110 protein-coding genes and 2 pseudogenes (2 of these 112 cut by a window edge) are annotated in these 111,658 nt (G+C 60.9%); 58 read left to right on the top strand and 54 right to left on the bottom strand.

Annotated features, from left to right (window positions below; genetic code table 11):
* The 7 genes from ACXR0M_RS09045 to ACXR0M_RS09015 form a co-directional block, all read right to left on the bottom strand.
* Positions 1 to 116: the beginning of a GNAT family N-acetyltransferase gene (locus ACXR0M_RS09045; RefSeq protein ID WP_458831578.1), read on the bottom strand. 310 nt of this gene lie to the left of the window's left edge; 116 of the gene's 426 nt are visible here — the first part of the coding sequence; its start codon is at positions 114 to 116; its stop codon lies off the left edge, out of view.
* Positions 109 to 1,278, bottom strand: coding sequence for a ribosomal protein uL16 3-hydroxylase (locus ACXR0M_RS09040; protein ID WP_458831577.1), 1,170 nt, complete (start codon positions 1,276 to 1,278; stop codon positions 109 to 111). Before ACXR0M_RS09040 ends, ACXR0M_RS09045 begins: the two co-directional genes overlap by 8 nt.
* An 86-nt stretch (positions 1,279 to 1,364) precedes the next feature.
* Complete coding sequence (purB, locus tag ACXR0M_RS09035; RefSeq protein WP_230731678.1) at positions 1,365 to 2,735, bottom strand: adenylosuccinate lyase; 1,371 nt, start codon at positions 2,733 to 2,735, stop codon at positions 1,365 to 1,367.
* A gap of 170 nt (positions 2,736 to 2,905) precedes the next feature.
* Entirely contained in the window at positions 2,906 to 3,529 is a 624-nt protein-coding gene (gene hflD, locus ACXR0M_RS09030) for a high frequency lysogenization protein HflD (RefSeq protein WP_458831576.1), read from the bottom strand.
* Entirely contained in the window at positions 3,526 to 4,650 is a 1,125-nt protein-coding gene (gene mnmA, locus ACXR0M_RS09025) for a tRNA 2-thiouridine(34) synthase MnmA (protein ID WP_458831575.1), read from the bottom strand. The genes hflD and mnmA overlap by 4 nt, the downstream gene beginning before the upstream one ends.
* A gap of 59 nt (positions 4,651 to 4,709) precedes the next feature.
* Positions 4,710 to 5,156 carry an NUDIX hydrolase gene (locus ACXR0M_RS09020; protein WP_458831574.1) on the bottom strand — a complete coding sequence of 149 codons (447 nt, stop codon included), beginning with the start codon at positions 5,154 to 5,156 and terminating at the stop codon, positions 4,710 to 4,712.
* A gap of 342 nt (positions 5,157 to 5,498) precedes the next feature.
* Positions 5,499 to 7,724 carry an NADP-dependent isocitrate dehydrogenase gene (locus ACXR0M_RS09015; RefSeq protein WP_458831573.1) on the bottom strand — a complete coding sequence of 742 codons (2,226 nt, stop codon included), beginning with the start codon at positions 7,722 to 7,724 and terminating at the stop codon, positions 5,499 to 5,501.
* Between the two features lie 481 nt (positions 7,725 to 8,205).
* On the opposite strand from ACXR0M_RS09015, the gene icd reads away from it, so the two are divergent.
* Positions 8,206 to 9,462 carry an NADP-dependent isocitrate dehydrogenase gene (gene icd / locus ACXR0M_RS09010; protein ID WP_401070222.1) on the top strand — a complete coding sequence of 419 codons (1,257 nt, stop codon included), beginning with the start codon at positions 8,206 to 8,208 and terminating at the stop codon, positions 9,460 to 9,462.
* Between the two features lie 81 nt (positions 9,463 to 9,543).
* Here the strand turns inward: icd and ACXR0M_RS09005 are convergent, their stop codons facing one another.
* The gene (locus ACXR0M_RS09005; RefSeq protein WP_458831572.1) at positions 9,544 to 9,855 is read right to left on the bottom strand and encodes a cold shock domain-containing protein; all 312 of its coding nucleotides are present in this window, start codon (positions 9,853 to 9,855) and stop codon (positions 9,544 to 9,546) included.
* A gap of 225 nt (positions 9,856 to 10,080) precedes the next feature.
* Here ACXR0M_RS09005 and clpS point away from each other — a divergent pair, with 225 nt between their 5' ends.
* Entirely contained in the window at positions 10,081 to 10,464 is a 384-nt protein-coding gene (gene clpS, locus ACXR0M_RS09000) for an ATP-dependent Clp protease adapter ClpS (protein ID WP_027614670.1), read from the top strand.
* Between the two features lie 30 nt (positions 10,465 to 10,494).
* Positions 10,495 to 12,765 (top strand): ATP-dependent Clp protease ATP-binding subunit ClpA, encoded by a 2,271-nt coding sequence (clpA, locus tag ACXR0M_RS08995; protein WP_169430937.1) that lies wholly within the window; start codon positions 10,495 to 10,497, stop codon positions 12,763 to 12,765.
* Positions 12,766 to 13,681: 916 nt separating this feature from the next.
* On the opposite strand, the gene infA is transcribed toward clpA, so the two are convergent.
* From infA to aat, 3 genes are all read right to left on the bottom strand, one after another.
* Positions 13,682 to 13,900 (bottom strand): translation initiation factor IF-1, encoded by a 219-nt coding sequence (gene infA, locus ACXR0M_RS08990; RefSeq protein ID WP_002553999.1) that lies wholly within the window; start codon positions 13,898 to 13,900, stop codon positions 13,682 to 13,684.
* 112 nt (positions 13,901 to 14,012) lie between these two features.
* A complete protein-coding gene (locus ACXR0M_RS08985) occupies positions 14,013 to 14,720 on the bottom strand; it encodes an arginyltransferase (RefSeq protein WP_458831571.1) in 708 nt (235 codons plus the stop codon).
* 57 nt (positions 14,721 to 14,777) lie between these two features.
* A complete protein-coding gene (aat, locus tag ACXR0M_RS08980) occupies positions 14,778 to 15,458 on the bottom strand; it encodes a leucyl/phenylalanyl-tRNA--protein transferase (RefSeq protein WP_458831570.1) in 681 nt (226 codons plus the stop codon).
* 546 nt (positions 15,459 to 16,004) lie between these two features.
* Between aat and ACXR0M_RS08975 the strand changes: the two genes are divergently transcribed.
* The 6 genes from ACXR0M_RS08975 to cysG all read left to right on the top strand — a co-directional run bounded on the left by ACXR0M_RS08975 (position 16,005) and on the right by cysG (position 23,636).
* A complete protein-coding gene (locus ACXR0M_RS08975) occupies positions 16,005 to 18,413 on the top strand; it encodes a DNA translocase FtsK (protein ID WP_458831569.1) in 2,409 nt (802 codons plus the stop codon).
* 66 nt (positions 18,414 to 18,479) lie between these two features.
* On the top strand, positions 18,480 to 19,100 hold the full coding sequence (lolA, locus tag ACXR0M_RS08970; protein WP_458831568.1) for an outer membrane lipoprotein chaperone LolA: 621 nt from the start codon (positions 18,480 to 18,482) through the stop codon (positions 19,098 to 19,100).
* A 148-nt stretch (positions 19,101 to 19,248) separates the two neighbouring features.
* Positions 19,249 to 20,571, top strand: coding sequence for a replication-associated recombination protein A (locus tag ACXR0M_RS08965; RefSeq protein WP_122854599.1), 1,323 nt, complete (start codon positions 19,249 to 19,251; stop codon positions 20,569 to 20,571).
* Positions 20,571 to 20,945 (top strand): fluoride efflux transporter CrcB, encoded by a 375-nt coding sequence (gene crcB / locus ACXR0M_RS08960; RefSeq protein ID WP_027614675.1) that lies wholly within the window; start codon positions 20,571 to 20,573, stop codon positions 20,943 to 20,945. Before ACXR0M_RS08965 ends, crcB begins: the two co-directional genes overlap by 1 nt.
* 15 nt (positions 20,946 to 20,960) lie before the next feature.
* A complete protein-coding gene (serS, locus tag ACXR0M_RS08955; RefSeq protein WP_458831567.1) occupies positions 20,961 to 22,241 on the top strand; it encodes a serine--tRNA ligase in 1,281 nt (426 codons plus the stop codon).
* Positions 22,242 to 23,636: a siroheme synthase CysG gene (cysG, locus tag ACXR0M_RS08950; protein WP_458831566.1), complete on the top strand. Its 1,395-nt coding sequence runs from the start codon at positions 22,242 to 22,244 to the stop codon at positions 23,634 to 23,636.
* A gap of 116 nt (positions 23,637 to 23,752) precedes the next feature.
* Here cysG and ACXR0M_RS08945 read toward each other — a convergent pair whose 3' ends face one another.
* The 8 genes from ACXR0M_RS08945 to ACXR0M_RS08910 form a co-directional block, all read right to left on the bottom strand.
* Positions 23,753 to 24,754, bottom strand: coding sequence for a glutathione S-transferase family protein (locus ACXR0M_RS08945; RefSeq protein ID WP_458831565.1), 1,002 nt, complete (start codon positions 24,752 to 24,754; stop codon positions 23,753 to 23,755).
* A 91-nt stretch (positions 24,755 to 24,845) separates the two neighbouring features.
* A complete protein-coding gene (locus tag ACXR0M_RS08940) occupies positions 24,846 to 25,847 on the bottom strand; it encodes a glycosyl transferase family protein (RefSeq protein ID WP_458831564.1) in 1,002 nt (333 codons plus the stop codon).
* Positions 25,844 to 26,179, bottom strand: coding sequence for a TusE/DsrC/DsvC family sulfur relay protein (locus ACXR0M_RS08935; protein WP_458831563.1), 336 nt, complete (start codon positions 26,177 to 26,179; stop codon positions 25,844 to 25,846). Before ACXR0M_RS08935 ends, ACXR0M_RS08940 begins: the two co-directional genes overlap by 4 nt.
* Positions 26,176 to 26,469, bottom strand: coding sequence for a sulfurtransferase complex subunit TusB (gene tusB / locus ACXR0M_RS08930; RefSeq protein WP_458831562.1), 294 nt, complete (start codon positions 26,467 to 26,469; stop codon positions 26,176 to 26,178). Before tusB ends, ACXR0M_RS08935 begins: the two co-directional genes overlap by 4 nt.
* Positions 26,469 to 26,825 carry a sulfurtransferase complex subunit TusC gene (gene tusC / locus ACXR0M_RS08925; RefSeq protein WP_458831561.1) on the bottom strand — a complete coding sequence of 119 codons (357 nt, stop codon included), beginning with the start codon at positions 26,823 to 26,825 and terminating at the stop codon, positions 26,469 to 26,471. The genes tusB and tusC overlap by 1 nt, the downstream gene beginning before the upstream one ends.
* A gap of 1 nt (position 26,826) precedes the next feature.
* On the bottom strand, positions 26,827 to 27,219 hold the full coding sequence (gene tusD, locus ACXR0M_RS08920) for a sulfurtransferase complex subunit TusD (RefSeq protein ID WP_458831560.1): 393 nt from the start codon (positions 27,217 to 27,219) through the stop codon (positions 26,827 to 26,829).
* Positions 27,220 to 27,427: 208 nt separating this feature from the next.
* Complete coding sequence (locus ACXR0M_RS08915) at positions 27,428 to 28,132, bottom strand: YoaK family protein (protein WP_458831559.1); 705 nt, start codon at positions 28,130 to 28,132, stop codon at positions 27,428 to 27,430.
* A 25-nt stretch (positions 28,133 to 28,157) separates the two neighbouring features.
* A complete protein-coding gene (locus ACXR0M_RS08910; protein WP_458831558.1) occupies positions 28,158 to 28,487 on the bottom strand; it encodes a DUF6388 family protein in 330 nt (109 codons plus the stop codon).
* Between the two features lie 134 nt (positions 28,488 to 28,621).
* Here ACXR0M_RS08910 and ACXR0M_RS08905 point away from each other — a divergent pair, with 134 nt between their 5' ends.
* Entirely contained in the window at positions 28,622 to 28,972 is a 351-nt protein-coding gene (locus ACXR0M_RS08905; RefSeq protein WP_458831557.1) for a hypothetical protein, read from the top strand.
* Positions 28,973 to 29,017: 45 nt separating this feature from the next.
* Here ACXR0M_RS08905 and ACXR0M_RS08900 read toward each other — a convergent pair whose 3' ends face one another.
* Positions 29,018 to 29,443 carry a GNAT family N-acetyltransferase gene (locus ACXR0M_RS08900; protein WP_458831556.1) on the bottom strand — a complete coding sequence of 142 codons (426 nt, stop codon included), beginning with the start codon at positions 29,441 to 29,443 and terminating at the stop codon, positions 29,018 to 29,020.
* Positions 29,444 to 29,589: 146 nt separating this feature from the next.
* On the opposite strand from ACXR0M_RS08900, the gene ACXR0M_RS08895 reads away from it, so the two are divergent.
* From ACXR0M_RS08895 to ACXR0M_RS08880, 4 genes and pseudogenes are all read left to right on the top strand, one after another.
* Complete coding sequence (locus ACXR0M_RS08895; RefSeq protein WP_458831555.1) at positions 29,590 to 30,027, top strand: hemerythrin domain-containing protein; 438 nt, start codon at positions 29,590 to 29,592, stop codon at positions 30,025 to 30,027.
* Between the two features lie 222 nt (positions 30,028 to 30,249).
* Positions 30,250 to 30,885, top strand: a complete 636-nt coding sequence (locus ACXR0M_RS08890) for a lytic polysaccharide monooxygenase auxiliary activity family 9 protein (protein ID WP_458831554.1) — start codon at positions 30,250 to 30,252, stop codon at positions 30,883 to 30,885.
* A 40-nt stretch (positions 30,886 to 30,925) separates the two neighbouring features.
* Positions 30,926 to 31,927: pseudogene (locus ACXR0M_RS08885) on the top strand (chitinase); the annotation flags it as partial.
* A 154-nt stretch (positions 31,928 to 32,081) separates the two neighbouring features.
* Positions 32,082 to 32,672 carry an NUDIX domain-containing protein gene (locus tag ACXR0M_RS08880; protein WP_458831553.1) on the top strand — a complete coding sequence of 197 codons (591 nt, stop codon included), beginning with the start codon at positions 32,082 to 32,084 and terminating at the stop codon, positions 32,670 to 32,672.
* Between the two features lie 86 nt (positions 32,673 to 32,758).
* Here the strand turns inward: ACXR0M_RS08880 and ACXR0M_RS08875 are convergent, their stop codons facing one another.
* The gene (locus ACXR0M_RS08875; protein WP_458831552.1) at positions 32,759 to 33,274 is read right to left on the bottom strand and encodes a methylated-DNA--[protein]-cysteine S-methyltransferase; all 516 of its coding nucleotides are present in this window, start codon (positions 33,272 to 33,274) and stop codon (positions 32,759 to 32,761) included.
* Positions 33,275 to 33,422: 148 nt separating this feature from the next.
* Here ACXR0M_RS08875 and ggt point away from each other — a divergent pair, with 148 nt between their 5' ends.
* From ggt to ACXR0M_RS08855, 4 genes are all read left to right on the top strand, one after another.
* Positions 33,423 to 35,150, top strand: a complete 1,728-nt coding sequence (ggt, locus tag ACXR0M_RS08870; RefSeq protein WP_458831551.1) for a gamma-glutamyltransferase — start codon at positions 33,423 to 33,425, stop codon at positions 35,148 to 35,150.
* 67 nt (positions 35,151 to 35,217) lie between these two features.
* Positions 35,218 to 35,757 (top strand): cysteine hydrolase family protein, encoded by a 540-nt coding sequence (locus tag ACXR0M_RS08865; RefSeq protein WP_458831550.1) that lies wholly within the window; start codon positions 35,218 to 35,220, stop codon positions 35,755 to 35,757.
* Between the two features lie 1,561 nt (positions 35,758 to 37,318).
* Entirely contained in the window at positions 37,319 to 38,332 is a 1,014-nt protein-coding gene (locus ACXR0M_RS08860; protein ID WP_458831549.1) for a lysozyme inhibitor LprI family protein, read from the top strand.
* A gap of 192 nt (positions 38,333 to 38,524) precedes the next feature.
* The gene (locus ACXR0M_RS08855) at positions 38,525 to 39,160 is read left to right on the top strand and encodes a hypothetical protein (RefSeq protein ID WP_458831548.1); all 636 of its coding nucleotides are present in this window, start codon (positions 38,525 to 38,527) and stop codon (positions 39,158 to 39,160) included.
* 41 nt (positions 39,161 to 39,201) lie between these two features.
* Here ACXR0M_RS08855 and ACXR0M_RS08850 read toward each other — a convergent pair whose 3' ends face one another.
* Positions 39,202 to 39,747 (bottom strand): hypothetical protein, encoded by a 546-nt coding sequence (locus ACXR0M_RS08850; protein WP_458831547.1) that lies wholly within the window; start codon positions 39,745 to 39,747, stop codon positions 39,202 to 39,204.
* Positions 39,748 to 39,831: 84 nt separating this feature from the next.
* A complete protein-coding gene (locus ACXR0M_RS08845; RefSeq protein WP_458831546.1) occupies positions 39,832 to 40,140 on the bottom strand; it encodes a DUF7693 family protein in 309 nt (102 codons plus the stop codon).
* Between the two features lie 160 nt (positions 40,141 to 40,300).
* Between ACXR0M_RS08845 and ACXR0M_RS08840 the strand changes: the two genes are divergently transcribed.
* Positions 40,301 to 41,746: a SulP family inorganic anion transporter gene (locus ACXR0M_RS08840; RefSeq protein ID WP_458831545.1), complete on the top strand. Its 1,446-nt coding sequence runs from the start codon at positions 40,301 to 40,303 to the stop codon at positions 41,744 to 41,746.
* Positions 41,747 to 41,816: 70 nt separating this feature from the next.
* Here the strand turns inward: ACXR0M_RS08840 and ACXR0M_RS08835 are convergent, their stop codons facing one another.
* A complete protein-coding gene (locus tag ACXR0M_RS08835) occupies positions 41,817 to 42,332 on the bottom strand; it encodes a carboxymuconolactone decarboxylase family protein (protein WP_458831544.1) in 516 nt (171 codons plus the stop codon).
* Positions 42,333 to 42,463: 131 nt separating this feature from the next.
* On the opposite strand from ACXR0M_RS08835, the gene ACXR0M_RS08830 reads away from it, so the two are divergent.
* Entirely contained in the window at positions 42,464 to 43,279 is an 816-nt protein-coding gene (locus tag ACXR0M_RS08830) for a cupin domain-containing protein (protein WP_458831543.1), read from the top strand.
* Between the two features lie 3 nt (positions 43,280 to 43,282).
* Here the strand turns inward: ACXR0M_RS08830 and ACXR0M_RS08825 are convergent, their stop codons facing one another.
* On the bottom strand, positions 43,283 to 44,176 hold the full coding sequence (locus ACXR0M_RS08825; protein WP_458831542.1) for a DMT family transporter: 894 nt from the start codon (positions 44,174 to 44,176) through the stop codon (positions 43,283 to 43,285).
* 88 nt (positions 44,177 to 44,264) lie between these two features.
* Between ACXR0M_RS08825 and ACXR0M_RS08820 the strand changes: the two genes are divergently transcribed.
* The 3 genes from ACXR0M_RS08820 (at position 44,265) to ACXR0M_RS08810 (ending at position 46,548) form a co-directional block, all read left to right on the top strand.
* On the top strand, positions 44,265 to 45,596 hold the full coding sequence (locus ACXR0M_RS08820) for an aminotransferase-like domain-containing protein (protein WP_458831541.1): 1,332 nt from the start codon (positions 44,265 to 44,267) through the stop codon (positions 45,594 to 45,596).
* 64 nt (positions 45,597 to 45,660) lie between these two features.
* Positions 45,661 to 46,053 (top strand): c-type cytochrome, encoded by a 393-nt coding sequence (locus ACXR0M_RS08815; RefSeq protein WP_458831540.1) that lies wholly within the window; start codon positions 45,661 to 45,663, stop codon positions 46,051 to 46,053.
* 159 nt (positions 46,054 to 46,212) lie between these two features.
* A complete protein-coding gene (locus ACXR0M_RS08810; protein ID WP_458831539.1) occupies positions 46,213 to 46,548 on the top strand; it encodes a hypothetical protein in 336 nt (111 codons plus the stop codon).
* A 70-nt stretch (positions 46,549 to 46,618) separates the two neighbouring features.
* Here ACXR0M_RS08810 and ACXR0M_RS08805 read toward each other — a convergent pair whose 3' ends face one another.
* Positions 46,619 to 47,059, bottom strand: a complete 441-nt coding sequence (locus ACXR0M_RS08805; protein WP_458831538.1) for a phage infection protein — start codon at positions 47,057 to 47,059, stop codon at positions 46,619 to 46,621.
* Positions 47,060 to 47,183: 124 nt separating this feature from the next.
* Complete coding sequence (locus tag ACXR0M_RS08800; RefSeq protein WP_458831537.1) at positions 47,184 to 47,753, bottom strand: chorismate mutase; 570 nt, start codon at positions 47,751 to 47,753, stop codon at positions 47,184 to 47,186.
* Between the two features lie 126 nt (positions 47,754 to 47,879).
* Between ACXR0M_RS08800 and ACXR0M_RS08795 the strand changes: the two genes are divergently transcribed.
* Both ACXR0M_RS08795 and ACXR0M_RS08790 read left to right on the top strand, forming a co-directional pair.
* Positions 47,880 to 49,238: an MATE family efflux transporter gene (locus ACXR0M_RS08795; protein WP_458831536.1), complete on the top strand. Its 1,359-nt coding sequence runs from the start codon at positions 47,880 to 47,882 to the stop codon at positions 49,236 to 49,238.
* A gap of 87 nt (positions 49,239 to 49,325) precedes the next feature.
* Positions 49,326 to 49,886 carry a YceI family protein gene (locus ACXR0M_RS08790; protein ID WP_458831535.1) on the top strand — a complete coding sequence of 187 codons (561 nt, stop codon included), beginning with the start codon at positions 49,326 to 49,328 and terminating at the stop codon, positions 49,884 to 49,886.
* A 15-nt stretch (positions 49,887 to 49,901) separates the two neighbouring features.
* Here ACXR0M_RS08790 and ACXR0M_RS08785 read toward each other — a convergent pair whose 3' ends face one another.
* Entirely contained in the window at positions 49,902 to 50,114 is a 213-nt protein-coding gene (locus ACXR0M_RS08785) for a YXWGXW repeat-containing protein (protein ID WP_047601629.1), read from the bottom strand.
* 41 nt (positions 50,115 to 50,155) lie between these two features.
* Positions 50,156 to 50,479 carry a YXWGXW repeat-containing protein gene (locus ACXR0M_RS08780; RefSeq protein WP_458831534.1) on the bottom strand — a complete coding sequence of 108 codons (324 nt, stop codon included), beginning with the start codon at positions 50,477 to 50,479 and terminating at the stop codon, positions 50,156 to 50,158.
* A 247-nt stretch (positions 50,480 to 50,726) separates the two neighbouring features.
* Between ACXR0M_RS08780 and ACXR0M_RS08775 the strand changes: the two genes are divergently transcribed.
* Positions 50,727 to 51,413 carry a GNAT family N-acetyltransferase gene (locus ACXR0M_RS08775; RefSeq protein WP_458831533.1) on the top strand — a complete coding sequence of 229 codons (687 nt, stop codon included), beginning with the start codon at positions 50,727 to 50,729 and terminating at the stop codon, positions 51,411 to 51,413.
* Between the two features lie 414 nt (positions 51,414 to 51,827).
* On the opposite strand, the gene ACXR0M_RS08770 is transcribed toward ACXR0M_RS08775, so the two are convergent.
* Complete coding sequence (locus ACXR0M_RS08770) at positions 51,828 to 52,769, bottom strand: class I SAM-dependent methyltransferase (RefSeq protein WP_458831532.1); 942 nt, start codon at positions 52,767 to 52,769, stop codon at positions 51,828 to 51,830.
* A 198-nt stretch (positions 52,770 to 52,967) separates the two neighbouring features.
* Here ACXR0M_RS08770 and ACXR0M_RS08765 point away from each other — a divergent pair, with 198 nt between their 5' ends.
* The 3 genes from ACXR0M_RS08765 (at position 52,968) to ACXR0M_RS08755 (ending at position 55,142) form a co-directional block, all read left to right on the top strand.
* Positions 52,968 to 53,381 carry a response regulator gene (locus ACXR0M_RS08765; protein ID WP_458831531.1) on the top strand — a complete coding sequence of 138 codons (414 nt, stop codon included), beginning with the start codon at positions 52,968 to 52,970 and terminating at the stop codon, positions 53,379 to 53,381.
* A 78-nt stretch (positions 53,382 to 53,459) separates the two neighbouring features.
* On the top strand, positions 53,460 to 54,128 hold the full coding sequence (locus ACXR0M_RS08760; RefSeq protein ID WP_458831530.1) for an HAD-IA family hydrolase: 669 nt from the start codon (positions 53,460 to 53,462) through the stop codon (positions 54,126 to 54,128).
* 216 nt (positions 54,129 to 54,344) lie between these two features.
* On the top strand, positions 54,345 to 55,142 hold the full coding sequence (locus ACXR0M_RS08755) for an SDR family NAD(P)-dependent oxidoreductase (RefSeq protein WP_458831529.1): 798 nt from the start codon (positions 54,345 to 54,347) through the stop codon (positions 55,140 to 55,142).
* Between the two features lie 133 nt (positions 55,143 to 55,275).
* Here the strand turns inward: ACXR0M_RS08755 and ACXR0M_RS08750 are convergent, their stop codons facing one another.
* Together ACXR0M_RS08750 and ACXR0M_RS08745 are read right to left on the bottom strand one after the other, a co-directional pair.
* Entirely contained in the window at positions 55,276 to 56,670 is a 1,395-nt protein-coding gene (locus tag ACXR0M_RS08750; protein ID WP_458831528.1) for a sensor histidine kinase, read from the bottom strand.
* Complete coding sequence (locus ACXR0M_RS08745) at positions 56,648 to 57,331, bottom strand: response regulator transcription factor (RefSeq protein ID WP_458831527.1); 684 nt, start codon at positions 57,329 to 57,331, stop codon at positions 56,648 to 56,650. Before ACXR0M_RS08745 ends, ACXR0M_RS08750 begins: the two co-directional genes overlap by 23 nt.
* A gap of 306 nt (positions 57,332 to 57,637) precedes the next feature.
* On the opposite strand from ACXR0M_RS08745, the gene ACXR0M_RS08740 reads away from it, so the two are divergent.
* From ACXR0M_RS08740 to hcnC, 4 genes are all read left to right on the top strand, one after another.
* Positions 57,638 to 58,570 (top strand): hypothetical protein, encoded by a 933-nt coding sequence (locus ACXR0M_RS08740; protein WP_458831526.1) that lies wholly within the window; start codon positions 57,638 to 57,640, stop codon positions 58,568 to 58,570.
* Positions 58,571 to 59,150: 580 nt separating this feature from the next.
* Positions 59,151 to 59,465, top strand: a complete 315-nt coding sequence (locus tag ACXR0M_RS08735; RefSeq protein WP_458831525.1) for a (2Fe-2S)-binding protein — start codon at positions 59,151 to 59,153, stop codon at positions 59,463 to 59,465.
* Positions 59,462 to 60,871, top strand: coding sequence for a cyanide-forming glycine dehydrogenase subunit HcnB (gene hcnB / locus ACXR0M_RS08730; protein ID WP_458831524.1), 1,410 nt, complete (start codon positions 59,462 to 59,464; stop codon positions 60,869 to 60,871). The genes ACXR0M_RS08735 and hcnB overlap by 4 nt, the downstream gene beginning before the upstream one ends.
* Positions 60,864 to 62,123 (top strand): cyanide-forming glycine dehydrogenase subunit HcnC, encoded by a 1,260-nt coding sequence (hcnC, locus tag ACXR0M_RS08725; protein ID WP_458831523.1) that lies wholly within the window; start codon positions 60,864 to 60,866, stop codon positions 62,121 to 62,123. The genes hcnB and hcnC overlap by 8 nt, the downstream gene beginning before the upstream one ends.
* A 687-nt stretch (positions 62,124 to 62,810) precedes the next feature.
* On the opposite strand, the gene ACXR0M_RS08720 is transcribed toward hcnC, so the two are convergent.
* Entirely contained in the window at positions 62,811 to 64,619 is a 1,809-nt protein-coding gene (locus ACXR0M_RS08720) for a monovalent cation:proton antiporter-2 (CPA2) family protein (RefSeq protein ID WP_458831522.1), read from the bottom strand.
* Between the two features lie 1,191 nt (positions 64,620 to 65,810).
* Between ACXR0M_RS08720 and ACXR0M_RS08715 the strand changes: the two genes are divergently transcribed.
* From ACXR0M_RS08715 to ACXR0M_RS08665, 11 genes are all read left to right on the top strand, one after another.
* Positions 65,811 to 69,455: an indolepyruvate ferredoxin oxidoreductase family protein gene (locus tag ACXR0M_RS08715; RefSeq protein WP_458831521.1), complete on the top strand. Its 3,645-nt coding sequence runs from the start codon at positions 65,811 to 65,813 to the stop codon at positions 69,453 to 69,455.
* A gap of 60 nt (positions 69,456 to 69,515) precedes the next feature.
* Complete coding sequence (locus tag ACXR0M_RS08710) at positions 69,516 to 70,592, top strand: AfsA-related hotdog domain-containing protein (protein ID WP_458831520.1); 1,077 nt, start codon at positions 69,516 to 69,518, stop codon at positions 70,590 to 70,592.
* Positions 70,589 to 71,770, top strand: a complete 1,182-nt coding sequence (locus ACXR0M_RS08705; RefSeq protein WP_458831519.1) for an oxidoreductase — start codon at positions 70,589 to 70,591, stop codon at positions 71,768 to 71,770. Before ACXR0M_RS08710 ends, ACXR0M_RS08705 begins: the two co-directional genes overlap by 4 nt.
* A complete protein-coding gene (locus ACXR0M_RS08700) occupies positions 71,767 to 72,540 on the top strand; it encodes an SDR family NAD(P)-dependent oxidoreductase (protein ID WP_458831518.1) in 774 nt (257 codons plus the stop codon). Before ACXR0M_RS08705 ends, ACXR0M_RS08700 begins: the two co-directional genes overlap by 4 nt.
* Positions 72,540 to 73,361 (top strand): SDR family oxidoreductase, encoded by an 822-nt coding sequence (locus ACXR0M_RS08695; protein WP_458831517.1) that lies wholly within the window; start codon positions 72,540 to 72,542, stop codon positions 73,359 to 73,361. Before ACXR0M_RS08700 ends, ACXR0M_RS08695 begins: the two co-directional genes overlap by 1 nt.
* A 38-nt stretch (positions 73,362 to 73,399) precedes the next feature.
* Complete coding sequence (locus ACXR0M_RS08690) at positions 73,400 to 73,714, top strand: hypothetical protein (protein ID WP_458831516.1); 315 nt, start codon at positions 73,400 to 73,402, stop codon at positions 73,712 to 73,714.
* Between the two features lie 20 nt (positions 73,715 to 73,734).
* A complete protein-coding gene (locus ACXR0M_RS08685; protein ID WP_458831515.1) occupies positions 73,735 to 75,090 on the top strand; it encodes an ANL family adenylate-forming protein in 1,356 nt (451 codons plus the stop codon).
* Between the two features lie 36 nt (positions 75,091 to 75,126).
* Positions 75,127 to 75,369, top strand: coding sequence for an acyl carrier protein (locus ACXR0M_RS08680; RefSeq protein ID WP_458831514.1), 243 nt, complete (start codon positions 75,127 to 75,129; stop codon positions 75,367 to 75,369).
* Complete coding sequence (locus ACXR0M_RS08675; protein ID WP_458831513.1) at positions 75,366 to 76,439, top strand: ketoacyl-ACP synthase III; 1,074 nt, start codon at positions 75,366 to 75,368, stop codon at positions 76,437 to 76,439. Before ACXR0M_RS08680 ends, ACXR0M_RS08675 begins: the two co-directional genes overlap by 4 nt.
* 102 nt (positions 76,440 to 76,541) lie before the next feature.
* Positions 76,542 to 77,165: a hypothetical protein gene (locus ACXR0M_RS08670; RefSeq protein ID WP_458831512.1), complete on the top strand. Its 624-nt coding sequence runs from the start codon at positions 76,542 to 76,544 to the stop codon at positions 77,163 to 77,165.
* A gap of 59 nt (positions 77,166 to 77,224) precedes the next feature.
* Positions 77,225 to 78,139, top strand: coding sequence for a LysR family transcriptional regulator (locus ACXR0M_RS08665; RefSeq protein ID WP_458831511.1), 915 nt, complete (start codon positions 77,225 to 77,227; stop codon positions 78,137 to 78,139).
* Here the strand turns inward: ACXR0M_RS08665 and ACXR0M_RS08660 are convergent.
* Positions 78,129 to 78,902: a substrate-binding domain-containing protein gene (locus ACXR0M_RS08660; protein WP_458831510.1), complete on the bottom strand. Its 774-nt coding sequence runs from the start codon at positions 78,900 to 78,902 to the stop codon at positions 78,129 to 78,131. The genes ACXR0M_RS08665 and ACXR0M_RS08660 overlap by 11 nt on opposite strands.
* Before the next feature lie 6 nt (positions 78,903 to 78,908).
* Positions 78,909 to 80,201, bottom strand: a complete 1,293-nt coding sequence (gene tcuC, locus ACXR0M_RS08655; RefSeq protein ID WP_458831509.1) for a tricarballylate/proton symporter TcuC — start codon at positions 80,199 to 80,201, stop codon at positions 78,909 to 78,911.
* A 427-nt stretch (positions 80,202 to 80,628) separates the two neighbouring features.
* Here tcuC and ACXR0M_RS08650 point away from each other — a divergent pair, with 427 nt between their 5' ends.
* Together ACXR0M_RS08650 and ACXR0M_RS08645 are read left to right on the top strand one after the other, a co-directional pair.
* The gene (locus ACXR0M_RS08650) at positions 80,629 to 80,937 is read left to right on the top strand and encodes an RcnB family protein (RefSeq protein WP_458831508.1); all 309 of its coding nucleotides are present in this window, start codon (positions 80,629 to 80,631) and stop codon (positions 80,935 to 80,937) included.
* A 98-nt stretch (positions 80,938 to 81,035) separates the two neighbouring features.
* Entirely contained in the window at positions 81,036 to 81,500 is a 465-nt protein-coding gene (locus ACXR0M_RS08645) for a hypothetical protein (protein WP_458831507.1), read from the top strand.
* Between the two features lie 10 nt (positions 81,501 to 81,510).
* On the opposite strand, the gene ACXR0M_RS08640 is transcribed toward ACXR0M_RS08645, so the two are convergent.
* Complete coding sequence (locus tag ACXR0M_RS08640) at positions 81,511 to 82,578, bottom strand: diguanylate cyclase domain-containing protein (RefSeq protein WP_458831506.1); 1,068 nt, start codon at positions 82,576 to 82,578, stop codon at positions 81,511 to 81,513.
* 163 nt (positions 82,579 to 82,741) lie between these two features.
* Here ACXR0M_RS08640 and ACXR0M_RS08635 point away from each other — a divergent pair, with 163 nt between their 5' ends.
* Positions 82,742 to 83,080, top strand: a complete 339-nt coding sequence (locus ACXR0M_RS08635) for an FKBP-type peptidyl-prolyl cis-trans isomerase (protein WP_458831505.1) — start codon at positions 82,742 to 82,744, stop codon at positions 83,078 to 83,080.
* A gap of 79 nt (positions 83,081 to 83,159) precedes the next feature.
* On the opposite strand, the gene ACXR0M_RS08630 is transcribed toward ACXR0M_RS08635, so the two are convergent.
* The 3 genes and pseudogenes from ACXR0M_RS08630 to ACXR0M_RS08620 form a co-directional block, all read right to left on the bottom strand.
* A complete protein-coding gene (locus ACXR0M_RS08630) occupies positions 83,160 to 83,495 on the bottom strand; it encodes a hypothetical protein (protein WP_458831504.1) in 336 nt (111 codons plus the stop codon).
* Between the two features lie 8 nt (positions 83,496 to 83,503).
* Positions 83,504 to 83,743: pseudogene (locus ACXR0M_RS08625) on the bottom strand (pyocin S6 family toxin immunity protein).
* Between the two features lie 259 nt (positions 83,744 to 84,002).
* Complete coding sequence (locus ACXR0M_RS08620) at positions 84,003 to 84,380, bottom strand: DUF6124 family protein (protein WP_458831503.1); 378 nt, start codon at positions 84,378 to 84,380, stop codon at positions 84,003 to 84,005.
* Between the two features lie 614 nt (positions 84,381 to 84,994).
* Between ACXR0M_RS08620 and ACXR0M_RS08615 the strand changes: the two genes are divergently transcribed.
* The gene (locus ACXR0M_RS08615) at positions 84,995 to 85,270 is read left to right on the top strand and encodes a metal/formaldehyde-sensitive transcriptional repressor (RefSeq protein ID WP_458831677.1); all 276 of its coding nucleotides are present in this window, start codon (positions 84,995 to 84,997) and stop codon (positions 85,268 to 85,270) included.
* Positions 85,271 to 85,280: 10 nt separating this feature from the next.
* Positions 85,281 to 86,234, top strand: a complete 954-nt coding sequence (dmeF, locus tag ACXR0M_RS08610; RefSeq protein WP_458831502.1) for a CDF family Co(II)/Ni(II) efflux transporter DmeF — start codon at positions 85,281 to 85,283, stop codon at positions 86,232 to 86,234.
* On the opposite strand, the gene ACXR0M_RS08605 is transcribed toward dmeF, so the two are convergent.
* Positions 86,231 to 87,337 carry a cytochrome P450 gene (locus ACXR0M_RS08605; RefSeq protein WP_458831501.1) on the bottom strand — a complete coding sequence of 369 codons (1,107 nt, stop codon included), beginning with the start codon at positions 87,335 to 87,337 and terminating at the stop codon, positions 86,231 to 86,233. The genes dmeF and ACXR0M_RS08605 overlap by 4 nt on opposite strands.
* A 78-nt stretch (positions 87,338 to 87,415) precedes the next feature.
* On the opposite strand from ACXR0M_RS08605, the gene ACXR0M_RS08600 reads away from it, so the two are divergent.
* The 3 genes from ACXR0M_RS08600 (at position 87,416) to ACXR0M_RS08590 (ending at position 90,294) form a co-directional block, all read left to right on the top strand.
* Complete coding sequence (locus ACXR0M_RS08600) at positions 87,416 to 88,165, top strand: ArsR/SmtB family transcription factor (RefSeq protein ID WP_458831500.1); 750 nt, start codon at positions 87,416 to 87,418, stop codon at positions 88,163 to 88,165.
* Positions 88,166 to 88,255: 90 nt separating this feature from the next.
* Entirely contained in the window at positions 88,256 to 89,476 is a 1,221-nt protein-coding gene (locus ACXR0M_RS08595) for a putative DNA modification/repair radical SAM protein (protein ID WP_458831499.1), read from the top strand.
* Positions 89,473 to 90,294: a TIGR03915 family putative DNA repair protein gene (locus tag ACXR0M_RS08590; protein ID WP_458831498.1), complete on the top strand. Its 822-nt coding sequence runs from the start codon at positions 89,473 to 89,475 to the stop codon at positions 90,292 to 90,294. The genes ACXR0M_RS08595 and ACXR0M_RS08590 overlap by 4 nt, the downstream gene beginning before the upstream one ends.
* Before the next feature lie 149 nt (positions 90,295 to 90,443).
* Here ACXR0M_RS08590 and ACXR0M_RS08585 read toward each other — a convergent pair whose 3' ends face one another.
* The 5 genes from ACXR0M_RS08585 to ACXR0M_RS08565 all read right to left on the bottom strand — a co-directional run bounded on the left by ACXR0M_RS08585 (position 90,444) and on the right by ACXR0M_RS08565 (position 96,639).
* Positions 90,444 to 91,463, bottom strand: coding sequence for a branched-chain amino acid aminotransferase (locus tag ACXR0M_RS08585; RefSeq protein ID WP_458831497.1), 1,020 nt, complete (start codon positions 91,461 to 91,463; stop codon positions 90,444 to 90,446).
* A 233-nt stretch (positions 91,464 to 91,696) separates the two neighbouring features.
* Positions 91,697 to 93,070, bottom strand: coding sequence for a dihydrolipoyl dehydrogenase (lpdA, locus tag ACXR0M_RS08580; RefSeq protein WP_458831496.1), 1,374 nt, complete (start codon positions 93,068 to 93,070; stop codon positions 91,697 to 91,699).
* A gap of 4 nt (positions 93,071 to 93,074) precedes the next feature.
* The gene (locus ACXR0M_RS08575; RefSeq protein WP_458831495.1) at positions 93,075 to 94,343 is read right to left on the bottom strand and encodes a dihydrolipoamide acetyltransferase family protein; all 1,269 of its coding nucleotides are present in this window, start codon (positions 94,341 to 94,343) and stop codon (positions 93,075 to 93,077) included.
* The gene (locus tag ACXR0M_RS08570) at positions 94,344 to 95,402 is read right to left on the bottom strand and encodes an alpha-ketoacid dehydrogenase subunit beta (protein ID WP_458831494.1); all 1,059 of its coding nucleotides are present in this window, start codon (positions 95,400 to 95,402) and stop codon (positions 94,344 to 94,346) included.
* A gap of 1 nt (position 95,403) precedes the next feature.
* Complete coding sequence (locus tag ACXR0M_RS08565) at positions 95,404 to 96,639, bottom strand: 3-methyl-2-oxobutanoate dehydrogenase (2-methylpropanoyl-transferring) subunit alpha (RefSeq protein WP_003224001.1); 1,236 nt, start codon at positions 96,637 to 96,639, stop codon at positions 95,404 to 95,406.
* Between the two features lie 184 nt (positions 96,640 to 96,823).
* Between ACXR0M_RS08565 and bkdR the strand changes: the two genes are divergently transcribed.
* Positions 96,824 to 97,312 (top strand): Bkd operon transcriptional regulator BkdR, encoded by a 489-nt coding sequence (bkdR, locus tag ACXR0M_RS08560; RefSeq protein WP_025111414.1) that lies wholly within the window; start codon positions 96,824 to 96,826, stop codon positions 97,310 to 97,312.
* 87 nt (positions 97,313 to 97,399) lie between these two features.
* Here bkdR and ACXR0M_RS08555 read toward each other — a convergent pair whose 3' ends face one another.
* Positions 97,400 to 98,263: an MBL fold metallo-hydrolase gene (locus ACXR0M_RS08555; protein ID WP_458831493.1), complete on the bottom strand. Its 864-nt coding sequence runs from the start codon at positions 98,261 to 98,263 to the stop codon at positions 97,400 to 97,402.
* A gap of 91 nt (positions 98,264 to 98,354) precedes the next feature.
* Here ACXR0M_RS08555 and ACXR0M_RS08550 point away from each other — a divergent pair, with 91 nt between their 5' ends.
* From ACXR0M_RS08550 to ACXR0M_RS08540, 3 genes are all read left to right on the top strand, one after another.
* A complete protein-coding gene (locus ACXR0M_RS08550) occupies positions 98,355 to 98,696 on the top strand; it encodes an ArsR/SmtB family transcription factor (protein WP_007965280.1) in 342 nt (113 codons plus the stop codon).
* A gap of 167 nt (positions 98,697 to 98,863) precedes the next feature.
* Positions 98,864 to 100,108 carry an NAD(P)/FAD-dependent oxidoreductase gene (locus ACXR0M_RS08545; RefSeq protein WP_458831492.1) on the top strand — a complete coding sequence of 415 codons (1,245 nt, stop codon included), beginning with the start codon at positions 98,864 to 98,866 and terminating at the stop codon, positions 100,106 to 100,108.
* 9 nt (positions 100,109 to 100,117) lie between these two features.
* Positions 100,118 to 100,918, top strand: a complete 801-nt coding sequence (locus ACXR0M_RS08540; RefSeq protein WP_458831491.1) for a sulfite exporter TauE/SafE family protein — start codon at positions 100,118 to 100,120, stop codon at positions 100,916 to 100,918.
* 97 nt (positions 100,919 to 101,015) lie between these two features.
* Here ACXR0M_RS08540 and ACXR0M_RS08535 read toward each other — a convergent pair whose 3' ends face one another.
* The 6 genes from ACXR0M_RS08535 to ACXR0M_RS08510 all read right to left on the bottom strand — a co-directional run bounded on the left by ACXR0M_RS08535 (position 101,016) and on the right by ACXR0M_RS08510 (position 107,266).
* Positions 101,016 to 102,296: a TRAP transporter large permease gene (locus ACXR0M_RS08535; protein ID WP_458831490.1), complete on the bottom strand. Its 1,281-nt coding sequence runs from the start codon at positions 102,294 to 102,296 to the stop codon at positions 101,016 to 101,018.
* Positions 102,296 to 102,823: a TRAP transporter small permease gene (locus tag ACXR0M_RS08530; RefSeq protein ID WP_458831489.1), complete on the bottom strand. Its 528-nt coding sequence runs from the start codon at positions 102,821 to 102,823 to the stop codon at positions 102,296 to 102,298. The genes ACXR0M_RS08535 and ACXR0M_RS08530 overlap by 1 nt, the downstream gene beginning before the upstream one ends.
* 78 nt (positions 102,824 to 102,901) lie before the next feature.
* Positions 102,902 to 103,873: a TRAP transporter substrate-binding protein gene (locus ACXR0M_RS08525; RefSeq protein WP_458831488.1), complete on the bottom strand. Its 972-nt coding sequence runs from the start codon at positions 103,871 to 103,873 to the stop codon at positions 102,902 to 102,904.
* Positions 103,874 to 103,937: 64 nt separating this feature from the next.
* On the bottom strand, positions 103,938 to 104,831 hold the full coding sequence (locus tag ACXR0M_RS08520) for an SMP-30/gluconolactonase/LRE family protein (RefSeq protein ID WP_458831676.1): 894 nt from the start codon (positions 104,829 to 104,831) through the stop codon (positions 103,938 to 103,940).
* A 30-nt stretch (positions 104,832 to 104,861) separates the two neighbouring features.
* Positions 104,862 to 105,686 carry an NAD-dependent epimerase/dehydratase family protein gene (locus tag ACXR0M_RS08515; protein WP_458831487.1) on the bottom strand — a complete coding sequence of 275 codons (825 nt, stop codon included), beginning with the start codon at positions 105,684 to 105,686 and terminating at the stop codon, positions 104,862 to 104,864.
* 284 nt (positions 105,687 to 105,970) lie between these two features.
* Positions 105,971 to 107,266: an OprD family porin gene (locus ACXR0M_RS08510; protein ID WP_458831486.1), complete on the bottom strand. Its 1,296-nt coding sequence runs from the start codon at positions 107,264 to 107,266 to the stop codon at positions 105,971 to 105,973.
* Positions 107,267 to 107,559: 293 nt separating this feature from the next.
* Between ACXR0M_RS08510 and ACXR0M_RS08505 the strand changes: the two genes are divergently transcribed.
* Together ACXR0M_RS08505 and ACXR0M_RS08500 are read left to right on the top strand one after the other, a co-directional pair.
* Complete coding sequence (locus ACXR0M_RS08505) at positions 107,560 to 109,215, top strand: MFS transporter (protein ID WP_458831485.1); 1,656 nt, start codon at positions 107,560 to 107,562, stop codon at positions 109,213 to 109,215.
* Positions 109,212 to 110,354, top strand: coding sequence for an HlyD family secretion protein (locus ACXR0M_RS08500; protein WP_458831484.1), 1,143 nt, complete (start codon positions 109,212 to 109,214; stop codon positions 110,352 to 110,354). The genes ACXR0M_RS08505 and ACXR0M_RS08500 overlap by 4 nt, the downstream gene beginning before the upstream one ends.
* A gap of 116 nt (positions 110,355 to 110,470) precedes the next feature.
* Here ACXR0M_RS08500 and copD read toward each other — a convergent pair whose 3' ends face one another.
* Complete coding sequence (gene copD, locus ACXR0M_RS08495; protein ID WP_458831483.1) at positions 110,471 to 111,325, bottom strand: copper homeostasis membrane protein CopD; 855 nt, start codon at positions 111,323 to 111,325, stop codon at positions 110,471 to 110,473.
* A gap of 3 nt (positions 111,326 to 111,328) precedes the next feature.
* On the bottom strand, positions 111,329 to 111,658 hold the 3' portion of the coding sequence (gene copC / locus ACXR0M_RS08490; RefSeq protein WP_458831482.1) for a copper homeostasis periplasmic binding protein CopC. The gene runs 33 nt beyond the window's last position; the window shows 330 of its 363 coding nt (coding positions 34-363); its start codon lies off the right edge, out of view; its stop codon occupies positions 111,329 to 111,331.

Raw genomic sequence — 111,658 nt, 5'->3', positions numbered from 1 at the left:
TCCCATTCCAGCTCGGGTGGCACCGATTGTTCGGCGATGAACACCGTTTCACGAATGCGCCGGATCTCGGCGTTGTCCTTTTGCCAGTCTGCGACACGTACGCGAATCTTATTCATCGGCAAATCCCAGGCTGCCCTGTTTCACCAGTTGGCACAGCAGGCCGCGGCCGTCTTCGTCGTCCAGCCAGGCGCCGAGGTTGTCGACGTGCAGCGCATCGGCGGCGCAGATCATCTTCAATAGCTCGCGCAGCTTGCCCGGCAGGTAACGGCTCTGGCCGCTGGCGAACAGCAGCAGATCGTCATCGACTTCCGACCAGGCCAGGCGCGCGCTCGGGTTGCGGATCAGTACCGCGCCGTCTTGCAGGGCGTTGAGGAAGTCGTCTTCTTCGACGTCCTCCGGGCCGACCACCAGTTCCGGGTAGCGCGGCTCGGTCATGTACTGACCGAACCAGGTCAGCAGCAGACGCTCGTCGCTCATGTGTTCGGCGAGCAGGCTTTTCAGACGGTCCAGCGCATCGTGCTGAATCTGATGCGGATCGGCGGCTGGCTGCGCGTCGGCATCGGTGTAGCGCTCTTCGTCCGACAGGAACTGGCTGAGGAAGTCGGTGAAGTGGGTCAGCACTTCCGCTGCGCTTGGAGCACGGAAACCGACCGAGTAGGTCATGCAGTTGTCGACGGCGATCCCGCAGTGGGCCAGGCGCGGCGGCAGGTAGAGCATGTCGCCCGGCTCCAGTACCCATTCTTCGGTCTGGTGGAATTCGGCGAGGATGCGCAGATCGGCGTGTTGCAGCAGCGGGCTGTCGGTGTCGCACATCTGGCCGATTTTCCAGTTGCGCTTGCCGTGGCCTTGCAGCAGGAACACGTCGTAGTTGTCGAAGTGCGGGCCGACGCTGCCACCTGGGGCGGCGAAGCTGATCATCACGTCATCGACGCGCCAGCTCGGCAGGAAGCGGAAGTTCTCCAGCAGCTCGCTGACTTCTGGCACGAATTGGTCAACGGCCTGAACCAGCAGGGTCCACTCTTTTTCCGGCAGTTTGCTGAACTCGTCTTCAGCAAACGGGCCGCGACGCAGCTCCCATGGGCGCTCGCCGTGCTCGATCACCAGGCGCGACTCGACCTCTTCTTCCAGGGCCAGGCCCGCCAGTTCGTCGGCGTCGATCGGGCTTTCGAAGTCAGGGATGGCCTGACGGATCAGCAGCGGCTTTTTCTGCCAGTAATCGCGCATGAATTCGCGCGCTGTAAGACCGCCCAGGAGTTGAAGAGGAGTATCAGGATTCATGTGTAACCTATTGAAAAAAAGCATTTTTCAGACGGGAATAAAAACGCCCGGCGCGGCCGGGCGTCTCAAACGGGTCAAGCGGTGAATCAGATTCGTCTGGCTTGCGCTACAGCGTTGCCGATGTAGTTGGCCGGGGTCAGCTGTTTCAGCTCGGCTTTCGCGGCGGCTGGCATGTCCAGGCCGTCGATGAAAGTCTGCAGCGCTTCCGGGCTGATGCCCTTGCCGCGGGTCAGTTCTTTCAGCTTTTCGTACGGGTTTTCGATGTTGTAACGGCGCATCACGGTCTGGATCGGCTCGGCCAGGACTTCCCAGCAGGCGTCCAGGTCGGCAGCGATCTTGTCAGCGTTGAGTTCGAGCTTGCTGATGCCTTTGAGGCTCGCTTCGTACGCGATCACGCTGTGGGCGAAGCCGACACCGAGGTTGCGCAGCACGGTGGAGTCGGTCAGGTCGCGCTGCCAGCGGGAGATCGGCAGTTTGCTCGCCAGGTGCTGGAACAGCGCGTTGGCGATACCCAGGTTGCCTTCGGAGTTTTCGAAGTCGATCGGGTTGACCTTGTGCGGCATGGTCGACGAACCGATTTCGCCGGCGATGGTGCGCTGCTTGAAGTAACCCAGGGAGATGTAGCCCCAGATGTCACGGTCGAAGTCGATCAGAATGGTGTTGAATCGCGCGATCGCGTCGAACAGCTCGGCGATGTAGTCGTGCGGCTCGATCTGCGTGGTGTACGGGTTGAAGCCCAGACCCAGCTCGTCTTCGATGAAGGCGCGGGCGTTGGCTTCCCAGTCGATCTGCGGGTAGGCCGACAGGTGTGCGTTGTAGTTGCCCACGGCGCCGTTGATCTTGCCCAGCAGCGGTACGGCAGCGACTTGCGCGATTTGCCGCTCAAGACGGTAAACCACGTTGGCCAGTTCTTTGCCCAAGGTGGTCGGCGAGGCTGGCTGACCGTGGGTGCGCGACAGCATCGGCACGTCGGCGAAACGGATCGCCAGTTCGCGGATGGCGTTGGCGGTCTGGCGCATCAGCGGCAGCATCACGTCGTCACGGCCTTCGCGCAGCATCAGGGCGTGGGACAGGTTGTTGATGTCTTCACTGGTGCAGGCAAAGTGGATGAATTCGCTGACCTTGGCCAGCTCCGGCAGCTTGGCCGCCTGCTCCTTGAGCAGGTATTCGATCGCCTTGACGTCGTGGTTGGTGGTGCGCTCGATCTCTTTGACGCGCTCGGCGTGCTCCAGCGAGAAGTTTTCTGCCAGTTCATTGAGAACGGCGTTGGCCTCGGCGGAGAAGGCTGGCACTTCCGGGATACCGGCGTGGGCAGCCAGGCGCTGGAGCCAGCGCACTTCAACCAGGACGCGGGCACGGATCAGGCCGTACTCGCTGAAAATCGGGCGCAGGGCCTGGGTTTTGCCGGCGTAGCGGCCGTCAACAGGGGAAACCGCAGTGAGCGAAGAGAGCTGCATGGGGTGTTCTCGGACAGTCGGGCAACGAAATGGGGCGCGTATCATACATGAAAAAATCCGCCGGTCCGTTGCCAACTGACCGGCGTATTACGCGTAACGAGATAAAGCTGTTTATTACCTGTGGCTAGGGAGCTTGCTCCCTCGCCACAAAAAAAACGGGTTGAGGCGACTTATTCGTTGCGCATCAACGGGTAAAGCTCTTTCAGCAATTTGCGTCGGCTGATCACCAGTTGCCAGCGATGGCCGCCCAGTTGCCGCCACAGGCGGGCGGAGCGGATCCCGGCCAGCAACAGGGCGCGGATTTTCGAAGCATTGCTCGGTTGCTGCAGGTTGCGCATGTCGCCATGCACCTGAATGCGTTGGCGCAGGGTGCTCAGCGTGTCCTGATACAGCGCACCGCAGGCGGCGATCACGTTTTCGTGGGCCGGGCCGAAGTGTTCGACCTGCGACTGGATCTGCGGCAGGCGCTTGCCGATGGTGTCGAGCATGTCGTCACGCTTGGCCAGTTGCCGCTCCAGGCCGAGCATCGACAGGGCGTAGCGCAATGGCTCGCGCTGCAGGGTGCTTGGGTCGCGCTCCAGTGCGCCGATCAACGCACGATAGCCTTCGCGCAGGTTGATGTCGTCGCCGCCATACACATCCAGGGTGTCTTTCGGGTCGCGTACCAGCAGGCTGCCGAGCATGCAGCTCAGGCCGGCTTCACTGGTCTGGCCGGTCTTGGCGATCCGGTCGACCAGCACGGCGGCGAGAAACACGCCGCCCAGCGCCGTCAGTTGCTCCTGCGTCGGGCTCATGCCTGGCCGCTCCACGGCTCGGCAACTTCGATCACGCCGCCACCGAGGCAGATTTCGCCGTCGTAGAACACCACGGACTGGCCCGGGGTCACTGCCCGTTGTGGTTCGTCGAATACCGCGCGGTAGCCACTGGCGGTTTTTTCCAGGGTGCAGGCCTGGTCGCTCTGGCGATAACGCACTTTCGCGGTCAGGCGCAGCGGCTGACTCAAATCGATCGGGTTGACCCAATAGATTTCCGAAGCGAGCAGGGCGCTGGAGAACAGCCATGGATGGTTGTTGCCCTGGCCGACGATCAGTTCGTTGGTGTCCAGGTCCTTGCGCAGCACGTACCACGGCTCGTCGCCGGCATCTTTCAGACCGCCGATGCCCAGGCCCTGACGCTGACCGATGGTGTGGTACATCAAGCCGTGGTGACGGCCGATGACTTCACCTTCAGTGGTCTTGATCTCGCCCGGTTGTGCCGGCAGGTATTGCTTGAGGAAGTCGCTGAAACGGCGTTCGCCAATGAAGCAGATTCCGGTGGAATCCTTCTTCTTCGCAGTCGCCAGCTCATATTTTTCGGCAATCGCCCGGACTTCAGGCTTTTCCAGCTCGCCGACCGGGAACAGGGTTTTGGCGATCTGTTCGCCGCCAACGGCGTGCAGGAAGTAGCTCTGGTCCTTGTTCGGATCAAGGCCCTTGAGCAGCTCGGTGCGGCCATCGATGTCACGGCGGCGCACGTAGTGGCCGGTGGCGATCAGGTCGGCGCCGAGCATCATTGCGTAGTCGAGGAACGCCTTGAACTTGATCTCGCGGTTACACAGGATGTCCGGGTTCGGCGTGCGTCCGGCCTTGTATTCGGCGAGGAAATGCTCGAACACGTTGTCCCAGTACTCGGCGGCGAAGTTGGCGGTGTGCAGCTTGATGCCGATCTTGTCGCACACGGCCTGGGCGTCCGCCAGGTCGTCCATGGCGGTGCAGTATTCCGTTCCGTCGTCTTCTTCCCAGTTCTTCATGAACAGGCCTTCCACTTCAAAGCCCTGCTCGATCAGCAGGAGAGCGGAAACGGAAGAGTCCACGCCGCCGGACATGCCGACAATGACGCGCTTCTTGGATGTGTCAGAAGGGGCTGGATCACGCATAGGGATTCAATGAGTGTCTTGAAAAAGGACGCGATTCTAGCAGGCTCGCGGCCGCAAGGCTAAAGGGAAGGGCGGATCAGTTCGAGACTGAAGTGATGGCCGGCCAGATAATCGTCGATGCAGCGGATGAGCAGCTCGCTGCGCCAGTTCTCGCGCTGAGCGATTAATTCGTCGCGGGTCAGCCACTTGGCGCCGACGATGCCGTCGTCCAGCTGATAGTCCGGGTGGTATTGCAGCGCTTTGGCGCTGAAGCACACGCGCTGGTATGTCACGCCGTTGCTCGGTGCGGTGTACAGGTAAATGCCGATCACCCCGGTGGGCTCGACGTCCCAGCCGGTTTCCTCGAGGGTTTCGCGCACGGCGGCTTCGATCAGGGTTTCGTCCGGGTCGAGATGGCCGGCGGGCTGGTTGAGCACGTTACGCCCGGCCTTGGATTCTTCGACCATCAGAAAGCGGCCGTTGTCTTCGACGATGGTGGCGACGGTGATGTGGGGGAGCCATTCCATGAGTTGTCCTCGAATATTGAATTGAAACCCAGTCCCTGTGGGAGCGGGGCTCGCTCGCGAAAGCGGTGGGTCAGTCGCCATTGATGCTGAATGTGCAGGCCTCTTCGCGAGCAAGCCCACTCCCATCCAGGATTTCGACCCGCCGAAAATCCCTGAATCACCGACGCCCCCCTGTGGGAGCGAGCTTGCTCGCGAAAGCGGTGGGTCAGTCAATGAAGAGGTTGAATGATAAACCGCATTCGCGAGCAAGCCCGCTCCCACGCAGGGTTTTGTGGTGATCATGAAACCCAAAAACACAAACCCCGGCACGAGGCCGGGGCTTGTGATGTTCCCGTTACAACCTTAAACCAGCGCAGCAATCGCCGCGTTGAAGGTTGCGCTTGGGCGCATGGCCTTGCTGATCAGCTCGGCGTCGGCGTGGTAGTAACCACCGATGTCCACTGGCTTGCCCTGCACGGCGTTGAGTTCAGCAACGATGGTCGCCTCATTCTCGGTCAGGGTTTTGGCCAGGGTCGCGAACTGCGCTTGCAGTGCCGCGTCTTCGGTCTGGGCGGCCAGGGCCTGAGCCCAGTACAGCGCCAGGTAGAAGTGGCTGCCGCGGTTGTCGATGTTGCCGACTTTGCGCGATGGCGACTTGTTGTTGTCGAGGAACTGGCCGGTGGCCTGATCCAGGGTTTTCGACAGGACCAGCGCTTTCGGGTTGTTGTAGTTCACACCCAAGTGCTCGAGGGAGGCTGCCAGCGCGAGGAACTCGCCCAGCGAATCCCAGCGCAGGAAGTTCTCTTCAACCAGTTGCTGCACGTGCTTCGGAGCCGAACCGCCGGCGCCGGTTTCGAACAGGCCACCACCGTTCATCAGCGGCACGATCGATAGCATCTTGGCGCTGGTGCCCAGTTCCATGATCGGGAACAGGTCGGTCAGGTAGTCGCGCAGTACGTTGCCGGTCACCGAAATGGTGTCCTTGCCTTCGCGGGTGCGCTGCAGGGTGTACTTCATCGCGTCGACCGGCGCCATGATCTGGATGTCCAGACCGCTGGTGTCGTGATCTTTCAGGTAAGTCTGAACCTTCTCGATCACCACGCCATCGTGAGCGCGCATCGGGTCGAGCCAGAAGATCGCCGGGGTGCTGCTGGCGCGTGCACGGTTGACCGCCAGTTTGACCCAGTCCTGGATCGGCGCGTCTTTGGTCTGGCACATGCGGAAGATGTCGCCGGCTTCAACCGCCTGTTCCATCAGCAGGGTGCCCTTGCTGTCGGTGACGCGAACCACGCCGTCAGTCTTGATCTGGAAGGTCTTGTCGTGCGAGCCGTACTCTTCGGCTTTCTTCGCCATCAGGCCAACGTTTGGCACGCTGCCCATGGTGGTCGGATCGAACGCGCCATTGGCTTTGCAATCTTCGATCACGGCCTGGTAGATGGTCGCGTAGCAACGATCCGGGATCACGGCCTTGGTGTCGTGCAGCTGACCGTCAGTGCCCCACATCTTGCCGGAGTCGCGGATCATGGCCGGCATCGAGGCGTCGACGATGACGTCGCTCGGCACGTGCAGGTTGGTGATGCCTTTGTCGGAGTTGACCATCGCCAGCGCTGGACGTGCGGCGTAGACGGCTGCGATGTCGGCTTCGATCTGCGCCTGCTGCTCGGCCGGCAGGGCCTTGATGCGCGCGTACAGATCGCCAATGCCGTTGTTCAGGTTGAAGCCGATCTGGGCCAGCACATCAGCGTGCTTGGTCAGGGCATCTTTATAGAACTCGGCAACGATCTGGCCGAACATGATCGGGTCGGAGACCTTCATCATGGTCGCTTTCAGGTGCACCGACAGCAGCACGCCCTGGGCCTTGGCGCTGTCGATTTCAGCGGCGATGAACGCGCGCAGGGCGTTTTTGCTCATCACTGCGCAGTCGAGGATCTCGCCGGCCTGAACGCTGGTTTTTTCTTTCAGAACGGTCGCGGTGCCATCTTTGGCGATCAGTTCGATCTTCACCGCGTCAGCCGCGTCGATCAGGACTGCTTTTTCGCTGCCGTAGAAGTCGCCGTTGCTCATGTGAGCCACGTGGGACTTGGAGTCTTTGGCCCAGGCGCCCATTTTGTGCGGGTGCTTGCGCGCGTAGTTCTTCACCGACAGTGGGGCGCGACGGTCGGAGTTGCCTTCACGCAGAACCGGGTTCACGGCGCTGCCCTTGACCTTGTCGTAACGCGCCTTGGCTTCTTTTTCGGCGTCGTTGGTCACGGTTTCCGGGTAGTCCGGCAGGTTGTAACCCTGGGCTTGCAGCTCTTTGATCGCCGCTTGCAGCTGAGGCACCGAAGCACTGATGTTCGGCAGCTTGATGATGTTGGCTTCAGGCGTAACCGCCAGGTCGCCCAGTTCGGCGAGGTGGTCGGCTACGGCTTTGTCGCCCAGTTGCTCGGGGAAGCTGGCCAGAATACGCGCTGCAAGAGAGATATCGCGGGTTTCCACGGCGATATCGGCCGAGGCGGTGTAAGCCTCGATGATCGGCAGCAGGGAATAGGTGGCGAGGGCTGGAGCTTCGTCGGTGAAGGTATAGATGATCTTCGAGCGGGTGGGCATATTCGGATTAACTCTCTCTTCTTTGCTAAAGCGTGCGCAGAAACTCGAGGGGCGCCGGGTAAGCGCGTTCGTTCAAAGTCATCCATGAACCGAATGTCGAGATTCTTCGCGGTGATGTTGGGTGCATCAGTAGAGCGTCAAGCAGTCGGACTGCGATAACAACCCGACCAATCAGGCGGAAAGTCTCATGCTAGAGAGGCCAGCCGTCGTGACCCTGTGGTCAGCGGGCGGCATTATACATAGGTAGCTGGCAATCTGCCGATGGTTCATACGCAACCCGTCTCGTCCATTGGTCTAAAGGTCGCAGGGCGGGGTGGGGCGCAGAGCTGTCGGGAATGCTTGAATTTGGCGCTTTTCCCTTTGCTTTCAGGCTTGTACGAAAGCGGATATGCCTGCGCCATGAACAGAGGGTTTGCGTGTTGATTTAACTGGGTTACGCTCGAACCAAGCCAGATGTTCAATCCAATGAGTGGAGTTCAGCATGGGTTACAAGAAGATTCAGGTTCCAGCCGTCGGCGACAAAATCACCGTCAATGCAGACCATTCTCTCAATGTCCCTGATAACCCGATCATTCCCTTTATCGAAGGTGACGGGATTGGCGTCGACGTCAGCCCGGTAATGATCAAAGTGGTTGATGCTGCCGTGGCCAAGGCCTACGGGGGCAAGCGCAAGATTTCCTGGATGGAGGTGTACGCTGGCGAAAAAGCGACTCAGGTGTATGACCAGGACACCTGGCTGCCCCAGGAAACCCTGGATGCGGTCAAGGATTACGTGGTGTCCATCAAGGGCCCGCTGACCACCCCGGTCGGTGGCGGCATCCGCTCCCTCAACGTAGCCCTGCGTCAGCAACTCGATCTTTATGTCTGCCTGCGCCCTGTGGTGTGGTTCGAAGGCGTGCCGAGCCCGGTGAAAAAGCCTGGCGACGTCGACATGGTGATCTTCCGCGAGAACTCCGAAGACATTTATGCCGGTATCGAATGGAAGGCCGGTTCCCCTGAGGCCACCAAGGTCATCAAGTTTTTGAAAGAAGAGATGGGCGTGACCAAGATCCGTTTCGACCAGGATTGCGGTATTGGCATCAAACCGGTGTCCAAGGAAGGCACCAAGCGTCTGGTGCGCAAGGCCCTGCAATACGTGGTGGACAACGACCGCAAGTCGCTGACCATCGTGCACAAGGGCAATATCATGAAATTCACCGAAGGTGCCTTCAAGGACTGGGGCTACGAGGTGGCGAAGGAAGAATTCGGCGCCGAGCTGCTCGATGGCGGCCCGTGGATGAAATTCAAGAACCCGAAAACCGGCCGTGAAGTCATCGTCAAGGACGCCATTGCCGACGCCATGCTCCAGCAGATCCTGCTGCGTCCGGCGGAATACGACGTGATCGCCACCCTCAACCTCAACGGTGACTACCTGTCCGACGCCCTGGCGGCCGAAGTGGGTGGTATCGGCATCGCGCCGGGCGCCAACCTGTCCGACACCGTGGCCATGTTCGAGGCGACCCACGGTACCGCGCCGAAATATGCCGGCAAGGACCAGGTCAACCCAGGTTCGGTGATTCTCTCGGCGGAGATGATGTTGCGCCATCTGGGCTGGACCGAGGCGGCGGACCTGATCATCAAGGGCACCAATGGCGCGATCAAGGCCAAGACCGTGACTTACGACTTCGAACGCCTGATGGACGGTGCCACGCTGGTGTCTTCTTCGGGGTTCGGTGAGGCGATCGTCAAGCATATGTAATACGCGGGCACATAAAAACCGCCTGCCTCATCGACTGAGTCAGGCGGTTTTTTATTGCCAGGAGAATTAAGCTGAAATCAGTCAGCTTATCGCTTTGGCAGTCGCGGCGGCTGCAGCAGCGGCAGCCGCAGCTGCGGCACTCTCGGCAGCACTGGATGGTTTGGTGACGACGGCTTTGATTTTGACAGCATGCAGGCCCTTGGGGCCTTGAACGATATCGAAGACCACCGGCTGTCCGGCCTTCAAGGTTTTATACCCGTCCATTTCAATGGCGGAGAAGTGTGCAAAGAAATCGATCTCTTTGCCGTCCTCGTCCTTGCCCTCGCGGGAGTCGGTATTGATGAAGCCGAACCCCTTGGCATTGTTGAACCATTTCACCTTGCCGACCACCATGCTCAAATCCCTCTGCAACACACTCCATCGCTGGAGTATCATCCCGATCATCCGCCATCTGAATTCATGAAAAGAATTGACGCCGCGGATCTTTTTTACCCACTGTGGGCTCTATTGGTTGTAACACCGTTTTCCCGATAGTCAAGGTGACCGGGCAGTCGGAGTTGAAAAGGTGCACAGCCGCCCCCACCACTGTATTTGCACAACTGACGAACCTTTCTTTCCATGCATGCAATCAGCCAGATTCGACTAACATTCAATCAGGATCGCCCGCTTCTCCAAAAGGATCATCCAGAGGAGCACGACGACGATTCGGCAGGCGTTGCTGTTCAGGAAGCAAAGCCCGCGTTACAGGCGCCGCCGATGTACAAGGTGGTTTTGTTCAACGATGACTACACACCGATGGATTTCGTCGTCGAAGTGCTCGAGGTGTTTTTTAACCTGAATCGCGAGCTGGCGACCAAGGTCATGCTGGCCGTTCACACAGAAGGACGGGCAGTATGTGGAGTGTTTACCCGCGACATCGCCGAGACAAAGGCCATGCAGGTCAACCAGTACGCCAGGGAAAGCCAGCATCCGCTACTCTGTGAAATCGAGAAGGACGGTTAATCGCCGACCACTTGGGTATGAGGTGAAGCTATGTTAAACCGCGAGCTCGAAGTCACCCTCAATCTTGCCTTCAAGGAGGCTCGTTCGAAGCGTCATGAATTCATGACCGTCGAACACCTGCTGCTGGCCCTATTGGACAATGAGGCTGCCGCCACCGTATTGCGTGCCTGCGGCGCAAACCTCGACAAACTCAAGCACGACCTGCAGGAGTTCATCGACTCCACCACGCCATTGATCCCCGTCCACGACGAGGACCGCGAAACCCAGCCAACCCTGGGCTTCCAGCGTGTACTGCAACGTGCTGTTTTCCACGTACAGAGCTCGGGCAAACGCGAAGTGACTGGCGCCAACGTGCTGGTCGCAATCTTCAGTGAGCAAGAGAGTCAGGCCGTGTTCCTGCTGAAACAGCAGAGCGTCGCGCGCATTGATGTCGTCAATTACATCGCCCACGGCATTTCCAAAGTGCCGGGGCATGGCGATCACTCTGAAGGTGAACAAGACATGCAGGACGACGAGGGCGGTGAGTCTTCTTCCTCAGGCAATCCTCTGGATGCGTATGCGAGCAACCTGAATGAGCTTGCGCGCCAGGGTCGCATCGATCCGCTGGTCGGCCGTGAAAGCGAAGTCGAGCGTGTCGCGCAGATCCTCGCGCGCCGGCGCAAGAACAATCCGCTGCTGGTGGGCGAGGCAGGCGTGGGTAAAACCGCGATTGCCGAAGGTCTGGCCAAGCGCATCGTCGACAACCAGGTACCGGACCTGCTGGCCAACAGCGTTGTTTACTCGCTGGATCTCGGTGCTCTGCTCGCGGGCACCAAGTATCGCGGTGATTTCGAGAAGCGCTTCAAGGCGCTGCTCGGTGAGCTGAAAAAACGTCCGCAGGCGATCCTGTTTATCGACGAAATCCACACCATCATCGGTGCGGGTGCTGCGTCCGGTGGCGTGATGGATGCCTCGAACCTGCTCAAGCCACTGCTGTCGTCTGGCGACATTCGCTGCATCGGCTCGACCACGTTCCAGGAATTTCGCGGCATCTTCGAGAAGGATCGCGCTCTGGCACGACGCTTCCAGAAAGTCGATGTTGTCGAGCCGTCAGTGGAGGACACCATCGGTATCCTGCGCGGCCTGAAAGGGCGTTTCGAGCAACATCACAACATCGAATACAGCGATGAGTCGTTGCGCGCCGCTGCTGAACTGGCGTCGCGTTACATCAATGACCGGCACATGCCGGACAAGGCCATCGACGTGATCGACGAAGCGGGCGCCTATCAGCGCCTGCAACCGGTCGACAAGCGCGTGAAGCGCATTGACGTGCCGCAGGTTGAAGACATTGTGGCGAAGATCGCGCGGATTCCGCCGAAACACGTCACCAGCTCCGACAAGGAACTGCTGCGTAACCTGGAGCGTGACCTGAAGCTGACGGTGTTTGGTCAGGACGCGGCGATCGATTCGCTGTCGACTGCGATCAAACTGTCCCGCGCCGGCCTCAAGTCGCCTGACAAGCCAGTCGGGTCGTTCCTGTTCGCCGGTCCTACCGGTGTCGGTAAAACCGAAGCCGCGCGGCAACTGGCCAAGGCGCTGGGGATCGAGCTGGTGCGCTTCGACATGTCCGAGTACATGGAGCGTCACACCGTATCGCGTCTGATCGGTGCGCCTCCAGGCTATGTCGGGTTCGATCAGGGCGGTCTGTTGACCGAGGCGATCACCAAGCAGCCGCACTGCGTATTGCTGCTCGATGAAATCGAGAAGGCGCATCCGGAAGTCTTCAACCTGCTGCTGCAGGTGATGGATCACGGTACGCTCACCGACAACAACGGGCGCAAGGCGGATTTCCGCAATGTGATCGTCATCATGACCACCAATGCCGGTGCCGAGACCGCCGCGCGGGCTTCGATCGGTTTCACCCATCAGGACCATTCGTCCGATGCGATGGAAGTGATCAAGAAGAGCTTCACGCCGGAATTCCGTAACCGTCTGGACACCATTATCCAGTTTGGTCGCCTCAGTCATGAGGTCATCAAAAGTGTGGTGGACAAGTTCCTTACCGAACTGCAGGCGCAGCTGGAAGACAAGCGGGTGCTGCTGGAGGTGACCGACGCGGCGCGCAGCTGGCTGGCGGCCGGGGGTTACGATTCGGCCATGGGCGCACGTCCGATGGCGCGTCTGATCCAGGACAAGATCAAGCGTCCGTTGGCGGAGGAGATTCTGTTTGGCGAGCTGGCCGAGCATGGCGGTGTGGTGCACATCGACATCAAGGATGGTGAGCTGACGTTTGACTTCGAGACTACGGCTGAGATGGCCTGACGGCAGAGGATCAAGAGGGCGCCTTCGGGCGCCTTTTTGTTGTTTGGTGTTTTTGTGTGTATATCCGTTGCTGCGGTAACGGCTGCTTAGGGTTTCGCCCTGACGGCGACTCACTTTTTTTACAAACGCCTAAAAAAAGTAAGCAAAAAAACGCTTGCTCCTACGTCCGGCCCGCTCGCTAACGCTCGGGGTTCCTTCGCTGCGGGATTGATCCGGGCGCAGCGCCTACGGTTTGCTTCGCTGCACCTCCTCTCGCTGTGTTTGGCTTCGCCAAACGGTCGCTGCGCTCCCACCCCCCGGATCAATCCCTCCACTCAGCCTCCCGACGTCGCCCGAAGATCAAAAGCCGCAGCCGAGCTAACGCTCATCCTTTTGAGTGGTGAGAAGCGGATGCGGTCTGCTTTGGCGTTTCTGTGGGAGCGGGCTTGCTCGCGAAGGCGGCCTGACAGCCGACCTGATTCTTCAGCTTGACACATCCCCTGTAGGAGCTGCCGAAGGCTGCGATCTTTTGATCTGCTTTGGCTTTGGCTTCGGCTTTTGATCTTGCTTTTGATCTTCCGCCCCTTCGGCAGGCCGAGCGTAGGTGTCCATCAGGGGGTAGGCGCGCAACGCCGTGCGGCGCAGCCGCATACATCGAGAGGAGGTGCAGCGAAGCAAGTCGTAGGCGATGCCCCCTGATGGACACCGTAGCGAGGGAACACTGAGCCTAAGCGAAGTGCCGTACACCGGGGCAAAGCGTTTTGGGTTACTTTTTACTGGGCCGGCATTCCGGGCGTTTGTAAAAAGTGACTCGCTGTAAGAGCGAAACCGCCAGCAGCAACACCCGAAGCAACGGATATGCCCCCAATCCCAATCCCAATCCCAAACGCCGAATACAAAAACGCCCGGATAAACCGGGCGTCTTGTATTGACTTGATTAGCGAGCGCGGTAAGTAATACGCCCTTTGCTCAAGTCATAGGGCGTCAGCTCGACGCGCACTTTGTCACCGGTAAGAATACGAATGTAGTTCTTGCGCATCTTGCCGGAAATATGCGCGGTTACGACGTGCCCATTTTCCAACTCCACACGAAACATGGTGTTGGGCAGGGTGTCGACGACAGTGCCTTCCATTTCGAAGCTGTCTTCTTTCGACATGCAGTAAAGCCCTCGGTATCCAATGAATGGCCCGGTGCAACTGCGCCAGGCAAAAGCGGCGTGCATTGTGCCCGAAAAAGGGGGTTTAAGCCAAGGGGTTTACGGCTTGCGATCAGTTAAGAATCACCCAGCGCTGATTTATCAGCAATTCGATGGGGCGATATTGGGTCTTGTAATTCATCTTTTTGCAGTTCTTGATCCAGTAGCCGAGATACACCGCCTCCAGCCCCAGCCGCTGGCTTTCGGCGATCTGCCACAGGATGGCGAAACGCCCCAGGCTGCGCCGTTCCTCGTCAGGTTCGTAGAAGGTGTAGACCGCCGACAGGCCATTGGGCAGCAGATCGGTGACCGCGACCGCGAGCAACCGTCCGTCGAGTCGAAATTCATAAAAGCGTGAAAAGGGCAGGTCGCGCACCAGAAACGTCGAAAATTGATCGCGGCTCGGCGGGTACATGTCACCGTCGGCATGGCGTTGCTCGATATAACGCTGGTACAGATCGAAATACTCTTCGCTGAAGTGCGGTTTTATCGGCCGCACCTGCAGGTCGGCGTTGCGTTTGAATATGCGTTTCTGCTGACGATTGGGCGTGAACAGCGCCACCGGGATGCGCGCAGGCACGCACGCATTGCAATTCTGGCAATGGGGCCGATACAGATGATCGCCACTGCGACGAAAGCCCATTTCCGACAAATCTGCGTAGACGTGCACATCCATGGGCTGGCTTGGGTCGAGAAACAGCGTCGTCGCCTGCTCCTCGGGCAGATAACTGCAGGAATGCGGCTGAGTGGCATAGAACTTCAAGCGCGCCAACTCGGTCATGATCAACCCTCAGGATAAGCAGGTGAATTAAGTGTAAGCCACGCGCGGGAAAGTCGCTCAGCAAACCCAGGCGGCGCGATTGGGTTGGTCCAGGTGGCGGGCCAGGTAGTCGGCGAATTCCTGGCGGGGGATCGCCCGGGCGCCGAGACTGTGCAGATGATCGGTCGGCATCTGGCAGTCGATCAGGACGAAGCCGGCGTCTTTCAGGTGCTGCACCAGCGTGGCAAAGCCATATTTGGAGGCGTTGTCGGCGCGGCTGAACATCGATTCGCCGAAAAACAGCTGACCCATCGCCAGGCCGTACAGGCCGCCGACCATTTGGCCCTGATCCCAGACCTCGACCGAATGCGCGAAGCCACGGCGATGCAATTCCATGTAGGCGTCTTGCATGGCTTCGGTAATCCAGGTGCCGTCGGCGTAATCCCGTGGTGCAGCGCAGGCGCGAATCACCGCGTCGAAGTCCTGGTCGAAGGTCACTTGATAGCGTTGCTTGCGCAGCAGTTTGCCGAGGCTGCGAGAGATATGCAGTTCGTCGGGAAACAACACAGTGCGCGGATCCGGCGACCACCAAAGGATCGGCTGGCCTTCGGAAAACCACGGGAAACAGCCGTGCCGGTAAGCTTGCACCAGGCGGTCGGCGGACAGATCGCCACCGGCGGCGAGCAATCCGTTGGGATCGCGCATGGCCTTTTCCAGGGGCGGGAAAGTCAGTGAATTACGTTGTAACCAAGTCAGCATGGCGTCCAGGCTTGCAGAAGGGGAGGGCGGTACGGGCACAAGGCCTGCGTTAAAGTGTGCCGTTAAATGAGCGCAATGTCGTGCAGATACTGCTCCGCGTCCAGTGCGGTCAAGCAGCGGCGGACGTTGCTGCAACTTGGCGCAGTGGATGTGGTCGTAAACGATCGATGTGGCAAGGCGTTCGATGTGTTGTGCCGCTGCCGCGAATGGTCAGGTATGAATGCTTCGCTGCGTTCATCAAATACACCTCATAAGCCTTTGTCACAAAAGACAATGCATGCTCAAATTGGATCGCAGGATGTGAGCGGTTGGCTATGCTCGGCTATAGGGCTTGAAGCATGGCATCAGCCGCACAAACCCGTACAATGCCGGGTTGTTACAGAACATTTGTCGAGCGCTGTGTTTATGGCTGTGTTTATCAAAGCTGCGGCACAGTGTTAAAAGTAGTCTCAGTTGCACCGAAGCACTTTTTTACCTGCCTGGATTGGGCAGTTTTTTTCGTCATTCAATAGATGGACGCGCCTCGGGCGCAGGAAAAGTAGCGTTTTGAAGAAATCCACCGCAGCACCCAAAACAGTTGTTCCGCTCTGGCGTCAGCAATTGCACTACCGGCTCAAGGAAGGTGCATTGATCGCCATCGGTGCCTTGTGCCTGTTCCTGATGATGGCCTTGCTGACCTACGGCAAGGACGATCCGGGCTGGAGCCACAACAGCAAGATCGACGACGTGCAGAATTTTGGCGGTCCCGCCGGTTCCTACAGCGCCGACATCCTGTTCATGGTGCTGGGTTACTTCGCGTACATCTTCCCGCTGTTGCTGGCGATCAAGGCGTATCAGATCTTCCGTCAACGCCACGAACCGTGGCAGTGGAGCGGCTGGCTGTTCTCCTGGCGCCTGATCGGCCTGGTGTTCCTGGTACTGTCCGGCGCCGCGCTGGCGCACATTCATTTCCATGCGGCCACCGGTCTGCCGGCGGGTGCGGGCGGGGCGCTGGGTGAAAGCCTTGGCGATCTGGCGCGCAACGCCCTGAATATTCAGGGCAGCACGCTGCTGTTCATTGCTCTGTTCCTGTTCGGTCTGACGGTGTTTACCGACCTGTCGTGGTTCAAGGTGATGGACGTCACCGGCAAGATCACTCTCGACCTGTTCGAGCTGTTCCAGGGCGCGATCAACCGCTGGTGGGCGGCCCGTACCGAGCGCAAGCAACTGGTCGCACAACTGCGTGAAGTCGATGATCGCGTGCATGACGTGGTCGCGCCGACGGTCACCGACAAGCGTGAGCAGGCCAAGGTCAAGGAACGTCTGATCGAGCGCGAGCAGGCCCTGAGCAAGCACATGTCCGATCGCGAGAAGCAAGTGCCGCCGGTGATCGCCCCGGCGCCGGTCAAGGCGCCCGAGCCGAGCAAGCGCGTGCAGAAAGAAAAGCAGGCGCCGTTGTTCGTCGACAGCGCCGTCGAAGGCACCTTGCCACCGATCTCGATCCTCGATCCTGCGGAAAAGAAACAACTCAATTATTCGCCTGAGTCCCTGGCAGCGGTCGGTCACCTGCTGGAGATCAAGCTCAAGGAATTCGGCGTCGAGGTCACCGTGGACTCGATCCACCCGGGCCCGGTGATTACCCGTTACGAAATCCAGCCTGCCGCCGGGGTCAAGGTCAGCCGCATCGCCAACCTGGCGAAAGACCTTGCCCGTTCGCTGGCCGTGACCAGCGTGCGTGTGGTCGAGGTGATTCCGGGCAAGACCACGGTCGGTATCGAGATCCCTAACGAAGACCGGCAGATCGTGCGCTTCTCCGAAGTACTCTCGACCCCCGAGTACGACAACTTCAAGTCGCCGGTCACCCTCGCGCTGGGCCACGACATCGGTGGCAAACCGGTGATCACCGACCTGGCGAAGATGCCGCACCTGCTGGTGGCCGGTACCACCGGTTCCGGTAAATCGGTGGGTGTCAACGCGATGATCCTGTCGATCCTGTTCAAGTCCGGCCCGGACGACGCCAAACTGATCATGATCGACCCGAAAATGCTGGAACTGTCGATCTACGAAGGCATTCCGCACCTGCTGTGCCCGGTGGTCACCGACATGAAGGACGCCGCGAACGCCCTGCGCTGGAGCGTTGCCGAGATGGAGCGTCGCTACAAGCTGATGGCGAAGATGGGCGTGCGCAACCTGTCCGGCTTCAACGCCAAGGTCAAGGAAGCCATCGAGGCCGGCGAGCCACTGAGCGATCCGCTGTACAAACGCGAAAGCATTCACGACGAAGCGCCGTTGCTGCAGAAGCTGCCGACCATCGTTGTGGTCGTCGACGAATTCGCCGACATGATGATGATCGTCGGCAAGAAGGTCGAAGAGCTGATCGCGCGTATCGCGCAGAAGGCACGTGCCGCCGGTATCCACCTGATCCTCGCGACCCAGCGGCCGTCGGTGGACGTGATCACCGGTCTGATCAAGGCCAACATTCCGACCCGTATGGCGTTCCAGGTGTCGAGCAAGATCGACTCGCGGACCATCATCGACCAGGGCGGCGCCGAGCAACTGCTCGGTCACGGTGACATGCTCTACATGCCGCCGGGCACCAGCCTGCCGATACGGGTTCACGGTGCGTTCGTTTCCGACGATGAAGTACACCGTGTGGTGGAAGCGTGGAAGCTGCGTGGTGCACCGGAATACAACGACGACATCCTCAACGGTGTCGAAGAGGCGGGCAGCGGCTTTGAAGGCAGCAGCGGTGGCGGTGACGGCGATGATCCGGAGACCGACGCGCTGTACGACGAAGCGGTGCAGTTCGTCCTGGAAAGCCGCCGGGCCTCGATTTCCGCGGTACAGCGCAAGCTGAAGATCGGCTACAACCGCGCCGCACGGATGATCGAAGCCATGGAAATGGCCGGGGTTGTCACGTCAATGAACACCAACGGTTCGCGTGAAGTCCTGGCCCCGGGCCCGGTACGCGACTGATTCCAAAGCAAGAGGCGGGACAATGATGTGCCGCCGCTCTCCCAACGAGTATTCAAGAGGACTCCCATGCGTCTTATCCGCATGCTGTTGCCAGTACTGGCGCTGACCACTCTCACGGCTCACGCCGATGACAAGGACGTGGCGCGTCTGACCCAATTGCTGGAAACATCCAAGACCCTGAGCGCGAACTTCTCGCAGCTGACCCTCGACGGCAGCGGCACGCAGTTGCAGGAAACCACCGGCAACATGACCCTGCAGCGTCCGGGCCTGTTCTACTGGCACACCAACGCGCCGGCCGAGCAGACCATGGTTTCCGATGGCAAGAAGGTCACCCTGTGGGACCCGGATCTGGAACAGGCAACCATCAAGAAGCTCGACGAGCGCCTGACCCAGACCCCGGCGCTGCTGCTGTCCGGTGACGTGTCGAAGATCAGCCAGAGCTTCGACATCAGCGCGAAAGAGGCGGGCGGCGTGATCGATTTCACCCTCAAGCCGAAAACCAAGGACACCCTGTTCGACAGCTTGCGTCTGTCGTTCCGCAATGGTCTGGTCAATGACATGCAACTGATCGACAGTGTCGGCCAGCGCACCAACATCCTGTTCACCGGAGTCAAGGCCAACGAAGCGGTACCGGCGTCGAAGTTCAAGTTCGATATTCCGAAGGGTGCTGACGTCATCCAAGAGTAAAATGCAAAACCCTGTGGGAGCGGGCTTGCTCGCGAATGCGATTTAACCTTCAACAAAAATTGTCTGACATACCGCTTTCGCGAGCAAGCCCGCTCCCACAATGGCCATCTGATCGACCGGATTCAAATAGAGGTTTCAACGCTACGTGATGGATCTGTTTCGCAGTGCACCGATTGCCCAGCCACTGGCCGCGCGTTTGCGCGCGACCAATCTGGATGAGTATGTCGGTCAGGAGCACGTGCTCGCTCGCGGCAAGCCTCTACGCGAGGCGCTGGAGCAGGGTGCCCTGCATTCGATGATCTTCTGGGGCCCGCCGGGTGTGGGCAAGACCACCTTGGCGCGGTTGCTCGCGGAAGTCTCGGATGCGCACTTCGAAACGGTTTCGGCGGTGCTCGCCGGGGTCAAGGAGATCCGTCAGGCGGTTGAAATCGCCAAGCAGCAGGCCGGCCAGTACGGCAAGCGCACCATTCTGTTCGTCGATGAAGTGCACCGTTTCAACAAGTCGCAGCAGGATGCCTTTCTGCCGTACGTTGAGGATGGCACGCTGATCTTCATCGGCGCTACTACTGAAAATCCCTCGTTCGAACTCAACAACGCGCTGTTGTCGCGCGCGCGCGTCTATGTGCTGAAAAGCCTCGACGAAGCGGCGCTGCGTAAACTGGTGCAGCGCGCGCTCACTGAAGAGCGCGGGTTGGGCAAGCGCAACCTGACGCTGAGCGACGAAGGCTTTCAGATGCTGCTGTCCGCCGCTGATGGCGACGGCCGGCGGCTGCTCAATCTGCTGGAAAACGCCTCGGACCTTGCCGAAGACAACAGCGAGATCGGCACCGAGCTCCTGCAAAGCCTGCTCGGCGATACCCGGCGGCGTTTCGACAAGGGCGGCGAAGCGTTCTACGACCAGATTTCGGCATTGCACAAATCGGTACGCGGTTCCAACCCCGACGGCGCGCTGTACTGGTTCGCGCGGATGATCGACGGCGGCTGCGATCCGCTGTACCTGGCGCGACGCGTGGTGCGCATGGCCAGTGAAGATATCGGTAACGCCGATCCGCGCGCGCTGAGCCTGTGCCTGGCAGCGTGGGAAGTGCAGGAGCGCCTCGGCAGTCCGGAGGGCGAACTGGCGGTGGCCCAGGCCATCACTTATCTGGCCTGCGCGCCGAAAAGCAACGCGGTGTACATGGGTTTCAAGACCGCGCTGCGCGCAGCTGCGGAAAACGGCTCGCTGGAAGTGCCGCTGCACCTGCGCAACGCGCCGACCAAGCTGATGAAACAATTGGGTTACGGCGACGAATACCGTTATGCCCACGACGAACCGGACGCCTATGCGGCCGGCGAAGATTATTTCCCGGAAGAGCTTGAGCCGATTCCGTTCTATCAGCCGGTGCCCCGTGGCCTGGAATTGAAGATCGGCGAGAAGCTCAATCACCTCGCGCAACTCGATCGTTTAAGCCCAAGACAGCGGAGAAAATAGTGCTTCCATTGATCGTTGCAGTCTCCGTCGGCGGGATTGCCGGCACCCTGTTGCGCTTCGCCACCGGTAATTGGGTCAACGCCAATTGGCCACGGCACTTCTATACCGCGACGCTGGCCGTTAATATCGTGGGCTGTCTGCTGATTGGCGTGTTGTACGGCCTGTTTTTGATACGCCCGGAGGTGCCGATCGAGGTGCGTGCCGGGTTGATGGTCGGCTTCCTCGGGGGGCTGACAACTTTTTCATCCTTTTCACTGGATACGGTGCGCTTGCTGGAAAGCGGGCAAGTGCCGCTGGCCCTGGGCTATGCGGCGATCAGCGTATTCGGCGGGCTGCTCGCGACCTGGGCTGGCCTGTCTCTGACCAAACTTTGATAACGAGAAACCGACATGCTCGATTCCAAACTGTTACGTAGCAACCTGCAGGACGTAGCGGACCGCCTGGCTTCCCGTGGCTTTGTCCTGGATACCGCGCGCATCGAAGCGCTGGAAGAACAGCGCAAGACCGTCCAGACCCGCACCGAAGCACTGCAGGCTGAGCGTAACGCGCGTTCCAAGTCCATCGGTCAGGCCAAGCAGCGCGGCGAAGACATCGCGCCGTTGATGGCGGATGTCGAGCGCATGGCGGGCGAGCTGAGCGCCGGTAAAGTCGAACTGGACGCGATCCAGACCGAACTGGACGCGATCCTGCTGGGCATCCCCAACCTGCCGCACGAATCGGTGCCGGTCGGCAAAGACGAAGATGACAACGTTGAAGTGCGCCGCTGGGGCACGCCGACCGCCTTCGATTTCGAAGTCAAAGACCACGTCGCCCTGGGCGAGAAGTTCGGCTGGCTGGACTTCGAAACCGCCGCCAAGCTGTCCGGCGCGCGTTTCGCCCTGCTGCGCGGGCCGATTGCCCGTCTGCACCGCGCGCTGGCGCAGTTCATGATCAACCTGCACGTCAACGAGCATGGCTACGAAGAGGCTTACACGCCTTATCTGGTGCAGGCGCCAGCGCTGCAAGGCACCGGCCAGTTGCCGAAGTTCGAGGAAGACCTGTTCAAGATCGCTCGTGAAGGCGAAGCCGATCTGTACCTGATCCCGACCGCCGAAGTGTCGCTTACCAACATCGTCGCCGGCGAAATCGTCGATTCGAAACAACTGCCGATCAAGTTTGTTGCACACACCCCGTGCTTCCGTAGCGAAGCCGGCGCATCGGGCCGCGACACGCGCGGCATGATCCGCCAACACCAGTTCGACAAGGTCGAGATGGTCCAGATCGTCGAGCCGTCGACCTCGATGGACGCGCTGGAAAGCCTGACCGCCAACGCCGAAAAAGTCCTGCAATTGCTGGGTCTGCCTTACCGTACCCTGGCGCTGTGCACCGGTGACATGGGCTTCGGCGCCGTCAAGACCTACGACCTGGAAGTGTGGATTCCGAGCCAGGACAAGTACCGTGAAATCTCCTCGTGCTCGAACTGCGGCGATTTCCAGGCCCGGCGCATGCAGGCACGTTTCCGTAACCCGGAAACCGGCAAGCCTGAGCTGGTGCACACCCTGAACGGTTCGGGTCTGGCTGTCGGCCGTACTCTGGTGGCCGTGCTGGAAAACTACCAGCAGGCCGACGGTTCGATCCGCGTGCCGGACGTGCTGAAGCCGTACATGGGTGGCCTTGAGGTCATCGGCTAAATGAAATATCTGCCGCTGTTTCACAACCTGCGCGGCAGTCGTGTGTTGGTGGTTGGCGGGGGGGAAATTGCCTTGCGCAAATCCCGCCTGCTGGCCGACGCCGGTGCGCTGCTGCGGGTGGTCGCACCTGAAATCGAAAGCCAACTGCGGGAACTGGTCAGCGCCAGCGGTGGCGAGTGCCTGCTGCGCGGTTACGTGGAAGCGGACCTCGACGGTTGCGGGCTGATCATCGCCGCCACCGACGATGAAGCGCTGAATGCGCAAGTCTCCAGTGATGCGCGTCAGCGCTGCGTACCGGTCAATGTGGTGGATGCGCCTGACCTGTGCAGCGTGATCTTTCCGGCGATCGTCGATCGCTCGCCACTGATCGTGGCGATTTCCAGCGGCGGCGATGCGCCGGTGCTGGCGCGGTTGATTCGCGCCAAGATCGAAACCTGGATTCCGTCGACCTACGGCCAGTTGGCCGGACTGGCGGCGCGTTTCCGCAATCAGGTGAAAAACCTGTTTCCGGACGTGCAGCAACGTCGTGGTTTCTGGGAAGACGTGTTTCAAGGTCCGATTGCCGACCGGCAGTTAGCCGGGCAGGGCGCCGAAGCCGAACGTCTGCTGCAGGCAAAGATCGATGGCGAGGCCGACATCACTACCGGTGAGGTGTATCTGGTGGGTGCCGGCCCGGGTGATCCGGACTTGCTGACCTTTCGCGCCTTGCGTTTGATGCAACAGGCTGATGTGGTGCTGTACGACCGCCTGGTCGCTCCGGCGATTCTCGAGCTGTGCCGTCGCGACGCCGAGCGGGTTTACGTCGGCAAGCGTCGTGCCGATCACGCGGTGCCGCAGGATCAGATCAATCAGCAACTGGTCGATCTGGCCAAGGCCGGCAAGCGTGTGGTGCGGTTGAAGGGCGGTGATCCGTTCATCTTTGGTCGTGGCGGCGAAGAGATCGAAGAACTGGCCGCCCATGGCATTCCGTTCCAGGTGGTGCCAGGGATCACGGCGGCCAGCGGTTGCGCGGCCTATGCCGGGATTCCGCTGACCCATCGTGATTACGCGCAATCAGTGCGGTTCGTCACCGGGCATCTGAAGGACGGTTCCAGCGATCTGCCATGGGCCGACCTCGTCGCCCCGGCGCAGACGCTGGTGTTCTACATGGGCCTGGTCGGTCTGCCGAGCATTTGCGAACAGTTGATCAAGCACGGTCGCGCCGCCGATACCCCGGCCGCGTTGATCCAGCAGGGCACCACGGTCAATCAGCGGGTTTTCACCGGCACCCTGGCCGACCTGCCGCGCCTGGTGGCAGAGCATGAAGTGCATGCGCCGACATTGGTGATCGTCGGGGAAGTGGTGCAGCTGCGCGAGAAACTGGCGTGGTTCGAGGGGGCTCAGGCGCAAGTCTGAAAACCGAGTCGCCCCATTCGCGAGCAAGCCCGCTCCCACAGGGGATTTGTGCACGACACAGATCCAATGTGGGAGCGGGCTTGCTCGCGAAGAGACCTTTAAAAACACCGCATCCATCAACCCCGGCGCCAAACCCCTTTCCCAGCCAGCCGCGCCCGATCATGGGCAGCAGCAAAGTCCTGCTCAGGCCCCTTCGGCACAATCCCCGTCGGGTTAATCGTCTTGTGGCTACCGTAGTAGTGGTTCTTGATGTGCTGAAAATCCACCGTCTCGGCAATCCCCGGCCACTGATACAGCTCACGCAGCCAGTTCGACAGGTTCGGATAATCCGCAATCCGCCGCAAATTGCACTTGAAGTGGCCGTGATACACCGCGTCAAAGCGAATCATCGTGGTGAACAGACGCACGTCGGCTTCGGTCAGGTAGTCGCCGCTCAGGTAACGATTGGCGCCCAGCACCTGCTCCAGGTGATCCAGTTCGGCAAACACCTCATCGAAGGCTTGCTCGTAGGCCGACTGCGAGGTGGCGAAGCCGGCGCGATACACGCCGTTGTTCACCGCCGGGTAGATGCGTTCATTCAGCGCGTCGATCTCGCCGCGTAACGGTGCCGGATAGAAATCCAGGTCGTTGCCGGTCAGGCCATCGAAGGCACTGTTGAACATGCGGATGATTTCCGCCGATTCATTGCTGACGATACGCTTGAGTTTTTTGTCCCATAGCACTGGCACGGTGACGCGGCCGGTGTAGTCCGGGGTGTCGGCGGTGTAGCGCTGGTGCATGAAGTCGAAGTGATCGAGCTTGTCGCCGGTCGAGCCGAGCGTGGTGTCGAAGGTCCAGCCGTTTTCCAGCATCAGCCAGCTGACCACCGACACATCGATCAGACTTTCCAGGCCTTTGAGCTTGCGCAGGATCAGCGTGCGGTGTGCCCACGGGCAGGCGAGGGACACATAAAGGTGATAGCGCCCGGCCTCGGCGGCAAAACCGCCTTCACCGCTCGGCCCGGGTTGGCCGTCGGCGGTGACCCAATGACGCCGTTGCGCCTGTTCGCGCTGGAATGCGCCGTCCTTGCTGCTTTCGTACCACTTGTCCTGCCAGTGGCCATCAACGAGTAAACCCATGATCAAGACTCCATCACCCAATAAGCGTTGGAGCCGAGTCTATTCCGATGAGTTCGAACAAAAAGCGCAAAGATCGGGCGTCAATGATCGGTTAAATCGATTTGTCCCGCGCCGCCCAGTATTGCTCGGCGGTTGCGAAGGCCTGTTCGCGACTTTGACCGAGGCCACGCAAGGCCAGGGCCATGGTCGAGATCAGGGCCATCTGCGGATAGCTATCGACCACATCACCGCGCCACACCGCTTTGAGATGGTCCACGTCCAGCGTGGCCGGTTTGACGTGACGCTGGCTCGACAGCTGCGGCCATTCCTCGTCCCAGCTTGCGCCGCCGCTGGTGCCGTACAGGTGACTGGCGGCATCCGGGTTGATCTCGATTTCGCCGCCATCACCCTTGACCACGATCGCCGTATCGCCAAGCAGACCGCTGGCGTCACGGTGCACCGCTTGGTAGCCAGGGTGAAAAATACTTTGCAGACCGCAACGTGCGCCCAGCGGATTGAGAATCCGCGCCAGCGAGTGGATTGGCGAGCGCAGGCCCAGGGTGTTGCGCAGGTCGATCATCTTTTGCAACTGCGGCGCCCAGTCCAGCAGCGGCATGAACGCCAGGCCACCGTTGTCCAGCGCACTGCCGACTTGCTGCCAGGTGCGGCACAGCGGAATGTTCAGCTCGCCGAGCAGTTGTTCGCTGTACAGACGCCCGGCGGTGTGCGCGCCGCCGCCGTGCATGAAAATTCGCAGGCCGTTTTGCGCCAGGCACTTGGCTGCCAGCAGGTACCACGGCAGATGGCGTTTCTTGCCGGCGTAGGTCGGCCAGTCCAGATCGACATTCAATGCCGGCGCCTGCAAGCGCTCGCGCAGGGCTTCGGTGAAGCCGGCCATTTCCTCGGCGCTTTCTTCCTTGTGCCGCAGCAGCATCAGAAAGGCCCCGAGCTGGGTGTCTTCGACCTTGTCGTCGAGCACCATGCCCATCGCTTCCCGGGCTTCTTCGCGGGTCAGGTCGCGGGCGCCGCGCTTGCCTTTGCCGAGGATCCGCACAAATTGGGCGAACGGGTGTTCAGCGGGCGTTTCAAGGGTCAGCGCTGGAAAGTCGGTCATAAGCAATTCGTCGGTTTGGGCAGACCCGCCAGTTTCGCGGCGAGTTTGGCAGGGGTGCCTTTGAACAGTCGGTTCAGGTGCAGGCTGTTGCCTTTGTCCGGGCCGAGTTTCAGTGCGGTGTACTTGATCAGCGGACGAGTGGCCGGCGACAGCTGGAACTCCGCGTAGAAGCTGCGCAGCAGTTCGAGGACTTCCCAGTGTTCAGGGGTCAACTCGATCTCTTCGGCGGCGGCGAGGGCGCTGGCGACGTCCGCCGACCAGTCGCTTAAATCGAGCAGAAAGCCGTCCTTGTCCAGGGCAATGGCGCGGGCGCCGACGGTCATTGAATTCATAGCCAGCTGTTGACCTTGTCGTGGTGGACCGACAGTTCGACGAAGGCCGGGTAGTCGATGGCTTCGGCCCAGTCCGGCAGTTGCACGGCACGCGCCTGCGCATCTTCGGCCAGTACCAGCAGCTTCAACTGGCGACTTTGCAGCGTGATGAACGGTGCGCTGCCGGGTTGCAAGGCATACACCGCGTCGCCGGACAGCAGCAAAGCATCTTTCGCGCCGATTACCCGCAGGCAACTGTTCAGGCGTTCGTCGCCGAACGGGGAATGAGACAACACATGCAAAGTCGACATCAGAGGGTGATCACCTGGTCGTAACGGTCAATAAGGGCGGTGATTTGTTCGGCGCCGAGCGGTTGTGCCTCGTCCAGCGAAAGATCGCTCAGGCCCCGGGCGCTGGCGCTGTCGGCGCAGTAGAACAACTCTTCAACACCAAACATCGGCAGTGCCTGCAGGTTGGCGCTCAGGTCCTTTTGCTGCAGGGCCCTGGCATTTTGCCCGGCGGCCAGTTGCAGCACGCCGTCATCGAGAAACAGCAGGCCGACCGGCAGATCGAAGGCGCCACCGGCCAGCACGATGTCCAATGCCTCACGGGCGCCGGGGCCGGACCACGGCGACTGGCGGCTGATGATCAACAGGGATTTGGCCATGTCACGCGCCTCCGAAACAGATCAGTCGATCGGCGTCCTGCACCGCATCGTGCAACTGGCCGAGGCCGGACAATTCCCACGGCGCACTGACGGAGACCGCATCACGCTGATAGCGCTTGGCTTCTTCACTGTTCAATGCGCCACGGCGCAAGGCCGCGGCGATGCACACCACACCGTCCAGTTGCTGCTCGGTGATGAACGCGCGCCATTGCTTGGGCAGGTCGAGTTCGTCCTGCGGGGTGACCACCGCGTCCGAGGCGTTGTACACGCCGTCCTGATAGAAAAACAGCCGGACAATCTCATGCCCGGCGGCCAGTGCGGCCTGCGCAAACAGCAGGGCGCGGCGCGAGGAGGGCGCATGGGCGGCGGAAAACAGCGCGATGGCAAACTTCATGACGGACTCGATCAGCAAAACTGCGGCCATGATAAAGCTTTATCGCGGCAGCCGCGAAACCCAAGTTGTGTGCATACCCCCTGTAGGAGTGAGCCTGCTCGCGAAGCGGTGGGTCAGGCGATAAAGATATTGAATGTACTGGCCTCTTCGCGAGCAAGCCCGCTCCCACAGGGTTAAGTGAACAGCATCAGCCCCACAGGGGCGCGTTTCAGCGGGGCATGTAGCCGAGTTGCCAGCGCCGCGGGATGCTCAGCGACACCACGCCGAGCACCGCCGCCAGCAGACCGCTGACGAACAATGCCCGAAGTCCGAAATGCTGCTCCAGCACCGCGCCGAGAATCGCGCCGATGAACATGCCAGTCCACGGCACCAGTTGCACCCGCCAGCCATTACGCCGTTCGCCGAGCATCCAGCGCCCCAGTCCACGACCAAAGCGCGACAACGCTCCGGTCACGTAGGTCAGGCCCACCGGCAGGCCGTTCACTTCCTCGACCGCCGCGTTGAGCATGCCCATGGCGATGATCGCTGCGAGCAGCGCCGGCAGTTGCGAGTCAGCGGGCCAGGCGGCCGCCGCGCAGAGCAGGGTGGCGATGCAGAGCAACAGCGGTAGCGTGCGCCGGCCGCCGAGGCGCCCGATCACGATCCCCAGAGCATTGCCGAAGACAAACGTGACGACCAGGACCACCAGGCGCAAGGTCAGGCCCATGTCACCGTCACTGATGGCCACCGCCAGGCGTGTGGTGTTGCCGCTCATGAACGAAACGAAGTCGCCGCTGGCCATGAAGCCGATCGCATCGGTCATGCCCGCCAGTACCGAGAGGGCGGCGACCAGCGCCAGACCGATGCGCCCGCGCCATTTCTGCCGATGCAGATGCCCGGAAGTGGCGCGGTGAGTCGAAGTGGAAGGCAGCATTGGCGACGATATCCTTGAGTGGCGCTTACGGTTGCAGCCCGTACAGGTCGCAATACTCCAGCCAGTCCATCCCGGCCATTTCCGCGACTTCACGATGCACGTCAAGACGCTGCGCCTGATAGTCCTCCGGCGTTTCTGCAGTCAGTTGCAAGGTTAACTCCCAAGCGAACAAACCAAGCGTTTCCGCCTCGGCTTCGAAGGCTTCGTGCAGGCGCTCTTCACGATACTGCGCCTGGGTTTCACCCTTGGCCTGGGCCAGCAGCGGGTTGAGATGATCGAGGGTTTCGCGCAGTTCAGGACGCGCGTCGAGAAACAGTTTGAGGGCGTGTTCATGTCGCTGATCGGTGGGCGCCATGGGTATTCCTTGTGAGGCTGATGGCCCTAGGGTGCCGCAGCAGCCCGTACCTGTCGCGCTATAAATGCAGTAAAGCACAACGATTTCGCCGGTTGCGGTGATACAGTCCGCTTTTTTCTGAATGAGCGAATGCAATGCGAATTCTGATGGTAGCGCTGGCCGCGACGATGCTGGCCGGTTGCGCGGGTTCGGTAATGGACGATTCTCGCAGCAAAGCCCCGTACAAGGTCCTGACCTCGGACAAACCGGAGAAAGTCGTCGCCCAGTGCGTGCAATTCGGCTGGCAGGACGAAGCAGTGTTCGGCGTGGATGCCGGCGCGTATCTGCAGCCGGGCAAGAAGGGCGGGTCGACGGTGTACACCCGTTCGGCGGAATCGTTTGTCGACTTGACCAGCGATGCCTCGGGGACCGTGCTCAATTACTACGCGCAGAAGGACGATTTTGTTGCCAAGCGTCGGTTGGCGGCGTTGGCGACTTGCCTTTGATCATGGGTTGAGGCGGCTGCCGTCATCGCGAGCAGGCCAGTGAATTCACCTGATCAAACGCTTCTGGAAATAATGCCGGCTATGCCCCGGCGGGTAATCGATAATCTCGCCAAACTGGCTGAACCCCAGCTTCTTGTAAAACCCCGGCGCCTGAAAATCGAAGGTGTCCAGCCAGATCCCCAGGCAGTTTTTCTGGTTGGCCAGTTCTTCGGCCATGCCCATCAGTTTCGAGCCAATGCCCTGGCCGCGCCCCTGTTCCGGCACTGAAAGCAGCTCGATATACATCCACTGGAAAATCACCCGACCATACAAACCGCCGAGAATCGCGTCGTGCTCATCACGCACCAACAGTGCGAAAGGCTCCGACGTGCTGCCGCCAGTCTGGGCATCGTTATAGGCAACCAGTGGATCGAGGATCGCCTTGCGCTGTTCTTCCGTAGGTTTTTTCGACAGCTCGATTCGCAGCGTCATGCGCAACTTCCTTGTGAGGTGAAGCCGCAGCCTATCCTGCCCGCAGGGCGTATTCCAAGTCCTTGTTGATGGCCGTGGAACCGCCGCCGTCGCGCCGGGGTCTAGCGCTTACAGCGTCATTTCGAACGCGGTTGATGAGGACCCCCATGAATATTTTCGAAGCCCTGCGTGAAAGCCATGAACGTCAGCGCAGTTACGCCAAAGCCCTGATCGAAACCAGCGGTGATACTCCGGAGCGGGTGGAGGCCTACAAGCAGTTCAAGGCTGAGCTGCAGGCCCATGAAACCGCTGAGGAGCGCCATTTCTACATTCCGCTGATGGAGTTCGACAACGGCGTCGACCTCAGCCGCCACGCGATCTCCGAACACCACGAGATGGACGAGATGATGGAAGAACTGGACGAGACCGAGATGTCCAGTCCGGCATGGCTGGCCACGGCGAAGAAACTCTCGGACAAGGTCCATCATCACCTGAAGGAAGAAGAGCAGAAGTTCTTCCAGATGGCCGGCAAATTGCTCGACGACAAGCAAAAGCAACAGCTCGCCGGCGAATACGAAAAAGAATATCGCGCGCAATTGCCCTAAGCGTTGAATCGCGGTTTTTGCAGTGTCGACGTGTAGGTCTTTGGCTAAGCGTCAGGTGGGTTTTGTCGTAGATGGCTGTATATGCATCCAGTATTTTCGGGGTTTTCGGTGGTTCACCGCGAATGCCTGCGACAAAACCGCCGATGGACAAAAAAACCACCTCCGTTAGCTTGAAGGCCTCTCCTCGGGAAGGAGAGTTCTTAAATCAACGGAGTGAAAAACATGAATCAACCACTAGCTGAAACTCAACTGCGACACGGTCGCGTCACCTCTCCAGCCAGCCGAGGCTCGGTTGCCATCGACCTCGGTCTGCTGGCCGGCTGGCAAGTCAACGAAATGGAAGGCGGCAAGAACTTCCCGGCCTTGGTGGCCGGGCCGTTCCCGGCACCTTATGGCTCCGACAGTGACAGCGTCACGCCGCCCGCCGACGGTTACATCCTCAGTGGCGGCAAGACCGATGCCCGCGATTGCGTGAACTTCACCAGCGCCGAGATGAGCAAGAAGCTCAACCGGCCATTCGAGTGGCCGCTGCTCAACGTCACTCCAGGCCAGACCCTCAAGGTCACCTGGGCGTACACCGCGCCGCACACCACCCGTGGTTATCGCTGGCTGATCACCAAGGATGGCTGGGACCCGCAGCAGCGCATCAGCCGTGCGCAGCTGGAAGCGCAGCCGTTCTTCGAGGATTTCTACACTCAGGTTCCGTACTACAGTCATGCGGGTGAGATGAAGGCCAAGGTCGATCACGAAGTGAAACTGCCGGCCAGCAAGAAGGGCCATCACGTCATCGTGCTGATGTGGATCGTCGCCAATACCGGCAACGCGTTCTATCAGGCGTTCGACGTCGACTTCAAATAACGGCGTCATGCCAAACCCACAGGTTCTGAAGGATTAGAACATGTCAAACATCGACTTTACCCTCGTGCAAAACCAGGCAGCCGACGCGGCTTCGCTGATGCCCAGCATCGCCGGCAAGAAGATCCTCATGGGCTTCTGGCACAACTGGCCGGCCGGTGCCAGCGACGGCTACCGTCAGGGCCGCTTCGCCGAGATCGCGCTGGAGGCGGTACCCAAGGAGTACAACGTGGTCGCGGTGGCGTTCATGAAGGGCAGCGGGATACCGACCTTCAAGCCGTACAACGTCTCCGATGCCGAGTTCCGCCGCCAGGTCGGCGTGCTCAACAGCCAGGGGCGGGCGGTGCTGCTGTCCCTCGGCGGCGCTGATGCGCACATCGAGTTGCGCGCCGGGCAGAAGCAGCCGCTGGCCAATGAAATCATCCGTCTGGTGGAAACCTACGGCTTCGACGGGCTGGACATCGATCTTGAGCAGAGCGCGATTGATTTCGCGGCCAACAAGACCGTACTGCCCGCCGCGCTGAAGCTGGTCAAGGATCACTACGCAGGCCAGGGCAAGCACTTCATCATCAGCATGGCCCCGGAGTTTCCGTACCTGACCAGCAACGGCAAATACGTCGGTTACCTGCAGGCGCTGGAAGGCTACTACGACTTCATCGCCCCGCAGTTCTACAACCAGGGCGGCGACGGGGTCTGGGTGCCGGAGGCCAATAACGGCAATGGCGCGTGGATCGCGCAGAACAACGACGCGCTGAAAGAGGACTTCCTCTATTACCTGACCGAAAGCCTGGTAACCGGCACCCGCGGCTTCACCAAAATCCCGGCGGACAAGTTCGTTATCGGCCTGCCGGCCAACGTTGATGCCGCTGCCACCGGCTATGTGATCGACAGCACCGCAGTCGGCAACGCGCTCAAGCGTCTGGCGATCAAAGGGCTGCCGATCAAGGGCCTGATGACCTGGTCGGTAAACTGGGACAACGGCGTCAGCAAGGACCGCGTGCCGTACAACTGGGAGTTCAGTCGGCGTTATGGGCCACTGATTCACGGTGCACGAACAGCGGTGCAGGAAACCGACGAGGCGTTGGCGCGTCTCGCCCGTTAAACGCAAATGAACAAGCCCGGTAGCGCTGCCGGGCTTTTTTTGTGGGCGTGATTATTCGAAGATGGGCGTTTTCCGAAGAGCAAAAGGAACAGGCGTCATGCCCAAGACCGCCGAACGGGTCAACATTGTCGACACTCAAGTGTTGTCCCATGACTGGTACCTGCTGAAGAAAATCACCTTTGATTACTTGCGCAACAATGGCGACTGGCAGCGTCAGACCCGTGAGGTCTACGACCGGGGCAATGGCGCCGCGATTCTGCTGTTCAACCGCGAGAAACGCACGGTAGTGCTGACCCGCCAATTCCGTCTGCCGGTGTTCGTCAACGGCCACGATGGCTTGTTGATCGAAGTGGCGGCGGGTCTGCTGGAAGGCGCTGCACCGGAGCAACGCATTCGCGATGAGGCCGAAGAGGAAACCGGTTACCGCGTGCACGAGGTGAAAAAGGTGTTCGAGGCTTACATGAGCCCTGGCTCGGTGACCGAGAAACTGCACTTCTTCATCGCCGAGTACGACGCGCAGTCGAAAGTCAGTGAGGGCGGTGGCCTGGAAGAGGAAACCGAAGAGCTGGAAGTGCTGGAGTGGGGGTTCGATGAGGCCCTGGCGGCATTCCAGCGCGGCGAGATCTGCGATGCCAAGACCATCATGCTGTTGCAGTATGCGGCGATGAATAACCTGTTTAACCGATAAAGCAAAAGATCGCAGCCTTCGGCAGCTCCTACTTTGAAATGTGTTCGACCGGTAGGAGCTGCCGCAGGCTGCGATCTTTTGATCTGCTAAAACAACTCCCCGGTCTTGCCCACCACCGACCGGTTACCACCCTCCAACGCCAACAACCGCTCCTTGGCCTCCAGCCCCCCGGCAAACCCGGTCAGTTTCCCCGACGCGCCAATCACCCGGTGACACGGTGCCACAATCGACAGCGGATTGCGCCCGTTCGCCGCGCCCACCGCACGCACCGCCGTCGGATTGCCGATCTGTTCGGCGATCTGGCTGTAGGTGCGGGTTTCGCCAAAGGGGATAGTCAGCAGCGCCGCCCAGACCTTCTTCTGAAAGTCGGTGCCGGCAAAGTCCAGCTCCAGATCAAAGCAATCGCGATGGCCGGCAAAGTATTCCTGCAACTGGCGCGCGGTGTTCTGCAGCAACGGATTATCCGGTGCTGGTGTCATCGGCCCGAGGCGCACCCGGCCCGGTTTGTCGTTTTCCCAGAGGATGGCCGCCAGTCGTGCGCCGTTCGCCACCAGCTTCAATTCGCCGACCGGTGAGGGCAGGGTGATGAACGTGTAAGACATGGACAAGTATCCTGATCGACGTGGCGAGAGCGCCAGCATACTGCCTGATCCGGGAGGCGCAAATCGCAATAGCGGCCATACTGCTTGTGGCTTTTCAAGCGTTCCCCTCTGTTTGGCACAGCCCCTAAAACAAAAAAGAGATCGACTCATGAAGTACGAACCTTTGGCTAAAACGCTGATTGCGACGTCACTGGCGTTGAGCTGCCTCATGGCCCACGCCGCCTCGGTGGCACCGGTTGCCGCCGAGAACGGCATGGTCGTCACCGCTCAACATCTGGCCTCGCACGTTGGCGTCGATGTGTTGAAAAACGGCGGTAATGCCGTGGACGCTGCGGTTGCCGTGGGCTATGCGCTGGCGGTGGTGTACCCCGCAGCGGGCAACCTCGGCGGTGGCGGTTTCATGACCATTCAACTGGCGGACGGGCGCAAGACTTTCCTCGACTTCCGCGAAAAAGCCCCGCTGGCGGCGACCGCCAACATGTACCTCGACAAGGACGGCAACGTCGTCCCGGATCTGAGTACCCGTGGCCATCTCGCGGTGGCCGTGCCGGGCACCGTGTCGGGCATGGAGCTGGCGCTGAGCAAGTACGGCACCAAACCACGCAAGGAGATGATCGCGCCGGCGATCAAACTCGCCGAAGACGGTTTCGAACTGGAGCAGGGCGACGTCGATCTGCTCGACTACGCCACCGATGTGTTCAAGAAGGACATGCGCGACTCCGGGTCGATCTTCCTGCACAACGGCGAGCCGATGCAGGTCGGGCAGAAACTGGTGCAGAAAGATCTGGCGAAAACCCTGCGCACCATCTCGGAAAAAGGCGCCGACGGCTTCTACAAAGGCTGGGTGGCCGACGCCATCGTCACCTCGAGTCAGGCCAACAAAGGCATCATCACCCAGGCTGACCTCGACAAATACAAGACCCGCGAACTGGCCCCGGTGGAATGCGATTACCGTGGCTACCACGTGGTCTCGGCGCCACCGCCCAGCTCTGGCGGGGTGGTGATCTGCGAGATCATGAACATTCTCGAAGGCTATCCGATGAAGGATCTGGGCTTCCATTCGGCGCAGGGCATGCACTACCAGATCGAGGCGATGCGCCATGCTTATGTGGACCGCAACAGCTATCTGGGCGACCCGGATTTCGTCAAGAACCCGATCGAGCACCTGCTGGACAAAAACTACGCGATCAAACTGCGTGATGCGATCCAGCCGCAAAAGGCCGGGATCTCCGCCGAGCTGAAACCCGGCGTCGCGCCGCATGAAGGCAACAACACCACGCACTATTCGATCGTCGACAAGTGGGGCAACGCGGTGTCGGTGACCTACACCCTCAACGACTGGTTTGGTGCCGGTGTGATGGCGAGCAAGACCGGGGTGATCCTCAATGACGAGATGGACGACTTCACTTCCAAGGTCGGCGTGCCGAACATGTACGGTCTGGTGCAGGGTGAGGCCAACGCCATCGCTCCTGGCAAAGCCCCGCTGTCGTCGATGAGCCCGACCATCGTCACCAGGGACGGCAAAGTGGTGATGGTGGTCGGTACTCCGGGCGGCAGCCGGATCATCACCGCGACCTTGCTGACCATGCTCAACGTCATCGACTACGGCATGGGCCTGCAGGAAGCGGTCGATGCACCACGTTTCCACCAGCAATGGATGCCGGAGGAAACCAACCTCGAAGACTTCGCCGCCAGCCCCGACACGAAGAAGATCCTTGAGAGCTGGGGCCACAAGTTCGCCGGGCCGCAGGACGCCAACCACATTGCGGCGATCCTGGTCGGCGCGCCGTCGCTGGGTGGCAAACCGGTGGGTAAAAACCGCTTCTACGGTGCCAACGATCCACGGCGCAACACCGGCTTGTCATTGGGCTACTGACAGGCGTAAAAGATGGGGGCGGGGCAGATCCGCCCCCCATCTTACGGTTCGATCAAGGAAGGCCCTCATGTCCAGCGCATTACTGATCATCGATGTCCAGCAGGCTCTCTGTGCGGGCGAATACCAGTGCTTCGACATCCAGCGCGTCATCGCCACCATCAACCAACTGAGCAAGCGCGCGCGTGACGCCGGCGTGCCGGTGGTGCTGATTCAGCATGAAGAAACGGACAGCCCGCTGGCCCACGGTGCCGCAGGCTGGCAACTGGCCGAGGGCTTGCTGACTGACGCGAAGGATCTGCGGGTACGCAAGACCACCCGGGATTCGTTCTACCAGACCGAGCTGGGCAAACTGCTGCCCATCGAAGATTTCGAACGTCTGATCATCTGCGGCCTGCAGACCGACTACTGCGTCAACGCCACCGTACGTCAGGCCCATAATCTAGGTTACGACGTCGTCCTCACTGCAGACGCCCATTCGACTGTCGACAACGGCAACATGCGCGCCGAAGACATCATCGCCGAACACAACAAGGATCTGGCGCATCTGACTGGCGCTACCGCCCGCATCGACGTCAAACCCGCGGCAGAGATCAGTTTCCAAAGTTAACGATTACCCCTGTGGGAGCGGGCTTGCTCGCGAAAGCGGTCTGCCTGCGACGCAAGTGTTGGCTGACACGACGTCATCGCGGGCAAGCCCGCTCCCACGGTGATTGGTGGTGCGCACAGATCCCATGTCCAGCACAAATCCCCTGTGGGAGCGGGCTTGCTCGCGAAAGCGGTCTGCCTGTGCCGCAAGTGTTGGCTGACACGATGCCTTCGCGAGCAAGCCCGCTCCCACAGTGATTGGTGGTGCGCACAGATCCCATGTCCAGCACAAGTCCCGTGTAGGAGTGAGCCTGCTCGCGAAAGCGGCCTGCCTGTGCCGCAAGTGTTGGCAGACACGACGTCATCGCGGGCAAGCCCGCTCCCACAGTGAATGGCGGTGTTCACAGATCCCATGTCCAGCACAAATCCCCTGTGGGAGCGGGCTTGCTCGCGAAAGCGGTCTGCCCGTGCCGCAAGTGTTGGCTGACTCGACGCCTTCGCGAGCAAGCCCGCTCCCACGGTGACTGGTGGTGTTCACAGAGCCCATGTCCAGCACAAATCCCCTGTAGGAGTGAGCCTGCTCGCGAAAGCGGTCTGCCTGCGCCGCAAGTGTTGGCTGACACGACGCCTTCGCGAGCAAGCCCGCTCCCACAGTGATTGGTGGTGTTCACAGATCCCATGTCCAGCACAAATCCCCTGTGGGAGCGGGCTTGCTCGCGAAAGCGGTCTGCCTGTACCGCAAGTGTTGGCAGACACGACGTCATCGCGGGCAAGCCCGCTCCCACGGTGACTGGTGGTGTTCACAGATCCCATGTCCAGCACAAATCCCCTGTGGGAGCGGGCTTGCTCGCGAAAGCGGTCTGCCTGTGCCGCAAGTGTTGGCAGACCCGACGCCTTCGCGAGCAAGCCCGCTCCCACAGTGATTGGTGGTGTTCACAGATCCCATGTCCAGCACAAATCCCCTGTGGGAGTGGGCTTGCTCGCGAAAGCGGCCTGCCTGTGCCGCAAGTGTTGGCAGACACGACGTCATCGCGAGCAAGCCCGCTCCCACAGTGATTGGTGGTGTTCACAGATCCCATGTCCAGCAACAAATCCCCTGTAGGAGTGAGCCTGCTCGCGAAAGCGGTCTGCCTGCGCCGCAAGTGTTGGCTGACACGACGCCTTCGCGAGCAAGCCCGCTCCCACGGTGACTGGTGGTGTTCACAGAGCCCATGTCCAGCACAAATCCCCTGTGGGAGCGGGCTTGCTCGCGAAAGCGGTCTGCCTGTGCCGCAAGTGTTGGCTGACCCGACGCCTTCGCGAGCAAGCCCGCTCCCACAGTGATTGGTGGTGCGCACAGATCCCATTTCCAGCCTGAGTCCCGTGTAGGAGTGAGTCTGCTCGCGAAAGCGGTCTGCCTGTACCGCAAGTGTTGGCTGACACGACGCCTTCGCGAGCAAGCCCGCTCCCACAGTGATTGGTCGTGCGCACAGATCCCATGTCCAGCACAAATCCCCTGTGGGAGCGGGCTTGCTCGCGAAGGCGGCAGCACTGGCAACACGTCACTGGCATAATGCCGTCGCCCTGAAGAACGGAATCTGTCGATGTCATTGCTCAAACCCCGCCACGCTTTTCTGCTGGCTTCCCTGATATTTATTCCCGCCGTCCACGCCAGCAGTTTCGATTGCGCCAGCGCTGGCAGCCCGACTGAAAAAGCGATTTGCAGTGACCCCTATCTCTCCAGCCTCGATGAAAAGCTGGGTGGGCTTTGGCCGCAGACTCTGGCGAAAGTGGCTGATCCCAAAGCGCTCAAGACTGATCAGCGGCAATGGCTGAAGAACCGCAACGGCTGCGCTCAACAGCTGGCTTGTTTGCGTCGGGAATACCTGATGCGAATTGCCGAACTCGAATACGCGGCTACACCTTTCAGTTGGGACGCTACGTGGCAACTCATTCCCGGCAGCCCTGCGACAGCCTCGGAGATAACCACCAGACGACGCGACGCCGGACATATCACGTTCGATATTTCCGCGCAGAATGGCGGCAACTCCGGCGATCTGACGGGCGTTGCCGTTTTGAAGGGCGCGCAGGCCGATTACGCCGAAGGACAATGTGCACTGAGTTTTGCCGCGATCAACGGGATACTCAATGTCACGCAGGACGGCGCGGACGCCGATTGTGGCGGGGGAATGGGCGTGTTCTACGCCGGTCGTTATGTGATTTCCGATCAGCCGGTAAAACTGGATTACGACTTGCTGAGTCTTGGTCTGGCCCGCACGCTCGAGGAAGACCAGACATTGCGCGCGCTGCTCAAGGCCGATTATCAGACGCTGGTGGACACATCCGGCTCGATGATGGACGGCGACTCCAGTCACGATGTGCCGGACAGTCAGGTCGGAGAAATATGGATGCGCGGCCTGGGTGGCACTGCCCTGTTCATGAGCACGCCCGACAGTCGGTTTTGGGTCATGCTGATGGCCTACGATGGTCAGGGAAATACCCGTGTCCGTTATTACACCAACGCAGCGCAATGGAAGACCCGGTTACCCGATGTGATGCAGGCCTGGCACCAGCGCATGGCGAATGGTCAGCCTTTGCCGCTGGATTTCATGCCCTGATTCTCGGCGGCCGGTATTCAGCGAAACAATAACTACGCCAACAAGCCCGTCCTGCGTCAGGGCTGACCAGTTTTTTGCTTGAATTTGCCGATCCGGTCTTTCCTCGAACAGCGTCTCTCTCTAGAATCCGCCCGGCCTCCGCAATGGAGGCTCTTTGATATCACTTGGCTCGATTCACATAGGGAAGACAACATGCAATTCGGGAAAATCCTGGCGCTGGGCGTGGTACTTGCGCTCGGTGGCTGTGCCAGTTTCACCAAAGACGAAGTGGCGCCAGTCAAACTGCCATCGATGGCCAGCTACGCCAACAAGCCCAACGTCTATGTGGACTTCGACTTTTATCAGGGCGAGCCAAAAAGCGCTTCGGCGGTAAAGGTGCCGCAGGCGCGCGATCAGCTCAAGCCTGAGCTGCAGAAGATTCTGAGCGATTCGGGTCTGTTCGGCCGGGTCACGCTGGACGAGTTCCAGAAGCAACCGGGCGACTACAGCCTGCGTCTGAAAATGTATAACCATCCGCCGAATGCCGGTTCGATGGTGCTGGCCTTTATCAGTGGTTTCAGTCTGATGGTGATCCCGGCGTACGGTACCGATCAGTACACCATGAGCCTCGAAGCCGTTGACGCCTCAGGTCAGGCGCTGACCACTGCGAGCAACCATGATGCGGTCGGTACCTGGTTCGGTATCTGGTTCATCCCGCTGATGGGCAACACGCCGAAAGAGGCGATCAATGACACCTTCGCCCGTCAGGTCAACGCGCTGCTCAAGCAGATGATCGACAACAACACCCTGAAATACTCGGCTCTCGATACCCGTACTCCACGGGCGTGATGCCAAAAAAAAGAGCCGCGATTGCGGCTCTTTTTTTGCCCTTATTTCAGGGCCTGGATGAACTGCGGATCGCTGTACAGTTCCTTCAGCAGATCGCGCAGCATCGGGTTGTAGGCGTTGACTGCATTCGGAATCGCAATGAAACCGAAGAAGCTGCTGCTCCACTGACTGCTGACATTTTTGGTCGCGTCGTACACCACGTTCTGCCCGTTGAGCAGCGTGAAGCGTGCAGCGAGTTCGCCATCACCGGTGCCCATGCCGGCCGACAGGTTGTTTTTCACCACCAGCACTTTCAACTGACGCTGGGCTTGCGGATCGAGCAGGCCAGCCTTGCGCAGTTCTTCGGTGATGGCGTCCTGAATGTGCGCCGGGATACTGCCGGACGGCGAGCGCACCGGGTTGGCGCGTACCACCAGCGAACCTTCGCCGGACTCGGCACTCACTTGCGGATTGCTGATCGCATGCAGGGGCGGGGTCTGCTTGAGCTTCTGGACGTTTTCGTAGCTCGGCTCATAGCGGGTCATGGTCATGCCACAACCTTGCAGCAACACGGCCAGCATCGGGATCAACAACAGAGACTTGTTCACGGCGTTTCCTTGCGTGAGGAATAGGAGGGGGCGGATTATGGGCAGAGTGCCATCATTGGGCAACCGTCTTTGCCCATGAAATGCTCAGTTTGTTTCGAGCCGATTCTGCCTCAGCAAATGTTCGATCTGCGCCAACTCCCAGGTACTCAGCAAATTGACCGGATCAGTGCCATAACGGGCGTTGAAACGCCATTCGCGACCGTCCGGGCAACGGCAGTGTTCACAGTGATGCAGTCGTCCGCCCTCGACATCCAGTAACAGGCACCAGCCCTCGATATCGACTTTTACCAGACCCGCCTCGCCAGGCACCGGGTGCAGGTTGAAAACCCGCACGCCCAGTGCGGCTTCGCGCAAGCGCTGGCAAACCTCGCGGGCACTCAACAATGCAGTCATGGTCGTACTCGATTTTCAGGCACAAGCCCGTCAGCATAAATTGCGTGGCGACGGGTGTCAGCGATCGCTGGCCCGAATCCGAACTATTCCGTAACATCCGCCCCCCTCATTTTCGCGAACATCCGCGGCCACGCCCGTTGGCCGCCCAGTCAGGTAAACCATGAAACCACAACGTCTGCGCGCCGATGTCCTGGCCGGACTCACCACCTCGTTCGCCCTGTTGCCCGAATGCATTGCGTTCGCGCTGGTGGCCCAGCTCAATCCGTTGATGGGCCTGTACGGCGCCTTCATCATTTGTACGTTGACCGCGTTGTTCGGCGGGCGGCCGGGGATGGTGTCCGGGGCGGCGGGGTCGATGGCCGTGGTGATCGTCGCGCTGGTGGTGCAGCACGGCGTGCAGTACCTGCTGGCGACGGTGTTGCTCGGCGGTCTGATCATGATGGCGTTCGGGTTGTTGCGCCTGGGCAAACTGGTGCGCATGGTGCCGCACCCGGTGATGCTCGGCTTCGTCAACGGCTTGGCGATCATCATTGCGTTGGCGCAACTGGAGCATTTCAAAAGCGGCGAACACTGGCTCAGCGGCACGCCGTTGTACCTGATGAGCGGGCTGGTGCTGCTGACCATGGCCATCGTCTACCTGCTGCCGCGCCTGACCCGCGCGGTGCCGCCGGCACTGGTGGCGATTCTTGGTGTGGGGCTGCTGGTCTACCTGTTCGGCCTGCCGACCCGCACCCTTGGCGACATGGCGCACATCGCCGGCGGTCTGCCGTCCTTCGCGCTGCCGGACATCCCGTGGAACCTGGACACCCTGCGCATCATCGCGCCTTACGCGATTCTGATGGCGCTGGTCGGCCTGTTGGAGACCCTGCTGACCCTCAATCTCACCGACGAAATCACTGAAACCCGTGGCTACCCGGATCGCGAATGCGTAGCGCTGGGCGCGGCGAACGTGGTCTCCGGTGCGTTCGGTGGCATGGGCGGCTGCGCGATGATCGGCCAGACCGTGATCAATCTCAGCTCCGGTGGGCGCGGGCGTTTGTCCGGGGTGGTGGCGGGGCTGCTGATTCTGTTGTTCATCCTCTTCCTGTCGCCGCTGATCGAGCGCATTCCGCTGGCGGCGCTGGTCGGCGTGATGTTCGTGGTCTCGCAGCAGACCTTCGCCTGGGCCTCGTTGCGCGTATTGAACAAAGTGCCGCTCAACGATGTGCTGGTGATCATCGCGGTGACCACCATCACCGTAATCACCGACCTGGCGACCGCAGTACTGTGCGGGATCATCATCGCCGCACTGAACTTCGCCTGGCAGCAGGCCCGCGAGTTGTACGCCGATGAGCACCTGGAAGCCGACGGCAGCAAACTCTACCGCCTGCACGGCACGCTGTTCTTCGCCTCGACCACACCGTTTCTCAATCAGTTCGACCCGGCCAATGATCCGGCCAGAGTCACGCTGGATTGTCGGCACCTGAGTTTTGTCGATTATTCGGCGATTGCCGCGTTGAAAACGTTGCGCGAACGTTACGAAAAGGCGGGGAAGGAGTTGCAGGTGTTTCATCTGTCTGAGCGCTGCAAGAAGCTGCTGAAACGCGCTGGTGTTGAACATCACTGAACAATCTTGGCAACGAGCCCGCTCGCGATAGCGTTGATCCATTAATCGCGAGCGGGCTCTTTTTTTGCCTTCACGCAGCCGGCGGGAAGTCGATATCGGTCAGCGCCGCGTTGTTCAGGTAGTTGGTCAGCGTCTGCACCGCCACCAGCGCAATCACTTCAATCAGCTTGCTGTCGTCGATACCTGCAGCGCGAGCAGCGGCGATCTGCTCGTCGCTCAAGTGGCCACGGCTCTGCGTCAACTGCTGGGCGAGGGCGGCGTAGGCGTTCAGTTCGCCTTGGCGCGCCGCGCCGATGTCTTCTGCCGAGAGCCCGGCCTTGCTGGCGAACAGGCTGTGCGCCGCCAGGCAGTAATCACAGCCGTTGACCTGCGAGGTGGCCAGATACACGGCTTCTTTTTCCTTGGCGCTCAGCGAGGTCTTGCCGAGGATCGTCGAGGCCTGCACGTAAGTTTCCAGGGCGACCGGAGCGGTGGCCAGGGTGGCGAACACATTCGGCAGGAAGCCGATTTTTTTCTTCACGCCTTCCAGTGTCGGGCGGGTGGCGTCAGTGGCGTGTTCAAGGCTGATGGCATGGATGCGGCTCATGGTGATTCTCCAGAAGTCCGGTGCGAAGTGCGCCGGGGATGGAGCTCATGTTATGGAGCACGGCTGGTGCTTTGGCAGCAGATCGTCGAGGATATGCGACAGATCGTCCAGACTTGCTTCGGGAGACTTCCATGGATCGTCTGTCCACGCTGCTCAGCCATTTCGGCGTGAACGCCGGTACCTTTCATAGCGGCAGCTTTTGCGGACTCGGTTTGCACGAGGACGAAGCCGTCGGGCATGTGCATCTGTTGCAGGCCGGTGAATTGCTGCTCAAGCCCGGCATTGAGCGTGAGATCCGCATTGTCGAGCCGTCGCTGATTTTCTTCCCCAGACCTTTCACGCACCGCATGTCCGCCGACGAAGCCATGGGCGCGCAACTGGTCTGCGCCACGCTGACGTTTGACGGCGGTTCGGGCAATGCGCTGGCGGCTGCGTTGCCGGACTATCTGCTGCTCAAGCTCACTGAAGTACCGGAGCTGAGCAACACCCTGGAGTGGCTGTTTCGCGAGGCGTTCGACGGTCATTGCGGGCGCATGGCGGTAATGGATCGGCTGTTCGAGCTGCTGGTGATCCTGCTGTTGCGGCATCTGATCAGCAGCCGCGTGCAGCAACCGGGGATGATGGCCGGGCTGGCCGATCCGCGTCTGGCCCGCGCGCTGACCCTGATGCATGAGCAGCCGGCCAAACCTTGGCGCGTGGCGGATTTGGCGGCCGCCGCCAACCAGTCGCGCGCGGGGTTCGCCGAGCAGTTTCGCCGGGTGGTCGGGCAGTCGCCGGGCGATTATCTGCTGAGCTGGCGCGTCAGTCTGGCGCAGAAGCGCCTGCGTGAGGGCCGGCCGATTGCACTGATCGCTGAAGAGGTCGGTTATGAAAGCCCTTCGGCGCTGGCCCGGGCCTTTCGGCGCAAGACCGGGCTCAGCCCCCGGGAATGGAAGGGCAGCGTTTGAGGGTTAGCTGGCGAATTTCTTTGCTCCGGCCACACACAGAATCACCCCCAGCGTCACCGCGAGCATGCCGATGCTGACCTGTTCATGCAGCAAGGTCGCGGCCAGTGTCAGACCGAAAAACGGTTGCAGCAACTGCAATTGTCCGACGGCAGCAATCCCACCCTGGGCCAGACCGCGATACCAGAACACGAATCCGATCAGCATGCTGAACAGCGCCACGTAAGCCAGGCACAACCATGCCGACCAACTGATGTGGCTGAATGAGGCGGGCGCCAGCCACAGACTCGCGGCGGCCATCAGCGGCAGCGACAACACCAGCGCCCAACAGATCACCTGCCAGCCGCCGAGGGTGCGCGACAGCTTGGCGCCTTCGGCGTAACCCAGGCCACAGACCAGAATCGCCGCGAGCATCAGCAGATCACCGGTCGGCGAGGCGCTGAGTCCCTGCGCCAGGGCGTAGCCCACGACCAGGCCGCTGCCGAGCAGCGAGAACAGCCAGAACACCGGGCGCGGTCTTTCGCCGCCGCGCAAGACTGCGAAAATCGCCGTGGCCAGTGGCAGTAATCCGACAAACACGATCGAATGCGCCGACGTCACGTGTTGCAGGGCCAGCGCCGTCAGCAACGGAAATCCGAGCACCACCCCCAGCGCCACGATGCTCAATGACCACCATTGAGCCTTCGTCGGTCGCCGCTCACGAAACAACCACAACAGGGCCACTGCCAGCAGCCCGGCGATGGCCGCGCGGGCGACGGTGAGAAACACCGGATCGAACTCCAGCACTGCCAGCCGCGTGGCCGGAAGTGATCCGCTGAAAATCACCACACCGATCAAGCCGTTGATCCAGCCGCTGGTTTTTTCCAGGGCGGGGTTAGTCAGGTCCGAAGTCCGTTCCATCAAGGGTCACTCAAAAGTAGGGTTGCGTTGGCGCCATCCTGAGGTCGAGAATCAGCACAATCAAATAATTGTCATGGATACATCCGGCATGCCGCGCTCGCGCTACAAGACCCTGGTTGACGCCTTTGCCACGGACATTCGCTCGGGCCGACTGGCGCCCGGTATGCGCCTGCCCACCCACCGCGAACTGGCGACCCGTGAAGGATTGGCACTGGTCACGGCATCGCGGGTCTATGCCGAACTCGAAGCCATGGGCCTGGTCAGTGGCGAAACCGGACGCGGCACGTTTGTACGTGAAACCTCGTTGGCGCCGGGGCAGGGCATCGATCAGAAAGACGTGGCGGTGGGCATGGTCGATCTGAATTTCAACTACCCGTCCTTGCCCGGTCAGGCCGATCTGTTGCGCAACGCCCTGCGCCAACTGGCGCTGTCGGGGGATCTGGAAGCCTCGCTGCGTTATCAACCCCACGCCGGGCGCCAGCATGAGCGCGCCTCCATCGCGCGGCATTTGCAGGACCGCGACGTGCATGTAAATGCCGAGCAAATACTGATCGTCAACGGTGCCCAGCAGGGGCTGGCGGTGACCTTGATGGCTCTGCTCAAACCCGGCGATGTGATTGCGGCGGATGCGCTGACCTATTCCGGGTTCAAGGTGCTGGCCGAGGCGCTGCACCTGGAAGTCGTGGCGATGCCGCCCGGTGACCAAGGGCCGGATCTGGCGGCGCTGGATAAGCTCTGCCGCGGCCGTTCGGTGCGCGCCGTGTACAGCATGCCGACGCTGCACAATCCGTTGGGCTGGGTGACACCGTTGGAACAGCGCGAGCAACTGGTCGCGCTCGCCCGGCGGTATGATCTGACCCTCATCGAAGACGCGGCCTACGCCTTTCTGGTGGAAAACCCGCCGCGGCCATTGGTCGAGCTCGCACCGGAGCGCACGGTGTACGTGTCTGGACTGTCGAAGAACATCGCCACGGGGCTGCGTGTCGGTTTCATTGCGGCGCCGCTGCCCAAGGTGCCGGCGCTGGAGCGAGTCATCCGCGCCACCACCTGGAACACCCCCGGTGTAATGACCGCGTTGGCGTGCGGCTGGCTTGATGACGGCACCGTCAGCCTGCTGGAACAACAAAAGCGCGACGACGCCCAAGCGCGGCAAACGCTGGCCGCCGAGTTGCTGCAAGGGCTGCGCTGCATCGGCCATCCATCCTCCTATTTCCTGTGGCTGCCACTGCCGGAAGACGTGCGCGCCGATCAGATTGTGGTGGAGTTGATGCAGCAACAGATTTCCGTGACCACCGCCGAGCCGTTTGCCGTGTCGGCGCATGTGCCACACGCGATTCGGCTGGCGCTGGGCTCGGTGCAAATGGACGTGTTGCGGCAGGCGTTGATCACCGTCAGAAAGGTCATTGGCGCTTACCTGTAAAAAGCACCCTCATTACAAAATGTTAGCCTTGCCGCCACTGCATCACCCCGTTTTGGAAACTTTGATGAAAAACACCGTTGCACTCCTGCTTGCGCTCACCGCTACCGCCGTTCTGTTCAACAGCACCGCGCGTGCCGCGGGCGACCCCGCTGCCGGCGAAAAAATCTTCCCGCGTCTTTGCGGCGGCTGCCATCAGGTCGGCCCGGACGCGCGGCCGGGGTTCGGCCCGCAACTCAATGGCATCCTCGGCCGGGCGGCCGGGACCTCGGCCAACTACGTGTATTCCGACGCGATGAAAAACTCCGGCCTGACCTGGGATCGCGCGACCCTTACGGCGTATCTGAAAGACCCCAAAGGTGTAGTGCCGGGGACGCGGATGATTTTCTGGGGGCTGAGCGATGAGGAGAAGATCGATAATTTGCTGGCGTATCTGAGCACGCAGGCTGCGGCAAACTGAACCGGGTTGGATAAAAAACAACACGCTCTCTATGACGGGCAGGCCACGGCGGTCGTACTGCATGAAATTTGTCGACTTTGATACTAATAAGCCATCACCTCCGGTAAAGTGTGCGCCGCCCGAGAAACGGATCTCGGGCTACTACCCATGGAGTTTGCAGTGAAGTATCTGAGCAAAGTAGTCGCCGCCGCACTGTTCGGTGTGGTTCTGGCAGGTTGCACCGGCACCCCGATGAACACCAAACACTACGACAGCAGCCAATACACCGTGCTTGGCCACAGTGAAGCGACCGCCACCGGTCTGATGCTGTTCGGCGTGATCCCGATCCGGCAGAACAGCCGCTTCGTGCGCGCGCAGACTGCGGCCATCGAAGCCAAGGGCGGCGATGCCATGATCAACACTCAAGTTCAGGAAAACTGGTTCTGGGCGTGGGTATTGAGCGGCTACACCACCAAGATTTCCGGTGATGTGATCAAGCTGAAAACCGCTCAGTAAACAGCGGTTGAACGCAAAAGCCCGGCTGATCAGGCCGGGCTTTTGTATGGGCGGTGCTGCTGGCGTCGATTCAGACGACGCGGCGCTCGATCAAACGATCCGCACCACCTTCGGCAACGCGGCGTTCCTGCAGACGATCCGAACCACCTTCGGCAACGCGACGTTCCATCAAGCGATCCGAACCACCTTCGGCAACGCGGCGTTCCAGCAGACGATCCGAACCACCTTCGGCCACACGGCGTTCCAGCAGACGATCCGAACCACCTTCGGCTACACGGCGCTCCAGCAGACGATCCGAACCACCTTCGGCTACACGGCGTTCCAGCAGACGATCCGAACCGCCTTCGGCTACACGGCGCTCCTGTAAACGATCAGAACCACCTTCAGCCAGACGGCTTTCAATCAACTTGTCCGAGCCGCCTTCAGCGACCAGGGTGTGAACAGAAGTTGCTGCAAAAGCGTTAACTGCGAGAACCGAGAATGCGATACCGAGGATGGTTTGGCGTTTCATGATCGTGTGCTCCGGGATGTAGTTGGTTTGTCTGGAGCCGATGTTACGCCGCGGATTTTTTATGAGAACTTCATTGGCGTGATGGTAACTATCGACGCCAGCAATGTGTGCCACAACCCCCGATTCAGAGGCCTGGCGCGCGAATACACAGCTCTGCGCTGGCGCGGGTCAGGGCCAGTTCGTGCAGTGCATCATGGGTCAAACCCTGTCGCGCCTTGGCCAGCCAGACCGGACAAGCGGGATCGCGACGATAGGGCACGAAGTCGGCGTATTGCTGCAGCAGACGGTTTTGCAGCTCGTCCAGTTGCGGGCGGATCTGCTGCGCCAGATCCGGTCGTGGCGTGTCCAGTGCATGGCCTGCTGCTTGCCATTGCGCCAGCAGTCCGTACTGCACCAGTTTGTTGGCTTCGATTTGCGCGGCGAGCAACTGTGCCACGTCGTCGGGATCGAGCTTTCGTTGGCTGGCCAGCGTCCGCGCATTGGCGATGACCTGCGCCTCGCGCGGGCTGTCCTGGATCGGCTTGCCGCTGTCCCATTTGCTCAGCGCGACGAGATCGCCAATGTTCAGGCGTTCGTTGAGGGTGGTCAGCAAGGGCCGCAAGGTTTCGGCGGGCGCGGGCGCTTCGGCGGCGTGAGCCATGTGGCCGAAAACCAGCAGCAGGGAACAGCTCAGGGCATTTCGCAACGGAGTCATGGGCAGGTGTGTTCCATGAAAAAGGGTGCCGCCATTTAAGCCTTGGGCGCGGGCGATGTCGACCGACTTTAACCCGCTCATCTAGCGTAAGATCCCTCGCACCTCCCACCCCGAGACGGATCCTCAATGCAGACCCCGGACACCCATAAACCCCTTTGGCAAACCTACCTGCTGTTCCTTGCGCCGATGGTGCTGTCCAACTTTCTGCAATCGATGTCGGGCACGGTCAACAGCATTTACATCGGGCAGATGCTCGGTACGCAGGCGCTGGCGGCGGTGTCGGGGATGTTTCCGATCGTGTTCTTCTTTATCGCCTTGGTGATCGGGCTGGGGGCCGGCGCGGGTGTGCTGATCGGCCAGGCGTGGGGCGCGCGCGAGGCGCACATGGTCAAGGCGATTGCCGGGTCGACTTTATTGCTCGGGGTGTTGATCGGCTTGCTGGCGGCGGTGCTCGGCAGCGTATTTGCGCGCCCGGCGTTGCAAGGGTTGGGCACGCCGGCGGATGTGCTGGACGATGCGGTGGCGTATGCGCACGTGATGATGTGGATCCTGCCGTCGCTGCTGGTGTTTGTGCTGTTCACGCAGTTGCTGCGCGGGGTCAGCGATACCGTGTCGCCGCTGCTGGCACTGATTGTCTCGACCTCGGTCGGGCTGGCACTGACGCCGGTGTTGATTCGCGGCTGGCTCGGCTTGCCGCCGTTGGGAATTCAGAGCGCGGCGTTCGCCGGGCTGGCCGGTAACCTGTCGGCGATGGCCTGGCTGGCATGGCGGCTGATTCGCAACAAGCATCCGCTGGCGCCGGACCGGGAGTTTTTCGCCGCCCTGCGCCTGGACACCGCGATTCTCGGCAAGGTGTTGCGCATCGGTCTTCCGACCGGGGTGCAGATGATTGTGTTATCACTCTCGGAGCTGGTGATTCTGGCGCTGGTCAATCAGCACGGCTCGCAGGCCACGGCGGCGTATGGCGCGGTGACGCAGATCGTCAACTACGTGCAGTTCCCGGCGCTGTCGATTGCGATCACCGCCTCGATCCTTGGCGCTCAGGCCATTGGTGCCGGACGCCTGGAACGCCTGGCGCTAATCCTGCGCACCGGGCTGTTGATCAATGTGTGCCTGACCGGCGGCCTGATCGTGCTCGGGTACCTGTTGTCGCACTGGTTGCTCGGCTTGTTCCTGACGGATGATTCGACCCGAGCCATGGCCGAACACTTGTTGCACATCATGCTCTGGAGCCTGCTGGTGTTCGGCTTCCAGGCCATCATCGGCGGCATCATGCGCGCCAGCGGCACGGTGCTGGTGCCGGTGGCGATCGCTATTGTCTGTGTGGTCGGCGTGCAATTGCCGGCGGCATACTGGCTGGACGGGCAGTACGGTTTGCAGGGCGTGTGGATGGCGTTTCCGGTGGCGTATCTGGGCATGCTGGTGCTGCAGACGCTGTATTACAAACTGGTCTGGCAGCAGCAGAAGATCGAGCGGCTGGTCTGAGCCTGATCCACCGCGGGAGACCGCTGACATGGCGTAACCACGGGTTGTTTGCTTAAGTCAGTCGAGGCCTCGAAGCTGGAGAATCCCATGGGTGTTCGATTCACCGCTGCGGCACTGTTTGCCTGGCTGTGCGCCACGGGCGTCGCGCAGGCCGCTGAATACCATCGCGTCAACACCACCGCGAGCCAGATCAGCTTCACCTACAAGCAGATGGGCTCGTTGATGTACGGCACCTTCGGCAAGTTCGAAGCGACGCTGCAATTCGACAGCGACAACCTCGCCACTGCCCACACCACGTTGCACATCGACCTCACCAGCATCGACGCCGGCAGCAGCGACGCCAACACCGAGCTGGTGAAACCGGCATGGTTCGATACCCAGCGCTTTCCCACGGCGGTGTTCGAGTCCAGCCGCTTTACCCAGGTGACCGACAATCACTATCTGATCGCCGGGCAACTCACGCTCAAAGGCATCACCCGCGAGGTGCAGGTGCCGGTCGAGTTGAAGCCGGACAGCGCGATCGGCATCTTCGATGGCGAACTGGTGCTCAAGCGCGACCAGTTCGGACTCGGGGCGGGAGAGTGGGCGGACAGCGTGGTGTCCAACGACATTGCGATCAAGTTCAAGGTGGTGGCGCCACAACAGTGACGCCACGCCTGACGATCAATAAGCGCGCCAGTGGCCCGGTGCCCAGCGCCACTCACGGCCATCCCAGCGATAGTGGCCGGCAACCCAGTGATAGCCGGGGGCGGGCATCACCGGCACGACCTCTACCGGCGGCGGTGGCCGATGCGGCCGCACCGGTTCAACAATACAGCCGGACAAGGTGATTGCGACCAGCGAGGCGGCGAGCAAAGTTTTCAAGGTTCGCGACATGGTGGTGTCCCCGATAGATGAAGTGTGCAGGATGGTCGGGCTCAACGCGCCCAGTGGCCTTCAATCCAGTACCAGTTCGGCCCGCGCGCCTGCCAGTGACCGGGTTTCCAGTGCGCGCCGTAGCGCACCGGTTGCCAGTGGCCGGGCAGCCACACGTAACCGCGTCCTTCCCAACGCCAGTGGCCCTGATCCCATACATACCCGGGACGCGGTCCGGGCATCACTTCCACGCGCATCGGCGGTGGTGCCTGCTGGACGATGACTACCTGCTCGGCGAACACCGGCGCACTGGCCAGCGCCGCCAGCGTCATCGGTACCAGCAGCAGGGACTTTCGCCATTGGAACAGCGAACGCAAAACGCTCATGACAACTCCTCGAGAGGCCTGCGCGAACAGATCACGCAGTTGAAGAATTGGACGCCAAATCGGCGAAAGATCCGCTCCCTGGCAGATGAAATTTTCTTCAGAACGACACGTAGGGGCTGCCGCAGGCTGCGATCTTTTGATTTTTTCAACAACAAGATCAAAAGATCGCAGCCTGCGGCAGCTCCTACAAAGAGCAGGCATCGGGACACGGTATGATGTCGCGGTTTTCCGTCGGAGTTCAGCTGTCATGCCACGCATCACCCACTACAAATCCCCATGCCCAGAAAGCGTCAACAGCCAGATTCTGCAACTGGTGGTCGACTACCTGACCGACATCAGTGCGGTCGGCCTCGGCCCGAGCAACCTGCTGTACAACGTTTATCAGTACGCGGTCGGCTATGAGGTGCATCTGTATCTGGAGGCGCTGAACGGCGAGAAGGGCACCGAGGTGGAGTTGCTGGTGGCGATCGCCGAGGATGATCCGCAAACGGTTATCGGTTTCCTCCTGTACCTGCCGGTGCAGGGCGATTGGGAGGCGTGCAGCGTCGCCTACATGGCGGTGCGCGAAGGCTATCGGCGCCAGGGCGTGGCGCGCGCGATGATCGGAGAGATGGTCAGCCGTTATCCGCACGTCGAGCTGACCTGCAGCGTCGGCAAAGTGCCGCACTTCGAAGCGCTGGGCTTCGAGGTGCTCGGCGCGCGTGAAACGCAGGTACTGATGAGCACCCGGCATTACCGCAGCAATGGCCTGCGCGGTTTTATCGACACCACACCGATCTATCGCTCGCTGGAAGTGCAGCAGATCCACACCTATCTGCTGCAGAAAAACGGCAAGCGCGCGATGCTCGATGCCGAGAAACAGCGCGACCGGCACCTGGATCAAGTGACCCGGCACACCGAAGAGTTCGTCCGCCAGCGCCTGACGCTGCATTGAGGCTGAGGCAAAAAACAGGCAAAAAAAGAGCCTCGAAGCTCTTTGATGGGGAGTAGTAGAGCCCACGAGGCTCAAGTGGTGCATGCAACAAGGAACGGGCTTGCTTTGGGTTCAGAACACCCGTTCTCTACGCAAACGCCCAGGAGTGAAGCGCCTGCGTAGCTTCATCATGGGAACGTGCGGGGGGCGACTCAAGTACCGCTAGTCGCGCGATAGGAAGAAGCATTGCTAGGGCGCGGCATGGGACGGGGATGTCGAGCTGTTTGCCGGCTGCCTGAGCCACCACAATACCTGTGGGAGCTGGCTTGCCAGCGATGAGGGCCGCACAGTTGGCATCCTCGACGCCTGGAATACCGCGATCGCTGGCAAGCCAGCTCCCACAGGGGGTGACGGTGTTTGCGAGAGAACGGAATGTCAGTTTGTGCGTTTGAAGACCAGGGCTTTCAGGCCACTCTCGGGATCGACATCCGGAAACTCCGGCGGATTCTCCAGCCGCTGCTCGAAGCGCAGGCTCGGTGCCTCCTGGGTCACTCCGTCAATCAGGAAATCCGATCCAAACGACGGATCATTCATGCACGCCAGCACCGTGCCTTGCGGCGTCAGCAGTTCCGGCAAGCGACGCAGCACGCGTTGATAGTCCTTGGTCAGCAGGAAACTGCCTTTCTGGAACGACGGCGGATCGATGATCACCAGGTCGTACGGGCCGCTGTTGATCACTTTGCCCCAGGACTTGAACAGGTCGTGGCCGAGGAAACTCACCTTGCTCAGGTCGTGCCCGTTCAGGCGATGATTGTCACGACCCCGGCTCAGCGCGGCGCGGGACATGTCGAGGTTGACCACATGGCTGGCGCCGCCCTCGATCGCCGCCACGGAAAACCCGCAGGTGTAGGCGAACAGGTTCAGCACGCGTTTGCCTGCCGCCTGCTCACGGACCCAATTGCGCCCGTAGCGCATGTCGAGAAACAGCCCGGCGTTCTGCTTGCGGCCCAGGTCGACGCGGTACTGCAAGCCGCCCTCGACGATGCTCATCTCGTCAATCTCATTACCCAGCAGCCATTCGGCGGTGCTTTGCGGCAGATAGCGATGTTGCAGCAGCAAGGTGTGTGCGCCGGATTGCTGCCACTCGGCCGAGGTGCTGACGTCGAGCAGCAAGTGTTTGAGCGCTTCGAGTTGCTCCGGCGCCGGTTCCTTGAACAACGAAACCAGCACCACCCCTTGCTGCCAGTCCACCGTCAACTGCTCCAGCCCCGGCCAGCAACGCCCGCGGCCATGGAACAGACGGCGGGTTTCGCTCGGTGCTGCAGCGAGTGCGGGCAGCAGATGGGCGCGGAGGGTGGCGAGGGCTTCAGGGTTCATCAGTCACGATCGGCAAGCAAAAGGGCCGGCATTTTAACCACAAAAATCGCCTGGCGAACGCCCGACGACCAAGGCCATCGATGACCGTCAGGAAAAGACCCGTATCAAAAATGAATTTATGCAGGGCGCGCCGCTCATACCTGTTAAGTAGCGGATTCGAGTCGCTAAAACGTTAATGAAATCAGGGAGTGTCAGTTCATGAGTCCAACACCGACGCCAAGTGCGCACCTTCCTGGCGGGTTGATTCTGGTGGTTGAGGACGATCCGTTGATTCTGGAGTTTCTGTGCGAAATTCTTCAGGACGAAGGATTCAAGGTCGAACCGCAGACCAGCGCCGACGCAGCCAAAGTGTATCTCGAGACGCACGCGCCGGAAGTGGCGTTGCTGCTCACCGACATCACCATGCCCGGCGAAATCAACGGCGCCGGGCTGGCCAATCTGGTGGGTGATCGCTGGCCCGACAAGCCGATAATGATCATGTCCGGCTATGAAACCCCGGAGACCTCGGGGGTCAAGCATTCGGTGGCGTTCATCAAGAAGCCTTGGGCGATCGGCCAGTTGCTCGATTGTGTGGACAGCGCCTTCAAGTCCAAGCCTCAGCGCCCGCACTGATTGGCGGCGGCAAGCTGCCGGGCAACAATGCTACATTGCCCGGCCAATCCGCCCAGTATTGTCAGAGGATGCGACCTTTTGTCTGCTCACGATAACGTCTTCGACCGCGCGTTCGGCGCGTTCCTGTTCGACATGGACGGCACCGTCCTCAATTCCATCGCCGCCGCCGAGCGGGTGTGGGCGGCGTGGGCCGAACGCCACGGCGTTGATGTCGAAATGTTCCTGCCGACCATTCATGGTGCTCGCGCCATCGACACCATCCGCCGTCTGAACCTGCCGGGCGTCGATGCCGAGGCGCAAGCGGCATTCATCGCACAGGCGGAAATCGATGACGTGGAAGGCATCGTGCAGATCCCCGCAGCGGCGGCGTTTCTCAACCGCCTGCCGGCCGAGCGCTGGGCGATGGTGACCTCGGCGCCCCGGGCTCTGGCGTTGCGGCGCATGGCGGCGGCGGGGATTGCCGAGCCAGCGCTGATGATCACCGCTGAAGACGTAACGGTCGGTAAACCGGATCCGGCCGGCTATCGTCTGGCCGCGCAACGCCTGGGACTCGATCCGCGCGATTGCCTGATATTCGAAGACGCTGCCGTCGGCATCCAGGCCGCCGAAGCGGCGGGCGCGGCGCTGATGATCATCACCACCACGCATCAGCACCCCCTCGAAACCTCCCATGCGACCATCGACAGTTATGAAGGGCTGAGCGTCAGCGTCGACAGCGAAGGCCGACTATTGCTGCATTTGAAATAACCCCGAAACCCTGTAGGAGCTGCCGCAGGCTGCGATCTTTTGACTTTGTTTTTAAAAAGCAAGATCAAAAGATCGCAGCCTGCGGCAGCTCCTACAGGGGGTATCTGTGGTGTTGCTCCGGTCGTCGGTCGGCAATGTCTTTGCTTGAGCAATATCGCGTCTACGCTGATCCATTCCTTGTATTTTCCGTGTCTTGCCCATCGAAGAGGTAAACCCATGAAAATCGACTTGAGTGGAAAACTGGCCATCGTCAGCGGCAGCACCGGTGGCATCGGGCTGGGCATCAGCCAGTCGCTGGCCGAAGCCGGCGCCACGGTGGTGGTGATTGGCCGCGAGACGGCCAAGGTCGAGCAGGCGCTGGCCAGCATTCGTCAGCAGGTGCCGGCTGCGCAATTGCGCGGGCTGACCGCCGATCTGGGCACCGCCGAAGGCGCCGAAAAGCTGTTCGCCGCCGAACCGCGCGCAGACATTCTGGTGAACAACCTCGGGATCTTCGACGCGGTGGATTTCTTCGACACGCCGGACAGCGAGTGGACGCGTTTCTATGAGGTCAACGTGATTTCCGGCGTGCGCCTGTCGCGGCATTACGTGCCGGGGATGGTCGAGCAGGGCTGGGGCCGGGTGATTTTCCTGTCGTCGGAATCCGGCGTGGCGACGCCGGCCGACATGCTGAATTACGGCGTCACCAAAAGCGCCAACCTTGCGGTGTCCCATGGTCTGGCCAAGCGGCTGGCTGGCACCGGGGTGACGGTCAATGCGGTGCTGCCGGGGCCGACCTTTACCGGTGGCGTGGAACATATGCTCAAGGACGCTGCGGCCGAGTCCGGGCGTAACCTGCGCGAAGAAGCCGACGCCTTTGTGCGCCGCGCGCGGCCGACGTCGATCATCCAGCGTGTGGCCGACGTCGCCGAGGTGGCGCATCTGGTCACCTACATCGCTTCGCCGTTTTCCTCGGCCACCACCGGTGCAGCCTTGCGCGTGGATGGCGGCGTAGTCGACAGTATGGCGATCTGAATATTTACAGACAAAACGCAAAACCCTGTGGGAGCGAGCTTGCTCGCGAAGGCGTCGGACCAGTCAACATTTTCAGTGACTGACACACCGCCTTCGCGAGCAAGCTCGCTCCCACAGGGGGATCCACGTCATATCAGGAATTGGCGATCAACCGCTGCCGGCAATCCAGCACCAGCTTCGCGCCGCCCAACTCACTGCTACCTACCTCAAGATTGAAGCCATGCAGGCTGACAATCGCCGCGACAATCGACAGGCCCAGGCCAAAGCCGCTTTGCGGTTGCCCGCCCTCGGCGCGATAGAAGCGCTGGAACACCGCCTCACGTTCGGCCTCGGGAATGCCGGGGCCGGAGTCGTGGACTTCGATCCGCGTATGCCCGCCATCATTGACTCCACGCAGAATTACTGTGCCGCCGGCCGGGGTGAATTTGATCGAGTTGCTCAGCAGATTCGCCAGCGCCTCGAACAGCAGCGCCCGGTCACCGTTCAGCTGCGGCAGGGTTTCCGGCATGTTCAGCACGAACAGTAGCTCGCCTTCTTCTGCCAGCGGCAGGTAAAACTCATGCAGTTCTTCGAGCAATTGCACCGGATCAAGCTCGACAAACCCTGAGCGGCGCTGGCGATCTTCCAGCTCGGAAATCCGCAGCAAGCCGCGAAACCGCGCCATCAGCGTGTCCGCTTCGGCCAGTACCAGATCCAGTTGCGCCGCTTCCTGCGAACCTTCGCCGGCCTGCTGCTGCATGCGATACAACTGCGCGCGCAAGCGCGTCAGCGGCGTGCGCAGGTCATGGGCGATGTTGTCGCACACGCCTTTGACTTCGTGCATCAGCCGTTCGATGCGGTCGAGCATGGCGTTGACGATGGCGGCGAGCATGTCCAGTTCGTCGCGGCGGTTGGACAGCGGCAAGCGGTGGGTCAGGTCGCCGGCGACAATCGCCTGGGCGCTGTCCTGAATCGCGCGGATCCGGCGCATCGGCCGGCGCCGCAGCAGATGCCAGCCGGCAATCCCCGGCAGAATGGTCAGTGACACACCCCAGAACAGCGCATGCAGAATGATCCGCGTCACCGCGAACAGCGAACCATTGTCGCGCAGCAGCACCAGCCAGCGGCCGTCGCGGGTCTGGGTTGCCACGGCGTCGCAGCTGTCGGCGGGCAGAGTCGGATCGTCGGAGTCGGCGCAATCATCGAGGGTGTGGATCTTGCCGTCCAGCGGCAGGCCTTCGGGCAGTTGCTGCAGGGCGCCGCCGAGGTACATGCCCTGGGCGTCGAACAGGCCATAAGCGTCGATGCCGCGGATGTCGAAGGTCATGCTGGCGGCGAGCGCTTCTTCCAGTTGCTCACCGCGAAAGTGCGAAAACAGATGCTGACGCTGCATCAGCGAATGCTTGGCGAGGTTGTCTAGGTAGCTGGACACCTCGAAATACATGACCCCCATGAGGATCGCGCTCCAGGCCACGAACAGCGAACTGTACAGCGCCAGCAGTCGGCTGCTGGAGGAACGCCAGCCGTCAGACGGGTTCGGCAATGACATAACCCGAGCCCCGTACCGTGCGAATCAACGGAACATGGCCCGCCGCGTCGATCTTTTTGCGCAGACGTCCGATGTGTACGTCGATCAGGTTGGTGCCCGGGTCGAAGTGATAACCCCAGACTTCTTCGAAAATCATCATCCGCGAGAGGATCTGCCCGCTGTTGCGCATGAGGAATTCGAGCAGCTTGTATTCGGTCGGCAGCAGCGTCAGCACCTGATCGGCGCGGCGCGCTTCGTGGCTGATCAGGTCCAGTTCGAGGTCGGCGACCTGCAGCGTGGTGGCCTGAGTGGCGACGCTGTTCTGCCGGCGCAACAGCACTTCGACCCGCGCGGCCATCTCGTCGGTGGCGAACGGTTTGGTCAGGTAGTCATCACCGCCGGCGCGCAGACCGCGCACGCGCTCGTCGACATCGGAGAGGGCGCTGATCATCAGAATCGGCGTGGCCACGCCCATGGTGCGCAGGGTGGTGACGATGGCCAGGCCATCGAGCTCCGGCAGCATGCGGTCGAGGGTGATCAGGTCGTAGTTGCCGCTGACGGCACGGTCGAGGCCTTCGCGGCCGTTGTCGACCCAGTCCACTTCCAGGCCGTGACTGCTGAGTTCGGCGACGATTTCACGGGCAGTCACGGCATCGTCTTCGATGGTCAAAATACGAGTCATAGAGCAAGCCTTGATCGGTTCAAACGGAATGGCAGCATTTTGCCAAGTATTTTCCGGCGCGCTTTAAATTAACTTTCATGTATAGCCTGCACCAAGGCAAAACCGGCGGGGGTTGTCGTTTTGTCGTCAATGCAGAAAACCCGCTGCTTTGCGCGCATTGTTGCAAATTGCAATGAGTGCAGAAGTTCAGTCTTTTTAAGACATTGAAATCTAACGATTTATTTAATCCAGGCAAATGGCACGGTCGCTGCAATTCATCGCTTGACGAGTTGTAACACTATTTTTCATGCCTGGAGCACTACAACAATGAATAGATCCTCAGATGGTTTTTATGCTGCTTACGAGGGAGAGTCGAGTAACGTCTCGGGCGTGTCCTGGGGCGCGATTTTCGCCGGCGCAGCGGCGGCCGCAGCACTGTCGATGATTTTGGTGCTGCTGGGCTTCGGTCTTGGCTTCTCTGCAGTGTCGCCATGGGCGGGAGAGGGCATCAGCGCGAAGGGTCTGGGGATTTCCACGATTGTCTGGCTGGCGGCGACGCAAATCATCGCTTCCGGCCTGGGTGGCTACATTGCCGGTCGCCTGCGAGTGAAGTGGGCCAACATGCATGGGGATGAAGTGTATTTCCGTGATACCGCCCACGGCTTCCTCGCCTGGTGTGTGGCCACGCTGGTCACCGCGATTCTGGTCGTCGGCTCGGTCAGCAGTGTGATCAGCGGTGGCGTGCAGGCCGGTGCCAGCGTCGCCGGTGGTGCCGCAGCGGCCGCTACGCAAGCTGCCGGCTCGGCTGCTGCCAACACCAACAGCGATCAGTACGGCTACTTCGTCGACAGCCTGTTCCGTGACGATCGTCCTGCGGCGGTCAGCGATGACGCAGCCCGTGGCACCGTCACCCGGATCTTCGCCCAGAGCCTGGCCAACGGCCAACTCAGCCCTGAAGACCGCACCTATCTCGCGCAACTGGTCGCCCAGCGTACCAACCTGAGCCAGGCCGATGCTGAACGTCGCGTGGACGAAATCTATGCCCGCACCCAGAAAGCCATCGCCGACGCCAAAGTGAAAGCACAACAAGCCGCCGACACCGCCGCCAAGGTTGCCGCCTGGACCTCGCTGTGGATGTTCATCGCACTGCTCGCCGGTGCCTTCTTCGCTAGCCTGGCTGCCACTTATGGCGGTCGCCGCCGCGATGCGGTTGAGTACGTCGAAGTCGAAACCTATACCACCACGACCCCTGTTCGTTAACGCTCAACAAGGAGCATGACCATGCGCTCATTACTGCTGTTTTTCCTTGGTGTACCGATCCCGATCATCATCCTGATTGCGCTGTTCGTACACTGATCCGACTGCTCTATTGAGGCCTTTGCCTCGGCCGCTTTCACTTCACGGTGGAAGCGGTTTTTTCATGTTTGCGCCATTTTCATGCCCGCCACATTTCCCACGCCTGTCACATTTTGCTGCCTGTCACGATTCCCTGTAGGAGCTGCCGAAGGCTGCGATCTTTTGATCTTGAAAAACAACGTCAAAAGATCGCAGCCTTCGGCAGCTCCTACAGGGGGGAATGCGGGGAGCGGATAAACAGACGGACATACCGGGATCCATACAGGCGCAGTTGATTTACCGATCTGGATCAATATTCGCTTTGGCGATTTCTCCTAATTTAAAAGAACCAGACCCTTGCCGCGGTATCGACTACAGTGCTCCAGTGCGCGATTTGCTGCGCTCATGGAGTCGCCAGGCAGACCCCACCAAAAATTACAACGGGCGCCGGGCAGAGTGCAGCAAGGAGCTGACACCCACCAAACCTTCACGGATGAACATTGCAATGCACTGCCTAGAAAGAACCTTCGATATCCAGCCGCTGGCCCAGGCGGACATGACCGTGCACATCAACGGCCAACCGGTGACTGCCGCGATCGGCGAAACCGTGCTCAGCGTTATCCAGTCCCTCGGCGTGCGTCAGATCGCACGCAATGATCACGACCAGATCAGCGGCGCCTACTGCGGCATGGGCGTGTGCCAGTGCTGTCTGGTGAAAATCAACGGCCGCCACAAGCGCCGCGCCTGCCAGACGGTGGTGCGCGATGGCATGCAGATTGAAACCCGGGTCAACCGCATCGCCGGGCAGGAGCGCGTATGAGCCAGCAACCGCTGATCGTCGGTGGCGGCCCGGCGGGGATGGCGGCGGCCATCGAACTGGCGCGCCACGGCGTGCGCTGCACCTTGCTCGAAGAAGCCTCACGCCTGGGCGGTGTGGTCTATCGCGGGCCGCTGCGTGATGGCGTGCAGCTGGATTATCTGGGGCCGCGTTATTCCGAAGCGCTGAGCAAACTGCACGGCGATTTCCAGGAGCAATCGGGGCTGATCGACGTGCGCCTCAACCACCGCGTGGTCGGCGCCGAAGGCACCCGGGCGCTGGTGGTGCTGGATGGCGACGAGCAACTGCACGAAATCCATTACCCGCAGTTGCTGCTGGCCGCCGGTTGCCACGAACGCAGCGTGCCGTTCCCCGGCTGGACACTGCCGGGAGTGATGATGCTCGGCGGTCTGCAACTGCAGATCAAAAGTGGCGTGGTCAAGCCGCAGGGACCGGTGATCATCGCCGGCACCGGGCCGTTGCTGCCGCTGGTGGCAACTCAGTTGCACGCCTCCGGGGTCAAAGTCGCCGGCGTGTATGAAGCCTGTGCGTTCAGCAAGATCGCCCGCGAAAGTCTGGCGCTGCTGAACAAGCCGCAGCTGTTCCTTGATGGCCTGAGCATGCTCGCCTACCTGAAACTGCATGGCATCCCGATGAACTACGGCTGGGGCATCGTTGAAGCCCACGGCGAGGATGAGCTGAAAAGCGTCAGCGTCGCGCCATACTCGGCCACCTGGGAGCCGGACCTGACCCGTGTCGAACGCTTTGAAGCGCAAACCCTGGCGGTCGGCTACGGCTTTATCCCGCGTACCCAACTCAGCCAGCAGATGGGCCTCGATCACGGCTTCAGCGACGACGGCTACCTGCGCGCCAATTCGAATCTCTGGCAGCAGAGCAATGAAGCGCACGTGCACCTGGCCGGCGACATGGGCGGGATTCGGGGCGGTGAAGCGGCGATGCTCGCCGGCAAGATCGCCGCGACCTCGATTCTGCTGCAACGCGGGATCATCGAAGAGGATCTGGCGCGGGTGCGCCGCGATCGTTACTTGAGCAAACTGAAAACCATCGTGCGCTTCCGTGCCGCGGTGGACCGCTACACCGAACGCGGCATCGGCCAGACCGCGTTGCCGGCGGCGGACACGGTGATCTGCCGTTGCGAACACGCGACCCGCGCCGACATCGATCGGGCGCTGGAGCAGGGCGTGCAAGACATCGCCAGCCTGAAGATGCGCACCCGGGTGAGCATGGGCGATTGCCAGGGGCGGATGTGCGTCGGCTACTGCAGCGACCGTCTGCGCCAGGCCACCGGGCGCAAGGACGTCGGCTGGTTGCGCCCGCGCTTCCCGATCGATCCGATTCCTTTTTCCGCGTTCCCGTCTGTCGGCACGGAGGCCGCTTCCCATGAGTAAGTTCTACGACGTGATCATCGCCGGCGGCGGTGTGATTGGTGCGTCTTGCGCCTATCAGTTATCCAAGCGCCAGGGCCTCAAGGTCGCGCTGATCGATGCGAAGCGTCCGGGCAACGCGACCCGCGCCTCGGCCGGCGGCTTGTGGGCCATCGGTGAGTCGGTGGGGCTTGGTTGCGGGGTGATTTTCTTCCGCATGATGTCGGCCAATCGCAAGCGCGCCACCCAGGGTGCGGCGGTGGCGGTGGACGCCAGCACGCCGCACATTCTGCCGCAGTCGTTCTTCGATTTCGCTTTGCAGTCCAACGCGCTGTATCCGGTGTTGCACCGTGAGCTGAAAGACAACCACGGCATGGATTTCAAGTTCGAAAAGACCGGGTTGAAATTCGTCATCTATGACGACGAAGACCGGCTCTACGCCGAGCACATTGTCAGTTGCATTCCACACCTCGCCGATCAGGTGCGCTGGCTCGATCAGGCGGCGTTGCGTGAGGCCGAACCGAGCGTCAGCCACGAGGCCCGAGGGGCGCTGGAGTTTCTCTGCGATCACCAGGTCAGCCCGTTCCGTCTGGCCGATGCCTACATGGAAGGCGCGCGGCAAAACGGCGTGGATATTTTCGTCAACACCAACGTTACCGGGGTGTTGCACCACGGCACTCGCGTTACCGGCGTGCAGACCGCCGAGGAGGGCGTGTTCCACTGCAAGACCCTGATCAACGCCGGCGGCGCTTGGGCGGCAGACCTGAGCGAGTGGGCGACGGGTATTCGCATTCCGGTGAAACCGGTCAAGGGCCAGATTCTGCTGACCGAACGCATGCCGAAGATCCTCAACGGCTGCCTGACCACCAGCGACTGCTACGTGGCGCAGAAGGACAACGGCGAGATCCTGATCGGCAGCACCACCGAAGACAAAGGCTTCGACGTCACCACCACCTACCCGGAAATCGCCGGGCTGGTGCAGGGCGCGGTGCGCTGCCTGCCGGAACTCAAGGACATCAACCTCAAACGCACCTGGGCGGGATTGCGTCCGGGCTCGCCGGATGAACTACCGATTCTCGGGCCGATGCGCGGCGTCGAAGGCTACCTGAATGCCTGCGGCCACTTCCGCACCGGCATCCTGACCTCGGCGATTACCGGGGTGCTGCTGGACAAACTGGTCAACGATGAACCGCTGCCACTGGATATCACGCCGTTTCTCGCGGACCGCTTCGAAGTCGCACCCGTCAAGGCCGAACCAGAACTGGAACTGGCCTGATCCAAGTAACATTGATGGCGACTGTGCTGGCGTCTTCGCTGGCAAGCCAGCTCCCACAGGGTTTTCGGTCGTTCACAAAACCTGTGGGAGCGGGCTTGCCCGCGAAGGCGCCTGCCCGGTTTGCCGAAAATCCGGATCTGTGCAAACGGCTCAAGACTGGCGCGACTCTTCTTCGGATGTTCACAAAACCTGTGGGAGCGGGCTTGCCCGCGAAGGCGTCCGCCCGGTTTGCCGGAAATCCGGATCTGTGCAAACAGCTCAAGACTGACGCGACTCTTCGGATGTTCACAAAACCTGTGGGAGCGGGCTTGCCCGCGAAGGCGTCCGCCCGGTTTGCCGGAAATCCGGATCTGTGCGAACGGCTCAAGACTGGCGCGACTCTTCTTCGGATGTTCACAAAACCTGTGGGAGCGGGCTTGCCCGCGAAGGCGCCTGCTCGGTTTGCCGGAAATCCGGATCTGTGCAAACAGCTCAGGACTGGCGCGACTCTTCTCCGGATGTTCACAAAACCTGTGGGAGCGGGCTTGCCCGCGAAGGCGTCCGCCCGGTTTGCCGGAAATCCGGATCTGTGCAAACAGCTCAGGACTGGCGCGACTCTTCTCCGGATGTTCACAAAACCTGTGGGAGCGGGCTTGCCCGCGAAGGCGCCTGCCTGGTTTGCCGGAAATCCGGATCTGTGCAAACAGCTCAGGACTGGCGCGATTGCTCTTCCAGCTGATCCGATTCGAACAACCGCGCCAGTTCCGCCCGGGCTTCCTGGGCGGTCTGCAGGACTTTGGCCGCGTCGTCGTAGACCGCGTGCTGCGCTTCCAGTACCTGTTCGTCGTGGTGCTTGAAGCGCTTGATCCGCGCATCGGCCTGGGCCTGGGTCAGACCGAGGCCGACCAGGGTGCGGCGGCTCATTTCCAGACTGGAGTAATAGGTCTCACGAATCGCTTCGGCGCCGACATCCACCAGACGGTGCACGTGCTGCCGGTTACGGGCGCGGGCGATGATTTTCATCTGCGGATACAGCTTGCGCACGATCTCGGCGGTCTTGATGTTGGTCTCCGGATCATCGGTGGCAATCACGAAATATTCCGCCTCGTCGACCTTGGCCGCATGGAGAATTTCCGGGCGCATCGGGTCGCCGTAGAACACCGGCACACCGCCGAAGCTGCGCGACAGTTCAATGGTTTCCACCGAAGTATCGAGCGCCACGAACTTGATGTTCTGCGCGCGCAGAATCCGCGCCACGATCTGACCCATCCGGCCCATGCCGGCGATCACCACACGCGGTGCTTCGGTGTCGATTTCGCGGAACTTCTCCGGCACTTCCACCGGCTGCACTTTCGGGCTCACCAGTCGCGCGCAGATCAGCAGCAGCAGCGGCGTCAGCGCCATCGACAGGGTGATGGTCAGCACCAGCAGGTCATACAGACGCGGCTCGAACAGGCCCTGATCGCGGCCGATCTTGAACACCACAAAGGCAAATTCACCGCCGGCCGCGAGGACGATGCCGAGGCGAATCGCACTGACCTTGGTCAGCCCGCCGGCCAGACGCCCGACCACAAACAGCAACGGCAACTTCAAGGCGATCAGCAGCAGGGTCAGGCCGAGCACGGTGACCGGTGCACTGAGCAGCAGACTGAGGTTGGCGCCCATACCGACACTGATGAAAAACAGCCCGAGCAGCAGGCCTTTGAACGGCTCGATCTGCGCTTCCAGCTCATGGCGGTATTCCGAGTCCGCCAGCAGCAGGCCGGCGAGGAACGCGCCGAGTGCCATCGACACACCGACCAGATCCATCAGCCACGCCGTGCCGATCACCACCAGCAATGCCGTGGCGGTAGACACTTCCGGCAGACCGGTTTTCGCCACGATGCGGAACACCGGACGCAACAGATAACGCCCGCCGACCACCACCACGGCGATCCCGCCAAGCACCTGCAATGCATGGTTGAGACTGTTGCCGCTGTCGGTGTCGTGGCCGCCACCCGCAAGCATCGGCACCAGAGCGATCAACGGGATCGCAGCGATGTCCTGAAACAGCAGAATCGCAAACGCCAGGCGCCCGTGGGGGCTGGTCAGTTCCTTGCGCTCGGCGAGGCTTTGCAGGCCAAAAGCGGTGGACGACAGTGCCAGACCCAGGCCGAGCACGATCGCACTGTTCAGCGGCTGACCGAACACGTACAACGCCAGCACGCCGATCACCGCCGCGGTCAGCAGCACCTGCGCCAGACCGACGCCGAACACCGATTTGCGCATCACCCACAAACGCCGGGGTGACAACTCCAGGCCGATGATGAACAGCAGCAACACCACGCCCAGTTCCGAGATGTGCGCCACGCTTTGCGGATTGCCGATCAGGCCCAGCACCGACGGGCCGATGATCACCCCGGCCAGCAGGTAACCGAGTACGGCGCCCAGTTGCAGACGTTTGGCCAAAGGCACGGTGAGCACGGCCGCGAACAGAAACACGACAGCGGCTTGCAGCAGATTGCCTTCATGGGGCATGGGGGAAACTCCTGACAACGGTACGGCGGGGGGGGACAAGGATAAAGGCTGATTACCTGCCGCACCACAGGCGCTGGCGCGGTGACTATTCGATCCCTGGTATCTCTTCGGCGTGAATGACCTTGAGTCGACAACTGTTTAGCAGTTGGAAGGTTGTCACATGGCTGCCACCGGGTTAAAGCGGCTCCGTAATTATGTGGCGTTGTAAAGTTATACTTTGGTCTTAAATGTCTGCTGAGTGATATTGCCGAATCATTGCGCGCCCGTCCGATAATCGCTGACGATTGCCGAAGTTTTGCATGAGCCAAAGCGCACGGGGCTTACTCATATACCTGGACAGCCAGTTCGATAATGTAAAGCTTCGAACTGCATTCCATTTCTCATTGCCCGTAGCGATTGCGTGAACCGGATAGTTCATGATTCACGATCGTCGATTAAATCTTTGTTACAACGATTGACAAGTTGAGGGCGCCGCACCTACTATTTTTCACCCAAGATGCTGGCTGTTTATAACGGCCATAATAAAGCGACCAGGATGGCCGCACGAAGTTTTCATAAGGAATTGAAACTTGTATCTGGATTCCAATGGATCGGAACCTCTGCGATTTCGGCTCGATCAGCTCGTTTCCTGTCTTGCTCAGGACGTGGCGCACGATCATGCGAAGACTGAAATCAGGACGTCATTGTCACGTCGCCAAATTCATGACGATTACTCGATAAGGTCCCGTGCTACGGCGGCTTCGGTCGAATTCATCCATGCAATGAACCGAAAAAAACTGTTCAGCTGTTTGCGCTTCAAGTCGCAGGCCAAGCATTTTCTGAACGGCTCATAACGTCGGCGGCTGCAGGCAACCCCATTGATGCAAGCTGTAACGCGCTTATAAAGCCGCATGCCCGGTTGAGCGAGTTTCGCCGGTTTAAAGTTGTTGTCGCCGAGGCGAGGGATATCTTTTATCTAGAGCAGGATTTTCATAAGGATTTGAAAATTTGTACCTGTATTTCGTGCTGCCTGTTTTAAAAGACTGAAGTAACTCGATGTGCTTCCGGTAAGTTTCGGAGCCGTGCGAGTGCATTTGTCTGTGCGGCTGTTCAGGTACTTATATATGCCGAGTGCCCATCCTGTTGCACTTCAAGGCTGGCTGCGCAAAAGAAAGCACATTGACTGTGAAGTTTTCATAAGGATTTGAAACTGTGTACTTAGATTCCATTGATTCAGAACGCCAACACCTGCAACCCGACAAGAACATGACGGATGACACCCGGAAAGGATTGTCGCGAATCGAGCAATATGACAGTCGCTCGATGTATTGCCGGGAACACGCGCAGCCCAATGAACGAATCTTTCTGAGCGGTCAGCAGGCGCTGGTGAGATTGTTGCTGTCCCAGGCTGAACTTGATCGCTCCAACGGTCTTCGTACCGCCGGATTCGTCAGTGGTTATCGCGGCTCACCACTGGGGGGCGTGGACCGCGAACTGGTCAAGGCCAAGACGGTGCTGGAGGATGCGAACATCCGCTTTCTTCCGGCGATCAACGAAGATCTGGCCGCCACGGCGTTGATCGGTACCCAGCGTGTCGAAAGCGATCCGCAGCGCCTGTATGACGGCGTGTTCGGCATGTGGTACGGCAAGGGTCCAGGTGTCGACCGCTCGGGTGATGCGATCAAGCACGGCAGTTCCTATGGTTCGTCACCCAACGGCGGCGTGCTGGTCATCACCGGCGACGATCACGGTTGCGTATCGTCATCAATGTCGCACCAATCCGACCGCACGCTGATGGCCTGGGGTTTGCCGGTGATTCACCCGGCCGGGCTGGCCGACTACGAACGCTGCGGGTTATGGGGCTGGGCGTTATCCCGGGCCTCAGGTTTGTGGGTGGGTTTCAAGGCCATTACCGAGACGGTCGAGGCGACCGCCTCTGTCGAGTCGATCCCGCTACCGGCGTTTGTCACGCCGGATATCGATCCGGGACCGGATGGTCTGCACTGGCGTTGGCCAGACCTGCCCGGCATGCAGATCGAGCGTCGCACCGCGTACAAATTCGCCGCCGCCCGGGCCTTTGCGCTGGCCAACCCGATCGACACCGCTGTCACCGCGCCCGCTCGGCCGGCGCTGGTCATCGGCGCAGTCGGCAAGGCTTATGGCGACGTGCGCCAGGCCTTGCAGCAATGCGGCATCTCCCTCGAACAACTGGAAAGCGCCGGCGTCGCGCTGCTCAAGATCAACCTGGTGTATCCGCTGTCACCGCTGCTGGAGGCCTGGACCCAGCGCGCAGACAAGGTGCTTATCATCGAAGAGAAGCAAGCGATCGTCGAAGAACAACTCAAGCACAAGTACTACAACGCGGCGCATGAACAGCGGGCAACGATCATCGGCAAGACCGATGAATACGGCCAGCCGCTGATTTCCGATCACGAGGAACTGCGTCCGTCGCGCCTCGCCGCACTGCTCCAGCAGCGTCTGCAGGACCTGGGCATTGAACTGAATCTCCCGGAGTTCTGGCGCATGCCCGGCGTCTCGCGGGTCACAGACTGGATTCGGCGTACGCCTTATCTGTGCTCGGGTTGCCCGCACAACACCTCGACTCAAGTGCCCAAGGGAAGCGAAGCACGGCTCGGTATCGGTTGCCACGCGATGGCGGCGCGCATGCCGGAACGCTCGACTACCGGCAGCGTGCAGATGGGCGGCGAAGGCGTCGACTGGTTGGGCCAGGCGCCGTTCGTGCAAACCCCGCACGTCTTTCAGAATATCGGCGACGGGACATTTTTCCATTCCGGATTCCTCGCCGTGCGTCAGGCTATCGCGGCCGGTGCGACCATCACTTACAAGCTGCTCTACAACGACGCGGTAGCCATGACCGGCGGCCAGCCGATCGACGGCAAGCTCACGGTGAAGAAAGCCGTTGAGCTGCTCAAGGCCGAAGGCACGCAGCGGATCGTGGTGGTGGCGGACGACCTGCAGCGCTATCAGGCGCACGACAGCCTGCCACAGGGCATCGAAGTGTTTCACCGTGAACAGCTCGAAGCGGTGCAGCTGCAACTGCGCGAAACCCGTGGCGTCAGCGTGCTGATTTTTGATCAGGTGTGCGCGGTGGAAGGGCGCCGGCGCAAGAAACAATTGCCGGCACCCGTAGTGAAGACCGAAGTGGTGATCAACGAAGCCGTGTGTGAAGGCTGCGGTGATTGCCAAGTCAAATCCAACTGCCTGTCGGTAATTCCCCTGGAGACACCGTTCGGCGCCAAACGCCGCATCGACCCGCACTCATGCAACACCGATCTGTCGTGCATCAAGGGTTTTTGCCCAAGCTTCGTGACGGTGACCGGCAAGCCGCGACGCGTTCCACGCAAACTGGCCGACGGCGCTCAGGTGCTGGCGCGTGCCGAAGCGCTGGCGCTGCCGCCAGCACCGCGCGCGCTAGACCTGCCGTATGAAATGCTGCTGGTGGGGGTTGGCGGCACCGGTGTGGTGACCGTGGCGCGGGCAATTGCCATGGCTGCCCACCTCGATGGGCGTGCGGTCAGCGTGCTCGATTTCACCGGTTTCGCGCAAAAGGGCGGTGCGGTGTTGAGCCATGTGCGTCTGGCGGGTGATGCCGACGCGTTGCACCAGCACCGCATCGACATTGGCGGCGCCGACCTGCTGCTCGCTGCCGATCTGGTGGTGGCCAGCGAAGACGATGCGCTGGCCACGCTGCGGCCGAACAAAACCGTGGTCATCGCCAACAGTGCCCTGACTCAGACCGGCGCGATGTTGCGCAACACCCAACTGCGTATTGAAACCGACGCGATTCAAGCGTTCCTGAAGCACAAGGTCGGTGCCGAGCACTTCCACAGCCTCGATGCCGGTGAGTTGGCGAACAGCCTGGTCAGCCCGATGCAAGCCAACATGCTGTTGCTCGGCTATGCCTGGCAGAAGGGCACGGTGCCGGTGTCGCTGCCCGCGCTGAAAAAGGCCATCGACTTGGCCGGCAGCGCCGCCGCCAACCACCTGGCTTTCGCCTGGGGCCGGTTGTGGGCGCAGGACGCGACCTTCGTTGCGCCTTATCTGGATCAGGCAGTGGATGCCGTGTCGACGATCGCGATCCGCGACATCAGTGACACGCGCGGCCGTCGCGAAAGCCTCGAACAACTGATCAACAACCGCAGCGAGTTCCTCACCGACTACCAGAACGCAGCGTATGCGGCGCGTTATCGCAAGGTCATCGAGCAGCTGCGCACGCTGCCGGCGGCCGGTGATGACAGCGCGCTGACCCACGCGGTGGCACGCAACCTGTTCAAGCTGATGGCCTACAAGGACGAGTACGAAGTTGCGCGGCTGCTCACCACCCGCCGTTTCACCGACTCGCTCAAAGCCCGGTTCGACGGCGGCATTCGCCTGAAATTTCACTTTGCCTTGCCCCTGCTGCGCAAGAACCAGGAAAGCACTGGCGAACCGAAAAAAATCGCCTTTTCCGGCTGGATCCTGCCCTTGTTGAAAGTCCTCGCCAAGGGCCGGGTATTGCGTCACACCCGGTTCGACCCGTTGGGTTATTCCGCCGAGCGCCGTGAAGAACGCCGCTTGCTCAGCGACTACGAACGGACCCTGCAACGCCTGCTGCCGAGATTGAACTCGGAGAATCTCTCGGCGTTCGTGGCCTGGGCAAGCCTGCCGGATTCGATTCGCGGCTATGGCCACGTCAAGGCGCGTTCGATCGCGGCGGCACGTCTGCGCGAGAACGACCTGATCGAACAGATTCTGGCGGACAAGCCGGTCATTCACGGGGTCGAGTCATGGCAGCCATCCCCCGTTATCGCCAGACAACCGAGCGCAGAGGAACGCGACGTGATGCAAGCCTCCTGAACGGAGCAGTCGCCAGTCCCGCCCAACAAGAAATACAACAACTTCCGAGATGAGCTGAGCATGATGAATAACGACAGCATTGCCCCTGACCTGCTGCACAAAGGTTCGGCAGATGACGTTTTGATTGCGGCCCCCAGAGACGCGCTGCCGCTGTATGTGAACGAAGCGCTGATCGCGGCCAACGGGCATAACCCGTTGGTGCGCAGCTTCGTCGCCAGCGCTGACCCGCAGCGCTGCTTCGAGATTGCACCCGCTCTGCAGAAGAAGAGCCGGATGGACGGTGTCGGCGCTGCTGATGAATGGAACCGGGTGAGGGCGTTGCCCTACCAGATCGTTGCCGCGCAAATGCAGTCGGCTGACACCGGGATCGACAACCTGGAGTTTGCGGTGGCCGCCCTGTGCGAATCGATTCCGCCGATCCGCCGCGCCAGTTCGTTCCGCTTCATCAATAACGCTGACAATTACTTTTTCTACCGCAAGGCGCACGAACATGTGCCGGGGACGATGTTCATCGAAGCGGCGCGCCAGGCGGTCTATCACCACCTGTATCACCACACCGATCATGCGCGCGGCGCCGTCACCGTCAGCGTCAATGAGCTGAACGCGAGTTTCTTTGCCTACGCCGAGCTGATGTATCCGATCGAACTGGTGGTCGACAACATGATCCCGAGCGATGCCACGGCGCCGAAGAAAATCCACCTGCGGGTCGCCTTCTATCAGCGCCAGACGCTGTTCGCCACGGTCGACACCAAAGCCACCGTGATCGATATGCCGCTGTTCGAAAAGACCCGCAATATCTTCATCTACTCCAACGACTGGTTCGCCCCGCTGCAGCCATCGAAGCTGGCCTGCACGATCAGCGACTCGCAGGGGCGCAAGGTCGAGGTGCAGTTGTTGGGACTGGGCAAGAGCGGTTGCGTAACGAGCAAAGCGGACCTTGCCGATCCCGTCACCCTGAACATCGTCTACGAGGGCAAATTGAGCTTCACTGCCAACGTTCGTCGCACCGCCCAGGGCGAGCGGGCGGCGTGGGAGTTTGTCGAGGCGGATTTCAGCGGCTTGCAGGTGATCAGCGACATGATCAAGCGCGGTTTCGTTTACCTCGATGAACCCGCTCTCGCGGCGCTCAAGCCATGATCGTCGACAGCCATAGCTTCCCGGCGGCCACCCAGGCGCTGCCTTTCGGTACGCAGGCGGTGGCGAAGAATCGGCTGTATTTCTCCTCGCTGGGCATGGACCTGTGTGATGAACACGGCTTCCCGCGACCGGCGTTCTTTTCCGTTTATCAAACCTTGATGGACGGCGGTGCCGGTTTTGGTTTTCTCGGCAATGCCAGCGTCGACGCTGATGCACGCTACAACAGCCGAGGTCTGCGCCTGACCTCGGCGGCCCACGCGCAGGCCCTGCGTCCGTTGTTCGAAGCGGCGCGGACGCGGGGTTTTCCGTTAGGTGTGCAACTGCAGCATTACGGGCCGCAGTCCTTGCCGTCGAAGCAGGGGATCATTCTGACCCCCAGCGCCATCGCGTCCCCGACCATCCTCAGCGCGTACCCCGAGGCACGGGCAGTGGCGATGACCGAGGCACAGATCCAGCGCTGCATCGAACAATTCTGTGTCGCTGCCCGCTACGCACAGCAGGCCGGTGCCACGCTGATTCAATTGCAGGCCTCCAACGGCTATTTGATCAGCAGCTTTCTGTCGCCGAACACCAATCAGCGTGAGGACGACTGGGGCGGCACGCCACTCAAGCGCGCCAGGCTGTTGCTGGCGATTGTCGAAGGCATTCGCCATGCCACTGACCACAAGGTCGCGGTCACCGTGCGCCTGGGCATTGACGACGGCCTTGGTGCGCAGGGACAGCACGCGGCGTTGCTGGGTGATGTGGTTGCCGCGCTGGAGTCCAGCGGGGTGGCTGCGATTACCTGTTCGCTGGGCATCAGCGAGACCTTCCGCTTTTTTTTCAAAAACACCGCACAGGCCCTGGCCATGTCGCGCAACGGCTGTCGCTATCTGAAGCGCTTCGTGCGCATTCCGCTCGGCTTCACCGGTTCGGTCGCGGACGTGGCGCAAGCCGATGAAATCATTGCCAGCGGCGATGCCGATTTCGTCGGGTTCGGCCGCGCCATGCTCGCCGACAACCACTTCGTCGCCAAGCAGTTGGCGGGCCGGGCGGATCAGGTCAACCGCTGCCGAGGCGATGCCTTTTGTTTTCGCGACAAAAAAGAGCCCATGGCCGAGCGCGTGTACTGCTGCGTCAATCCGGACTATCGGCGGCCAGAACCACTTCAACAGCACTATGAGGAAAACCTGAAATGAACTTCACCGCCAAGATCGCTCTCGTTGTCGGGGGTACACGCGGGATCGGTTTCGATGTCAGCCAGAAACTGATCGAAGCCGGCTGCATCTGTTACATCACCGGGCGCAACGAGGACGATGGCCTCACTGCGCAAAATCGCCTCGGCGAAAACTGCACGTTCATCCGCAGCGACGTCACCGACGAAGCCTCGGTGGTCGAGTTGTTCCGCATCATCAATGACCGGCACGGTCGCCTCGATCTGGCCGTCAACAATGCCGGGGTCACCTCTAAACATGCGCCCATCCGGGACATGGATTTTCCCGACTGGAAGCGCGTGCTGGAGATCAACCTGCTGGGCCCGTTGCTGTTGCTCAAGCACGAGACCAACCTGATATCCAGACACGCCGGCGGTTCGATCGTGAACGTCTCGTCCTGCGCCGGTCTGCTCGGGGTTGCCAGGCAAAGTGCCTATTCCACCAGCAAGGCAGCGTTGAACATGCTGACCCAGGTCTGTGCGATTGAATGCGCTGAAGAGGCCTTGCCCGAGCGCCATTCGATCCGGGTCAACGCGGTGTGCCCCGGGCCGACGCTGGGCGGCATGAATTCCGAAGAACGGTTGAAGGCCAATCCGGAATCCACCCGGCACAAGTTGCAAGTGACGGCGATGAAGCGTTTTGCCAATCCGGGCGAGATTTCCGCGGCGATCCTGTGGCTGCTGAGCGACGCCTCGTCGTTTGTCACCGGGACCGTGATGCCAGTCGATGGCGGTTTTTCCGCCGGTAAATTCTGATGCACACGGTCAAACGCAACACCGCCGCGGGTGCCCGGGACAAGGCCAGACAACGGGTGTTCATCACTGGCGTGAGCAGCGGTATCGGCGAGGCGCTGGCGCAACTGCATCTGCACAACGGACACACGGTTTTCGGCACCTCGCGGCGTCAGCCCTATGCGTTGATGGATCATCCGAACTTCCATTTTCGGCCGTTCGACCTGTCCCGGCCGAGCGAGATGGGCCAGCTGTTCAAGGATGACTTTGCCGGCTTGCTGGAGCAGGGCGTTGACCGGGTTTTCCTGAATGCCGGGGTCAGCGGAAACGTGCCGGGACGTGGCGCGGAGTTCTCTCTGGACGAATTGCAGCACGTGCTCAACGTCAACGTTCTGGCCAATAAAGCCATGCTCGACCTGCTGCTGTCGGCAGCACAGCGCCCGGCGACTTGCGTGTTGTCAGCCTCGATGGCCGGCGTACGTTTTCGCGCGGGGACGCTGCCGTACAGCTTGTCGAAAGCTGCGCTGGCGGCATTGGGCGGGGTCTACGCCGAGGAAAATCCGCAGGTCTTCTTCGCCGTGCTCGGCCTGTGCAACGTCGACACCGGTCTGTCGCGGCAGGTGAGTTTCAGTCAGCGCACCGCCGACTTCGCCGACCTCAAGGCGCTGCAGCAACGGGCTCTGGCGCCCGGTTACATGGTCTCGCCCGCACAACGTGCGCAGGACATGCTGGCGGTGATCGATGCACCGGATGCCTACGGAATCAAGAGCGGGATATTCGTCGACATGCGCACGGCGCTGGCTGATCAGCGCAAAGCCAGTCAGCCACTGTCTCAAGCGGAGTGAACGCAGGGACCTGCCTCAGCCAATCAAGGAATGTTGGAATGTTCAATCAAGTCAAAGAGCTGACCGAGTCAGCCGTTCGGCTACAGGATCTGTTACTGAGCACCCCGATCGATCTGTCCCGAGGCGAGGACAGCCGTCTCTACGGCGTGGACGGCAGCATCGACTCGCTGACGCTGGTGTCGATTATCGTCGATGTCGAGGAAAAGCTGCGTAGCCAGTTCGGTGTCGACGTGCGTCTGGCCGACACCACCGACCTGCCCGAATCAGCCACGCCGTTTGCCACGCTGGGCACGCTGATCGCCTACATCATGGACCGGTTGTCTGCAGCGCAAGCTCAGGCTCAGGCCGTTTGATCGAACAACGGAGCAGGGGTATGCAAGCAGCAGGATTTTTGGCGCATCTGAAAAGCGCCGGCAGCCAATTGGCGATCGTCAGCGACGAGGGCCGCTTTACCTACGAGCAGTTGCATGCGCAAATCACCGCGTATGGCGCGGAGCTGGCGGCAAAGTCTGTACGTGATTCGTGCGTGCTGCTGGTCGATAACTACAGCTTCAACAGCGTATGCATGCTGTTCGCACTGTGGCTGCACAACAACGTGGTCGCGCTGTCGGTACCCAAAGGCGAAGAGCAACTGGCGCAGTTGGCGGGTGCAGCAGGCGCGCGGTTTTCCGTCATCGGCGGGACGCCGCCGTTCGCGGTCATTCAGCACGCCAACGGTCTCGTGCCGCCGACCGTAGACGCACTGCTGTCGCGCCATCAGGCCGGCTTCATTGTGTTTTCTTCAGGCTCGACCGGCCCGGCGAAAGGCGTGGTGCACAGCGTCCAGCCGTTCTTCGAGCGCTATCTGAGTGCCGAGCGCTGCGGGGCGATTCTGGCGTTTCTGCTGTTCGATCACATTGGTGGACTGGTCACCGTGCTGCAAGCGCTGGCAACCCATGGCACGTTGATCCTGCCCCGGGAACGCTCGCCGCAAGAGGTCGGTCGCTGTATCGAAGCGTTCAACGTGCAAACCCTGCACGTGTCGCCGACGCTGCTGAATCTGGCAACGATCACCGGAGTCTTCCAGAAGTGGAACACGACCAGCCTGCAGCGCATCTACTTCGGCTCCGAACCGAGCTCGCCGGAGGCGATTCAGCGTATCGCCAACCTCTTGCCACACGTGCAATTGCAGCAGCTGTACGGGATGTCGGAAATCGGCGTGCTGCCGTGCCGCAGCAAGGACGGCGACAGCGCCTGGATGGCGATCGACGATCCGAACTACAGCCTGCGTGTGGTCGACGGCATTCTGCAGGTGCGCGGGGCGACCAACATGCTCGGCTATCTGGCCACTGCGGGTGACCTGTCGAGCGACGGCTACCTGATCACCCATGACCTGGCCGAAGAACACGAGGGTTATTTTCGGGTCACCGGGCGGGCAGTCGACCTGATCAATGTCGGCGGCAAGAAAGTCTTTCCATCGCACGTGGAAAGCGTGCTGATGGGTTTGCATAACGTCTCCGACGTGGTGGTCTACGCGCAGCCCAACCCGCTGCTCGGGCAGATCGTTGCCGCACGTTTCACGCTGTTCGAGCCGGAGACGCTGGAGGCGTTCAAGGTTCGCTTGTATCAACACGTTCGCGGCGTACTGACCCAGGAACAACTGCCTCGGGTGGTGTCCATTGCCGAGACCCCGCTGTACACCAGTCGCTTCAAGAAAATGCGTCACCCCGGCGTTCTCGCTCAGTCGTGAGACCGGTTTACTCATCACGTTATAAGGAAATGACAAATGATTGATCTGGTAAAAATGCGCGCAAGCATCGCGCAAATCCTGTTCATTGCGCCGCACGAGCTGCGCGGCGAAACCGTTCTGGAAAACAGTGATAACTGGGATTCGATGGCGCGTATCGGAATTGTCGCTCTGGTGTTTGAACAAACCGGGGTAAGCGTGTCGGGCGAAGAGATCGAGCGCGTGGTAACGGTGCAGGATCTGTTCGATCTGATCGACCGGAAAATCAAGGACGCCGCATGAGCCTGCTGACCATTGAGGGTGTCGCCATTCGTGCGGTCACGGCGGCGCTGCCCGAGCGCCGGGTGACCGAAGAAGACTTCGCCGAACTGTTCGGCGCCAAGGAAGTTGCGCGCATCGCCAAGAGCACGGGCATCCAGTCGATCCGCGAAACCCGCACTTTGCACACCTCCGACCTGATCATCGCCGCGTGCCGCAACCTGCTCGATAAAGGGCACGCTGCGGCACCGGACATCGATGGCCTGATCGTGGTGACCCAGACTCCGGATTCGTGGGTGCCGGGCGTCGGTTTCGTGGTGCAGCAAGCGCTCGGTCTGCCGCAGCAGTGTCTGGTGTTGAATATCGCCGCTGGCTGCTCCGGCTATATCAGTGCGCTGGTTCAAGCGGGGGCGCTGATTTCTTCCGGGGCCTGCAAGAAGATTCTGCTGTGCACCGGCGATGTGACTACACGGATCCTCGATGAGCGTGACCGGCATGTGAAAATGCTTTTTGGCGACGGCGCTTCGGCAACCTTGCTGGAGTCCGGGGCCGGTCGGTTCGAGTTCATTTGTGGCGCCGACGGCAGCGGCGGTGCGGCGCTGCAGTCCGACATCGCTTACGCCCGGGAAGAGGGCAGCCACGTCTGCGCGACCATTCAGCGTTTGCAGATGGACGGCACGGCGGTGATGAACTTTGCCCTGAACCGCGTTCCGCAGACCGTCAAGGCCTTGCTCGATGCCACGGGGGCGAGTCCCGCCACGCTGGACTTGCTGGTGCTGCACCAGGCAAACGAGTTCATGCTCAATTATCTGCGGCGGATGATTGGTGTAACGGCAGACAAGATGCCGGTCGACATCGATGGCGTCGGCAACACCAGTTCTACCTCGATTCCGATCGTGCTCTCACGGCATGCCGCGATCGGCACTCCGCAGGCCGAACACGTTGTGCTGTGCGGATTCGGTGCCGGGTTGTCGTGGGGTGCGCTGAAGGTCGATCTGCGTCAGACGGTCGCTGTGGCACCTTGCGAAGTGCCGGAAAAGAGCGCTCAGGCGCCATCACCGGCGCAGGTTGCCGATGAGATGTTGCCAGCCTGATCCCGAACGGCGTTACACGGCAGCTTTGCGGCGATGCTCGCAGCTACCCGAAAAGCTGCCGCGCCTGGTTCAAATCGTCTGATCACACGGGACCGCTGTCGCATGATTCGCACATTCTGCAAGGCCCTTGGCATCATTGGGCGCAAGGACAATCTGCTGTGGGAATACCCTTCACCTTTTCTGCCGTTGTTCCAGTTTCACGAACGCCATGAATCGGCTGTCATCCGCGCGCAGCCTGAGGAGATCATCGCCGCCGTTTGCGCGCTGGACATGCGCGAAGACCGCGTGGTCGATGCCCTGCTTCGCTTGCGCGAGTGGCCGGGGAAAGTGCTGCGCAAGTTCAGCGGCCGCGCGCCGCAGCAGGACAGCGCGCCTTTCGGATTTGACGCTTTCACGTTGCTTGAACGCACGCCGAGCGAGTTGTCCCTGGGCTTGGCCGGACGCTTCTGGCGCCCCGACCTGAAGACTGAGCACGTCGATGACGCTCAAGCGTTCCAGGCGCTGGATGATCCGCACGTGGCGAAACTGCTGCTGCGCTTTCAAGTCATCGAACATCCGCAAGGTGTGCGCACGCTGCGCACCGAAACGTTCGTCTATTGCGCCACCACGCGCACGAAAATGTTGTTTACCCCGTACTGGTTGCTGATCCGTTTGGCCAGCGGCTGGATCCGCCGGCGTAACCTTGCGGCGATCCAGCGGCAATTCTCGTCGACGCGCGCGGTGTAAAAAAGCGCATCAATTAGTTACATTGATAGCCTTCGCGAATCAATTCTTTCGAGTGCGCCATGGCCATCAACTTCGACCTCAACGACCTGCAAGCCTTTCGCGCGGTGGTCGAGCAGGGCAGTTTTCGCAAGGCTGCCGACACCGTGCGCCTGTCGCAGCCGGCCCTCAGCCGGCGCATCGAAAAGCTCGAGGACGCCCTCGGCGTGAAGCTGTTCGAGCGCACCACGCGCAAGGTCAGCCTGACCCAGGCCGGACGCGGCTTCATGCCCAGCGTCGAACGCTTGCTCGATGACCTGGACGTGGCGCTGCTGGGCATCAGTGAAGTCGCGTCGACCCGGATGGGCCACGTCACCGTGGCCTGCGTGCCGTCGGCGGCGTACTACTTCATGCCGCGGGTGGTGGCGCGTTATCACCAGCAGTTTCCGCGGATCAAGGTCAAAGTCCTCGATTCCAGCGCCCACGATGTGCTGAGCGCGGTGGTCAACGGCGAGGCGGATTTCGGTTTGAGTTTCATGGGCACGCAGGATGCCAAAGTCGACTTCGAGCCGCTTGTGCAGGAGTGCTATGTCGTCGCGTGCCGGCGCGATCATCCGCTGGCCGGGCGTAGCAGCGTGAGTTGGGACGAGTTCTATCAGCAAGATTACATCTCGCTGGACAAGACTTCAGGCAACCGTTTTCTGCTTGATCAGGCCCTGAGCCGGGTGGTGCCGCAGCGTCCGAGCATCTGCGAGACGCGGCATGTGACGACGATGATCGGTCTGGTGGAGGCGGGGTTGGGCGTGGCGGCGGTGCCGCTGATGGCGATGCCGGGGCCGGATCATCCGATCCTGACGCGGGTGCCGCTGATTGATCCGCAAGTGATGCGCAGTGTCGGCATCATCAAGCGCCGGGGTCGCACGTTGACCCCGGCGGCATTGGAGCTGGAGCGGCTGGTGGTGGAAATGAAAGTCCAGCCGCCAACGATCAGCGCTTGACCGAGTCCAGTCCGGTGGCTTGCACGTCTGCCTGGGCGGCCGGTGCGGCGAGATAGTCGAGCAGGGCCTTGGCTTCTTTTGGATGCTGCGCACCGACCGGGATGCCGGCGGCGAAGCGCGTTACCGACTGCACCGACTCCGGAATCTTGCCGACAAACGTCACACCCGGCACCGGCAGCAATTCGCTGACCTGCTGGAAGCCCAGTTGATATTCGCCATTGGCCACCACCGAGCCGACCGGGACTTTCGGCACCATCTTCGCCTTTGGCTTCAGCTGATCTTCGACGCCAAGTTTCTTGAACAACTCCTTCTCGATGTACACGCCGCTGGCGCTGTCGGAGTAGGCCACGGATTTTGCGTCGAGCAGGGTTTTCTTCAGGCTGTCGACGTTGCTGATGTCCGGTTTCGGCGCGCCTTCACGCACCACCAGACCGATCCGCGAATCAGCCAGTTCCACCCGCGAAGCCGGGTCGACCTTGCCTTGTTTGATCAGGTCATCGAGGGCGTAACCAACCATGATCACCACATCAGCGTGTTCGCCACGGGCCAGACGATTGGGGATCGCTTCCGGCGCCTTGCCCATCGACGGGCCGAGTTGGGTGTCGAGGGTGTTGCCGGTGGCGGCAGCGAATTTCGGCCCGAGGATTTTATAGGCAGCGGTGAAGCCGCCCGAGGTCATCACGTTCAGCTGTTCAGCATGTGCCAGGGCACTGAAGGCGAAGAGGGCGACGGCGCTGAGGTTGAGTAGTTTTTTCAAGGTCATTGCTCCTTATGCGGCAACCGGTTGCAAACGGCCGCCTGCGCGGCGATAGAGGTACAGCGTGGCGCACAACGCACACAGTGCGCCGATGCTCATCCAGTAACCCGGCGCGGCCTTGTCGCCGGTGTACTGAATCAGGAAGGTCGACATCGCCGGGGTGAAACCGCCAAATACTGCGGTCGCGAGGCTGTAGGCGAGGGAGAAACCGGCCACGCGCACTTCCACCGGCATGATCTCGGTCAGCGCCGGAATCATCGCGCCGTTGTACATGCCGTAGATGAACGACAGCCACAGCAGCGACAGCAACATGTGGCTGAAGCTAGGCGCCTGTACCAGGTACGACAACGCCGGATAAGTGGTGGCCAGCGCCAGCAGCGACATGGCGATCAACACCGGGCGACGACCGATACGGTCGGACAAAGCACCGCCAATCGGCAGCCAGAAGAAGTTCGACACGCCCACCAGCAAGGTCACCAGCAGCGCATCGGAAGTGCTCAGGTGCAACACGGTTTTGCCGAAGGTCGGCGCGTAAACGGTGATCAGATAGAACGCGGTGGTGGTCAGCGCAACCATCAGCATCCCGCCAAGCACCACGCCCCAGTTCTGGCCGAGGGTGCGGAACACTTCGCGCATGCTCGGGCGGTGTTTGCGTGCGGCGAACTCTTCGGTTTCCGCCAGGTTACGGCGCAACACGAAGATGAACGGCACGATCAGGCAGCCAACGAAAAACGGAATGCGCCAGCCCCAATCGGCTACCGCGCTCGGCGCCATCCAGGCGTTCAACGCATAGCCCAGTGCGGCGGCAACGATGATCGCCACTTGCTGGCTGGCGGACTGCCAGGCGGTGAAGAAGCCTTTGCGGCCCGGGGTGGCGATTTCCGACAGGTACACCGACACGCCGCCCAGTTCCGCACCGGCCGAGAAGCCTTGCAACAGCCGCCCGATCAACACCAACGCCGGGGCGAACAGACCAATGGTTTCGTATCCGGGCACCAGCACAATCAGGATCGTGCCGCTGGCCATGATCGACAGGGTGACAATCAACCCTTTGCGGCGACCGACGTCATCGATGTATGCGCCGAGCACGATGGCGCCCAGCGGACGCATCAGGAAACCTGCGCCGAACACGGCAAATGTCATCATCAGGGAAGCGAACTCACTGCTCGCCGGGAAGAACACCGCCGCGATCTGTGTGGCGTAGAAGCCGAACAGAAAGAAGTCGAATTGTTCGAGGAAGTTACCCGAGGTGACCCGGAAGATAGCGCCGGCCCGCGAGCCGCCGTGAGGGATTGAGGCTGTCATAGAAAAAACTCCACCGCTTTTATGACGTGCGCGACGTGGAAGCGGCGCACGGTTGTTATTGCGGTGGATGGTGGCGCAGGTGTAACCGGATGTTAATTGCATTATTGGCATGCATTGATGCGTAAAACGGATCAATGGCTCAAGGTCGCTGCACGACCCTGTGGGAGCGAGCTTGCTCGCGAAGACAATTTTCAGGCAAAGAAGGTGGTGAGGCTGCCGGCCTCTTCGCGAGCAAGCCCGCTCCCACAGTTTTGCCGGGCGTGCACACATTTTGTTGCTTCAAAGAACCTTGTGGGAGCTGGCTTGCCAGCGATGAGGCCATACCTGCCAACTACAATCTTCCAGCCACCCCACGCAGAAAACACGGAATGATTCCGCGCCTGCGCAGTCGGAGTTCAGGTATCACACATCTGAAGGAGGTTCACCGATGAACAGCAAAACCCTGATCGCCAGTCTGGCCCTGGTTGCCGGCATGGCCGGAATCACTCCACTTGTTCAAGCGGCGCAAACCTCAAGCGAACCCGCCGTCCAGTCGCCGACCAGCGACCGGGAATTGAAGGTCAACGACCGCGCTCCCGATATTTATCAGCGCAGCGACAAAGCACTGAAAAACTGGAAACAGAAAGGCCTGAAAGCCCCGGTCGATCAGGCGCAGTGGGTGCAAATCAACGACAAGTACGTGATGGTCATGATCACCAACGGCACCATCGTCGAGATGCAGCCTGTCGAGCGGTAAGCTCGGCAACAATTGGCCACGGATGGTCGATTGCATTTGGACGCCATTCCGGTAAAACGCGAAGGGCGTTTCGAGTGACGGGATGTCAGGAGTGATCGTTGGAAAAGAAACCGCTTTATCGCAAGGAGAACACCCGTACGTGGGGCGTTCGACGTAATGAGTCGGTCGCGCACTATCGGTATGAGCGTAATACCAAGCTGGAAAGTCGCAGCGATGCTGCGCGAGGTTCGATGCATGGAGGCAAACGCTACGGCCTGGATTACACCCCCTTGTTTCGCTTTCTGTTGTCTCGCGTTGGAGGCAACTGGGATGAGATTTACAGCGAGGCGGTGGCGCGTCTGGATCGACCAGAGCCAGTATTCTGGATGGTGGCCATCCATGAAGATGATCGCGAGGACGTCGTGCGACTGGGTGAATCGAGTTACTTCAACGGCCTGTATGTTGATGAGCGAAAGCGTCTGCAGATCGTCAATCCGGCCCTGAAGGCGGAGGAGATGAAACCCCGTTGCCAATGTTGCACCCATACCTTCAATGGCGTGGTGTTTGGCTTGCCTCCTGACTGAATGGCGCCATTCAGTTATGGCTTAACACCTGGCCACCCCCCAACCGATACTGATTATTCCCACTGCGCTTGGCCTCATACATCGCCAGATCGGCAATGTGCAGCAGCCGGTCCATGGTCGGCGCATGATCGGGAAACACCGCGACCCCGAGGCTGGTGCCGATGTGGCGCTGGTCGTTGCCGATACTGATCGGCGGCGACAGTTCGATGAAAATTTTCTGACAGATGCTGCGGGCTTCGTCCTGCAGGTTGATGCTCGGCGCCAGGCCCTGCAGGATCACCACGAATTCATCGCCGCCGATGCGCGCGACGGTGTCAGTGGCGCGCAGGATGCGTTTGAGGCGGGTGGCGGTGGTGATCAGCACGCGGTCGCCGGCGGCGTGGCCGTAGTGGTCGTTGATCGCTTTGAAGCCGTTGAGATCGATAAACACCAGCGCCACTCGGGTGTGGCTGTGATGAGCCTGTTCGAGGGCGGCGGACAAGCGCTCTTCGAACACCAGACGATTGGGCAGACCGGTCAACGGGTCGAAATGAGCGAGGTGTTGCAGGTAACTGGCCGAAGCCTTTTCTTCGGTGATGTCGCGCACCACGCCCATCATCTTGATCACCGCGTCGTGATCGTTGCGCACCACGTTGCCGGTCTCGCGCAGCCAGCGAATCGTGCCGTCGGACCAGACCACGCGGTATTCCTCATCGTGATTTTCACCGGTTTCCAGGCAACGCAATTCGCCGTCGCGCACGCGAATGCGGTCGTCCGGGTGCACGCAAGAACAGAACAGCGCATAGGACGGGGTGATTTCGCCGATCTTGAACCCGAACATGCCGTAAATCGCGTCCGACCAGTACAGCCGATCGGTGTCGACTTCCCAGTCCCAGGTGCCGATCCGCGCAAAATACTGACTGCGCTTGAAGCGCTCGGCATCGTTGTCCTGATGGATACTTCTGCCATCAGCGGCGCGAGTCAGCAGTTCGCGGTACTCGGCCAACTGACCACGCAAATCGCGCTCGCGCAAAAGCAGCACGGCAATCACCGCCAGCAGGACGACGCCAATGGCAAGGCCGATCCACAGTTGAATCATCGAGGCGCTGCCAGCATGACGAGTTGATCCGTGAAGTAATGGCGGATGGCTATGTTAAGTCTTCGCCACTCACTTCGGATACAGCGGTGATAGACGCCTGCGGGTTGCCAATCACCGGCAATTCTGGGAAAACGGCCGCCAGCTGAACCATTGAGTGAATGACATGAATGAAGAACTGCAGGTAATCGATCTCCAGGTGGGCGAGGGCAAGGCTGCCGTCAAAGGCGCGCTGATCACCACCCATTACACCGGCTGGCTGGAAGACGGCAGCGAGTTCGACTCCTCCCACAGCCGTGGCAAACCGTTTCAGTGCGTGATTGGCACCGGCCGCGTGATCAAGGGCTGGGATCAGGGGCTGATGGGCATGCAAGTGGGCGGCAAACGCAAACTGCGGGTGCCGGCGCATCTGGGGTATGGCGAGCGGACGATGGGCAAGATTCCGCCGAATTCGAATCTGGTGTTCGAGATTGAGTTGTTGGAGGTTTTGACGCGGGAGGATTGAGTGCGTCGGGTGTTGAACCGGTTCGGATGAGGTGCGAGCGACCTCATCTGAATGTCTGGAGGTTGAGCGTCCGGCGGGGTCAGGTAAATATGGCGATATCGTCTAGTGTGTCTTCAATGATGCCCTTTAGTGTAGGGAACTTCAGTTGAACGGTTTCCAGCGCGGGCAGGACAGTTTCGGTGTCCAGGTCGCCATGACGTCGGACGATATGGCCAAGTGCGGTGACAGCAGACGCCACAATCGCTTCGGTTTGGTTGGTGAGATATTTAAGACAGGTGTCTTGAGCCCAGGCTCTGTCGGTTTCATTCAGACCGATGGACACCAGCGCAGAGATCACATTGTCCTGCAAATCGCTGGCGAGACGTCTTATCGCCTCATCGTGACTGATTGATGGATCTTGATAGGTGAGGCTCACTGTCAACGTTATTCCCTTACGCCAATGAACAGGTCGAGTCCGGTTGGCAGCTGTTCGCTCAGTGCTTTGGCGATTTTTTGAGTTTGGGCTTCTGTAAGCAGCCATTCGCCATCGGGACTTTCATCGAGGTTCTTCCAGCCCAAGACAGCCATCACTGCAGGCTCAAATTAAGGTTTGACCGTCAACTCATATTTTAGCGTGTCGTCCTCGGCGTCACCTTTCAGAAAACCGCTAATCCATAAAAACATAATTATCCTTTTCTGCACGTCGGGAGTGTTCTTCGGAAAACTCCAACGGCTTGGCAAAGCGTGCGCTTCAGTTTGGCCCACCGGCATATTTTGGCGGGATCCTGCGGCGTGTTTTCCATTGCCTTCGCGAGCAGGCTCACTCCTGCAGGTGAGTGCGGCGCCTCTTGGGGTTTGCGCACATCGCCACTCCAATGTGGGTTTTCGCCTTGGCGCCGGGTTCCTTATGGCGAGGTAGCAAGCCCCTCGCCACAGGTGCGTTTTAATTCCTGATGGGCGGTTCGAGGTTGTCGAGGGCGCGGTTGACGGCGAGTTCGCCGAGCATCACCACTTGCTGGATGCCGAGTACGGTGTTGCGGTAGGGCGAGTCGAGCAGGCTGGCGAAGTCGCTGAGCATGATGCTGGCCGAGGCCATGGATTCGCAGGCGTGGGCCAGCAGTTCTTCGTTGTGCAGGTTGGGGGCGACGACGAACATTGTGCTGGGTTTACGCGCTTGTGGGGTTTGCGGTTTCAGGTAATGGTCGAGGGCGCGTTCGGCGGCTTCGTGGAGCTTTCTGGAATTGGCGTCGGAGTAGGGGGACGTCGATTCCGGGTCAGGTATTGCGTCCGCTTCTGGCGGATTTGGCGTTACTTTGAACATTTGCGAGACCTTTTATTGAGGCTGCCAACCATCGCGACTAAACGAAAGGTGGCGGCTGCACGCAGGTTAGTCGACCGGTGGTCTCACAATTCCCGGCGCGCCCGAAGGCGCCCTGCGCGCAGCCACCATTGAGTGCAGGGTTTACCTGACTGAATGGACGCTTTACGAATTGTGAAACCAACGAGCGACTAAACCCGATCACTGACTATTCAGTGACGCGAATCAAGTTACCGATGCCCCCCAAACCGCACAAGCCGGCGGATTCTGGCGTAGTTGTAGGCAAAGGCGCAAGGCGATGTAGCCTGGTGGATGATGCCGAAATGATGCTGCGTTTTTCCGGCAGCCTTCACCTGCAGCTAGCGGATGCAGGGGATTTGGGTCGGGCGCTGCCGTCATTACACCGCCGAACAATTGTGGGAGCGAGCTTGCTCGCGAAAGCGGTGTGTCAGGCCCCCGCGATGCTGAATGTGCTTGCCTCTTCGCGAGCAAGCTCGCTCCCACAGGGGGATGATGTCGTTCATTGCATTGCGTTCATCCCTTGAATGCTCATGGACCTTGCGATTGCCAAAGCCATCGGCCACTATGCGCGGCATATAGGGGTAGGGGGTATGGGTATGTCGCACATTCACGAACACAAAGACGAGCTGCTTAACCGCGTGCGGCGGATTGCCGGGCAGGTGCAGGCGGTGGAGAAGGCGCTTGAGGGCGATGCCGATTGCGCCAAGACCTTGCACTTGGTGGCGGCGATTCGCGGGGCGGTCAACGGGTTGATGGAGCAATTCATCGAGGCCCACACCCGAGAGCACGTGGCTCATCCCGACCTCAGTGACGCCGAGCGCGCCCAGGGCGCCGAAGACCTGCTGCAAGCCATCCGCCGTTATTCCAAATAGAGCACGCCTCATGAACCTCACTCCCGACGCTGAGCGTTTCAGCCACGATCACCAGTTTCTCGGCGCCTCTCACGATGAAAACGCCCGCCGCACCTTGTGGGTGGTGGCGCTGACGTTCGTGATGATGATCGGCGAAATCGCCGCCGGTTACCTCACCGGTTCCATGGCCCTGCTGGCCGATGGTTTCCATATGGCGACCCATGCCGGCGCCTTGGGCATCGCTGCGGCGGCTTATGGATTTGCCCGGCGCAACGCCAACAACCGCCGCTACAGCTTCGGCACCGGCAAGGTCGGCGATCTGGCCGGATTCGCCTCGGCCATGGTGCTCGGCCTGGTGTCGCTGGGGATTGCCGGCGAGTCGATCTTTCGCTTGTTCGAACCCACCACGGTGGCGTTTGGCGAAGCGACGCTGATTGCGATTGTCGGTCTGGCAGTGAACCTGATCAGCGCGTTTCTGCTGATGGGCCATCACGGCCACGACCATCATCATGGCCATCATCACGGCCATCATCACGGTCAGGCGCACGGCCACGATCATCATCACCATCACGACAACAACCTGCGCTCGGCCTACGTTCACGTGCTGGCCGATGCCCTGACCTCGGTACTGGCGATTGCCGCGTTGCTGGCCGGGCGTTACCTCGGTTGGGTCTGGCTGGACCCGGCGATGGGCATTGTCGGCTCGATTGTCATCGCCAAATGGGCCTACAACCTGATGCGCGACAGCGCGGCGGTGCTGCTGGATGCCACCGACGAACCGGTGGCGGCGGAGATTCGTGAGCTGCTGGAAACCTCCGGTGATGTGCACATCAGCGACCTGCACGTGTGGCAGGTTGGTCCGCAGGCGCGGGCGGCGATTGTCAGTGTGGTGGCTGCGGCTGGCGTCACTGCCGAGGCGATTCGCGAGCGGCTGGCGCCGGTGCATGAGCTGTCGCACCTGACCATTGAGCTGCATCGCGCTTAAGGCTGTGCTGCGCTGAACAATGGAATCCGCCCATTCAGCGATGGGCGGTAATGCCACGTCAGCTGCTGCAGATTCACACCCTGATCAAGGATTGCTCTGACAGTCGCCGCGGCAATGCTCAGTGCCAGCGCTTGGCCCGGACATTGATGCCGGCCGCTGCCAAAGCTGAAACTGCGCCGATTCGGCCGCTCCAGCAGAAACCGTTCAGGTTCTTCATTTAACCGGGGATCGCGGTTGGCCGAGGCCAGCAGCACCAGAATCACCGCGCCAGCCTCAAGCCGTACGCCGTCGATCTCACACGACTGCGCGACAAATCGCCGGGTGTTCTGCACCGAAGGATCAAAACGCTGAACTTCGGCCAGCAGCGCGTCCATCGCGGCGTCGCGCAATTCAGGCTGACGCCGCAGCGCAACCAAGGCGTTGCCGATCAATCCAGCCGTTGCTTCGAATGTTTGCGAACAGAGGCCGATCAGGTTGGCGATCAGGGTTTCATCATCGCCTGCAAACCGTTGCATGATCGCCATGAGCAAAGCGCTATGCGGTTGTTCCGCGAGCAATTCGATGAAACAGCCGCGTAACTGCTCGGCGGCGGAATGCGCCGCCGCCAGCTGCAGGTCATTGCTCAGTGGCGACAGGCAGGCGACAAAATCCGCCGTCAACTCACTGATCGCCCGGCTCTGCGCCGGAGTAAAACCCAGCAGCGCCGCGACCACGCACACCGGGCCGCGAAACATCGCCTTATATAAGCCGTCGGTATCCGCCGTGATCCAGCGCGCCGCCACCAGTGCGCGGACGTGCTCATCATCGATCAACTGCAGGGATGGCTCGACCGCCGCACGCGGGCAGCGCTGGCGTTCGCCGTCGTTCATTCGCATTAACAGTCCGAACACCTTGCCTGCCAGGCCGTCGGCAATCGTTTTGGGCACCGGCTCCTGCGGCGGCCGCACCCGGCAATCGGCGTGCGCCAACACCGCACACACGACGCGGGCGCTGCTGGCGACCCACAGTTTCAACCCATGATGAAAAGTCAGTCTGCCCTCGGCGCGCAATTCGGCGTAGTAGGGGTAAGGATCGGGGTGCGTCGCCGCGCTGATCGGGTCCATGGTTCACAGCCTTGTGGTGGGGAAAGTGATGCGAGTATCTTCGGTTGGCAGCGGCGACGATTCGTCGGGGAGCGAAATATGCACGCAGAACATCAAGACATCGGCGTTTCGCAAGTGGCCGCCGCCATCGCCGAACCGGCACGCACGAAAATTCTCTGCTCGCTGATGGACGGCCACGCCCGCACCAGCACCGAGCTGGCGGCGATCGCCGAAGTCAGCGCCTCCACCGCCAGTGCGCATCTGGCGAAGCTGAAGGATCTGGCCCTGGTGCGCCTGCACGTACAGGGTCGCCATCGTTATTACAGCCTTGCCGATCAACGCGTGGCGCAAGCGCTGGAAGCGTTGATGGTGATCGGCCAGAACGCCGCGCCAGGCTTCAAGCCGCACACCCCGGATCGTCTGCAATTCGCCCGTACCTGTTACGACCATATGGCTGGCACGCTGGCGGTGTTGCTGCATGACCGGTTGCTGGAGGCGGGCTGGTTGCTGGAACCCGATGAACAGGGCTATCGCTTGAGCGACAGCGGCGCGGCGTTGTTCGAGGGCCTGGGTATTGAAGTGCAGGATTTGCGTACATTGCGCCGCAAGTTCGCCTGCCCGTGCCTGGACTGGAGCATGCGTCGTCCGCATTTGGGTGGTTCGCTGGGGGCGGCGGTGTTGCAGGCGGCCTTGAAGCGCAAGTGGGTGACGCAGGATCTGGACAGTCGGGCGTTGGCGTTGACGGCGGTAGGGCGCAGGGAGATCGGGGTGCGGTTCGGGGTCGAGTTGCCATTGGAGGCGAAGATCAAAAGATCGCAGCCTGCGGCAGCTCCTACATGGATTGCGTAGATCGGTCGATCTTTTGATCCTGCTTTTTTGCACCTTGTGCCAACCGATGAGACTCGATACTGTACGCATAACCAGTACCGAGTCATCGCCATGCAAATCATCGACAAGCTCAGCATTCTCGCCGACGCCGCCAAGTACGACGCCTCCTGCGCCAGCAGCGGTGCGCCAAAACGCAGCTCCGAAGGCAAGAGCGGGCTCGGTTCGAGCGATGGCATGGGCATTTGTCACAGCTATACGCCGGACGGGCGCTGCGTGTCGTTGCTCAAGGTGCTGCTGACCAATTTCTGCCTTTACGACTGCCAATACTGCGTTAATCGCCGCTCCAGTGACGTGCCGCGCGCGCGTTTCACTCCCGAGGAAGTGGTCACCCTGACCCTGGATTTCTACCGCCGCAACTGCGTCAGCGGGCTGTTCCTCAGCTCGGGGATCATTCGCTCGGCGGACTACACCATGGAGCAACTGGTGCGGGTGGCGAAGCTGCTGCGTGTCCAGCATGAGTTTCGTGGCTACATCCACCTCAAGACCATTCCCGAGGCTGACCCGGCGTTGATCGAAGAGGCGGGGCGCTACGCCGACCGCCTCAGCGTCAACATCGAACTGCCCACCGACGCCAGCCTGCAAACCCTGGCGCCGGAGAAGCAGATCGGCTCGATCAAACAGGCGATGAACACGATCTACACCGGGGTGCAGACGGTGCTCAACGAACCGCGTTCGGCGAAGTTCGCCCCGGCCGGGCAAAGCACACAAATGATCGTCGGCGCCGATGACACCGACGACAGCACCATCCTGCACAGCGCCCAGTCGCTGTATGGCAACTATCGCTTGCGGCGCGTCTACTACTCGGCATTCAGCCCGATCCCGGACAGCCCGAAAAGCGTGCCGCTGGCCGCGCCGCCACTGATGCGTGAGCACCGTTTGTATCAGGCCGATTTTCTCCTGCGCAGCTATGGCTACAACGCCGATGAACTGCTCAAGGGCCCGGGCAATCTGGCGCTGGACATCGACCCGAAACTGGCCTGGGCGCTGCAGAATCGCGAAGTGTTCCCGCTGGACCTGAACCGCGCCGAACCGGCGCTGATCGCGCGTATTCCGGGCATCGGCCTGCGCACCACCGAGCGCCTGGTGCAATTGCGTCAACAACGGCGCATCCGCTACGAAGACGTGGCGCGCATGCGCTGCGTGCTTGCCAAGGCCAAGCCGTTCATCATCACCAGCGATTACCACCCGCAACAGGCCGAAGTCACCAGCCACATGCTCTACCAGCAATTGCGCGACCGCCCGCAGCCACAGCAGATGGGGTTATGGGGATGATCAATCTCGATTGCGACGACCTGTTCGGCACCTGGCGTCAGCAGGCGCGCTGGCTGCTCAGTCATGAGATCGATCCGAGTCTGGTGAGCTGGGCGTCGGAAGGGCTGAGCGATCTGTTTGCCAGTGACGTGCAGGTGCCCGAAGGGCAGGGGCCGTTTCAGGCGCGCATCCCCCGCGCATTGCTCGACACTCTGGAACAAGCTGCGCAATACCGTGGCGACCAGCGCTGGAGTCTGCTCTACGAAGTGCTATGGCGCGTCAGCCATGGTGACCGCACGGCGATGATGGCCGGCGACAAACTCGGCAGCGAGTTGCAGCGGCGGATCAAGCAGGTTCACCGGGAATCCCATCATTTGCATGCGTTCGTGCGCTTCATCGAGCGCCCGCAGGATCAGCCGGGCCCGCAATACGTGGCGTGGCACGAACCGGCCCACGACATCCTGCACAGCGCCAGCGAACATTTCGTCAGGCGCATGGGCCGGCACCGCTGGTTGATCGCCACCCCGCGCGACGGGGTGTATTACGACGGCGAACAATTGATTCATCAACGCCAATGCCCGGTGGAATGGCAGCAACTGGCGCAGAACGTCGACGATCCGCATGGTGATCTGTGGCTGACCTATTACAGCCACATCTTCAACCCGGCGCGGCTGAACGAGAAGGTCATGCAAGGGCATCTGCCGGCGCGGTTCTGGAAGAATTTGCCGGAGGGCGAGTTGATTCCGGGTTTGATCACCCAGGCGCGGACGGGCAAGCAGCAGAATGGGCAGGCGAGCGGGATTGCCTCGCGCGCGGGTAAGCGAATTGCTTTGAAATAGAAGATCAAAAGATCGCAGCCTGCGGCAGCTCCTACACAGATCTCCTGTAGGAGCTGCCGCAGGCTGCGATCTTTTGATTTTGGTTCTAATAAAAAGCCCCCCACCGATTTCACTCGGTGGGGGGCTTTTGTGCGTCAGCGTCCGTCAGATCAAACCTTGACGATCCAGCCCGCTGGCGCTTCGATGTCGCCGGTCTGCACGCCGGTCAGCTCTTTGTAGAGCTTCTGGGTGACCGGGCCGACTTCGGTTTCGCTGTGGAACACGTGCAGGTGATCGTTGTAGCTGATGCCGCCAATCGGGGTGATGACCGCAGCGGTACCGCAGGCGCCGGCTTCCTTGAAGTCCGACAGCTTGTCGATCAGCACGTCGCCTTCGACCACTTCCAGGCCCAGACGGGTCTTGGCCAGTTCGATCAGCGACAGACGGGTGATGCCTGGCAGGACCGACGGCGAGTTCGGGGTGACGAACTTGTTGTCGTGGGTGATCCCGAAGAAGTTGGCCGAACCGACTTCCTCGATCTTCTTGTGGGTCAGTGGATCCAGGTAGATGGCGTCAGCGAAGTGCGCCTTCTTGGCCTGGGAGCCCGGCATCAGGCTGGCGGCATAGTTGCCACCGACCTTGGCCGCACCGGTGCCTTGTGGGGCTGCGCGGTCGAAGCTGGAAATCTGGAAGTTATGCGGAGTCAGGCCGCCCTTGAAGTAGGCGCCGACCGGAATCGCGAACACCGAGAAGATGAACTCCGGGGCAGTACGCACGCCGATGTTGTCACCCACGCCGATCACGAACGGACGCAGGTACAGCGCGCCGCCGGTGCCGTACGGCGGGATGAAGCGCTCGTTGGCGCGAACCACGTCTTTGCACGCTTCGATGAACTGCTCGGTGGACACGTGCGGCATCAGCAGGCGGGCGCAGCTGCGTTGCATGCGGGCGGCGTTCTGGTCCGGACGGAACAGGTTGATCGAGCCATCCTTGCAACGATAGGCCTTGAGGCCTTCGAAGCATTGCTGGCCATAGTGAAGGGCAGTCGAACCTTCGCTGATGTGCAACACGTTATCTTCGGTCAGGGTGCCTTTGTCCCACTCGCCAACGCGAAAGTACGACAGATAGCGTTTGTCGGTCTTGATGTAGTCAAAACCCAGCTTGTCCCAATTGATGCTCTCGTTACCCATGACACCCTCTATCACTGAACAACCGCCGAAACGGTTCAAGGCTTCTGACGTTTTTTGGATGGGCACAACAATACTTCATTCTTGAGCGGTTTCGCAGCCCGGACTATCGGATGACAGCCAGATAAATCGCGTTGCTCTCAAGAATTCGCGAGCAAGCCCGCTCCCACATTTGAAATGCATTCCCCCGTGGGAGCGGGCTTGCTCGCGAAGAGGCCATCACAGCCCCCCGTAAATTACAGGTGCAACGCATGTCCCAAAGCACGCAACGCCGCTTCCTGCACCGCCTCACCCAAGGTCGGGTGCGCATGAATGGTGCCGCCGATGTCTTCCAGCCGCGCGCCCATTTCCAGGCTTTGCGCGAACGCGGTTGACAACTCCGAAACACCCACGCCGACCGCCTGCCAACCGACAATCACATGGTTGTCACGGCGCGCGACCACCCGCACGAAGCCGCTTTTCGACTCCAGGGTCATCGCCCGGCCGTTGGCGGCGAACGGGAAGCTCGAGACGATGCAGTCCAGTCCGGCCGCCTTGGCCTCATCCGGGGTCTGGCCGACCACCACCAGTTCCGGGTCGGTGAAGCACACGGCGGCGATGGCAGTCGGGTTGAATTCGCGGGATTTGCCGCTGATCAGTTCGGCGACCATTTCGCCCTGCGCCATGGCGCGGTGCGCGAGCATCGGTTCGCCGCTGAGGTCGCCGATGGCGTAGACGTTGCGCATGCTGGTCTGGCAGCGGCGGTCGATCCTGATCGCCGCGCCGTTCATCTCCAGGTTCAGCGCCTCGAGGTTCCAGCCCTGGGTATTCGGTTTGCGCCCGACCGCCACCAGTACCTGATCGGTTTCCAGGTTCAGCGTGTCACCGTTCGGATCGCGCACCTGCAAGGTGCCGTCGAAACCCAGCACGCTGTGCTTGAGGTAAAGCTTCACCCCCAGTTGCTTCAGCGCTTCGTGCACCGGTTGCGTCAGCTCGGCATCGTAGGCCGGCAGGATACGATCCTGCGCCTCGACCACACTGACCTCGGCGCCGAGCTTGCGGTAAGCGATGCCCAGTTCCAGCCCGATGTAACCGCCGCCCACCACCACCAAACGTTTCGGCACGGACTTCGGCGCCAGCGCTTCGGTGGAGGAGATGATCGGCCCGCCAATTGGCAGGATCGGCAGGTTGACGCTGATCGAACCAGTGGCCAGCACCAGATGCTCGCACTGGATCCGCGTGTCGCCGACCTCGACGGTTTTGCCGTCGATGACCTTGGCCCAGCCGTTGATGACTTGGACTTTATGCTTTTTCAGCAACGCCGCGACGCCGGTAGTCAGGCGATCAACGATGCCGTCCTTCCATTCGACGCTTTTAGTGATGTCGAGGCTCGGCGGCGCAACATTGATGCCCAGCGCCGAATGCTCGCTGTGATGACGGGTCTGGTGAAACTGCTCGGCCACGTGAATCATTGCTTTCGACGGGATGCAGCCGATGTTCAGGCAGGTGCCGCCAAGCGCCTGGCCTTCGACCAGAATCGTCGAAATGCCCAGTTGCCCGGCGCGAATCGCCGTGACGTAACCGCCGGGACCGCCGCCGATGATCAGCAGCGTGGTGTTCAAAGTCTGCATTGCATCACTCCACAAACAGGGTCGCGGGTTGTTCGAGCAGGCCACGAATGGCCTGGATGAAGAGCGCCGCGTCCATGCCGTCGACCACGCGGTGATCGAAGGAGCTGGAGAGGTTCATCATCTTGCGGATCACCACCTGGCCTTTGACGACCATCGGGCGTTCGACGATTTTGTTCACGCCGACGATCGCCACTTCCGGCAGATTCAGCACCGGGGTGCTGACGATCCCGCCCAGCGCGCCGAGGCTGGTCAGGGTGATGGTCGAGCCGGACAGTTCGTCGCGGCTGGCCTTGCCATTGCGCGCGGCACTGGCCAGGCGCGAGATTTCTGCGGCGCTGTCCCACAGGCTGCGCGCTTCGGCGTGACGCACCACCGGCACCATCAGGCCGACATCGCTTTGCGTAGCGACGCCGACATGCACCGCGCCAAGACGGGTGATGACCTGCGCTTCGTCGTCGTAACGGGCGTTCATCTGCGGGAAGTCGCGCAAAGCTACGACCAGTGCACGAACCAGGAACGGCAGCAAGGTCAGCTTGCCACGGCTCGCGCCATGCTTTTCGTTGAGATGCGCACGCAGTTCCTCAATCGCGGTGACGTCGATTTCCTCGACGTAACTGAAGTGGGCGGCACGCTGGGTGGCGTCCTGCATGCGCTGGGCAATCTTGCGGCGCATGCCGATAACCTGGATCTGTTCTTCGTCGTTGCGCTGGGCGTAAGCAGCGGTCGCCGGTGCTGAAGCGTTCGACTGACCTTGCGCCAGATAGGCCTCGAGATCCTCGTGCAGTACACGACCGGCCGGGCCGGAACCGCGTACCAGGCGCAATTGAATACCCAGATCCAATGCATGTTTGCGCACCGCCGGCGAGGCCAGTGGACGCTCATCGGCTTCGCGGGCAACCATCGGGCCCTGGCAGACCGCAGCCGGACGCGGGGCGGCAGCAGGTTTGCTCTCCACCACGTTTTCAACTTTTGACGCCACCGGTGCTTCTTTGATCGGAGCTGGCGCGGCGGACTCTTTCAAGTTGCCGGCGCCTTCCACCTCGATGCTGATCAGCACACTGCCGACCGCCATCACTTCACCCGGCTGACCACCGAGCGCGATCACCTTGCCGTGCACCGGCGACGGAATATCGACCATTGCCTTGTCGGTCATCACATCCGCCAGCACCTGGTCTTCAACCACGAGGTCGCCGACCTTGACGTGCCACTGCGACAGTTCCACTTCTGCGATGCCTTCGCCGATGTCCGGCATCTTGATAACGTGCGTGCCCATTCAGACCTCCATGACCCGTTTCAACGCCGCGCCTACACGGGACGGCCCTGGGAAATACGCCCACTCTTGCGCGTGCGGGTAGGGGGTGTCCCAACCGGTGACGCGTTCGATCGGCGCTTCCAGGTGATGGAAGCAATGCTCTTGCACCAGCGACACCAGCTCGGCGCCGAAACCGCAGGTGCGGGTGGCTTCGTGCACCACTACGCAACGGCCGGTTTTCTTCACCGATTTGACGATGGTTTCCAGGTCCAGCGGCCACAGGCTGCGCAGGTCGATGACTTCGGCGTCAACGCCGGATTCTTCGGCGGCGACTTGCGAGACGTAGACGGTAGTGCCGTAAGTCAGCACGGTGACGTCCTTGCCCGGACGAGTGATCGCGGCGACGTCCAGCGGCACCGTGTAGTAACCATCAGGCACTTGTGCCTGCGGGTGTTTCGACCACGGGGTTACCGGGCGGTCGTGGTGGCCGTCGAACGGGCCGTTATACAGGCGTTTCGGCTCGAGGAAGATCACCGGATCATCGTTCTCGATGGAGGCGATCAGCAGGCCTTTGGCATCGTACGGGTTGGAGGGCATCACGGTGCGCAGGCCGCACACTTGAGTGAACATCGCCTCGATGCTCTGGCTGTGGGTCTGGCCGCCGTAGATGCCGCCGCCGCAGGGCATGCGCAGGGTCATCGGCGCGGTGAATTCGCCGGCCGAGCGATAACGCAGACGTGCGGCTTCGGAAATGATCTGGTCGGAGGCCGGGTACACGTAGTCGGCAAACTGAATCTCGGCCACCGGACGCAAGCCGTAAGCACCCATGCCCACGGCAACGCCGACGATGCCACTCTCGGAGATCGGCGCGTCGAACACGCGGGAGGTGCCGTACTTGGTCTGCAGGCCTTCGGTGCAACGGAACACGCCGCCGAAATAGCCGACGTCCTGACCGAACACCACCACATTTTCATCACGCTCAAGCATCACATCCATGGCCGAGCGCAGGGCCTGGATCATGGTCATGGTGGTCGTGGTCATCGCGGTTTCCAACTGAATATTGTTGTTGTGATCGTTCATGTCAGATCCCCAACTGCTGACGCTGGCGCTTCAAGTGCTCCGGCATCTCTTTGTAGACGTCTTCGAACATGGTCGCGGCGCTTGGAATCTGCCCGCCGGCGAGGGTGCCGTACTGTTCGGCCTGTTTCTGCGCGGCAATCACTTCGGCTTCCAGCTCGGCGCTGACGGCGGCGTGCTCTTCTTCCGACCAGTGACCGACCTTGATCAGATGCTGCTTGAGGCGGGCAATCGGGTCGCCCAGCGGGAAGTGGCTCCAGTCATCGGCAGGACGGTATTTCGACGGATCGTCGGAGGTCGAGTGCGGGCCGGCGCGGTAGGTGACCCATTCGATCATGGTCGGCCCGAGGTTGCGCCGGGCGCGTTCGGCAGCCCAGGCAGACGCGGCGTACACCGCATAGAAATCGTTGCCGTCGACGCGCAGCGAGGCAATCCCGCAACCGACGCCGCGTCCGGCGAAGGTAGTGGCTTCACCTCCGGCGATGGCCTGGAAGGTCGAAATCGCCCACTGGTTATTGACGACGTTGAGGATCACCGGCGCGCGGTAGACGTGCGCGAAGGTGAGGGCGGTGTGGAAGTCCGATTCGGCAGTGGCGCCGTCACCGATCCAGGCCGAGGCGATTTTGGTGTCGCCCTTGATCGCCGAGGCCATGCCCCAGCCGACGGCCTGAATGAACTGGGTGGCGAGGTTGCCGGAGATGGTGAAGAAACCGGCGTCCTTGACCGAGTACATGATCGGCAACTGCCGGCCCTTGAGCGGATCGCGCTCGTTGGACAGCAACTGGCAGATCAGGTCAACCAGCGGCACTTCGCGGGCCATCAGGATGCTTTGCTGGCGGTAGGTCGGGAAGCACATGTCGTCGATGTTCAAAGCCAGGGCCTGGGCGCTGCCGATGGCTTCTTCGCCAAGGCTCTGCATGTAGAACGACATCTTTTTCTGGCGCTGGGCGACCACCATGCGGTTGTCGTAGATCCGCGTCTTGAGCATGGCGCGCATGCCCTTGCGCAGAATCTCGACCGGCACGTTCTCGGCCCACGGGCCGAGGGCGTTGCCTTGGTCGTCGAGCACGCGAATCAGGCCACGGGCGAGGTCGGCGGTGTCGGCGGGTTCTACATCAATGGAAGGTTTGCGCACCGTGCCCGCATCGGTCAGATGCAGGTAGGAGAAGTCGGTTTTGCAGCCTGGGCGGCCCGAAGGTTCAGGGACGTGCAGACGCAGCGGTTCATACGCTTGGGTCATGGCTTCTACGCTCGATCTTGTGAATTTCTTGTAGTGAGCTGGCAGTCATTCTTCGATAAAGAAATCTTGTCCTACAACAATCATAGGCGCGGGCAAGGAGAATATTTCTCTCTGTTTCGTTGCGCTGGAGACGATTTGCAGATAGAAATTCTGCATAAACATAAAAAACAGGTGGTTTTGTCTCATGCGCAAACTGGACCGTACCGACATCGGCATTCTCAACAGCCTTCAGGAGAACGCGCGCATCACCAACGCCGATCTCGCGCGCTCAGTGAATCTGTCGCCGACGCCGTGTTTCAACCGGGTCAAGGCGATGGAAGAATTGGGTCTGATTCGCGAGCAGGTGACGCTGCTCGATGCCGATTTGCTCGGGCTGCATGTGAATGTGTTCATCCATGTCAGCCTGGAGAAGCAGGTCGAGGAAGCGTTGCAGCATTTCGAAGAGGCAATCTCCGATCGCCCCGAGGTGATGGAGTGCTACCTGATGGCTGGCGACCCGGACTACCTGATCCGGGTGCTGGTGCCGACCATTCAGTCGCTGGAGCGGTTCATGATGGACTTTCTGACCAAGGTGCCGGGCGTGGCGAACATTCGCTCGAGCTTTGCGCTCAAGCAGGTGCGCTACAAGACCGCGTTGCCGTTGCCGGCGAATGGGCTGACGTTGGGGGCTTGAAGAGCAAAAGATCGCAGCCTGCGGCAGCTCCTACAGGGGGACGGTGATCCTTCTGTAGGAGCTGCCGCAGGCTGCGATCTTTTGCTGTTAAAGCTTGTTAATTGGCACTTTCAGATAAACCACGCCATTGTCTTCCGCCGGCGGCATATTCCCCGCCCGCACATTCACCTGAATCGCCGGCAGCAGCAACGTCGGCATCCCGAGCCCGGCATCGCGTTTGGTGCGCATTTCGACAAACGCCGCCTTATCAATCCCGTCATGCACATGAATGTTGCTTTTGCGCTGCTCGCCAACGGTGGTTTGGCACTGTGCGGCGCGGCCTTCGGGCGGGTAGTCGTGGCAGACGTAGAGTTTGACGCTGGCGGGGAAGGCCAGCAGTTTGTGGATCGAATTGAACAGTTGATGCGCGTTGCCGCCGGGGAAGTCGCAGCGGGCGGTGCCGACGTCGGGCATGAACAGCGTGTCGCCGACCAGGATCTGCTCGCCGTCGATCAGGTAGGCCATGTCCGCCGGGGTGTGGCCGGGGACGTGCAGGGCGGTGGCCTTGAGGTTGCCGATCATGAATGACTCGTTCGGCGCGAACAGGTGATCGAACTGCGAGCCGTCGACGCAGAACTCCGGCTCCAGATTGAACAGCGCCTTGAACACGTTCTGCACCTTGCTGATCGACGCGCCGATGGCGATCTTGCCGCCCAGTTCGCGGCGCAGATATGGCGCGGCGGACAGGTGATCAGCGTGGGCGTGGGTTTCCAGCAACCATTGCACCTGCAGCCGATGCGCGCGGACGAAGGCGATGATTTTGTCGGCTTGCGCGGTGCAGGTGCGACCGGCGGCGCCGTCGTAATCGAGCACCGGATCGACGATCGCACACTGTCCGCCATCGGCTTCATAGACCACATAACTGTAGGTCGAGGAGGCGGGGTCGAGGAAAGCTTCAATCTGCGCGGGCATGGACACCAACCTGAATCAGGGAAATGGGTTGCAACACTTTATCTAAAAACATAATGTTCGCAGCTTAAGTGACGTTGAAGGCCTCGTGCAAATGCAATCCAGTCTGACCGAATGTGAAGTCGCCCAGTTGCGGGCGTCCGCCTCCAAGGCCTGTGCGCTGCTCAAGGCGCTGGCCAATGAGGATCGCCTGCTGATTCTGTGCCAGTTGACCCAGGGCGAGCGCAACGTCGGCGAGCTGGAAAAAATGACCGGCGTGCGCCAGCCAACGTTGTCCCAGCAACTGGGGATCCTGCGTGATGAAGGGCTGGTGGCGACCCGCCGTGAAGGCAAATACATCTTTTACGGGCTGGCCAGTCCGGAAGTGATTCAGGTGATGAAGACCCTGTCGGGGCTTTATTGCGGGGCGGTGCTGAAAAGTCTGGGTCACCAATAAATGCCAGCCAACATCGTGTGGATCCTGTGGGAGCTGGCTTGCCAGCGATGAGGGTGTGTCAGCCAACATTCATGGCGACTGGAACTCCGCCATCGCTGGCAAGCCAGCTCCCACAGGATTTTGGTAGAGGCTGAACAATCCTTGCGTGCAGCAATAAGGAACAAGCAATGAACGATCAACACTGGGGCCCATCCATCAGTGCCGATATCGTGGTCATTGGCGGCGGTACCGCCGGCATCGGCTTTGTCGCCAGTCTGCTCAAGCGTGATCCGACGCTGAACATCACCGTGATCGAGCCCGGCGCCCAGCACTACTACCAGCCGGCGTGGACGCTGGTCGGCGGTGGCGCCTACGACGTCAAGGACACCGTGCGCCCGATGAACAAGGTAATGCCGCGTCAGGCCACCTGGATTCAGGCGGCGGTCACCGGCATCGATCCCGAGCAGCGCCGGCTGACCCTCAACGACCAACGCAGCGTCACCTACCAGAACCTGATCGTCTGTCCCGGCCTGCGCCTGGCCTGGGAGAAAATCGAAGGCCTGCAGGAAAGCCTCGGCCAGCACGGCGTGACCTCCAACTACAGCTATCAGCACGCGCAATACACCTGGGATCAGGTGCAGAAATTGCGCGGCGGCAAGGCGCTGTTCACCCAGCCGGCGATGCCGATCAAATGCGCCGGTGCGCCGCAGAAGGCCTTGTATCTGTCGTGCGATCACTGGCACAAAACCGGCGTGCTGAACCAGATCAACGTCGAATTCAATCTGGCCGGCGCGGCGCTGTTCGGCGTCGCCACGTTTGTCCCGCCGCTGATGAAGTACATCGAGAAATACAACGCGCAACTGGCCTTCAACAGCAATCTGGTCAAGGTCGACGGCCCGGCCAAAACCGCCTGGTTCGAGGTCAGGGACGTCGACGGCAACATCACCCGTGAAGCAAAAACCTTCGATCTGCTGCACGTGGTGCCGCCGCAAGTCGCGCCAGACTTCATCGCCCAGAGTGCGCTGGCCGACGCCGCCGGCTGGTGCGAAGTCAATCCGCACAGCCTGCAGCATCCGCGTTATCCCGAGGTGTTCGGCCTCGGGGACATCTGCGGCACCAGCAATGCGAAAACCGCGGCGGCCGTGCGCAAGCAGATCGTCGTCGTCGCGGAAAATCTCCTGGCGCTGCGCAAGCACCAGCCACTGCCGCTGAAATACGACGGCTACGGCTCCTGCCCGCTGACGGTGGAGAAGGGCAAAGTGATCCTCGCCGAATTCGGTTACGGCGGAAAGTTGCTGCCGACCTTCGCCCTCGATGCCACGGTGCCACGTCGCTCGGCGTGGTTCCTCAAGGCGACGCTGCTGCCGTGGTTCTACTGGAACGGCATGCTCAAGGGCCGCGAGTGGCTGACCGGTCTGTCCAAAGTCGACTGAGAACTCCCTATGTTGCTGGCAAGTCTGTTTGGCGTGTTGATGGGGTTGGTTCTTGGGCTGACCGGCGCGGGCGGCGGGATTCTCGCGGTGCCGGCGCTGGTGCTCGGTCTGGGCTGGACGATGACCCAGGCCGCGCCCGTGGCGTTATTCGCGGTGGGCAGTGCGGCGGCAGTGGGGGCCATCGATGGTTTGCGCCATGGTCTGGTGCGCTATCGCGCGGCGCTGCTGATTGCCGCGCTCGGCGCGGTGTTTTCGCCGTTGGGCATCTACTTCGCGCACCAGTTGCCGGAGAAGATCCTGATGATCCTCTTCAGTCTGCTGATGGTCATGGTCGCCTGGCGCATGCTGCGCCGTGAACGTCAGCAGCAAGGCCCAAGCGATCACGGTCACGCCAGTTGGGGCCAGAAGAACTGCATGCTCAACGAACAGACCGGGCGTTTCGACTGGACCGCCAAATGCACCGCGACCCTCGCGGCGTTGGGCGCGGTGACCGGGGTGGTTTCAGGATTGCTCGGCGTTGGTGGTGGTTTTCTGATCGTGCCGGCGTTCAAGCAACTGACCGATGTGCAGATGCGCGGCATCGTCGCGACCTCGTTGATGGTGATCAGCCTGATTTCGGCGATTGGCGTGATCGGCTCGTTTCACGCCGGTGTGCGGATTGACGGGCAGGGCGCGGCGTTTATCGTGGCCAGCGTGGTCGGCATGGTTATCGGGCGCAAATTGTGCGCGCGGGTTCCGGCGCGGGCGTTGCAGGTGGGGTTTGCCGGGGTGTGTCTGGTGGTGGCGGGGTATATGCTGCTTCGCGCTTGATTGGGTGAAGATCAAAAGATCGCAGCCTTCGGCAGCTCCTACAGGGGGAACGCGTAATCCCTGTAGGAGCTGACGAAGGCTGCGATCTTTTCGCTTTTTACAGCACCAAATGCGGCAACCACAGCGAAATCGCCGGAATGTAGGTCACCAGCATCAGCACCAGAAACAGCACCGCGTAGAACGGCAGCAGCGCCTTCACCGTGCTTTCGATACTGACCTTGCCCACCGCCGAGCCGACAAACAGCACTGCACCCACCGGCGGTGTGATCAGGCCGATTCCCAGGTTCACCAGCATGATCATGCCGAACTGCACGGGATCGACGCCGATGCCAAGAATCACCGGCATCAGGATCGGCGTCAGGATCAGGATCAGTGGCGCCATGTCCATCACCGTGCCGAGCAACAGCAGCATCACGTTGATGCACATCAGGATCACGTAGCGGTTGTCCGACAGGGTCAGGAACAGCGTGGTGATTTTTGCCGGGATCTGCATCAGGGTCATGATGTAGCCGAAGCTCGCGGCGAAACCGATCAGGATCATCACGATCGAAATCGTCCGCACCGTGCGGTGCATCAGCTTCGGCAGTTCGCGCCACTTGTAGTCGCGGTAGATGAACATGGTGACGAAGAACGCCCACAGCACCGCGATGGCGGCGGACTCGGTGGCGGTGAAGATCCCGGAAAGAATCCCGCCGAGGATGATCACCATCGCCATCATGCCCCACAACGCTTCGCCGCAGATCTTCAGCGCCTCGCGCAGCGGGATCACTTCACCTTTGGGGTAATCGCGCTTCTTCGCGAAGATCAGGCACAGCACCATCAGGCATGCGCTCATCAACAGCCCGGGGACGATGCCGGCCATGAACAGCGAGGCGATGGACACGGTGCCGCCGGCCGCCAGCGAATAGAGCACCGAGTTATGACTCGGCGGGGTCAACAGCGCCTGCACCGAACCACTGACGGTGACCGCCGTGGAGAACTCGCGCGGATAGCCTTTGCGTTCCATTTCCGGAATCAGTACCGAACCTACCGACGCCGTGTCGGCCACCGATGAACCGGAGATCGCACCGAAAAACGTCGAGGCCATGATGTTGACCAGCGACAGACCACCGCGCACGAAACCCACCAGTACCCCGGCGAACGCCACCAGCCGCCGCGACATGCCGCCCTCGGCCATGATTGCCCCGGCCAGCACGAAGAACGGGATCGCCAGCAGCGAAAACTTGTTCACCCCGCCGGCGACCTGAATCATCAGCGCCTGAAACGGGATGTCGATCCACCACGCGCCGATCAACGCCGACAGCCCGAGGGCGTAGGCGACCGGCATGCCGATCAGGATCAAAACGATAAAACTGCCCAGCAGAATCAATGCGTCCATCAGGCAGCCCCTTCGTTTTCTTCAACCAGGTCGAAGCGCACCACGCGACGATTGCTTTGATCGCCGAGCAGGAGTTTTTCCAGCACGAAGATCAGCGTCAGTGCGCCGCCAATCGGGATAGGCATGTAGGTGATACCGACGCGCAGGGTCGGCAGGGCGCTCATGAACTGATTCCAGGTCGAGGCACACAGCTTGGCGCCCCAAATGGTCATGAACAGGCAGATGGTCGCCATCAACAACTGGGTGACGATGCTCATGGTGCTGCGCAGGCTCGGTGGCAAACGGTCGGTGACCATCGCCACCGCCATGTGCGCACCAGCGCGATAACTGGCGGCGGCGCCGATAAAGGTGAAGACCATCATCAGCAGGATGGCGGTGGGTTCCGGCCAGCTCGAACCGGTGCCGAGGGCGTAACGGGCGAACACGCCCCAGGGAATGATCAGGGCGATGGCCAGCACGGACAGGCCGGCGACCCAGATGCAGGTCATGTAGAGCAAATCGTTGAGGCGCAGCAGCGAATTCTTCATCGGGTTCCACCGTAACCGGGCAGCCGCGCACATCGAGCGGGGGCAGCGCTGCCGGGCCTTTGATTTAGGTCTGGGGGCTTACTGCACCGCTTCGATGCGCTTGATCAGGTCGGCGTAAGGCGCGCCGTATTTCTCGCGAACCGAGGCAGTGGCCTCGTAGAAAGGTTTCTTGTCGACGGTGATGAACTCGACGCCGGCAGCCTTGAGTTTTTCTTCACTGCTGGCGGACTTCGCATCCCACAGCGCGCGCTCTTCAAGCTGCGCGGCCTTGGCGGCTTTTTTCACCAGGGTCTGCTGGTCGGGAGTGAGTTTTTCCCAGGTGATTTTCGACATCACGATCGGCTCGGGCAGGATCAGGTGCCCGGTCAGGCTGTAGAACTTGGCGTTCTGAAAGTGGTTGTGTTCGAGCAGGGTCGGCGGGTTGTTTTCCGCGCCGTCGATCACGCCGGTCTGCAGGGCGCTGAAGATCTCCCCGGTGTCCATCGCAATGCCATTGCCGCCCATGGCGTTGATGGTCTCGATGAACATCGGGTTGCCCTGTACGCGGATTTTCATGCCCTTGAGGTCTTCGAGTTTGCGCACCGGTTTCTTGGTGTAGATGTTGCGCGTGCCGCCGTCCATCCACGCCAGCGCCACCAGGCCGAATTCGGAGTTGGTGATCCGGTCGAGGATCGCATCGCCGACTTCGCCATCGATGACTGCGCGCATGTGCGCCTGGTCGCGGAAGATGAACGGCATGTTGAACACGTTCACATCCGGCACCACCGGGCCGACGATGCCGAGGCTGACACGGGTCATCTGGATCGCGCCAACCTGCGCTTGCTCGATGACTTCTTTTTCCGAGCCGAGCACACCGCCCGGGAAGTACTTGAAGGTCAGTTCGCCGTTGGTTTCCTTGGTCAGGGCTTTGCCCATGCTTTCTTCGGCGACCACGGTGGGATAGCCGGCGGGATGAATGTCGGCGAATTTGATTTCCAGCGCCTGGGCGGCGTTGGCGAGAGAGAAGGCGAGCGGTAGAGCGACGGCGAGCAAGGTGCGTTTGAAGTACATGGGGGTGAGTCTCCAGTCTTGTTATTTTTCTGTTCAAGGCGCAGCGGTGCAGCACAGGCGGGTGTTACAGGGAATCGTTGAACAGCGGCTCCGGCAGGCCTTTGACGTTGGGGTTGAGGGCGAACACGCCGCCGGCCACGGATTGCGGGTCGTGGTCGTCGCCGGGACGAATCGAGGTCACGAACAAGGTGTCCATGCGGCTGCCGCCGAAGGCACACATGGTCGGTTTTTTCACCGGCACCGCCAGCGAGAAGTCGAGTCGGCCGTCCGGTGCAAAGCGGTGGATCAGCCCGGCGTCGTTGGCGCAGATCCAGTAGAAACCTTCGGCGTCCACGGCGGCGCCATCGGGGCGGCCGGGGAAGTGGTTCATGTCGACGAACACGCGTCGGTTCGACGGCGTGCCGGTTTCGCTGTCGTAATCGAAGGCCCAGATCAACTGCACGGCGGGATGCGAATCCGACAGGTACATGGTTTTGCCGTCGGGGCTGAAGGCCAGGCCGTTGGGCACGATGAAACCGTCGAGTTGTGCTTCGATCACGCCCGACGCTGCGGCGCCGTAACGATAGAGCCGGCCTTCAGCAGCGTTCAGGCCCATGTTCAGCACCATGCTGCCGGCCCAGAAACGGCCCTGCCGATCGCAGCGGCCATCGTTGAGGCGCATGTCTTCGCGGCTGTGCTCGACGCGGGCGATTCGCTGGCTGTCGAGGCTGCCGTCGCTATTCGGCTGCAGATGAAATAAGCCGCTCTGCATCCCGGCGATCCAGCCACCACGGCTGTCGCGGGCAATGCAGGCGAGCATTTCCGGGGTTTTCCAGGCGTGCACCTGGCCGCTGTCAGCGCTCCAGCGTTGCAGTTCGCCGTTGGGAATATCCACCCAGTACAGCGCGTTTTCCTGCGCCACCCACACCGGGCTTTCGCCCACGGCGTTGCGGGCGTCGACGATCAATTCGGCTTGCATACTCATTCCCTTGTGTCGTTTTCGCAGTGATCAGTCGCCGAACGGGCCGGCCGCGACAAACGCGCCGCCCTGGTAGATCCGCGCCGGGTCATCGGCCGCCGGCAGCGGTTGCGCCTCGACTTTTTCGCGGAATATTTCGGAGCTGTCCTTCGCCTCGAATCCGAGGTGGCTGGCGAAACGGTTGTCCCACCACACCTCCTTGTTGGCCGACATGCCGTAGACCACTGTGTGGCCGACGTCCGGCGTGTACAGCGCGCGTTCGAGCAGTTGCGTGAGGTCGTCGAAACTCAGCCAGGTGTGCATCATTCGGCGGTTTTGCGGCTCGGGGAACGAGGAGCCGATGCGGATGCTGACGGTCTCGATGCCGTAGCGATCGAAGTAGAAATTGGCCATGTCTTCGCCATAGGACTTGGACAATCCGTAGTAACCATCGGGGCGCCGCGCAGAGCTGGCGTCGAGCTGTTCATCCTGTTTATAGAAGCCGATGACGTGGTTGGAACTGGCGAAGATCACCCGTTTCACGCCATGCCGGCGCGCGGCTTCGTAGATGTGAAACACGCCGCAGATGTTGGCGCCGAGGATTTCCTCGAAGGGCCGCTCCACGGAGACGCCGCCGAAATGCAGAATCGCGTCGACGCCTTCGACCAGTTGATGCACGGCCTGTTTGTCAGCGAGGTCGCAAAGGACGATTTCTTCACGATCATCGACGGCCGAGGCGAGGGCGGCGATATCGGAAAGACGCAGGACATTGGCATAAGGGCGCAGGCGCTCGCGCAGGATTTTGCCGAGGCCCCCGGCAGCGCCCGTCAGCAGCAGGCGGTTGAAAGGGGTAGGTGGAACAGGTTTAGACGTCATGGCAATCCCTTACACATTGTTATTAGGTTTGTTGTAGGTTGTCGTATGACTGCGCTGAAGTATCGGTAGGGTTTCCGGAACTTGTCAACGCGACTTTTGGGGTAGATGACGGATGGCCAAATCCTGTCTCCTGTAGATGAATAATTTGTGGTGAGGGGATTTATCCCCGATGGGGTGCGCAGCAGCCCCCCCTTCATTTTCCACATAGAACGCTGGCAACTGCTGCGCAGTTGATCGGGGATAAATCCCCTCACCACAGGTATTGGTCGGTGACCGATTGGAGATCACAACAACGAAATCGGGTAGCTGATAAACACCCGGTTCTCATCGAACTCATTGCTGCTGAAGTCCCGGCGAATCGTCGCGTTGCGCCATCTCACATTAAGGTTTTTCAGCGCCCCGCTTTGCACGGTGTAGCCCAGTTCCGATTCGCGCCCCCATTCCTTGCCGTCGGTTATCGTCCCGGTGTGCACGTTGTCGCCGCTGATGTAGCGGTTCATCAGGGTCAGGCCGGGAATGCCGAGGGCGACGAAGTTGTAGTCGTGACGCAACTGCCAGGAGCGCTCTTTGGCGTTGTCATAACTGGCGTTGTAGCTGTCGTTGGCCAGGGTGCCGCCGCTGGTGCCGTTGACCCGCATCCAGCCGTCGTCGCCGGAGAGCTTTTGCAGGCCGAGATAAAACGTGTTGCCGCCGTATTTCGCCGAAAGCATGGCAAACGCGGTCTTGTTGTCGAGGTCGCCGGCCCGAGCGCTGCCATCTTCCTTGCCGGTGAAGAAGCCGAGGTTGGCGCCCAGGGTCCAGTCACCCAGCGGCTGCGAGTGGCTGAGGTTGAAATACTGCTGCTGGTAGATGTCGCTGAGTTCGGCGTACCACACCCCGATCAGGGTGCGCTTGTCGTTGAAGGTGTACTCGCCGCCGCCGAAGTTGAAGCGATCCGAGGTGAAGGCGCCGCGTCCGTTCATGGACATGTCTTCCATGCTCGCATCGTTGCGCGGGCTGTTGCCGCGAAACTGGCCGCCGTAGACGGTCAGGCCATTGATCTCGGTGGAGGTGATCTGTCCGCCGCGAAAAGTCTGCGGCAGCGAGCGGCCATCGTCCGAGCGCAGGATCGGCAGCACCGGCATCCACTCGCCGACCTTCAATTCAGTCTTCGACAGCCTGGTCTTTAGTGCCACGCCGAGACGGCCGAAATTGTCGGCCGGGCGTCCGTCATCGTGGATCGGCAGCAACTGCGTGCCGCCGGTGCCTTTGCCGCCGTCGAGCTTTTGCGAATACAGCCCGAGCACGTCAAGGCCGAAACCGACAGTGCCTTGGGTGAAACCGGATCGGGCGTCGAGAATGAAGTTCTGCGTCCACTCTTCAGCCTTGCCTTGCGGGTAAGCCGGGTTGACGAAGTTGCGATTGAAGTAGGCGTTGCGCAGGTTCAGCGTGGCTTTGCTGTCCTCGAGAAAGCCTTCGGCATCGGCGCCCATCGGCAGGGCGAGGGCGAGGCTGCTGCAGCCGATCAGGCTTAAAGTCGTACGTGGGCGAGTGGCGTAAAAGCGCGAAGGGCGGACGGAATTGCAGACGAGTGTGCTCACTGTGACGCTCCCTGTTTGACTTTTTGTTTTTATTATTTGTTATACGTCGTCGTACAACATCGCTGCGGATATTTCCTGCATTTTCAGGGAATGTCAACGGTGAGTTGTCAGACAAAACTGATCATCCTGTAGGAGCTGCGGCACGCTGCGATCTTTTGACTTTGATTTTTTAAGAACAAGATCAAAAGATCGCAGCGTGCCGCAGCTCCTACAGTGATTTGTGTTGTCCATGGGATGTGTGTTGCCAATGAATTTGCGGCAAACTTCACTCACCCCCCGCACAAGGCCTTTGAATGGATCGATACGCCCCGCGCGACTGGCAGCCACACGAGAAGCCCAGTCTGCCCGGTTCCCCCTCGACGCCGCTGCATTCCAGCCCCAAGCGCCTGGCCTATGCGCTGGTCGGGTTGCTGGTGGCGATCACCGGTGGCTTGGGCAACTCGCTGGTGGTTGCCAACCTGCCTTACCTGCAAGGCTCGCTGGGGGCGACCACGGCGGAGATGGCCTGGCTGCCGGCCGCGTACGTAATGACCAACGTGTCGATGAACCTGTTGCTGGTGAAGTTTCGCCAGCAGTTCGGCCTGCGCGCATTCACCGAGGTGTTTCTGGTGCTGTATGCGCTGGTGACCTTCGGCCATCTGTTCGTCAATGACCTGAGTTCGGCCATCGCGGTGCGCGCGGCCCACGGCATGGTCGGTGCGGCGCTGAGTTCGCTGGGTCTGTATTACATGATCCAGGCGCTCCCGGCCAAGTGGCGACTCAAGGCGCTGGTGCTCGGGTTGGGCGCTTCACAACTGGCGCTACCGCTGGCGCGACTGTTTTCCGAAGACCTGCTGCAAATCGCCGAATGGCGCGGCTTGTACCTGTTCGAACTGGGCCTGGCCTTGCTCTCGCTGGGCTGCGTGTTGCTGCTCAAATTGCCGCCGGGGGATCGCTTCAAAACCTTCGAACCGCTGGACTTTCTGACCTTCGCCATTCTCGCCAGCGGCGTGGCGCTGCTCTGTGCGGTGCTGTCGCTGGGGCGCATCGACTGGTGGCTGGAGGCGAACTGGATCGGCTACGCGCTGGCCGCGTCGATAGCGTTGATCCTTGCCGGCCTGGCGATCGAACACAATCGCAGCAACCCGATGCTGATGACCCGTTGGCTCGGCAGCGGCACGATGATCCGTCTGGCGCTGGCGGTGACCCTGATCCGCATGGTCACCTCGGAGCAATCCACCGGCGCCGTCGGTTTCATGCAGAACCTGAACATGGGCTACGAGCAGTTGCACAGCCTGTACGTGGTGATGCTGATCGGCAGCGTCGCCGGGTTGGCGACCAGTGCGCTGACCATCGATCCCAAGCACCTGCTGATGCCGCTGATCATCTCGCTGGCGTTGATGGCGACCGGCTCGGTGATGGACAGTTTTTCCAACAACCTGACGCGCCCGGCGAACCTGTATGTCAGCCAGTTCCTGCTGGCCTTCGGCAGTACGTTTTTCCTTGGCCCGACCATGGTTTTCGGCACCAGCAATGTGCTGACCAATCCGCGCAATCTGGTGAGTTTTTCGGTGCTGTTCGGGATCTGCAACAACCTCGGCGGCCTGCTCGGCGCGGCGCTGTTGGGCACGTTCCAGATCGCGCGCGAGAAATTCCATTCCAGTCACCTGGTCGAACACCTGACGCTGTCCGATCCGCTGGTCGCTGCGCGGGTGCAGAGCGGCGGCTCGGCGCTCGGCTCGGTATTGGCCGACCCGAGCCTGCGCAACCTGCAGGGCATTCGCAGTCTGGCAAATGCCGCGACCCGCGAAGCCAACGTGCTGGCCTATAACGATGTATTCATGCTGATTGCCGTGATTGCGGTGATGACCATGATCTGGCTGTCCATTCGTGCGCTGTGGCTGATGAGCACCACCAAAGCCGTCGCCCCAGCGCCTTCCGTTCCTCCTGGCGGTGCCTCCCATTCATGACCGAACCGACGACCACAACCACCAATGCCATCGCCGCCACCCCGGAAGGCGTGGCGCCGCCGTCCTCGCCGAACACCGAGCCGCGCTCGTTGCGGGTGCGGATCATCTCCTCGCTGGGTTTTGCCGCGATTGCCATCGTCGGCGTGCTGGTGGTGCTTTACGCTTGGCAACTGCCGCCGTTCAGCAGCGCGGTGGAAACCACCGAAAACGCCTTGGTGCGCGGGCAGGTGACGATCATCGGGCCGCAGCTCAGCGGCTACGTGTTCGAGGTGCCGGTGCAGGACTTCCAGTATGTGAAGGCTGGCGATTTGCTGGTGCGCCTGGACGACCGGATTTACCAGCAACGCCTCGATCAGGCGCTGGCGCAACTGGCGGTGCAGAAGGCCGGCCTGGCCAACGTGGTGCAGCAACGCAACAGCGCCGAAGCGACGATCAAATTGCGTCAGGCGGTGGTGGCCGACAGCGAAGCGCAATTGCGTAAAAGCGAGGCCGATCTGCGGCGTAACAAGGAGTTGGTGGGTGACGGCTCAGTGTCCAAACGCGAGATGGACGTAGCGCTGGCGGCCAATGCGCAGAGCATTGCGGCGGTGGCGCAAGCCAAGGCCAATCTGGAAATCGCCCGGCAGGATCTGCAAACGGTGATCGTCAATCGCGGTTCGCTGGAAGCCGCGGTGGCCAGCGCCGAAGCGGCGGTGCAACTGGCGCGGATCGACTTGTCCAACACCCGCATCCTCGCCCCGCGTGACGGCCAGCTCGGGCAGATCGGCGTGCGCCTCGGCGCCTACGTCAACTCCGGGGCGCAGCTGATGGCGCTGGTGCCGAACCAGAAATGGGTGATCGCCAACATGAAGGAAACCCAGATGGACAACGTGCGCGTCGGGCAGCCGGTGCGCTTTACCGTCGATGCCTTGAACCACCGCAAATTCACCGGCCACGTGCAGCACATCTCGCCCGGCACCGGCTCGGAGTTCGCTCTGCTGCAGGCGGATAACGCCACCGGCAACTTCGTCAAGATCGCCCAGCGGGTGCCGGTGCGGATCACCATCGATCCGGATCAGCAGGAAGAGGAACGGCTGCGTCCGGGGATGTCGGTGGTGGTCAGCATCGACACGGCGGCGGGTGATACACAGCCGCATTGATCAACACAAAACCTTGTGGGAGCTGGCTTGCCAGCGATGGCGGTGTGTCAGCAACAGATTTTTCGGATGTGCCGATGTCATCGCTGGCAAGCCAGCTCCCACAAGGGTAGTGGTTTTCAGGCAGCAATCATCGGCGGCAAAGTACCGAGCAGCGAGACCGCCGCCACAGCCCCAACCCCCAACAACCACTCCAGCACCACACTGCGCCTGAGCGCGCCCAGCCGCTGTTGGCCATCCTCAATCCGCAAGCGGTTGAACAACGCCAGCCCAAGCATGCCCAGCACCAGCGCAGCCTTGATCAGCAGAATCAGCGCAAACCCTGCGAACAGCGGCGTCGGCCACCACTGACCGGTGAGCACGCGCACGTTGATCAAGCCGCTGATCAGCAGGCCCGCCACCAGCCAGTAACCGACCCCACTGAAGCGTCGCAATACATCACGCGGCTCGCTCGGCTGGCGCAAGATCAGCACCAGCAGCAACAACCCGCCGAGCCACGCTGCCACGCACGTCAGGTGCACGATCTGGTTGAGGATCAGCAGTTGCCCGCTGCGGCCATCGAGCATCGCGCCATGCCCGACCGGCGCCAGCGTCGCCAACAGCAACGCAGCCAAACCAAGGCGCAACGGCGTGCTCGAACGCCACGGCGTGAACAGCAGCCCCAGCAACAACGCATTAAGCAGCAGATGCCAGCGCCAGACCTGCCCGAAAAACGTAGTGCCCAGCACCACGCCGAGAGTGTCGGCATCGAACGTGGCCGCTGTCGAGCCGGCCATGCTCGCGGTGATCAGCAGCGCCCAGACGATGCCGCTGACCAGCGCAATCGCCGCCAGCCAACGCGCGAGTGGTGCCAGTTGCCGATCCAGCGCCGGCGCCGGCGCCTCGAGCAGCAACGGCCGGAACAGCCAGGCGCCGAACAGCAGCAACACCACGCTGAAATGCACAAAGCGGCACAGTACCAGCGCTTCACTCATGAATTACTGGCCGACCTTGAACTGGTAGGCGCCTTCGCTCTTGTGCGTGTCGACCGACACCGCGTGCCATTCGACCTTGTATTCACCGGCGCCGAGCGGTGCAGCCGGGGTGACGATCAGGGTTTTTTTGTCGCCTTCGGTGGTCAGTGGCTTGAGCGCGACCGGGGCGCCGTCGTGGGTCACGGTGACTTTGGTGAAACTGGCTTCGACGCCTTCGGAGAAGGTCAGGCGCAGCTCCGCCGGTGCGGCGACGGTGCTGTCGGCGGCCGGAGTCTGGCTTTTCAGGTGGGCGTGGGCGAAAACCGAAGAGGCGGCGAACAGCGAGGCGAGCAG

It is taken from the genome of Pseudomonas sp. Eth.TT006, assembly GCF_054456575.1.
This window is presented reverse-complemented; position numbering and strand designations above follow the sequence as displayed.

Bases quoted from the DNA above. Each gene is read 5' to 3' on its own strand.
- ACXR0M_RS09040 (WP_458831577.1), bottom strand. From the start codon at position 1,278: ATGAATCCTGATACTCCTCTTCAACTCCTGGGCGGTCTTACAGCGCGC.
- purB (WP_230731678.1), bottom strand. From the start codon at position 2,735: ATGCAGCTCTCTTCGCTCACTGCGGTTTCCCCTGTTGACGGCCGCTAC.
- hflD (WP_458831576.1), bottom strand. From the start codon at position 3,529: ATGAGCCCGACGCAGGAGCAACTGACGGCGCTGGGCGGCGTGTTTCTC.
- mnmA (WP_458831575.1), bottom strand. From the start codon at position 4,650: ATGCGTGATCCAGCCCCTTCTGACACATCCAAGAAGCGCGTCATTGTC.
- ACXR0M_RS09020 (WP_458831574.1), bottom strand. From the start codon at position 5,156: ATGGAATGGCTCCCCCACATCACCGTCGCCACCATCGTCGAAGACAAC.
- ACXR0M_RS09015 (WP_458831573.1), bottom strand. From the start codon at position 7,724: ATGCCCACCCGCTCGAAGATCATCTATACCTTCACCGACGAAGCTCCA.
- icd (WP_401070222.1), top strand. From the start codon at position 8,206: ATGGGTTACAAGAAGATTCAGGTTCCAGCCGTCGGCGACAAAATCACC.
- ACXR0M_RS09005 (WP_458831572.1), bottom strand. From the start codon at position 9,855: ATGGTGGTCGGCAAGGTGAAATGGTTCAACAATGCCAAGGGGTTCGGC.
- clpS (WP_027614670.1), top strand. From the start codon at position 10,081: ATGCATGCAATCAGCCAGATTCGACTAACATTCAATCAGGATCGCCCG.
- clpA (WP_169430937.1), top strand. From the start codon at position 10,495: ATGTTAAACCGCGAGCTCGAAGTCACCCTCAATCTTGCCTTCAAGGAG.
- infA (WP_002553999.1), bottom strand. From the start codon at position 13,900: ATGTCGAAAGAAGACAGCTTCGAAATGGAAGGCACTGTCGTCGACACC.
- ACXR0M_RS08985 (WP_458831571.1), bottom strand. From the start codon at position 14,720: ATGACCGAGTTGGCGCGCTTGAAGTTCTATGCCACTCAGCCGCATTCC.
- aat (WP_458831570.1), bottom strand. From the start codon at position 15,458: ATGCTGACTTGGTTACAACGTAATTCACTGACTTTCCCGCCCCTGGAA.
- lolA (WP_458831568.1), top strand. From the start codon at position 18,480: ATGCGTCTTATCCGCATGCTGTTGCCAGTACTGGCGCTGACCACTCTC.
- ACXR0M_RS08965 (WP_122854599.1), top strand. From the start codon at position 19,249: ATGGATCTGTTTCGCAGTGCACCGATTGCCCAGCCACTGGCCGCGCGT.
- serS (WP_458831567.1), top strand. From the start codon at position 20,961: ATGCTCGATTCCAAACTGTTACGTAGCAACCTGCAGGACGTAGCGGAC.
- cysG (WP_458831566.1), top strand. From the start codon at position 22,242: ATGAAATATCTGCCGCTGTTTCACAACCTGCGCGGCAGTCGTGTGTTG.
- ACXR0M_RS08945 (WP_458831565.1), bottom strand. From the start codon at position 24,754: ATGGGTTTACTCGTTGATGGCCACTGGCAGGACAAGTGGTACGAAAGC.
- ACXR0M_RS08940 (WP_458831564.1), bottom strand. From the start codon at position 25,847: ATGACCGACTTTCCAGCGCTGACCCTTGAAACGCCCGCTGAACACCCG.
- ACXR0M_RS08935 (WP_458831563.1), bottom strand. From the start codon at position 26,179: ATGAATTCAATGACCGTCGGCGCCCGCGCCATTGCCCTGGACAAGGAC.
- tusB (WP_458831562.1), bottom strand. From the start codon at position 26,469: ATGTCGACTTTGCATGTGTTGTCTCATTCCCCGTTCGGCGACGAACGC.
- tusC (WP_458831561.1), bottom strand. From the start codon at position 26,825: ATGGCCAAATCCCTGTTGATCATCAGCCGCCAGTCGCCGTGGTCCGGC.
- tusD (WP_458831560.1), bottom strand. From the start codon at position 27,219: ATGAAGTTTGCCATCGCGCTGTTTTCCGCCGCCCATGCGCCCTCCTCG.
- ACXR0M_RS08915 (WP_458831559.1), bottom strand. From the start codon at position 28,132: ATGCTGCCTTCCACTTCGACTCACCGCGCCACTTCCGGGCATCTGCAT.
- ACXR0M_RS08910 (WP_458831558.1), bottom strand. From the start codon at position 28,487: ATGGCGCCCACCGATCAGCGACATGAACACGCCCTCAAACTGTTTCTC.
- ACXR0M_RS08905 (WP_458831557.1), top strand. From the start codon at position 28,622: ATGCGAATTCTGATGGTAGCGCTGGCCGCGACGATGCTGGCCGGTTGC.
- ACXR0M_RS08900 (WP_458831556.1), bottom strand. From the start codon at position 29,443: ATGACGCTGCGAATCGAGCTGTCGAAAAAACCTACGGAAGAACAGCGC.
- ACXR0M_RS08895 (WP_458831555.1), top strand. From the start codon at position 29,590: ATGAATATTTTCGAAGCCCTGCGTGAAAGCCATGAACGTCAGCGCAGT.
- ACXR0M_RS08890 (WP_458831554.1), top strand. From the start codon at position 30,250: ATGAATCAACCACTAGCTGAAACTCAACTGCGACACGGTCGCGTCACC.
- ACXR0M_RS08880 (WP_458831553.1), top strand. From the start codon at position 32,082: ATGCCCAAGACCGCCGAACGGGTCAACATTGTCGACACTCAAGTGTTG.
- ACXR0M_RS08875 (WP_458831552.1), bottom strand. From the start codon at position 33,274: ATGTCTTACACGTTCATCACCCTGCCCTCACCGGTCGGCGAATTGAAG.
- ggt (WP_458831551.1), top strand. From the start codon at position 33,423: ATGAAGTACGAACCTTTGGCTAAAACGCTGATTGCGACGTCACTGGCG.
- ACXR0M_RS08865 (WP_458831550.1), top strand. From the start codon at position 35,218: ATGTCCAGCGCATTACTGATCATCGATGTCCAGCAGGCTCTCTGTGCG.
- ACXR0M_RS08860 (WP_458831549.1), top strand. From the start codon at position 37,319: ATGTCATTGCTCAAACCCCGCCACGCTTTTCTGCTGGCTTCCCTGATA.
- ACXR0M_RS08855 (WP_458831548.1), top strand. From the start codon at position 38,525: ATGCAATTCGGGAAAATCCTGGCGCTGGGCGTGGTACTTGCGCTCGGT.
- ACXR0M_RS08845 (WP_458831546.1), bottom strand. From the start codon at position 40,140: ATGACTGCATTGTTGAGTGCCCGCGAGGTTTGCCAGCGCTTGCGCGAA.
- ACXR0M_RS08840 (WP_458831545.1), top strand. From the start codon at position 40,301: ATGAAACCACAACGTCTGCGCGCCGATGTCCTGGCCGGACTCACCACC.
- ACXR0M_RS08835 (WP_458831544.1), bottom strand. From the start codon at position 42,332: ATGAGCCGCATCCATGCCATCAGCCTTGAACACGCCACTGACGCCACC.
- ACXR0M_RS08830 (WP_458831543.1), top strand. From the start codon at position 42,464: ATGGATCGTCTGTCCACGCTGCTCAGCCATTTCGGCGTGAACGCCGGT.
- ACXR0M_RS08825 (WP_458831542.1), bottom strand. From the start codon at position 44,176: ATGGAACGGACTTCGGACCTGACTAACCCCGCCCTGGAAAAAACCAGC.
- ACXR0M_RS08820 (WP_458831541.1), top strand. From the start codon at position 44,265: ATGCCGCGCTCGCGCTACAAGACCCTGGTTGACGCCTTTGCCACGGAC.
- ACXR0M_RS08815 (WP_458831540.1), top strand. From the start codon at position 45,661: ATGAAAAACACCGTTGCACTCCTGCTTGCGCTCACCGCTACCGCCGTT.
- ACXR0M_RS08805 (WP_458831538.1), bottom strand. From the start codon at position 47,059: ATGAAACGCCAAACCATCCTCGGTATCGCATTCTCGGTTCTCGCAGTT.
- ACXR0M_RS08800 (WP_458831537.1), bottom strand. From the start codon at position 47,753: ATGACTCCGTTGCGAAATGCCCTGAGCTGTTCCCTGCTGCTGGTTTTC.
- ACXR0M_RS08795 (WP_458831536.1), top strand. From the start codon at position 47,880: ATGCAGACCCCGGACACCCATAAACCCCTTTGGCAAACCTACCTGCTG.
- ACXR0M_RS08790 (WP_458831535.1), top strand. From the start codon at position 49,326: ATGGGTGTTCGATTCACCGCTGCGGCACTGTTTGCCTGGCTGTGCGCC.
- ACXR0M_RS08785 (WP_047601629.1), bottom strand. From the start codon at position 50,114: ATGTCGCGAACCTTGAAAACTTTGCTCGCCGCCTCGCTGGTCGCAATC.
- ACXR0M_RS08780 (WP_458831534.1), bottom strand. From the start codon at position 50,479: ATGAGCGTTTTGCGTTCGCTGTTCCAATGGCGAAAGTCCCTGCTGCTG.
- ACXR0M_RS08775 (WP_458831533.1), top strand. From the start codon at position 50,727: ATGCCACGCATCACCCACTACAAATCCCCATGCCCAGAAAGCGTCAAC.
- ACXR0M_RS08770 (WP_458831532.1), bottom strand. From the start codon at position 52,769: ATGAACCCTGAAGCCCTCGCCACCCTCCGCGCCCATCTGCTGCCCGCA.
- ACXR0M_RS08765 (WP_458831531.1), top strand. From the start codon at position 52,968: ATGAGTCCAACACCGACGCCAAGTGCGCACCTTCCTGGCGGGTTGATT.
- ACXR0M_RS08755 (WP_458831529.1), top strand. From the start codon at position 54,345: ATGAAAATCGACTTGAGTGGAAAACTGGCCATCGTCAGCGGCAGCACC.
- ACXR0M_RS08750 (WP_458831528.1), bottom strand. From the start codon at position 56,670: ATGTCATTGCCGAACCCGTCTGACGGCTGGCGTTCCTCCAGCAGCCGA.
- ACXR0M_RS08745 (WP_458831527.1), bottom strand. From the start codon at position 57,331: ATGACTCGTATTTTGACCATCGAAGACGATGCCGTGACTGCCCGTGAA.
- ACXR0M_RS08740 (WP_458831526.1), top strand. From the start codon at position 57,638: ATGAATAGATCCTCAGATGGTTTTTATGCTGCTTACGAGGGAGAGTCG.
- ACXR0M_RS08735 (WP_458831525.1), top strand. From the start codon at position 59,151: ATGCACTGCCTAGAAAGAACCTTCGATATCCAGCCGCTGGCCCAGGCG.
- hcnB (WP_458831524.1), top strand. From the start codon at position 59,462: ATGAGCCAGCAACCGCTGATCGTCGGTGGCGGCCCGGCGGGGATGGCG.
- hcnC (WP_458831523.1), top strand. From the start codon at position 60,864: ATGAGTAAGTTCTACGACGTGATCATCGCCGGCGGCGGTGTGATTGGT.
- ACXR0M_RS08720 (WP_458831522.1), bottom strand. From the start codon at position 64,619: ATGCCCCATGAAGGCAATCTGCTGCAAGCCGCTGTCGTGTTTCTGTTC.
- ACXR0M_RS08710 (WP_458831520.1), top strand. From the start codon at position 69,516: ATGATGAATAACGACAGCATTGCCCCTGACCTGCTGCACAAAGGTTCG.
- ACXR0M_RS08705 (WP_458831519.1), top strand. From the start codon at position 70,589: ATGATCGTCGACAGCCATAGCTTCCCGGCGGCCACCCAGGCGCTGCCT.
- ACXR0M_RS08700 (WP_458831518.1), top strand. From the start codon at position 71,767: ATGAACTTCACCGCCAAGATCGCTCTCGTTGTCGGGGGTACACGCGGG.
- ACXR0M_RS08695 (WP_458831517.1), top strand. From the start codon at position 72,540: ATGCACACGGTCAAACGCAACACCGCCGCGGGTGCCCGGGACAAGGCC.
- ACXR0M_RS08690 (WP_458831516.1), top strand. From the start codon at position 73,400: ATGTTCAATCAAGTCAAAGAGCTGACCGAGTCAGCCGTTCGGCTACAG.
- ACXR0M_RS08685 (WP_458831515.1), top strand. From the start codon at position 73,735: ATGCAAGCAGCAGGATTTTTGGCGCATCTGAAAAGCGCCGGCAGCCAA.
- ACXR0M_RS08680 (WP_458831514.1), top strand. From the start codon at position 75,127: ATGATTGATCTGGTAAAAATGCGCGCAAGCATCGCGCAAATCCTGTTC.
- ACXR0M_RS08675 (WP_458831513.1), top strand. From the start codon at position 75,366: ATGAGCCTGCTGACCATTGAGGGTGTCGCCATTCGTGCGGTCACGGCG.
- ACXR0M_RS08670 (WP_458831512.1), top strand. From the start codon at position 76,542: ATGATTCGCACATTCTGCAAGGCCCTTGGCATCATTGGGCGCAAGGAC.
- ACXR0M_RS08665 (WP_458831511.1), top strand. From the start codon at position 77,225: ATGGCCATCAACTTCGACCTCAACGACCTGCAAGCCTTTCGCGCGGTG.
- ACXR0M_RS08660 (WP_458831510.1), bottom strand. From the start codon at position 78,902: ATGACCTTGAAAAAACTACTCAACCTCAGCGCCGTCGCCCTCTTCGCC.
- tcuC (WP_458831509.1), bottom strand. From the start codon at position 80,201: ATGACAGCCTCAATCCCTCACGGCGGCTCGCGGGCCGGCGCTATCTTC.
- ACXR0M_RS08650 (WP_458831508.1), top strand. From the start codon at position 80,629: ATGAACAGCAAAACCCTGATCGCCAGTCTGGCCCTGGTTGCCGGCATG.
- ACXR0M_RS08640 (WP_458831506.1), bottom strand. From the start codon at position 82,578: ATGATTCAACTGTGGATCGGCCTTGCCATTGGCGTCGTCCTGCTGGCG.
- ACXR0M_RS08635 (WP_458831505.1), top strand. From the start codon at position 82,742: ATGAATGAAGAACTGCAGGTAATCGATCTCCAGGTGGGCGAGGGCAAG.
- ACXR0M_RS08620 (WP_458831503.1), bottom strand. From the start codon at position 84,380: ATGTTCAAAGTAACGCCAAATCCGCCAGAAGCGGACGCAATACCTGAC.
- ACXR0M_RS08615 (WP_458831677.1), top strand. From the start codon at position 84,995: ATGTCGCACATTCACGAACACAAAGACGAGCTGCTTAACCGCGTGCGG.
- dmeF (WP_458831502.1), top strand. From the start codon at position 85,281: ATGAACCTCACTCCCGACGCTGAGCGTTTCAGCCACGATCACCAGTTT.
- ACXR0M_RS08605 (WP_458831501.1), bottom strand. From the start codon at position 87,337: ATGGACCCGATCAGCGCGGCGACGCACCCCGATCCTTACCCCTACTAC.
- ACXR0M_RS08600 (WP_458831500.1), top strand. From the start codon at position 87,416: ATGCACGCAGAACATCAAGACATCGGCGTTTCGCAAGTGGCCGCCGCC.
- ACXR0M_RS08595 (WP_458831499.1), top strand. From the start codon at position 88,256: ATGCAAATCATCGACAAGCTCAGCATTCTCGCCGACGCCGCCAAGTAC.
- ACXR0M_RS08590 (WP_458831498.1), top strand. From the start codon at position 89,473: ATGATCAATCTCGATTGCGACGACCTGTTCGGCACCTGGCGTCAGCAG.
- ACXR0M_RS08585 (WP_458831497.1), bottom strand. From the start codon at position 91,463: ATGGGTAACGAGAGCATCAATTGGGACAAGCTGGGTTTTGACTACATC.
- lpdA (WP_458831496.1), bottom strand. From the start codon at position 93,070: ATGCAGACTTTGAACACCACGCTGCTGATCATCGGCGGCGGTCCCGGC.
- ACXR0M_RS08575 (WP_458831495.1), bottom strand. From the start codon at position 94,343: ATGGGCACGCACGTTATCAAGATGCCGGACATCGGCGAAGGCATCGCA.
- ACXR0M_RS08570 (WP_458831494.1), bottom strand. From the start codon at position 95,402: ATGAACGATCACAACAACAATATTCAGTTGGAAACCGCGATGACCACG.
- ACXR0M_RS08565 (WP_003224001.1), bottom strand. From the start codon at position 96,639: ATGACCCAAGCGTATGAACCGCTGCGTCTGCACGTCCCTGAACCTTCG.
- bkdR (WP_025111414.1), top strand. From the start codon at position 96,824: ATGCGCAAACTGGACCGTACCGACATCGGCATTCTCAACAGCCTTCAG.
- ACXR0M_RS08555 (WP_458831493.1), bottom strand. From the start codon at position 98,263: ATGCCCGCGCAGATTGAAGCTTTCCTCGACCCCGCCTCCTCGACCTAC.
- ACXR0M_RS08550 (WP_007965280.1), top strand. From the start codon at position 98,355: ATGCAATCCAGTCTGACCGAATGTGAAGTCGCCCAGTTGCGGGCGTCC.
- ACXR0M_RS08545 (WP_458831492.1), top strand. From the start codon at position 98,864: ATGAACGATCAACACTGGGGCCCATCCATCAGTGCCGATATCGTGGTC.
- ACXR0M_RS08540 (WP_458831491.1), top strand. From the start codon at position 100,118: ATGTTGCTGGCAAGTCTGTTTGGCGTGTTGATGGGGTTGGTTCTTGGG.
- ACXR0M_RS08535 (WP_458831490.1), bottom strand. From the start codon at position 102,296: ATGGACGCATTGATTCTGCTGGGCAGTTTTATCGTTTTGATCCTGATC.
- ACXR0M_RS08530 (WP_458831489.1), bottom strand. From the start codon at position 102,823: ATGAAGAATTCGCTGCTGCGCCTCAACGATTTGCTCTACATGACCTGC.
- ACXR0M_RS08525 (WP_458831488.1), bottom strand. From the start codon at position 103,873: ATGTACTTCAAACGCACCTTGCTCGCCGTCGCTCTACCGCTCGCCTTC.
- ACXR0M_RS08520 (WP_458831676.1), bottom strand. From the start codon at position 104,831: ATGCAAGCCGAATTGATCGTCGACGCCCGCAACGCCGTGGGCGAAAGC.
- ACXR0M_RS08515 (WP_458831487.1), bottom strand. From the start codon at position 105,686: ATGACGTCTAAACCTGTTCCACCTACCCCTTTCAACCGCCTGCTGCTG.
- ACXR0M_RS08505 (WP_458831485.1), top strand. From the start codon at position 107,560: ATGGATCGATACGCCCCGCGCGACTGGCAGCCACACGAGAAGCCCAGT.
- ACXR0M_RS08500 (WP_458831484.1), top strand. From the start codon at position 109,212: ATGACCGAACCGACGACCACAACCACCAATGCCATCGCCGCCACCCCG.
- copD (WP_458831483.1), bottom strand. From the start codon at position 111,325: ATGAGTGAAGCGCTGGTACTGTGCCGCTTTGTGCATTTCAGCGTGGTG.